Annotated in this window: 132 protein-coding genes, 1 tRNA gene and 1 pseudogene (1 of these 134 cut by a window edge); 81 read left to right on the top strand and 53 right to left on the bottom strand. The window is 58.3% G+C overall.

Features of this window, described 5'->3' with window-relative positions; genetic code table 11:
- The 5 genes from purB to JH25_RS02010 form a co-directional block, all read right to left on the bottom strand.
- Positions 1-1,135 carry the 5' portion of an adenylosuccinate lyase gene (gene purB, locus JH25_RS02030; protein ID WP_032880620.1) on the bottom strand. The gene continues 236 nt to the left of window position 1, outside the view, so only the first 1,135 of its 1,371 coding nucleotides appear in the window; its start codon is at positions 1,133-1,135; its stop codon lies beyond the left edge, outside the window.
- A gap of 125 nt (positions 1,136-1,260) precedes the next feature.
- Positions 1,261-1,884, bottom strand: a complete 624-nt coding sequence (gene hflD / locus JH25_RS02025; RefSeq protein ID WP_017137510.1) for a high frequency lysogenization protein HflD — start codon at positions 1,882-1,884, stop codon at positions 1,261-1,263.
- Complete coding sequence (mnmA, locus tag JH25_RS02020; protein ID WP_032880621.1) at positions 1,881-3,005, bottom strand: tRNA 2-thiouridine(34) synthase MnmA; 1,125 nt, start codon at positions 3,003-3,005, stop codon at positions 1,881-1,883. The genes hflD and mnmA overlap by 4 nt, the downstream gene beginning before the upstream one ends.
- 59 nt (positions 3,006-3,064) lie before the next feature.
- On the bottom strand, positions 3,065-3,511 hold the full coding sequence (locus tag JH25_RS02015) for an NUDIX hydrolase (protein WP_032880622.1): 447 nt from the start codon (positions 3,509-3,511) through the stop codon (positions 3,065-3,067).
- A 204-nt stretch (positions 3,512-3,715) separates the two neighbouring features.
- Entirely contained in the window at positions 3,716-5,941 is a 2,226-nt protein-coding gene (locus JH25_RS02010; protein WP_032880623.1) for an NADP-dependent isocitrate dehydrogenase, read from the bottom strand.
- 493 nt (positions 5,942-6,434) lie between these two features.
- On the opposite strand from JH25_RS02010, the gene icd reads away from it, so the two are divergent.
- Entirely contained in the window at positions 6,435-7,691 is a 1,257-nt protein-coding gene (gene icd, locus JH25_RS02005) for an NADP-dependent isocitrate dehydrogenase (protein WP_005789095.1), read from the top strand.
- A 74-nt stretch (positions 7,692-7,765) separates the two neighbouring features.
- Here icd and cspD read toward each other — a convergent pair whose 3' ends face one another.
- Positions 7,766-8,041, bottom strand: a complete 276-nt coding sequence (gene cspD / locus JH25_RS0127425; protein ID WP_143508461.1) for a cold shock domain-containing protein CspD — start codon at positions 8,039-8,041, stop codon at positions 7,766-7,768.
- 224 nt (positions 8,042-8,265) lie between these two features.
- Between cspD and clpS the strand changes: the two genes are divergently transcribed.
- Positions 8,266-8,634 (top strand): ATP-dependent Clp protease adapter ClpS, encoded by a 369-nt coding sequence (gene clpS, locus JH25_RS02000; RefSeq protein WP_005789091.1) that lies wholly within the window; start codon positions 8,266-8,268, stop codon positions 8,632-8,634.
- A gap of 29 nt (positions 8,635-8,663) precedes the next feature.
- Positions 8,664-10,934, top strand: a complete 2,271-nt coding sequence (gene clpA / locus JH25_RS01995) for an ATP-dependent Clp protease ATP-binding subunit ClpA (RefSeq protein WP_032880624.1) — start codon at positions 8,664-8,666, stop codon at positions 10,932-10,934.
- Positions 10,935-11,169: 235 nt separating this feature from the next.
- Here the strand turns inward: clpA and infA are convergent, their stop codons facing one another.
- From infA to aat, 3 genes are all read right to left on the bottom strand, one after another.
- Positions 11,170-11,388, bottom strand: a complete 219-nt coding sequence (gene infA / locus JH25_RS01990; RefSeq protein WP_002553999.1) for a translation initiation factor IF-1 — start codon at positions 11,386-11,388, stop codon at positions 11,170-11,172.
- Between the two features lie 100 nt (positions 11,389-11,488).
- Complete coding sequence (locus tag JH25_RS01985; RefSeq protein ID WP_005789087.1) at positions 11,489-12,196, bottom strand: arginyltransferase; 708 nt, start codon at positions 12,194-12,196, stop codon at positions 11,489-11,491.
- 56 nt (positions 12,197-12,252) lie between these two features.
- On the bottom strand, positions 12,253-12,933 hold the full coding sequence (gene aat / locus JH25_RS01980) for a leucyl/phenylalanyl-tRNA--protein transferase (protein ID WP_005789086.1): 681 nt from the start codon (positions 12,931-12,933) through the stop codon (positions 12,253-12,255).
- 499 nt (positions 12,934-13,432) lie between these two features.
- Here aat and JH25_RS01975 point away from each other — a divergent pair, with 499 nt between their 5' ends.
- Genes JH25_RS01975 through cysG form a run of 6 tightly spaced genes read left to right on the top strand, consistent with a single transcriptional unit; the run spans position 13,433 to position 20,936 of the window.
- Positions 13,433-15,841, top strand: a complete 2,409-nt coding sequence (locus tag JH25_RS01975; RefSeq protein ID WP_005789085.1) for a DNA translocase FtsK — start codon at positions 13,433-13,435, stop codon at positions 15,839-15,841.
- Positions 15,842-15,897: 56 nt separating this feature from the next.
- Positions 15,898-16,521 (top strand): outer membrane lipoprotein chaperone LolA, encoded by a 624-nt coding sequence (gene lolA, locus JH25_RS01970; RefSeq protein WP_032880625.1) that lies wholly within the window; start codon positions 15,898-15,900, stop codon positions 16,519-16,521.
- Between the two features lie 27 nt (positions 16,522-16,548).
- Positions 16,549-17,871, top strand: a complete 1,323-nt coding sequence (locus JH25_RS01965; protein ID WP_032880626.1) for a replication-associated recombination protein A — start codon at positions 16,549-16,551, stop codon at positions 17,869-17,871.
- On the top strand, positions 17,871-18,245 hold the full coding sequence (gene crcB, locus JH25_RS01960; protein ID WP_005789082.1) for a fluoride efflux transporter CrcB: 375 nt from the start codon (positions 17,871-17,873) through the stop codon (positions 18,243-18,245). Before JH25_RS01965 ends, crcB begins: the two co-directional genes overlap by 1 nt.
- Before the next feature lie 15 nt (positions 18,246-18,260).
- Complete coding sequence (gene serS, locus JH25_RS01955) at positions 18,261-19,541, top strand: serine--tRNA ligase (RefSeq protein ID WP_005789081.1); 1,281 nt, start codon at positions 18,261-18,263, stop codon at positions 19,539-19,541.
- Positions 19,542-20,936 (top strand): siroheme synthase CysG, encoded by a 1,395-nt coding sequence (gene cysG / locus JH25_RS01950; RefSeq protein ID WP_032880627.1) that lies wholly within the window; start codon positions 19,542-19,544, stop codon positions 20,934-20,936. It abuts the gene before it with no gap.
- A gap of 114 nt (positions 20,937-21,050) precedes the next feature.
- Here cysG and JH25_RS01945 read toward each other — a convergent pair whose 3' ends face one another.
- From JH25_RS01945 to tusD, 6 genes are all read right to left on the bottom strand, one after another.
- The gene (locus tag JH25_RS01945; RefSeq protein ID WP_032880628.1) at positions 21,051-22,046 is read right to left on the bottom strand and encodes a glutathione S-transferase family protein; all 996 of its coding nucleotides are present in this window, start codon (positions 22,044-22,046) and stop codon (positions 21,051-21,053) included.
- Positions 22,047-22,134: 88 nt separating this feature from the next.
- Positions 22,135-23,136: a glycosyl transferase family protein gene (locus JH25_RS01940; RefSeq protein WP_032880629.1), complete on the bottom strand. Its 1,002-nt coding sequence runs from the start codon at positions 23,134-23,136 to the stop codon at positions 22,135-22,137.
- Positions 23,133-23,468 carry a TusE/DsrC/DsvC family sulfur relay protein gene (locus tag JH25_RS01935; RefSeq protein ID WP_032880630.1) on the bottom strand — a complete coding sequence of 112 codons (336 nt, stop codon included), beginning with the start codon at positions 23,466-23,468 and terminating at the stop codon, positions 23,133-23,135. The genes JH25_RS01940 and JH25_RS01935 overlap by 4 nt, the downstream gene beginning before the upstream one ends.
- The gene (gene tusB, locus JH25_RS01930; RefSeq protein WP_005789074.1) at positions 23,465-23,743 is read right to left on the bottom strand and encodes a sulfurtransferase complex subunit TusB; all 279 of its coding nucleotides are present in this window, start codon (positions 23,741-23,743) and stop codon (positions 23,465-23,467) included. The genes JH25_RS01935 and tusB overlap by 4 nt, the downstream gene beginning before the upstream one ends.
- Complete coding sequence (tusC, locus tag JH25_RS01925) at positions 23,743-24,093, bottom strand: sulfurtransferase complex subunit TusC (RefSeq protein WP_032880631.1); 351 nt, start codon at positions 24,091-24,093, stop codon at positions 23,743-23,745. Before tusC ends, tusB begins: the two co-directional genes overlap by 1 nt.
- A gap of 1 nt (position 24,094) precedes the next feature.
- Positions 24,095-24,487, bottom strand: a complete 393-nt coding sequence (gene tusD / locus JH25_RS01920; protein WP_005789072.1) for a sulfurtransferase complex subunit TusD — start codon at positions 24,485-24,487, stop codon at positions 24,095-24,097.
- Between the two features lie 157 nt (positions 24,488-24,644).
- On the opposite strand from tusD, the gene JH25_RS01915 reads away from it, so the two are divergent.
- On the top strand, positions 24,645-25,820 hold the full coding sequence (locus JH25_RS01915) for a CaiB/BaiF CoA transferase family protein (protein WP_032880632.1): 1,176 nt from the start codon (positions 24,645-24,647) through the stop codon (positions 25,818-25,820).
- A gap of 93 nt (positions 25,821-25,913) precedes the next feature.
- On the opposite strand, the gene JH25_RS01910 is transcribed toward JH25_RS01915, so the two are convergent.
- The gene (locus JH25_RS01910; protein ID WP_003192067.1) at positions 25,914-26,408 is read right to left on the bottom strand and encodes a SprT family zinc-dependent metalloprotease; all 495 of its coding nucleotides are present in this window, start codon (positions 26,406-26,408) and stop codon (positions 25,914-25,916) included.
- Between the two features lie 128 nt (positions 26,409-26,536).
- Entirely contained in the window at positions 26,537-27,139 is a 603-nt protein-coding gene (locus JH25_RS01905; protein ID WP_005789070.1) for a Yip1 family protein, read from the bottom strand.
- Positions 27,140-27,422: 283 nt separating this feature from the next.
- On the opposite strand from JH25_RS01905, the gene ttcA reads away from it, so the two are divergent.
- Together ttcA and JH25_RS01895 are read left to right on the top strand one after the other, a co-directional pair.
- Positions 27,423-28,247, top strand: a complete 825-nt coding sequence (ttcA, locus tag JH25_RS01900; protein ID WP_032880633.1) for a tRNA 2-thiocytidine(32) synthetase TtcA — start codon at positions 27,423-27,425, stop codon at positions 28,245-28,247.
- A gap of 67 nt (positions 28,248-28,314) precedes the next feature.
- On the top strand, positions 28,315-28,986 hold the full coding sequence (locus JH25_RS01895; RefSeq protein WP_032880634.1) for a DNA-3-methyladenine glycosylase I: 672 nt from the start codon (positions 28,315-28,317) through the stop codon (positions 28,984-28,986).
- A gap of 95 nt (positions 28,987-29,081) precedes the next feature.
- Here the strand turns inward: JH25_RS01895 and JH25_RS01890 are convergent, their stop codons facing one another.
- The 3 genes from JH25_RS01890 to arsC are packed head-to-tail and all read right to left on the bottom strand — an operon-like array spanning position 29,082 to position 30,449.
- On the bottom strand, positions 29,082-29,501 hold the full coding sequence (locus tag JH25_RS01890; protein ID WP_032880635.1) for a DUF2069 domain-containing protein: 420 nt from the start codon (positions 29,499-29,501) through the stop codon (positions 29,082-29,084).
- Complete coding sequence (gene wrbA, locus JH25_RS01885) at positions 29,485-30,099, bottom strand: NAD(P)H:quinone oxidoreductase (RefSeq protein WP_032880636.1); 615 nt, start codon at positions 30,097-30,099, stop codon at positions 29,485-29,487. The genes JH25_RS01890 and wrbA overlap by 17 nt, the downstream gene beginning before the upstream one ends.
- Positions 30,096-30,449 carry an arsenate reductase (glutaredoxin) gene (gene arsC / locus JH25_RS01880; protein WP_032880637.1) on the bottom strand — a complete coding sequence of 118 codons (354 nt, stop codon included), beginning with the start codon at positions 30,447-30,449 and terminating at the stop codon, positions 30,096-30,098. Before arsC ends, wrbA begins: the two co-directional genes overlap by 4 nt.
- Positions 30,450-30,564: 115 nt before the next feature.
- Here arsC and JH25_RS01875 point away from each other — a divergent pair, with 115 nt between their 5' ends.
- A complete protein-coding gene (locus tag JH25_RS01875; RefSeq protein ID WP_005789064.1) occupies positions 30,565-31,026 on the top strand; it encodes a TlpA disulfide reductase family protein in 462 nt (153 codons plus the stop codon).
- Positions 31,027-31,167: 141 nt separating this feature from the next.
- On the opposite strand, the gene JH25_RS01870 is transcribed toward JH25_RS01875, so the two are convergent.
- From JH25_RS01870 to JH25_RS01855, 4 genes are all read right to left on the bottom strand, one after another.
- Positions 31,168-31,572, bottom strand: coding sequence for an META domain-containing protein (locus tag JH25_RS01870; protein WP_032880638.1), 405 nt, complete (start codon positions 31,570-31,572; stop codon positions 31,168-31,170).
- Positions 31,569-32,009, bottom strand: a complete 441-nt coding sequence (locus JH25_RS01865) for a hypothetical protein (protein ID WP_032880639.1) — start codon at positions 32,007-32,009, stop codon at positions 31,569-31,571. The genes JH25_RS01870 and JH25_RS01865 overlap by 4 nt, the downstream gene beginning before the upstream one ends.
- Positions 32,010-32,080: 71 nt before the next feature.
- Complete coding sequence (locus tag JH25_RS01860) at positions 32,081-33,070, bottom strand: 2-hydroxyacid dehydrogenase (protein WP_032880640.1); 990 nt, start codon at positions 33,068-33,070, stop codon at positions 32,081-32,083.
- Positions 33,071-33,167: 97 nt separating this feature from the next.
- Positions 33,168-35,921, bottom strand: coding sequence for a response regulator (locus JH25_RS01855; RefSeq protein WP_032880641.1), 2,754 nt, complete (start codon positions 35,919-35,921; stop codon positions 33,168-33,170).
- 205 nt (positions 35,922-36,126) lie between these two features.
- Here JH25_RS01855 and JH25_RS01850 point away from each other — a divergent pair, with 205 nt between their 5' ends.
- A complete protein-coding gene (locus tag JH25_RS01850; RefSeq protein WP_005789059.1) occupies positions 36,127-36,855 on the top strand; it encodes a response regulator transcription factor in 729 nt (242 codons plus the stop codon).
- Entirely contained in the window at positions 36,842-38,200 is a 1,359-nt protein-coding gene (locus JH25_RS01845) for a sensor histidine kinase (protein WP_032880642.1), read from the top strand. The genes JH25_RS01850 and JH25_RS01845 overlap by 14 nt, the downstream gene beginning before the upstream one ends.
- Positions 38,201-38,203: 3 nt before the next feature.
- On the opposite strand, the gene JH25_RS01840 is transcribed toward JH25_RS01845, so the two are convergent.
- Complete coding sequence (locus tag JH25_RS01840) at positions 38,204-38,719, bottom strand: DUF2062 domain-containing protein (protein WP_005789057.1); 516 nt, start codon at positions 38,717-38,719, stop codon at positions 38,204-38,206.
- 135 nt (positions 38,720-38,854) lie between these two features.
- On the opposite strand from JH25_RS01840, the gene JH25_RS01835 reads away from it, so the two are divergent.
- The 8 genes from JH25_RS01835 (at position 38,855) to murB (ending at position 45,724) form a co-directional block, all read left to right on the top strand.
- The gene (locus tag JH25_RS01835) at positions 38,855-41,095 is read left to right on the top strand and encodes a DNA internalization-related competence protein ComEC/Rec2 (protein ID WP_032880644.1); all 2,241 of its coding nucleotides are present in this window, start codon (positions 38,855-38,857) and stop codon (positions 41,093-41,095) included.
- A 109-nt stretch (positions 41,096-41,204) separates the two neighbouring features.
- A complete protein-coding gene (locus JH25_RS01830) occupies positions 41,205-41,840 on the top strand; it encodes a MotA/TolQ/ExbB proton channel family protein (RefSeq protein WP_005789055.1) in 636 nt (211 codons plus the stop codon).
- Positions 41,837-42,265: an ExbD/TolR family protein gene (locus JH25_RS01825; protein WP_032880645.1), complete on the top strand. Its 429-nt coding sequence runs from the start codon at positions 41,837-41,839 to the stop codon at positions 42,263-42,265. The genes JH25_RS01830 and JH25_RS01825 overlap by 4 nt, the downstream gene beginning before the upstream one ends.
- Positions 42,265-43,275 carry a tetraacyldisaccharide 4'-kinase gene (lpxK, locus tag JH25_RS01820; RefSeq protein WP_032880646.1) on the top strand — a complete coding sequence of 337 codons (1,011 nt, stop codon included), beginning with the start codon at positions 42,265-42,267 and terminating at the stop codon, positions 43,273-43,275. Before JH25_RS01825 ends, lpxK begins: the two co-directional genes overlap by 1 nt.
- 22 nt (positions 43,276-43,297) lie before the next feature.
- Complete coding sequence (locus JH25_RS01815; RefSeq protein WP_003174668.1) at positions 43,298-43,483, top strand: Trm112 family protein; 186 nt, start codon at positions 43,298-43,300, stop codon at positions 43,481-43,483.
- The gene (gene kdsB, locus JH25_RS01810; protein WP_032880648.1) at positions 43,480-44,244 is read left to right on the top strand and encodes a 3-deoxy-manno-octulosonate cytidylyltransferase; all 765 of its coding nucleotides are present in this window, start codon (positions 43,480-43,482) and stop codon (positions 44,242-44,244) included. The genes JH25_RS01815 and kdsB overlap by 4 nt, the downstream gene beginning before the upstream one ends.
- Positions 44,244-44,708 carry a low molecular weight protein-tyrosine-phosphatase gene (locus JH25_RS01805; RefSeq protein WP_032880649.1) on the top strand — a complete coding sequence of 155 codons (465 nt, stop codon included), beginning with the start codon at positions 44,244-44,246 and terminating at the stop codon, positions 44,706-44,708. The genes kdsB and JH25_RS01805 overlap by 1 nt, the downstream gene beginning before the upstream one ends.
- Positions 44,705-45,724: a UDP-N-acetylmuramate dehydrogenase gene (gene murB, locus JH25_RS01800; RefSeq protein WP_032880650.1), complete on the top strand. Its 1,020-nt coding sequence runs from the start codon at positions 44,705-44,707 to the stop codon at positions 45,722-45,724. Before JH25_RS01805 ends, murB begins: the two co-directional genes overlap by 4 nt.
- A 69-nt stretch (positions 45,725-45,793) precedes the next feature.
- Here the strand turns inward: murB and JH25_RS01795 are convergent, their stop codons facing one another.
- The gene (locus JH25_RS01795) at positions 45,794-46,465 is read right to left on the bottom strand and encodes a Bax inhibitor-1/YccA family protein (protein ID WP_003192030.1); all 672 of its coding nucleotides are present in this window, start codon (positions 46,463-46,465) and stop codon (positions 45,794-45,796) included.
- A gap of 152 nt (positions 46,466-46,617) precedes the next feature.
- Here JH25_RS01795 and JH25_RS01790 point away from each other — a divergent pair.
- Positions 46,618-46,708, top strand: a tRNA-Ser gene (locus tag JH25_RS01790).
- A 116-nt stretch (positions 46,709-46,824) separates the two neighbouring features.
- Here the strand turns inward: JH25_RS01790 and JH25_RS01785 are convergent.
- The 3 genes from JH25_RS01785 to JH25_RS01775 are packed head-to-tail and all read right to left on the bottom strand — an operon-like array spanning position 46,825 to position 48,342.
- A complete protein-coding gene (locus JH25_RS01785) occupies positions 46,825-47,874 on the bottom strand; it encodes a tyrosine-type recombinase/integrase (protein ID WP_032880651.1) in 1,050 nt (349 codons plus the stop codon).
- A 1-nt stretch (position 47,875) separates the two neighbouring features.
- Positions 47,876-48,118, bottom strand: a complete 243-nt coding sequence (locus tag JH25_RS01780) for a DUF4224 domain-containing protein (RefSeq protein WP_032880652.1) — start codon at positions 48,116-48,118, stop codon at positions 47,876-47,878.
- 2 nt (positions 48,119-48,120) lie between these two features.
- Positions 48,121-48,342, bottom strand: a complete 222-nt coding sequence (locus tag JH25_RS01775) for a hypothetical protein (RefSeq protein ID WP_032880653.1) — start codon at positions 48,340-48,342, stop codon at positions 48,121-48,123.
- A gap of 600 nt (positions 48,343-48,942) precedes the next feature.
- Between JH25_RS01775 and JH25_RS01770 the strand changes: the two genes are divergently transcribed.
- Positions 48,943-49,317, top strand: coding sequence for a DUF6864 domain-containing function (locus JH25_RS01770; protein WP_032880654.1), 375 nt, complete (start codon positions 48,943-48,945; stop codon positions 49,315-49,317).
- Positions 49,318-49,516: 199 nt separating this feature from the next.
- Here the strand turns inward: JH25_RS01770 and JH25_RS28395 are convergent, their stop codons facing one another.
- The 3 genes from JH25_RS28395 to JH25_RS01765 form a co-directional block, all read right to left on the bottom strand.
- Positions 49,517-49,921, bottom strand: a complete 405-nt coding sequence (locus tag JH25_RS28395; RefSeq protein WP_081883338.1) for a DUF4406 domain-containing protein — start codon at positions 49,919-49,921, stop codon at positions 49,517-49,519.
- Positions 49,918-50,193: a hypothetical protein gene (locus tag JH25_RS0127435; RefSeq protein WP_050549412.1), complete on the bottom strand. Its 276-nt coding sequence runs from the start codon at positions 50,191-50,193 to the stop codon at positions 49,918-49,920. The genes JH25_RS28395 and JH25_RS0127435 overlap by 4 nt, the downstream gene beginning before the upstream one ends.
- A 253-nt stretch (positions 50,194-50,446) precedes the next feature.
- A complete protein-coding gene (locus JH25_RS01765; RefSeq protein WP_032880656.1) occupies positions 50,447-52,495 on the bottom strand; it encodes a DNA cytosine methyltransferase in 2,049 nt (682 codons plus the stop codon).
- A gap of 54 nt (positions 52,496-52,549) precedes the next feature.
- Between JH25_RS01765 and JH25_RS01760 the strand changes: the two genes are divergently transcribed.
- From JH25_RS01760 to JH25_RS01750, 3 genes are all read left to right on the top strand, one after another.
- Positions 52,550-53,164, top strand: coding sequence for a hypothetical protein (locus JH25_RS01760; protein ID WP_032880657.1), 615 nt, complete (start codon positions 52,550-52,552; stop codon positions 53,162-53,164).
- A 71-nt stretch (positions 53,165-53,235) separates the two neighbouring features.
- Positions 53,236-53,922: a hypothetical protein gene (locus tag JH25_RS01755; protein WP_164699539.1), complete on the top strand. Its 687-nt coding sequence runs from the start codon at positions 53,236-53,238 to the stop codon at positions 53,920-53,922.
- Positions 53,923-54,197: 275 nt separating this feature from the next.
- Positions 54,198-54,518 carry a hypothetical protein gene (locus JH25_RS01750; protein WP_032880659.1) on the top strand — a complete coding sequence of 107 codons (321 nt, stop codon included), beginning with the start codon at positions 54,198-54,200 and terminating at the stop codon, positions 54,516-54,518.
- A gap of 1 nt (position 54,519) precedes the next feature.
- Here the strand turns inward: JH25_RS01750 and JH25_RS01745 are convergent, their stop codons facing one another.
- From JH25_RS01745 to bet, 5 genes are all read right to left on the bottom strand, one after another.
- The gene (locus JH25_RS01745) at positions 54,520-54,849 is read right to left on the bottom strand and encodes a hypothetical protein (protein WP_032880660.1); all 330 of its coding nucleotides are present in this window, start codon (positions 54,847-54,849) and stop codon (positions 54,520-54,522) included.
- Positions 54,850-54,930: 81 nt separating this feature from the next.
- Entirely contained in the window at positions 54,931-55,284 is a 354-nt protein-coding gene (locus tag JH25_RS01740; protein WP_032880661.1) for a hypothetical protein, read from the bottom strand.
- Positions 55,268-55,630, bottom strand: coding sequence for a hypothetical protein (locus tag JH25_RS01735; protein ID WP_032880662.1), 363 nt, complete (start codon positions 55,628-55,630; stop codon positions 55,268-55,270). Before JH25_RS01735 ends, JH25_RS01740 begins: the two co-directional genes overlap by 17 nt.
- On the bottom strand, positions 55,627-57,255 hold the full coding sequence (locus JH25_RS01730) for a YqaJ viral recombinase family protein (protein WP_032880663.1): 1,629 nt from the start codon (positions 57,253-57,255) through the stop codon (positions 55,627-55,629). Before JH25_RS01730 ends, JH25_RS01735 begins: the two co-directional genes overlap by 4 nt.
- The gene (gene bet / locus JH25_RS01725; protein ID WP_032881313.1) at positions 57,252-58,058 is read right to left on the bottom strand and encodes a phage recombination protein Bet; all 807 of its coding nucleotides are present in this window, start codon (positions 58,056-58,058) and stop codon (positions 57,252-57,254) included. Before bet ends, JH25_RS01730 begins: the two co-directional genes overlap by 4 nt.
- A 135-nt stretch (positions 58,059-58,193) precedes the next feature.
- On the opposite strand from bet, the gene ykgO reads away from it, so the two are divergent.
- Positions 58,194-58,349: a type B 50S ribosomal protein L36 gene (gene ykgO / locus JH25_RS01720; RefSeq protein WP_019816741.1), complete on the top strand. Its 156-nt coding sequence runs from the start codon at positions 58,194-58,196 to the stop codon at positions 58,347-58,349.
- Here ykgO and JH25_RS01715 read toward each other — a convergent pair whose 3' ends face one another.
- From JH25_RS01715 to JH25_RS01705, 3 genes are read right to left on the bottom strand one after another with little or no spacing between them, the layout of a single operon-like run.
- The gene (locus tag JH25_RS01715; protein ID WP_032880664.1) at positions 58,350-58,553 is read right to left on the bottom strand and encodes a hypothetical protein; all 204 of its coding nucleotides are present in this window, start codon (positions 58,551-58,553) and stop codon (positions 58,350-58,352) included.
- Positions 58,550-58,741, bottom strand: coding sequence for a hypothetical protein (locus JH25_RS01710; RefSeq protein WP_032880665.1), 192 nt, complete (start codon positions 58,739-58,741; stop codon positions 58,550-58,552). The genes JH25_RS01715 and JH25_RS01710 overlap by 4 nt, the downstream gene beginning before the upstream one ends.
- Positions 58,738-59,160 carry a hypothetical protein gene (locus tag JH25_RS01705; protein WP_032880666.1) on the bottom strand — a complete coding sequence of 141 codons (423 nt, stop codon included), beginning with the start codon at positions 59,158-59,160 and terminating at the stop codon, positions 58,738-58,740. Before JH25_RS01705 ends, JH25_RS01710 begins: the two co-directional genes overlap by 4 nt.
- A 663-nt stretch (positions 59,161-59,823) precedes the next feature.
- On the opposite strand from JH25_RS01705, the gene JH25_RS28800 reads away from it, so the two are divergent.
- On the top strand, positions 59,824-60,402 hold the full coding sequence (locus JH25_RS28800) for a hypothetical protein (RefSeq protein WP_164699540.1): 579 nt from the start codon (positions 59,824-59,826) through the stop codon (positions 60,400-60,402).
- A 477-nt stretch (positions 60,403-60,879) separates the two neighbouring features.
- Here the strand turns inward: JH25_RS28800 and JH25_RS28805 are convergent, their stop codons facing one another.
- Together JH25_RS28805 and JH25_RS01685 are read right to left on the bottom strand one after the other, a co-directional pair.
- Positions 60,880-61,200, bottom strand: a complete 321-nt coding sequence (locus JH25_RS28805) for a hypothetical protein (RefSeq protein WP_146097880.1) — start codon at positions 61,198-61,200, stop codon at positions 60,880-60,882.
- A gap of 65 nt (positions 61,201-61,265) precedes the next feature.
- The gene (locus JH25_RS01685) at positions 61,266-61,517 is read right to left on the bottom strand and encodes a DUF1654 domain-containing protein (protein ID WP_032880670.1); all 252 of its coding nucleotides are present in this window, start codon (positions 61,515-61,517) and stop codon (positions 61,266-61,268) included.
- A gap of 167 nt (positions 61,518-61,684) precedes the next feature.
- Here JH25_RS01685 and JH25_RS01680 point away from each other — a divergent pair, with 167 nt between their 5' ends.
- Entirely contained in the window at positions 61,685-62,284 is a 600-nt protein-coding gene (locus JH25_RS01680; RefSeq protein ID WP_032880672.1) for an SPOR domain-containing protein, read from the top strand.
- 307 nt (positions 62,285-62,591) lie between these two features.
- On the opposite strand, the gene JH25_RS01670 is transcribed toward JH25_RS01680, so the two are convergent.
- Positions 62,592-63,746 (bottom strand): hypothetical protein, encoded by a 1,155-nt coding sequence (locus JH25_RS01670; protein ID WP_146097881.1) that lies wholly within the window; start codon positions 63,744-63,746, stop codon positions 62,592-62,594.
- Between the two features lie 165 nt (positions 63,747-63,911).
- Positions 63,912-64,520 (bottom strand): S24 family peptidase, encoded by a 609-nt coding sequence (locus tag JH25_RS01665; protein WP_081883365.1) that lies wholly within the window; start codon positions 64,518-64,520, stop codon positions 63,912-63,914.
- Between the two features lie 261 nt (positions 64,521-64,781).
- Here JH25_RS01665 and JH25_RS01660 point away from each other — a divergent pair, with 261 nt between their 5' ends.
- From JH25_RS01660 to JH25_RS28810, 12 genes are all read left to right on the top strand, one after another.
- Positions 64,782-64,994, top strand: a complete 213-nt coding sequence (locus JH25_RS01660; protein WP_032880676.1) for a transcriptional regulator — start codon at positions 64,782-64,784, stop codon at positions 64,992-64,994.
- Positions 64,995-65,048: 54 nt separating this feature from the next.
- The gene (locus JH25_RS01655) at positions 65,049-65,666 is read left to right on the top strand and encodes a hypothetical protein (RefSeq protein ID WP_032880678.1); all 618 of its coding nucleotides are present in this window, start codon (positions 65,049-65,051) and stop codon (positions 65,664-65,666) included.
- 130 nt (positions 65,667-65,796) lie between these two features.
- On the top strand, positions 65,797-66,645 hold the full coding sequence (locus tag JH25_RS01650; protein WP_032880679.1) for a BRO-N domain-containing protein: 849 nt from the start codon (positions 65,797-65,799) through the stop codon (positions 66,643-66,645).
- Between the two features lies 1 nt (position 66,646).
- The gene (locus tag JH25_RS01645; protein WP_032880680.1) at positions 66,647-67,624 is read left to right on the top strand and encodes a phage replication protein; all 978 of its coding nucleotides are present in this window, start codon (positions 66,647-66,649) and stop codon (positions 67,622-67,624) included.
- Positions 67,611-68,408: a hypothetical protein gene (locus JH25_RS01640; RefSeq protein ID WP_032880681.1), complete on the top strand. Its 798-nt coding sequence runs from the start codon at positions 67,611-67,613 to the stop codon at positions 68,406-68,408. Before JH25_RS01645 ends, JH25_RS01640 begins: the two co-directional genes overlap by 14 nt.
- On the top strand, positions 68,405-68,875 hold the full coding sequence (locus JH25_RS01635) for a hypothetical protein (RefSeq protein ID WP_032880682.1): 471 nt from the start codon (positions 68,405-68,407) through the stop codon (positions 68,873-68,875). Before JH25_RS01640 ends, JH25_RS01635 begins: the two co-directional genes overlap by 4 nt.
- A complete protein-coding gene (locus JH25_RS01630; RefSeq protein ID WP_032880683.1) occupies positions 68,872-69,462 on the top strand; it encodes a recombination protein NinG in 591 nt (196 codons plus the stop codon). Before JH25_RS01635 ends, JH25_RS01630 begins: the two co-directional genes overlap by 4 nt.
- Positions 69,459-70,004 (top strand): hypothetical protein, encoded by a 546-nt coding sequence (locus JH25_RS01625; protein ID WP_032880684.1) that lies wholly within the window; start codon positions 69,459-69,461, stop codon positions 70,002-70,004. The genes JH25_RS01630 and JH25_RS01625 overlap by 4 nt, the downstream gene beginning before the upstream one ends.
- A 257-nt stretch (positions 70,005-70,261) precedes the next feature.
- Positions 70,262-70,774, top strand: coding sequence for an acyloxyacyl hydrolase (locus JH25_RS01620; protein WP_032880685.1), 513 nt, complete (start codon positions 70,262-70,264; stop codon positions 70,772-70,774).
- A gap of 79 nt (positions 70,775-70,853) precedes the next feature.
- Positions 70,854-71,039 (top strand): Com family DNA-binding transcriptional regulator, encoded by a 186-nt coding sequence (locus JH25_RS28400; protein ID WP_081883341.1) that lies wholly within the window; start codon positions 70,854-70,856, stop codon positions 71,037-71,039.
- Positions 71,040-71,047: 8 nt separating this feature from the next.
- Complete coding sequence (locus JH25_RS27685; protein ID WP_164699541.1) at positions 71,048-71,887, top strand: lipid II-degrading bacteriocin; 840 nt, start codon at positions 71,048-71,050, stop codon at positions 71,885-71,887.
- A 187-nt stretch (positions 71,888-72,074) separates the two neighbouring features.
- Positions 72,075-72,500, top strand: coding sequence for a hypothetical protein (locus tag JH25_RS28810; RefSeq protein ID WP_164699542.1), 426 nt, complete (start codon positions 72,075-72,077; stop codon positions 72,498-72,500).
- 155 nt (positions 72,501-72,655) lie between these two features.
- Here JH25_RS28810 and JH25_RS29445 read toward each other — a convergent pair whose 3' ends face one another.
- Positions 72,656-72,982, bottom strand: a complete 327-nt coding sequence (locus JH25_RS29445; protein WP_442961455.1) for a carbon storage regulator — start codon at positions 72,980-72,982, stop codon at positions 72,656-72,658.
- Between the two features lie 9 nt (positions 72,983-72,991).
- Between JH25_RS29445 and JH25_RS01615 the strand changes: the two genes are divergently transcribed.
- The 3 genes from JH25_RS01615 to JH25_RS01605 are packed head-to-tail and all read left to right on the top strand — an operon-like array spanning position 72,992 to position 73,927.
- Positions 72,992-73,363 carry a chemotaxis protein gene (locus tag JH25_RS01615; RefSeq protein ID WP_025856073.1) on the top strand — a complete coding sequence of 124 codons (372 nt, stop codon included), beginning with the start codon at positions 72,992-72,994 and terminating at the stop codon, positions 73,361-73,363.
- Entirely contained in the window at positions 73,363-73,680 is a 318-nt protein-coding gene (locus tag JH25_RS01610; RefSeq protein ID WP_032880686.1) for a hypothetical protein, read from the top strand. The genes JH25_RS01615 and JH25_RS01610 overlap by 1 nt, the downstream gene beginning before the upstream one ends.
- 49 nt (positions 73,681-73,729) lie before the next feature.
- Positions 73,730-73,927, top strand: coding sequence for a hypothetical protein (locus tag JH25_RS01605; protein WP_032880687.1), 198 nt, complete (start codon positions 73,730-73,732; stop codon positions 73,925-73,927).
- 4 nt (positions 73,928-73,931) lie between these two features.
- On the opposite strand, the gene JH25_RS27690 is transcribed toward JH25_RS01605, so the two are convergent.
- The gene (locus JH25_RS27690; RefSeq protein ID WP_050549414.1) at positions 73,932-74,420 is read right to left on the bottom strand and encodes a DUF6530 family protein; all 489 of its coding nucleotides are present in this window, start codon (positions 74,418-74,420) and stop codon (positions 73,932-73,934) included.
- Positions 74,421-74,478: 58 nt separating this feature from the next.
- A complete protein-coding gene (locus JH25_RS28815; RefSeq protein WP_164699543.1) occupies positions 74,479-74,679 on the bottom strand; it encodes a hypothetical protein in 201 nt (66 codons plus the stop codon).
- A gap of 77 nt (positions 74,680-74,756) precedes the next feature.
- Here JH25_RS28815 and JH25_RS01600 point away from each other — a divergent pair, with 77 nt between their 5' ends.
- From JH25_RS01600 to JH25_RS01505, 20 genes are all read left to right on the top strand, one after another.
- A complete protein-coding gene (locus JH25_RS01600) occupies positions 74,757-75,380 on the top strand; it encodes a putative metallopeptidase (protein WP_032880688.1) in 624 nt (207 codons plus the stop codon).
- A gap of 30 nt (positions 75,381-75,410) precedes the next feature.
- Positions 75,411-75,887, top strand: coding sequence for a DUF2280 domain-containing protein (locus JH25_RS01595; RefSeq protein ID WP_032880689.1), 477 nt, complete (start codon positions 75,411-75,413; stop codon positions 75,885-75,887).
- Entirely contained in the window at positions 75,862-77,184 is a 1,323-nt protein-coding gene (locus tag JH25_RS01590; RefSeq protein WP_032880690.1) for a phage terminase large subunit family protein, read from the top strand. The genes JH25_RS01595 and JH25_RS01590 overlap by 26 nt, the downstream gene beginning before the upstream one ends.
- On the top strand, positions 77,181-78,599 hold the full coding sequence (locus tag JH25_RS01585) for a DUF4055 domain-containing protein (RefSeq protein WP_032880691.1): 1,419 nt from the start codon (positions 77,181-77,183) through the stop codon (positions 78,597-78,599). The genes JH25_RS01590 and JH25_RS01585 overlap by 4 nt, the downstream gene beginning before the upstream one ends.
- A complete protein-coding gene (locus JH25_RS01580; RefSeq protein WP_032880692.1) occupies positions 78,574-79,659 on the top strand; it encodes a minor capsid protein in 1,086 nt (361 codons plus the stop codon). Before JH25_RS01585 ends, JH25_RS01580 begins: the two co-directional genes overlap by 26 nt.
- A gap of 83 nt (positions 79,660-79,742) precedes the next feature.
- Positions 79,743-80,471 (top strand): hypothetical protein, encoded by a 729-nt coding sequence (locus JH25_RS01575; protein WP_032880693.1) that lies wholly within the window; start codon positions 79,743-79,745, stop codon positions 80,469-80,471.
- Between the two features lie 12 nt (positions 80,472-80,483).
- Positions 80,484-81,449, top strand: a complete 966-nt coding sequence (locus JH25_RS01570) for a major capsid protein (RefSeq protein ID WP_032880694.1) — start codon at positions 80,484-80,486, stop codon at positions 81,447-81,449.
- Positions 81,450-81,496: 47 nt separating this feature from the next.
- A complete protein-coding gene (locus tag JH25_RS01565) occupies positions 81,497-82,081 on the top strand; it encodes a hypothetical protein (protein ID WP_032880695.1) in 585 nt (194 codons plus the stop codon).
- A gap of 58 nt (positions 82,082-82,139) precedes the next feature.
- The gene (locus tag JH25_RS01560) at positions 82,140-82,643 is read left to right on the top strand and encodes a DnaT-like ssDNA-binding protein (RefSeq protein WP_032880696.1); all 504 of its coding nucleotides are present in this window, start codon (positions 82,140-82,142) and stop codon (positions 82,641-82,643) included.
- Between the two features lie 34 nt (positions 82,644-82,677).
- Positions 82,678-82,860, top strand: coding sequence for a hypothetical protein (locus JH25_RS01555; protein WP_032880697.1), 183 nt, complete (start codon positions 82,678-82,680; stop codon positions 82,858-82,860).
- A 27-nt stretch (positions 82,861-82,887) separates the two neighbouring features.
- A complete protein-coding gene (locus JH25_RS01550; RefSeq protein ID WP_032880698.1) occupies positions 82,888-83,256 on the top strand; it encodes a hypothetical protein in 369 nt (122 codons plus the stop codon).
- On the top strand, positions 83,253-83,849 hold the full coding sequence (locus tag JH25_RS01545; protein ID WP_032880699.1) for a hypothetical protein: 597 nt from the start codon (positions 83,253-83,255) through the stop codon (positions 83,847-83,849). Before JH25_RS01550 ends, JH25_RS01545 begins: the two co-directional genes overlap by 4 nt.
- Entirely contained in the window at positions 83,846-84,262 is a 417-nt protein-coding gene (locus tag JH25_RS01540; protein ID WP_032880700.1) for a phage tail terminator-like protein, read from the top strand. The genes JH25_RS01545 and JH25_RS01540 overlap by 4 nt, the downstream gene beginning before the upstream one ends.
- Before the next feature lie 72 nt (positions 84,263-84,334).
- A complete protein-coding gene (locus JH25_RS01535) occupies positions 84,335-84,991 on the top strand; it encodes a phage tail protein (protein WP_032880701.1) in 657 nt (218 codons plus the stop codon).
- 3 nt (positions 84,992-84,994) lie between these two features.
- The gene (locus JH25_RS01530; RefSeq protein ID WP_032880702.1) at positions 84,995-85,375 is read left to right on the top strand and encodes a phage tail assembly chaperone; all 381 of its coding nucleotides are present in this window, start codon (positions 84,995-84,997) and stop codon (positions 85,373-85,375) included.
- A gap of 17 nt (positions 85,376-85,392) precedes the next feature.
- Entirely contained in the window at positions 85,393-85,695 is a 303-nt protein-coding gene (locus JH25_RS01525; RefSeq protein WP_032880703.1) for a DUF1799 domain-containing protein, read from the top strand.
- A gap of 27 nt (positions 85,696-85,722) precedes the next feature.
- The gene (locus JH25_RS01520) at positions 85,723-88,764 is read left to right on the top strand and encodes a phage tail tape measure protein (protein ID WP_032880704.1); all 3,042 of its coding nucleotides are present in this window, start codon (positions 85,723-85,725) and stop codon (positions 88,762-88,764) included.
- Positions 88,764-89,102: a phage tail protein gene (locus JH25_RS01515; protein WP_032880705.1), complete on the top strand. Its 339-nt coding sequence runs from the start codon at positions 88,764-88,766 to the stop codon at positions 89,100-89,102. Before JH25_RS01520 ends, JH25_RS01515 begins: the two co-directional genes overlap by 1 nt.
- A gap of 9 nt (positions 89,103-89,111) precedes the next feature.
- Positions 89,112-89,864, top strand: coding sequence for a phage minor tail protein L (locus JH25_RS01510; RefSeq protein ID WP_032880706.1), 753 nt, complete (start codon positions 89,112-89,114; stop codon positions 89,862-89,864).
- Between the two features lie 2 nt (positions 89,865-89,866).
- Complete coding sequence (locus JH25_RS01505) at positions 89,867-90,640, top strand: C40 family peptidase (RefSeq protein ID WP_032880707.1); 774 nt, start codon at positions 89,867-89,869, stop codon at positions 90,638-90,640.
- Here the strand turns inward: JH25_RS01505 and JH25_RS0127450 are convergent.
- Positions 90,616-91,215, bottom strand: coding sequence for a hypothetical protein (locus tag JH25_RS0127450; RefSeq protein WP_050549415.1), 600 nt, complete (start codon positions 91,213-91,215; stop codon positions 90,616-90,618). The genes JH25_RS01505 and JH25_RS0127450 overlap by 25 nt on opposite strands.
- A gap of 170 nt (positions 91,216-91,385) precedes the next feature.
- Between JH25_RS0127450 and JH25_RS28820 the strand changes: the two genes are divergently transcribed.
- From JH25_RS28820 to JH25_RS28945, 9 genes are all read left to right on the top strand, one after another.
- Positions 91,386-91,565, top strand: a complete 180-nt coding sequence (locus JH25_RS28820) for a hypothetical protein (RefSeq protein WP_164699544.1) — start codon at positions 91,386-91,388, stop codon at positions 91,563-91,565.
- Between the two features lie 30 nt (positions 91,566-91,595).
- Positions 91,596-91,940 carry a lipoprotein gene (locus tag JH25_RS01495; protein ID WP_032880709.1) on the top strand — a complete coding sequence of 115 codons (345 nt, stop codon included), beginning with the start codon at positions 91,596-91,598 and terminating at the stop codon, positions 91,938-91,940.
- 53 nt (positions 91,941-91,993) lie between these two features.
- Positions 91,994-92,581 (top strand): tail assembly protein, encoded by a 588-nt coding sequence (locus JH25_RS01490; protein ID WP_032880710.1) that lies wholly within the window; start codon positions 91,994-91,996, stop codon positions 92,579-92,581.
- 420 nt (positions 92,582-93,001) lie between these two features.
- Entirely contained in the window at positions 93,002-96,826 is a 3,825-nt protein-coding gene (gene gpJ / locus JH25_RS01485) for a TipJ family phage tail tip protein (RefSeq protein ID WP_032880711.1), read from the top strand.
- A 325-nt stretch (positions 96,827-97,151) separates the two neighbouring features.
- Entirely contained in the window at positions 97,152-97,808 is a 657-nt protein-coding gene (locus tag JH25_RS01480) for a hypothetical protein (protein WP_032880712.1), read from the top strand.
- A gap of 10 nt (positions 97,809-97,818) precedes the next feature.
- On the top strand, positions 97,819-98,295 hold the full coding sequence (locus tag JH25_RS28825; protein ID WP_164699545.1) for a hypothetical protein: 477 nt from the start codon (positions 97,819-97,821) through the stop codon (positions 98,293-98,295).
- A gap of 2 nt (positions 98,296-98,297) precedes the next feature.
- Positions 98,298-98,660 (top strand): hypothetical protein, encoded by a 363-nt coding sequence (locus JH25_RS0127455; RefSeq protein ID WP_050549333.1) that lies wholly within the window; start codon positions 98,298-98,300, stop codon positions 98,658-98,660.
- Positions 98,661-98,718: 58 nt separating this feature from the next.
- Entirely contained in the window at positions 98,719-99,144 is a 426-nt protein-coding gene (locus JH25_RS01475; protein WP_032880713.1) for a structural protein, read from the top strand.
- The gene (locus tag JH25_RS28945; protein ID WP_050549416.1) at positions 99,141-99,680 is read left to right on the top strand and encodes a lysis system i-spanin subunit Rz; all 540 of its coding nucleotides are present in this window, start codon (positions 99,141-99,143) and stop codon (positions 99,678-99,680) included. The genes JH25_RS01475 and JH25_RS28945 overlap by 4 nt, the downstream gene beginning before the upstream one ends.
- Before the next feature lie 71 nt (positions 99,681-99,751).
- On the opposite strand, the gene JH25_RS01470 is transcribed toward JH25_RS28945, so the two are convergent.
- Both JH25_RS01470 and JH25_RS01465 read right to left on the bottom strand, forming a co-directional pair.
- Positions 99,752-100,258, bottom strand: coding sequence for a YkgB family protein (locus tag JH25_RS01470; protein ID WP_032880714.1), 507 nt, complete (start codon positions 100,256-100,258; stop codon positions 99,752-99,754).
- A gap of 237 nt (positions 100,259-100,495) precedes the next feature.
- Positions 100,496-101,179 (bottom strand): SOS response-associated peptidase family protein, encoded by a 684-nt coding sequence (locus tag JH25_RS01465; RefSeq protein ID WP_032880715.1) that lies wholly within the window; start codon positions 101,177-101,179, stop codon positions 100,496-100,498.
- Between the two features lie 83 nt (positions 101,180-101,262).
- Here JH25_RS01465 and JH25_RS01460 point away from each other — a divergent pair, with 83 nt between their 5' ends.
- The 3 genes from JH25_RS01460 to umuC all read left to right on the top strand — a co-directional run bounded on the left by JH25_RS01460 (position 101,263) and on the right by umuC (position 103,261).
- On the top strand, positions 101,263-101,472 hold the full coding sequence (locus JH25_RS01460) for a hypothetical protein (protein ID WP_032880716.1): 210 nt from the start codon (positions 101,263-101,265) through the stop codon (positions 101,470-101,472).
- 96 nt (positions 101,473-101,568) lie between these two features.
- A complete protein-coding gene (locus tag JH25_RS01455; protein ID WP_032880717.1) occupies positions 101,569-101,994 on the top strand; it encodes a LexA family protein in 426 nt (141 codons plus the stop codon).
- A complete protein-coding gene (gene umuC / locus JH25_RS01450) occupies positions 101,987-103,261 on the top strand; it encodes a translesion error-prone DNA polymerase V subunit UmuC (protein WP_032880718.1) in 1,275 nt (424 codons plus the stop codon). The genes JH25_RS01455 and umuC overlap by 8 nt, the downstream gene beginning before the upstream one ends.
- Positions 103,262-103,264: 3 nt before the next feature.
- On the opposite strand, the gene JH25_RS01445 is transcribed toward umuC, so the two are convergent.
- A complete protein-coding gene (locus JH25_RS01445) occupies positions 103,265-103,474 on the bottom strand; it encodes a hypothetical protein (RefSeq protein ID WP_032880719.1) in 210 nt (69 codons plus the stop codon).
- A 107-nt stretch (positions 103,475-103,581) separates the two neighbouring features.
- Positions 103,582-103,758: a DUF3606 domain-containing protein gene (locus JH25_RS28420; protein WP_065952667.1), complete on the bottom strand. Its 177-nt coding sequence runs from the start codon at positions 103,756-103,758 to the stop codon at positions 103,582-103,584.
- A 599-nt stretch (positions 103,759-104,357) separates the two neighbouring features.
- On the opposite strand from JH25_RS28420, the pseudogene JH25_RS29150 reads away from it, so the two are divergent.
- A pseudogene (locus JH25_RS29150) lies at positions 104,358-104,465 on the top strand (VOC family protein); the annotation flags it as partial.
- A gap of 145 nt (positions 104,466-104,610) precedes the next feature.
- A complete protein-coding gene (locus JH25_RS01440; RefSeq protein ID WP_236648079.1) occupies positions 104,611-104,901 on the top strand; it encodes a hypothetical protein in 291 nt (96 codons plus the stop codon).
- Positions 104,902-105,020: 119 nt separating this feature from the next.
- Here JH25_RS01440 and JH25_RS29450 read toward each other — a convergent pair whose 3' ends face one another.
- The gene (locus JH25_RS29450; protein ID WP_223019100.1) at positions 105,021-105,260 is read right to left on the bottom strand and encodes a carbon storage regulator; all 240 of its coding nucleotides are present in this window, start codon (positions 105,258-105,260) and stop codon (positions 105,021-105,023) included.
- A gap of 372 nt (positions 105,261-105,632) precedes the next feature.
- On the opposite strand from JH25_RS29450, the gene JH25_RS01435 reads away from it, so the two are divergent.
- Entirely contained in the window at positions 105,633-105,950 is a 318-nt protein-coding gene (locus tag JH25_RS01435) for a hypothetical protein (protein ID WP_032880721.1), read from the top strand.
- The last annotated feature ends 113 nt before the right edge of the window (positions 105,951-106,063 follow it).

The raw sequence follows: 106,063 nt of genomic DNA on the forward strand, positions 1-106,063 counted from the left end.
GGTCAGCGGCGATTTTCTGCTCGTTGAGCTCAAGCTTGCTGATGCCTTTGAGGCTGGCTTCGTACGCGATCACGCTGTGGGCAAAGCCTACACCGAGGTTGCGCAGTACGGTGGAGTCGGTCAGGTCGCGCTGCCAGCGAGAGATCGGCAACTTGCTGGCCAGGTGCTGGAACAGCGCGTTGGCGATGCCGAGGTTGCCTTCGGAGTTCTCGAAGTCGATCGGGTTGACCTTGTGCGGCATGGTCGACGAGCCGATTTCACCGGCAATGGTGCGCTGCTTGAAGTAGCCCAGGGAGATGTAGCCCCAGATATCGCGATCGAAGTCGATCAGGATGGTGTTGAAGCGCGCAATCGCGTCGAACAGCTCGGCAATGTAGTCGTGGGGTTCGATCTGCGTGGTGTAAGGGTTGAAGCCCAGGCCCAGTTCGTCTTCGATGAAGGCGCGGGCGTTGGCTTCCCAGTCGATCTCGGGGTAGGCCGACAGGTGGGCGTTGTAGTTGCCCACGGCGCCGTTGATCTTGCCCAGCAATGGCACGGCGGCCACTTGAGCGATCTGGCGCTCCAGGCGGTACACCACGTTGGCCAACTCTTTGCCCAGGGTGGTCGGCGACGCTGGCTGGCCATGGGTGCGCGAGAGCATCGGCACATCAGCGAAACGGATCGCCAGTTCACGGATAGCGTTGGCGGTCTGGCGCATCAGGGGCAGCATGACGTCATCGCGGCCTTCGCGCAGCATCAGGGCGTGGGACAGGTTGTTGATGTCCTCGCTGGTGCAGGCAAAGTGGATGAATTCGCTGACCTGGGCCAGTTCCGGCAGCTTGGCCGCTTGCTCTTTGAGCAGGTACTCGATGGCTTTGACGTCGTGGTTGGTGGTGCGCTCGATCTCTTTCACACGCTCGGCGTGCTCCAGGGAGAAGTTTTCCGCCAGGGTGTTCAATACAGCGTTGGCCTCGGCGGAAAACGCCGGCACTTCGCCGATGGCAGGGTGAGCGGCCAGGCGCTGGAGCCAGCGCACTTCAACCAGTACACGCGCACGGATCAAACCGTATTCGCTGAAAATAGGGCGCAGGGCCTGGGTTTTGCCGGCGTAGCGGCCGTCAACAGGGGAAACCGCAGTGAGCGAAGAGAGCTGCATGGGGTGTTCTCGGACAGTCGGGCAACGAAATGGGGCGCGTATCATACATGAAAAAATCCGCCGGTCCGTTGCCAACTGACCGGCGTATTACGCGTAACGGCTTGAAAATGGCCTGCCGATGCGACTTATTCGTTGCGCATCAACGGGTAAAGCTCTTTGAGCAATTTGCGTCGGCTGATCACCAGTTGCCAGCGATGTCCGCCCAACTGCCGCCACAACCGCGCCGAACGAATGCCGGCCAGGAGCAACGCGCGGATCTTCGAGGCGTTATTGGGTTGCTGCAGGTTGCGCATGTCGCCGTGCACCTGGATGCGCTGGCGCAAGGTGCTCAAGGTGTCCTGGTAAAGCGCCCCGCAGGCCGCGATTACGTTCTCGTGGGCCGGGCCGAAGTGCTCAACCTGGGACTGGATTTGCGGCAGGCGCTTGCCGATGGTTTCCAGCAGGTCGTCGCGCTTGGCTAGCTGCCGTTCCAGGCCGAGCATCGACAGGGCGTAGCGCAACGGCTCGCGCTGCAGGGTGCTTGGGTCGCGTTCGAGGGCGCCGATCAGGGCGCGATAACCTTCACGCAGGGCCAGGTCGTCGCCACCGTAGACTTCCAGAGTGTCCTTGGGGTCGCGGATCAGCAGGCTGCCGAGCATACAGGTCAGGCCTGCCTCGGTGACCTGGCCGGTCTTGGCGATCTTGTCCACCAGTACGGCGGCCAGGAATACCCCGCCAAGCGCCGTCAATTGCTCCTGGGTCGGGCTCATGCCGGATGGCTCCAGGCTTGCGCAACTTCAATCACGCCGCCGCCCAGGCAGATTTCGCCGTCGTAGAACACCACGGATTGGCCTGGGGTGACCGCACGTTGCGGGTCGTCGAAGGTCGCGCGGTAACCTGTGGCGGTTTTTTCCAGGGTGCACGGCTGGTCGCTCTGGCGATAGCGCACTTTGGCGGTCAGGCGGCGTGGCGTGCTCAGGTCGATCGGGTTGACCCAGTAGATCTCGGAAGCGAGCAGGGCGCCGGAGAACAGCAGCGGATGTTCGTTGCCCTGGCCGACCACAAGCACGTTGTTTTCCAGATCCTTGACCAGCACGTACCAAGGCTCTTCACCTGCGTCTTTCAGGCCGCCGATGCCCAGGCCCTGGCGCTGGCCAATGGTGTGGTACATCAGGCCATGGTGACGGCCGATCACTTCGCCGTCAGTGGTCTTGATCTCGCCCGGCTGCGCCGGCAGGTACTGCTTGAGGAAATCGCTGAAGCGGCGCTCGCCGATAAAGCAGATCCCGGTGGAGTCTTTCTTCTTGGCGGTGGCCAGGCCGTGTTGCTCGGCGATCTTGCGCACTTCGGGCTTTTCCAGTTCGCCGACCGGGAACAGGGTCTTGGCAATCTGTTCACCGCCGACGGCGTGCAGGAAGTAGCTCTGGTCCTTGTTCGGGTCCAGGCCCTTGAGCAATTCGGTGCGGCCATCGATATCGCGACGGCGCACGTAGTGGCCCGTGGCAATCAGGTCGGCGCCAAGCATCATGGCGTAATCGAGGAACGCCTTGAACTTGATTTCGCGGTTGCACAGGATGTCCGGGTTCGGCGTGCGGCCGGCCTTGTATTCGGCCAGGAAGTGCTCGAACACGTTGTCCCAGTACTCGGCGGCGAAGTTGGCAGTGTGCAGCTTGATGCCGATCCTGTCGCACACGGCCTGGGCGTCCGCCAGGTCGTCCATGGCGGTGCAGTATTCGGTTCCATCGTCTTCTTCCCAGTTCTTCATGAACAGGCCTTCCACCTCATAACCCTGCTCCATGAGCAGAACGGCGGAAACGGAAGAATCCACGCCGCCGGACATACCGACGATGACGCGCTTCTTTTGTGTGTCAGAAGGGGCTGGATCACGCATAGGGTTTCAACGGGTGTCTTGAAAAAGGACGCGATTCTATCAGGCCCGAGCCGCTAAGGCTAAAGAGAAGGGCGGATCAATTCGAGACTGTGCCGGTGGCCGGCCAGATAATCATCGATACAGCGGATGATCAGCTCGCTGCGCCAGTCATCGCGCACGGTCATCAGCTCGTCACGGGTCAGCCAGCGGGCGCGCAGGATGCCTTCGTCGAGTTGATAGTCCGGGTGATGTTTCAGCGCCTTGGCGATAAAGCATACGCGCTGATAGGTCACGCCATTGCTCGGTGCGGTGTACAGGTAAATGCCGACGATGCCAGTGGGCTCGACATCCCAGCCGGTTTCTTCGAGGGTTTCACGCACCGCGGCCTCGGTGAGGGTTTCGTTCGGGTCCAGGTGGCCGGCGGGCTGGTTGAGCACGGCGCGGCCGCCCTTGAGTTCTTCAACCATCAGGAAGCGGCCGTTGTCTTCGACGATGGTGGCGACGGTGATGTGGGGGAGCCAGGTCATTGCAAACCTCGGTATCGGGAAGGTGACTCGGTCAATGTGGGAGCTGGCTTGCCTGTGATGGCGGTGGGTCAGCTGCACCTGTATGAACTGACAGACTGTAATCGCAGGCAAGCCAGCTCCCACATTTGATTGGGTTTCTTCAATGAAGTCCCTACAAACAGAAACCCCGGCACTGGGCCGGGGCTTCTTTGCATCCTTACAACCTTACTTCAACTTGGCAATCGCCGCATTGAGGGTGTTGCTTGGGCGCATGGCCTTGCTGGTCAGCTCGGGGTTCGGCGCGTAGTAGCCGCCGATGTCCACGGGCTTGCCCTGTACCGCGTTGAGCTCGGCAACGATGGTTGCTTCGTTCTCAGCCAGGGTTTTTGCCAGTTCGCCGAACTGCGCTTGCAGTGCAGCGTCTTCGGTCTGGGCGGCCAGGGCTTGGGACCAGTACAGCGCCAGGTAGAAGTGGCTGCCGCGGTTGTCGATGTTGCCGACTTTGCGCGATGGCGACTTGTTGTTGTCCAGGAACTGGCCGGTAGCCTGGTCCAGGGTCTTGGACAGTACCAAGGCTTTGGGGTTGTTGTAGGTCACGCCCAGGTGCTCAAGGGAAGCGGCCAGGGCCAGGAACTCGCCCAGGGAGTCCCAACGCAGGAAGTTTTCTTCCAGCAGCTGCTGAACGTGCTTGGGAGCCGAACCGCCAGCGCCGGTTTCGAACAGGCCGCCGCCGTTCATCAGCGGCACGATCGACAGCATCTTGGCGCTGGTGCCCAGTTCCATGATCGGGAACAGGTCGGTCAGGTAGTCGCGCAGCACGTTGCCGGTCACCGAAATGGTGTCCAGGCCCTTGCGGGTGCGCTCCAGGGTGAACTTCATCGCATCGACCGGGGCCATGATGCGGATGTCCAGGCCTTCGGTGTTGTGGTCTTTCAGGTACGCCTGAACTTTCTCGACCACCACGCCATCGTGAGCGCGCTTGGGGTCCAGCCAGAAAATGGCCGGGGTGTTGCTGGCGCGGGCACGGTTGACGGCGAGCTTGACCCAGTCCTGGATCGGCGCGTCTTTGGTCTGGCACATGCGGAAGATGTCGCCGGCCTCGACTTTCTGTTCCATCAGCAGGTTGCCCTGGCTGTCGGTGACGCGAACAACGCCGTCAGCCTTGATCTGGAAGGTCTTGTCGTGGGAGCCGTACTCTTCGGCTTTCTTGGCCATCAGGCCAACGTTTGGCACGCTGCCCATGGTGGTCGGGTCGAAGGCGCCATTGGCCTTGCAGTCTTCGATGACCGCCTGGTAGATGGTGGCGTAGCAGCGATCCGGGATCACAGCCTTGGTGTCGTGCAACTGGCCGTCGGTGCCCCACATCTTGCCGGAGTCACGGATCATGGCTGGCATCGAGGCGTCGACGATCACGTCGCTCGGCACGTGCAGGTTGGTGATGCCTTTGTCGGAGTTGACCATCGCCAGGGCAGGACGAGCGGCGTAGACGGCCTGGATGTCGGCTTCGATCTGCGCTTGCTGGTCGGCCGGCAGGGCCTTGATGCGGGCATACAGGTCGCCGATGCCGTTGTTCAGGTTGAAGCCGATCTGCTCAAGCACGGTAGCGTGCTTGGCCAGGGCATCTTTATAGAACTCGGCAACGATCTGGCCGAACATGATCGGGTCGGAGACCTTCATCATGGTGGCTTTGAGGTGAACCGACAGCAGCACGCCTTGCTTCTTGGCGTCCTCGATTTCAGCGGCGATAAAGCTGCGCAGCGCTTTCTTGCTCAACACGGCGGTGTCGATGATCTCGCCGGCCTGGACGCTGGTCTTTTCTTTCAGGACGGTGGTGGTGCCGTCCTGGGCAACCAGCGCAATTTTGACAGCATCGGCGGCTTCGATCTGTACGGCTTTTTCGCTGCCGTAGAAGTCACCATTGCTCATGTGGGCAATGTGCGACTTGGAGTCGGCAGCCCAGGCGCCCATCTTGTGCGGGTGCTTGCGTGCGTAGTTCTTGACTGACAGCGGCGCGCGGCGGTCGGAGTTGCCTTCGCGCAGTACCGGGTTCACGGCGCTGCCCTTGACCTTGTCGTAACGTGCACGGGTTTCTTTTTCCGCGTCGGTGGTTACGGTTTCCGGGTAGTCCGGCAGGGCGTAGCCCTGGGCCTGCAGTTCCTTGATCGCGGCTTGCAGCTGCGGGGTCGAGGCACTGATGTTAGGCAGCTTGATGATGTTGGCTTCAGGGGTTACGGCCAGGTCGCCCAGTTCGGCGAGGTGGTCCGGGATAGCCTTGGTGCCCAGTTGCTCGGGGAAGCTTGCGAGGATGCGCCCTGCGAGGGAGATGTCGCGGGTTTCAACGGCAATATCAGCGGAAGCGGTGAAGGCCTCTACGATAGGCAACAGTGAATAGGTGGCGAGGGCTGGAGCTTCGTCGGTGAAGGTGTAGATGATCTTCGAGCGGGTGGGCATATTCGGATTAACTCTCTTCTTTGCTGAAAGCGTGCGCAGAAACTCGAGATGCGCCGGGTGGAGCGCGTTCGTTCAAAGTCATCCATGAGCGAAATGTCGAGGTTTCTTCGCGGTGATGTTGGGTTGCATCAGTCGAGCGTCAAGCGTTTGGACTATTGTAATAGTCCTGCTTTCTGGCTGAAGGCTACTGTCTAGAGCGGTCAACCGTCGTGACTCTTTGGTCAGCGGCGGCATTATACATAGGTCGCTATGCTTACGCAGAGCCTTCATACAAAAGGTGTGTCGTCCATTGGTCTAAAGGTCGCAGGGGCGGGGTTACGCCGAAAGTTGAATGATGTGCTCAAGATTGGCACTTTTCCCTTTGCTTTCAGGCTTGTAGGCGACAATTTATGCTGTTTTCGATGCAAATGAGCATGGCGCGAGGTTTCGGTCGCCATTTATCTGGAGTAGGCTCGAACGCAGCCAGATGTTCAATCCATAGATGGAGTTCAGCATGGGATACAAGAAGATTCAGGTTCCGGCAGTCGGCGACAAAATCACCGTCAATGCAGACCATTCTCTCAATGTTCCTGACCAACCGATCATCCCCTATATCGAAGGTGACGGTATTGGCGTCGACATCAGCCCGGTGATGATCAAGGTAGTCGACGCAGCTGTTGAAAAGGCTTACGGCGGCAAGCGCAAAATCTCGTGGATGGAGGTGTATGCCGGCGAAAAGGCGACCCAGGTCTACGACCAGGACACCTGGTTGCCCCAGGAAACCCTGGACGCGGTCAAGGATTACGTGGTGTCCATCAAGGGCCCGCTGACCACGCCGGTCGGGGGTGGTATTCGCTCGCTGAACGTGGCTCTGCGTCAGCAGCTCGACCTGTATGTGTGTCTGCGCCCGGTGCGCTGGTTTGAAGGCGTGCCCAGCCCGGTCAAGAAGCCAGGCGATGTGGACATGACCATCTTCCGTGAGAACTCCGAGGATATTTACGCGGGTATCGAGTGGAAAGCCGGTTCGCCTGAGGCGATCAAGGTGATCAAGTTCCTCAAGGAGGAAATGGGTGTTACCAAGATCCGTTTCGACCAGGATTGCGGGATTGGCGTCAAGCCGGTGTCGAAAGAGGGTACCAAGCGCCTGGCGCGCAAGGCCCTGCAGTATGTAGTCGATAACGACCGCGACTCGCTGACCATCGTGCACAAAGGCAACATCATGAAGTTCACCGAAGGCGCCTTCAAGGAGTGGGCCTACGAAGTGGCGGCTGAAGAATTCGGCGCGACGCTGCTCGACGGCGGCCCGTGGATGCAGTTCAAGAACCCCAAGACCGGCAAGAATGTGGTGGTCAAGGATGCGATTGCCGATGCCATGCTCCAGCAGATCCTGCTGCGTCCGGCTGAGTATGATGTGATTGCCACGCTCAACCTCAATGGCGACTACTTGTCCGATGCCTTGGCGGCGGAGGTTGGTGGTATTGGTATCGCGCCGGGAGCCAACCTGTCGGACACCGTGGCGATGTTCGAAGCCACTCACGGTACTGCGCCCAAGTATGCGGGCAAGGACCAGGTCAACCCGGGTTCATTGATTCTGTCGGCAGAAATGATGCTGCGTCATATGGGCTGGGTCGAGGCGGCTGACTTGATCATCAAGGGCACCAATGGTGCGATTTCTGCCAAGACCGTGACCTATGACTTTGAGCGCCTGATGGATGGCGCTACGTTGGTGTCGTCGTCGGGCTTTGGTGATGCGCTGATCAAGCATATGTAAGCAGGCAGAGAGAACCGGCCGCCCTGATGATTCGGGGTGGCCGGTTTGCTTTCAATGCTTTGTTCAATAATTGATCAGGCGTGTTGCTTTTTTGAATGTAAGTCGGTGTTTCTGCTTTTCTTTTCGACGTTCGTAGTGGCAGGCGTATCAACGAGAACGATATTCGTGGCCTGCATTCCCTTTGGGCCTTGAACGATATCAAAGGTGACAGGCTGATTCGCTTTCACCGTTTTGTAGCCTTCCACTTGAATCGCCGAATAATGCGCAAAAAGGTCTTCAGTCTTGCCGTCTTCATTGATGAAGCCGTACCCCTTGGCATTGTTGAACCACTTGACCTTACCACTAGCCATTCCCATATCCCTCTGCACCAGACTCCATCACTGGAGTATCATCCAGTTTATCCGTCCTAACCCGAATAAATAAGGTTGACTGCGCGGACCTTTTTTACCCACTGTGGGCTCTATTGGTTGTAACACCGATTTGCCGATAGTCAAGGCGACCAGTCGGTCAGAGTTGAAATTCTGACAGCTCGCCCCCACCACTGTAATTGAACCACTGACGAACCTTTCTTTCCATGCATGCAAATAGCCAGATTCGACTAACATTCAATCAGGATCGCCCGGATCAGGAACATGACGACGACGGTTCTGCAGGCATTGCTGTTCAGGAGGCCAAGCCTGCTTTACAGGCACCGCCGATGTACAAGGTGGTTTTGTTCAATGATGACTACACACCGATGGATTTCGTCGTCGAAGTGCTCGAGGTGTTTTTTAACCTGAACCGCGAGTTGGCGACCAAGGTAATGCTGGCCGTTCACACAGAAGGACGGGCAGTATGTGGAGTGTTTACCCGCGACATCGCCGAGACAAAGGCCATGCAGGTCAACCAGTACGCCAGGGAAAGCCAGCATCCGCTACTCTGTGAAATCGAGAAGGACGGTTAACGCCGACCACTTGGGTATGAGGTGAAGCTATGTTAAACCGCGAGCTCGAAGTCACCCTCAATCTTGCCTTCAAGGAGGCTCGTTCGAAGCGTCATGAGTTCATGACCGTCGAGCACCTTTTGCTGGCACTTTTGGATAATGAAGCTGCCGCCACCGTTCTGCGTGCGTGCGGCGCCAACCTCGACAAACTCAAGCATGATCTGCAGGAGTTTATCGACTCCACCACGCCACTGATCCCCGTGCATGACGAGGACCGCGAGACCCAGCCAACCCTGGGCTTCCAGCGGGTATTGCAGCGTGCTGTCTTCCACGTACAGAGCTCCGGTAAGCGTGAGGTCACAGGCGCAAACGTGCTGGTGGCAATTTTCAGCGAACAGGAAAGCCAGGCCGTGTTTCTGCTCAAGCAGCAGAGCGTTGCCCGTATTGATGTCGTCAATTACATCGCCCACGGTATCTCCAAGGTGCCCGGGCACGGCGATCATTCCGAGGGCGAGCAGGATATGCAGGACGACGAGGGCGGTGAGTCTTCTTCTTCAAGCAACCCGCTGGATGCCTATGCCAGCAATCTCAATGAGATGGCGCGACAGGGGCGGATCGATCCGCTGGTCGGGCGTGAGAGCGAGGTCGAGCGTGTAGCGCAGATTCTCGCGCGGCGTCGCAAGAACAACCCGTTGTTGGTGGGTGAGGCGGGCGTGGGTAAAACCGCGATTGCCGAAGGCCTGGCCAAGCGCATTGTCGACAACCAGGTGCCGGACCTGCTGGCAAACAGCGTCGTCTACTCTCTTGACCTGGGCGCATTGCTCGCCGGGACCAAGTACCGTGGCGATTTCGAGAAGCGCTTCAAGGCGCTGCTCGGCGAGCTGAAAAAACGCCCGCAGGCGATCCTGTTCATCGACGAGATCCACACCATCATTGGTGCCGGTGCGGCCTCCGGTGGGGTGATGGACGCCTCCAACCTGCTCAAGCCATTGCTGTCTTCGGGTGATATCCGCTGCATCGGCTCAACCACCTTCCAGGAGTTTCGCGGCATTTTCGAAAAAGACCGTGCCCTGGCGCGACGCTTCCAGAAAGTCGACGTGTCCGAGCCTTCGGTTGAAGACACCATTGGCATCCTGCGTGGGCTCAAGGGGCGTTTTGAAGCGCACCACGGCATCGAGTACACCGATGAGGCCCTGCGTGCGGCGGCTGAGCTGGCGTCGCGCTACATCAATGACCGGCACATGCCGGACAAGGCCATCGACGTGATCGACGAGGCGGGCGCCTACCAGCGGCTGCAGCCGGTCGAGAAGCGTGTGAAGCGTATCGATGTGCCTCAGGTCGAGGACATCGTGGCGAAAATCGCGCGGATTCCGCCAAAACACGTCACCAGTTCCGACAAGGAGCTGCTGCGTAACCTGGAGCGCGATCTCAAGCTCACTGTGTTCGGTCAGGATGCGGCGATCGACTCGCTGTCCACTGCGATCAAGTTGTCCCGTGCGGGCCTCAAGTCGCCGGACAAGCCGGTCGGTTCGTTCCTGTTCGCAGGGCCTACCGGCGTCGGCAAGACCGAGGCGGCGCGGCAGTTGGCCAAGGCCATGGGTATCGAGCTGGTCCGTTTCGACATGTCCGAGTACATGGAGCGTCACACCGTGTCGCGCCTGATCGGTGCGCCGCCGGGCTATGTCGGTTTCGATCAGGGCGGCTTGTTGACCGAAGCGATCACCAAGCAGCCGCATTGCGTACTGCTGCTCGATGAAATCGAAAAGGCTCACCCGGAAGTCTTCAACCTGCTGTTGCAGGTCATGGATCACGGGACGCTGACCGATAACAACGGGCGCAAGGCGGACTTCCGTAATGTGATCGTGATCATGACCACCAACGCCGGTGCTGAAACTGCTGCGCGAGCGTCTATCGGCTTCACGCATCAGGATCACTCTTCCGATGCAATGGAAGTGATCAAGAAGAGCTTCACGCCGGAGTTCCGCAACCGTCTCGACACCATTATCCAATTTGGTCGCCTCAGCCATGAGGTTATCAAGAGCGTGGTGGACAAGTTCCTCACCGAGCTTCAGGCGCAGTTGGAAGACAAGCGCGTGCAGCTGGATGTGACGGAAGCGGCTCGCAGTTGGATCGCAGAGGGCGGTTACGATGCGGCAATGGGCGCTCGCCCAATGGCGCGTCTGATCCAGGACAAGATCAAGCGGCCGCTGGCCGAAGAGATCCTGTTCGGCGAACTCTCCGACCATGGCGGCGTGGTGCATATCGATCTGAAGGACGGCGAGCTGACCTTCGAGTTCGAGACCACGGCAGAAATGGCCTGATCGTTCTGCAGCAACACAAAAAGGCGCCGAAAGGCGCCTTTTTGCTGACTTGAAATGCAATTCTCAGAACAATCGAGATCCAATGTGGGAGGGGGCTTGCTCCCGATAGCGGTGGTTCAGCAACAAATTAGTTGCCTGACACACTGCTATCGGGGGCAAGCCCCCTCCCACAATTTATGTGTATGCCACCCACACAAAAACGCCCGGCATAACCGGGCGTTTTGTATTGACTTGCTTAGCGAGCGCGGTAAGTGATGCGCCCTTTGCTCAAGTCATAGGGCGTCAGCTCGACGCGCACTTTGTCACCGGTAAGAATACGAATGTAGTTCTTGCGCATCTTGCCGGAGATATGCGCGGTTACGACGTGCCCATTTTCCAACTCCACACGAAACATGGTGTTGGGCAGGGTGTCGACGACAGTGCCTTCCATTTCGAAGCTGTCTTCTTTCGACATGCAGTAAAGCCCTCGGTATCCAGTGAATGGCCCGGTGCAACTGCGCCAGGCAAAAGCGGCGTGCATTGTGCCCGAAAAAGAGGGTTCAAGCCAAGGGGTTCTAGTTAAGTGTGACCCATCTTTGATTAATCAGCAGCTCAATGGGCCGATATTGGGTCTTGTAGTTCATCTTTTTGCAGTTCTTGATCCAGTATCCGAGGTACACCGCTTCCAGTTCCAGGCGCAGCGCTTCACCTATTTGCCAGAGGATCGCAAAGCGCCCGAGGCTGCGGCGTTCCTCTTCGGGTTCATAGAAGGTGTACACCGCCGACAGGCCGTTGGGCAGCAGGTCGGTCACCGCCACGGCCAGCAGCCGTCCATCGAGGCGGAACTCGTAGAAGCGCGAGAACGGCAGGTCACGTACCAGGAAGGTGGAAAACTGATCACGGCTGGGCGGGAACATGTCGCCATCGGCATGGCGTTGCTCAATGTAGCGCTGATAAAGGTCGAAATACTCTTCGCTGTACTGCGGCTTGACCGCGTTTACCGTCAGGTCGGCGTTGCGTTTGAGGATGCGTTTCTGATTGCGATCGGGCAAAAATTGCGCGGCAGGGATGCGCGCCGGCACACACGCGTTGCAATTCTGGCAGTGAGGTCGGTACAGATGATCGCCGCTGCGCCGAAACCCCATCTCCGAGAGGTCGGCGTACACATGCACGTCCATCGGCTGGCTGGGATCGAGGAACAGCGTGGTGGCCTGCTCATCGGGCAGATAGCTGCAAGAGTGGGCTTGAGTGGCATAGAACTTCAAGCGCGCCAGCTCGGTCATGATCAACCCTCGGGATAAGCTTTGGAATAAGTGTAAGCCAGGTAGGCGAAAGTCGCCTACGAAACCCACGGCCCAGAGCTGGGTTGGTCCAAATGCTTGCGCAGCAAGTCAGCGAAGTCGCTGCGCGGTATGGCGCGGGCGCCCAGGCTGTGCAGGTGGTCATTGGGCATCTGGCAGTCGATCAGCACGAAGCCCCACGCCTGCAATTGACGGGTCAATGTGGCGAAACCGAATTTCGAGGCGTTGTCGGCGCGGCTGAACATGGATTCGCCAAAAAACAGCTGGCCCATCGCCAGGCCATACAGGCCACCTACCAGTTCGCCCTGGTCCCACACTTCCACGGAGTGGGCGTAGCCGCGCTTGTGCAGCGCCAGGTAGGCGTTCTGGATGCCCTCGGTGATCCAGGTGCCGTCCGCGTAGGCGCGCGGTGCAGCGCAGGCCTGGATGACGGCGGCGAAATCCTGGTCGAACGTCACGGTATAACGCTGTTGGCGCAGTAGTTTGCCGAGGCTGCGGGACACATGCAGTTCGTCGGGGAAGATCACCGTGCGTGGGTCGGGTGACCACCAGAGGATAGGCTGGCCTTCGGAGAACCACGGAAAGCAGCCATGGCGATAGGCCTGGATCAGGCGTTCGGCCGACAGGTCGCCACCGGCGGCGAGCAGGCCATTGGGTTCGCGCATGGCCTTGGCCAGGGGCGGGAAAGTCAGGTTGTCGCGTTGTAACCAGGTCAGCATGGCATCCAGGCTTACGGAAGGGGAGGGGAGTGGCAGACAAGGCATCTGCCGCATAAGCGTTGATTATTGTCGACCCGGCGCCAAGGGGCCAGCCCGATTAAGCCGTGAGGCCGGATTAGCATGAGCGGGTGTTTCTGCAACTCTGCGCATAAGGCGCGGTCGTAATCGGGGCTGGCACATGCCAGCCATTTGCCAAGTTTGCCTGGATTGCCAGATACAGCTCATAAGCCTTTGTCAGCAAAGGCAATGCATGCTCAAATTGAACAGGCTTTGACACTTCGATTGCCAAGGCTGCCAGGTGGAGGGCAAGTGTGTGGCATCGCGCACGCAAACCCGTACAATGCGCCCATTGTGGCGTTATCGCCATTTCACCTATCCGTGACCTGGTGTTAAAAGTAGATTCAGCAACATACGTTCATTTTTCAGCTGCTCGGGATAGGGCAGTCATGTGTAGTCATTCAACAGATGGACGCGCTAAAGGCGCAGGAAAAGACCCGTTTTGAAGAAATCCGCCGCAGCACCTAAAGCAGCAGTCGTACCGGCCTGGCGCCAGCACCTGCATTACCGACTCAAGGAAGGCGCACTGATTGCCATCGGTGCCCTGTGCCTGTTCCTGATGATGGCCTTGCTCACCTATGGCAAGGACGATCCAGGCTGGAGCCATAACAGCAAGATCGACGACGTGCAGAATTTCGGTGGGCCGGTAGGGTCCTACAGCGCCGATATCCTGTTCATGATCCTGGGTTATTTCGCGTACATTTTCCCGCTGCTGCTGGCGATCAAGACCTGGCAGATCTTCCGCCAGCGTCACGAGCCGTGGCAGTGGAGCGGCTGGCTGTTTTCCTGGCGCCTGATCGGCCTGGTGTTCCTGGTGCTGTCCGGCGCGGCGCTGGCGCATATTCACTTCCATGCACCCACCGGCCTGCCGGCGGGTGCGGGCGGGGCGCTGGGCGAAAGCCTCGGTGACCTGGCGCGGCGCACGCTGAATATCCAGGGCAGCACCTTGATGTTCATCGCGCTGTTCCTGTTCGGCCTCACGGTGTTCACCGACCTGTCATGGTTCAAGGTGATGGACGTGACCGGCAAGATCACCCTCGACCTGTTCGAATTGTTCCAGGGCGCTGCCAACCGCTGGTGGGCCGCCCGTGTCGAGCGCAAGCAAATGGTTGCCCAACTGCGTGAGGTGGACACCCGCGTCAACGAGGTGGTGGCCCCGAGCACGCCGGATCGGCGCGAGCAGGCCAAGGTCAAGGAGCGCTTGATCGAGCGTGAGCAAGCCCTGAGCAAGCACATGTCGGACCGCGAGAAGCAGGTGCCGCCGGTGATCGCGCCGGCACCGCCCAAGGCGCCGGAACCCAGCCATCGCGTACAGAAAGAGAAACAGGCCCCGCTGTTTATCGACAGCGCCGTGGAAGGCACCTTGCCGCCGATCTCGATTCTCGACCCGGCAGAAAAGAAACAGCTCAATTATTCCCCGGAATCCCTGGCGGCCGTCGGCCACTTGCTGGAAATCAAGCTCAAGGAGTTCGGCGTCGAAGTGTCGGTGGATTCGATCCATCCCGGCCCGGTGATTACCCGTTACGAAATCCAGCCGGCCGCCGGTGTAAAAGTCAGCCGTATTTCCAACCTGGCCAAAGACTTGGCCCGTTCCCTGGCCGTGACCAGCGTTCGCGTGGTGGAAGTGATCCCGGGCAAGACCACCGTGGGTATCGAGATTCCCAACGAAGACCGCCAGATCGTGCGTTTCTCCGAAGTGCTGTCGACCCCCGAGTACGACAATTTCAAATCGCCGGTCACCCTGGCCCTCGGCCATGACATCGGCGGCAAGCCGGTGATCACCGACCTGGCGAAAATGCCTCACCTGCTGGTAGCCGGTACCACCGGTTCCGGTAAGTCGGTGGGTGTGAACGCAATGATCCTGTCGATCCTGTTCAAGTCCGGGCCGGATGACGCCAAGCTGATCATGATCGACCCGAAGATGTTGGAGCTGTCGATCTACGAAGGCATTCCGCACCTGTTGTGCCCGGTGGTTACCGACATGAAGGACGCCGCCAACGCCCTGCGTTGGAGCGTTGCCGAGATGGAGCGCCGCTACAAGCTGATGGCCAAGATGGGCGTACGTAACCTGTCGGGCTTCAACGCCAAGGTCAAGGAAGCCCAGGACGCCGGCGAACCGCTGACCGACCCGCTGTACAAGCGCGAAAACATTCATGACGAGGCACCGCTGCTGACCAAGCTGCCGACCATCGTGGTGGTGGTCGACGAATTCGCCGACATGATGATGATCGTCGGCAAGAAGGTCGAAGAACTGATCGCGCGTATTGCCCAGAAGGCACGTGCCGCCGGGATTCACTTGATCCTCGCGACTCAGCGCCCGTCGGTGGATGTGATCACCGGCCTGATCAAGGCCAACATCCCGACACGCATGGCGTTCCAGGTATCGAGCAAGATCGACTCACGGACCATCATCGACCAGGGTGGCGCCGAGCAGCTGCTGGGCCACGGTGACATGCTCTACATGCCGCCGGGCACCAGCCTGCCGATTCGCGTTCACGGTGCCTTTGTGTCCGATGACGAAGTACACCGCGTGGTCGAAGCCTGGAAACTGCGCGGCGCCCCGGAATACAACGACGACATCCTCGCAGGCGTCGAAGAGGCCGGCAGCGGTTTTGACGGTGGCAGCGGCGGCGGCGACGATGATGCCGAAACCGACGCGCTGTACGATGAGGCCGTGGCCTTCGTGCTGGAAAGCCGTCGCGCCTCTATCTCCGCAGTGCAACGCAAGTTGAAAATCGGCTATAACCGCGCTGCCCGCATGATCGAAGCCATGGAACACGCCGGCGTCGTCACTGCAATGAACACCAACGGCTCGCGTGAAATCATCGCCCCCGGGCAGATGCGCGACTGACCCCGGTGCCGCGTGGTAACACGCGGCACCGCCCTGACTACTCAATGAGGACTCCCATGCGCTTTATCCGCATGCTGTTGTTGCCGGCACTGGCCTTGACCGCTGTTTCGGCTCACGCTGATGAACAGGCCGTAACGCGCCTGACCGGACTGCTGAATGACTCCAAAACCCTGACCTCGCGCTTCTCCCAGTTGACCCTGGATGCCGGTGGTACTCAATTACAGGAAACTGCCGGTGAAATGGCCGTGCAGCGTCCAGGGCTTTTTTATTGGCATACCGAGGGTAAGGCTGAGCAGACCATCGTTTCTGATGGCCAGAAGGTCACCTTATGGGACCCGGATCTAGAGCAGGCCACGATCAAGAAGCTCGACCCGCGCTTGAATCAGACGCCGGCGTTGCTGTTGTCGGGCGATGTGTCGAAAATCAGCGATAGCTTTGACATCACTTCCAAGCAAACCGGTGACGTAATGGATTTCACCCTCAAGCCGAAAGCCAAAGACACCCTTTTCGATAGTCTTCGCCTTTCGTTCCGTGGCGGTTTGATCAATGACATGCAACTGGTCGACAGCGTGGGTCAGCGCACCAATATTCTGTTCACCGGCGTCAAGGCCAACGGCGTTGTGGATGCATCCAAGTTCAAGTTCGACATCCCCAAGGGTGCCGACGTGATCCAGGAATAACCTGCCGAGAGGTTTCAAGCGCTGCCCATGGATCTGTTTCGAAGTGACCCGATTGCCCAGCCCCTGGCCGCACGCTTGCGTTCGACCAACCTGGATGAGTACGTCGGTCAGGAACACCTGCTCGCTCGCGGCAAGCCCTTGCGCGAAGCGCTGGAGCAGGGCGCGCTGCACTCGATGATTTTCTGGGGCCCGCCGGGCGTGGGCAAGACCACCCTGGCGCGGCTGCTGGCGAAAGTCTCGGATGCCCACTTTGAAACGGTCTCGGCGGTGCTTGCCGGGGTCAAGGAAATCCGCCAGGCGGTGGAAGTCGCCAAGCAGCAGGCCGGCCAGTACGGCAAGCGCACCATCCTGTTTGTCGACGAAGTGCATCGCTTCAACAAGTCGCAGCAGGATGCGTTCCTGCCGTATGTTGAAGACGGCACCTTGATCTTTATCGGCGCCACCACTGAAAACCCTTCGTTTGAACTCAACAACGCCTTGTTGTCGCGAGCGCGTGTCTACGTGCTCAAAAGCCTGGACGAGGCGGCGATGCAAAAGCTGCTGCAGCGGGCCTTGAATGAAGACAAGGGCCTGGGCAAGCGCCATCTGAGCGTCAGTGAAGAAGGCTTCAAGATCCTGCTCACCGCCGCAGATGGCGATGGCAGGCGTTTTCTCAACCTGCTGGAAAACGCTTCGGACCTGGCTGAAGACGGCGGTGAAATTGGCGTCGATCTGCTGCAAAGCCTGCTGGGTGATACGCGCCGGCGCTTCGACAAGGGCGGTGAAGCTTTCTACGACCAGATTTCCGCGCTGCACAAGTCCGTGCGCGGCTCCAACCCGGACGGTGCGCTGTACTGGTTCGCACGCATGATCGACGGCGGTTGCGATCCGTTGTACCTGGCCCGTCGCGTGGTGCGCATGGCCAGCGAAGACATCGGCAATGCCGACCCGCGAGCCCTGAGCCTGTGCCTGGCGGCCTGGGAGGTGCAGGAGCGCCTCGGCAGCCCGGAAGGCGAGTTGGCGGTGGCCCAGGCCATCACCTACCTGGCCTGCGCACCGAAAAGCAACGCGGTGTACATGGGCTTCAAGTCGGCGCTGCGAGCGGCGGCTGAACATGGTTCGCTGGAAGTGCCGATGCACTTGCGCAACGCGCCGACCAAACTGATGAAGCAGCTGGGTTACGGTGACGAATATCGCTACGCTCATGACGAACCGGATGCCTATGCAGCCGGCGAAGACTACTTCCCCGATGCTCTGGAACCGTTGCCGCTCTACCAGCCAGTGCCCCGTGGGCTGGAGCTGAAGATCGGCGAAAAGCTCAACCATCTGGCCCAACTCGACCGTCTCAGCCCCCGTCAGCGGAGAAAGTAGTGCTCAAGACGATTCTTGCCGTGTCCGCAGCCGGCATCGCTGGTACATTATTGCGTTTCGCCACCAGCACCTGGGTCAGCGCCCAGTGGCCGAAGCATTTTTATGCGGCGACCCTGGCAGTCAACCTGGTGGGCTGTTTGATTATCGGGCTGTTGTACGGCTGGTTCCTGTTGCGCCCGGAAGTGCCGATTGAAATTCGCGCCGGCTTGATTGTCGGTTTTGTAGGCGGTCTGACGACCTTTTCATCCTTTTCACTGGATACGCTGCGGCTGCTGGAAAGCGGGCAGGCCCTGGTCGCCTTCGGGTACCTGGGCATCAGCGTATTCGGCGGGCTGCTCGCCACCTGGGCCGGCCTGTCCTTGACCAAACTTTGATAACGAGAGACCGACATGCTCGATTCCAAACTGTTACGTAGCAACCTTCAGGACGTAGCGGACCGCCTGGCATCCCGTGGCTTTGCCTTGGATGTTGCGCGCATCGAAGCGCTGGAAGAACAGCGCAAGACCGTCCAGACCCGCACCGAAGCACTGCAGGCTGAGCGTAATGCGCGTTCCAAGTCCATTGGCCAGGCCAAACAGCGCGGCGAAGACATCGCACCGCTGATGGCGGATGTCGAGCGTATGGGCACTGAGCTGTCCAACGGCAAAACCGAGCTGGAAGGCATCCAGACCGAGCTGGACTCGATCCTGCTGGGCATTCCGAACCTGCCCCACGAATCCGTGCCGGTAGGCGAAGATGAAGACGGCAACGTTGAAGTACGCCGCTGGGGCACGCCCAAAGCCTTCGATTTCGAGATCAAGGATCATGTGGCCCTGGGCGAATTGACCGGTGGCCTGGATTTCGAGACCGCGGCAAAAATGTCCGGTGCCCGTTTCGCTTTGCTGCGTGGCCCGATCGCCCGTATGCACCGTGCGCTGGCGCAGTTCATGATCAACCTGCACACCGGTGAGCATGGCTACGAAGAAGCCTACACCCCGTACCTGGTCCAAGCGCCGGCGCTGATGGGTACCAGCCAGTTGCCGAAATTCGAAGAAGACCTGTTCAAGATCACTCGCGACGGCGAAGCCGATCTGTACCTGATCCCGACCGCCGAGGTGTCGCTGACCAATATCGTCGCCGGCGAAATCCTCGATGCCAAGCAACTGCCGTTGAAGCTGGTTGCCCACAGCCCGTGCTTTCGCAGTGAAGCCGGCGCATCGGGTCGCGATACGCGCGGCATGATCCGCCAACACCAGTTCGACAAGGTCGAGATGGTGCAGGTGGTCGAGCCGTCGACTTCCATGGAAGCCCTGGAAGGCCTGACCGCCAATGCCGAACGCGTTCTGCAACTGTTGGAGCTGCCGTACCGCGTACTGGCGCTGTGCACCGGCGACATGGGCTTCAGCGCTGTGAAGACCTACGATTTGGAAGTGTGGGTACCGAGCCAAGACAAGTACCGCGAAATTTCGTCGTGCTCCAACTGCGGTGATTTCCAGGCCCGTCGTATGCAGGCGCGTTTCCGCAACCCGGAAACCGGCAAGCCGGAGTTGGTGCACACCCTTAACGGTTCGGGCCTGGCCGTAGGCCGTACCTTGGTGGCCGTGCTGGAAAACTACCAGCAGGCTGACGGTTCGATCCGTGTACCTGAGGTGCTCAAGCCGTACATGGGCGGCGTTGAGGTCATCGCCTAAATGGAATTTCTGCCGCTGTTTCATAACCTGCGCGGCAGTCGAGTGTTGGTCGTCGGTGGCGGGGAGATTGCCTTGCGCAAATCCCGGCTGCTGGCCGACGCCGGTGCGTTGCTGCGGGTGGTTGCTCCCCAGATCGAAGACCAGTTGCGTGAACTGGTACTGGGCAGTGGCGGGGAACTGATTTTGCGCGGTTATCAGGAGGCTGACCTGGAGGGTTGCACCCTGATCATCGCGGCAACGGACGACGAGCCGCTGAACGCGCAAGTGTCCAGTGAGGCCAAGCGCCGTTGCGTGCCGGTCAATGTTGTAGATGCGCCGGCCTTGTGCAGCGTGATCTTCCCGGCGATTGTCGACCGTTCGCCGTTGGTAATTGCGGTGTCCAGCGGCGGCGACGCGCCGGTGCTGGCGCGCTTGATCCGCGCCAAGCTGGAAACCTGGATTCCGTCCACCTACGGCCAATTGGCCGGTTTGGCCGCGCGTTTTCGCGCCCAGGTCAAAGGTTTGTACCCGGATGTGCAGCAGCGCCGTGCGTTCTGGGAAGAGGTGTTCCAAGGGCCGATTGCCGACCGTCAACTGGCCGGGCAGGGCGATGAAGCTGAGCGCCTGTTGATCGAAAAGGTCAATGGCGCGCCACCTTATGCACCCGGCGAGGTGTACCTGGTGGGTGCAGGCCCGGGTGACCCGGACTTGCTCACCTTTCGTGCCTTGCGCCTGATGCAGCAGGCCGACGTGGTGCTGTACGACCGTCTGGTGGCGCCGGCGATCCTGGAACTGTGCCGTCGTGATGCCGAGCGAGTTTACGTCGGCAAGCGGCGTGCTGACCACGCTGTGCCTCAGGATAAGATCAACCAGCAACTGGTCGACCTGGCCAAGCAAGGCAAGCGCGTGCTGCGCCTCAAGGGCGGTGATCCGTTCATTTTTGGGCGCGGTGGCGAAGAAATCGAGGAATTGGCGGCCCATGGCATCCCGTTCCAGGTGGTGCCAGGGATCACGGCGGCCAGTGGTTGTGCCGCGTATGCCGGGATTCCGCTGACGCACCGTGACTATGCGCAATCGGTGCGCTTCATCACCGGGCACCTGAAGAACAATACGTCGGATCTGCCCTGGCAGGACCTTGTCGGGCCGTCGCAGACCCTGGTGTTCTACATGGGCTTGATTGGCTTGCCGATCATTTGTGAGCAGTTGATCAAGCACGGGCGCTCGGCGGACACACCGGCGGCTTTGATCCAGCAGGGCACCACTTCCAACCAGCGTGTGTTTACCGGCACCCTGGCGGACTTGCCGCGCATGGTGGCGGAGCATGAAGTACATGCGCCGACGCTGGTGATCGTGGGTGAGGTGGTGGTGTTGCGCGAGAAGCTCAAATGGTTCGAAGGGGCTCAGTCTCAGGTCTGAGCCTTAAAAGCATCGGGAGCAAGCCCCTTCCCACATTTTGGTTTGTGAACACAGTCAAAATGTGGGAGGGGGCTTGCTCCCGATGAGGCCATCAAATACAACCGATAATCCAGATCAGCTAAAGACACCTTTACCTGAAAGTCGCGCCCGATCATGGCTGTTGTCAAACTCTTGCAACGGCCCCTTCGGTACAATCCCCGTCGGGTTGATCGTGCGATGGCTGGCATAGTAATGCCCCTTGATATGGGCAAAGTCCACCGTCTCGGCCACGCCCGGCCACTGATACATCTCCCTTAGCCAATTCGACAAATTCGCATAATCGGCAATCCGCCGCAGGTTGCACTTGAAGTGGCTGTAATACACCGCGTCAAAGCGAATCAACGTGGTAAACAGCCGCACATCCGCCTCTGTCAGGTACTCACCGGCCAGATAACGATGCTGGCCCAGGTGCTGTTCCAAATGATCCAGCTCGGCAAACACATCATCAAACGCACGTTCATACGCCTGTTGTGACGTGGCAAAACCTGCGCGGTATACGCCGTTGTTCACGGCCGGGTAGATACGTTCGTTCAGGGCATCGATGGTCGGACGCAGCGTGTCGGGATAAAAATCCAGCGTATTGCCGGTCAGCCCGTTGAACGCGTTATTAAACATGCGGATGATTTCCGCCGATTCATTGCTGACGATGCGCTTGAGTTTTTTGTCCCACAGCACCGGCACGGTGACGCGCCCGGTGTAGTCGGTCGTATCGGCGGTGTAGCGCTGGTGCATGAAGGCCAGATCGTCCAGTTTGTCACCGCTGGAGCCGTGGGCCTTGTCGAAGGTCCAGCCGTTTTCCAGCATCAACCAGCTGACCACTGACACGTCGATCAGGCTTTCCAGGCCTTTGAGCTTGCGCAGGATCAAGGTGCGGTGCGCCCAGGGGCAGGCCAGGGATACATAGAGGTGATAGCGGCCAGCCTCAGCCTTGAAGCCACCTTCGCCACTCGGGCCGGGCGCGCCATCGGCGGTCACCCAGTTGCGGCGTTGTGCCTGTTCCCGTTGGAAAGCGCCATCTGCGCTACTTTCATACCACTGGTCTTTCCACTGTCCTTCAATCAGCAAACCCATGACTGGCTCCTTGGCTGTTAAACGTTGGAGTCCAGTCTAAAGGGATGAGTTCGAACTAAAAGCGCAAAGACCGGGGGTGAATGATCGACTAAATCGATTTATCCCGTGCATCCCAGTATTGCTGGGCCAGTTCGAAGGCCTGTTGCCGCGGGTGGCCGAGACCGCGCAACGCCAGGGCCATGGTGGCGATCAGCGCCAGTTGCGGGTAGCTGTCCTCGACTTCGCCACGCCACAACGCTTTCAACTGTTCAGGCTCAAGCGTCGCCGGTTTGACGTGACGCTGGGCGGAGAGCGCGGGCCACTCTTCGTCCCAACTCTGGCCGCCGGTGGTGCCATACAGGTGACTGAGGGTGTCGGGGTTGATTTCGATCTCGCCGCCGTCGCCCTTGACCACGATCACATTGTCCCCGAGCAGGCCGCTGGCATCGCGGTGTACGCCCTGGTAGCCCGGGTGGAAGATGCTTTGCAGGCCGCAGCGCGCATTCAGCGGGTTAAGCAGCCGCGCCAGGGAATGAATGGGCGAGCGCAGGCCGAGGGTGTTGCGCAGGTCGATCATGCGTTGCAATTGCGGCGCCCAGTCGCCCAGCGGGATAAAGGCCAGGTTGCCCTGCTCGAAGGCGCTTCCCACCTGCTGCCAATTGCGGCACAGCGGGATCTGCAGCGTCTCCAGCAGTTGCTCGGTGTACAGCCGGCCCGCCGTGTGGGCACCGCCGCCGTGCATCAGAATGCGCACACCGTTTTGCGCCAGGCACTTGGCCGCCAGCAGAAACCACGGCAGATGGCGCTTTTTGCCGGCGTAAGTCGGCCAGTCGATATCCACGTTCAACGCCGGTGCATCCAGGCGTTCACGTACCGCTTCGGTGAAACCGGCGAGTTCTTCCGGGCTCTCTTCTTTGTGACGCAGCAGCATCAAAAAGGCGCCGAGCTGGGTGTCTTCGACCTTTTCGTCGAGCAACATGCCCATGGCTTGCCGCGCTTCTTCGCGGGTGAGGTTGCGTGCGCCGCGCTTGCCTTTGCCGAGGATGCGTACGAACTGGGCAAAAGGGTGCTCTTCGGGCGTGTTGAGGGTCAAGGGGGCGAAGTCGGTCATAAGCAATTCGTCGGCCTGGGCAGGCCCGCCAACTTGGCGGCGAGTTTGGCGGGAGTGCCGTTGAACAGTTTGTTTAGATGCAGGCTGTTGCCCTTTTCCGGGCCCAGTTTCAAGGCGGTGTACTTGATCAGCGGGCGTGTGGCAGGGGACAGCTGGAATTCGGTATAGAACTGGCGCAGCAGCTTGAGGATTTCCCAGTGATCCGCGGTCAGCTCCAGGGCTTCGGCAGCGGCCAGGGCGTGCGCCACCTCATCGGACCAGTCATTGAGGTCGACGAGGTAACCGTCCTTGTCCAGTTCGAGGCTGCGTGTGCCGACGGTCAGGGTGTTCATAGCCAGGTGTTGACCTTGTCGTAGTCGATCGACAGTTGCACGAAACCTGGATAATCCACGCTGTCAGCCCAGTCGGGAAGCGGCAGGTTGCGCGCCTGCATGTCTTCGGCCAGTACAAAGACCTTCACGCCTTTGCTTTGCAGGGCGGGAGTGTGCAGCGCGTAGGCACCGTCGCCACACAGCAGGATTGCGTCCTGAGCGCCGCAGATGCGCAGGCAGCTGTCGAGGCGGCTGTCGGTAAAGGGAGAGTGAGACACCACATGTAGAGTCGACATCAGAGGGTAATCACCTGGTCGTAACGATCAATCAGCTCGCAAATGGCTTGGCTGTGCAGCGTCTGCGCATTGGCGGGCGGCAGCAACCCGCGTGCGGACAGGCTGTGGCCGCAGGCGAACACGTCATCAATGCCGAACAGGCCCAATGCCTGCAGGTTGGCGCTCAGGTCTTTTTGTTGCACGGCCTTGGCGGCCTGATGCGGCGCCAGCTGGAACACACCGTCATCCAGAAACAGCAGACCAATGGGCAGATCAAACGCGCCACCAGCCAGCACGATATCCAGTGCTTCCCGCGCACTTGGCCCGGACCACGGCGCCTGTCGGCTGATCACCAATAAGGATTTGGACATCTCACGGCCCTCCAAAACAGATCAGGCGGTCGGCATCCTGGATCGCGTCATGCAATTGCCCAAGGCCCGATAACGCCCATGGCGCCTGCAGATTGACCGCGCTGCGTTGATAGCGTGCGGCCTCCTCGGCGTTCAGCACACCACGGCGCAAGGCGGCGGCGATGCACACCACGCCGTCGAGCTGGTGCTGGCTGACAAACTCGCGCCATTGGCGCGCAATGTCTGGCTCGTCCTGGGGCGCTACGATGTTATTGGACGCGCTGTACACGCCATCCTGATAAAAAAACAGCCGCACAATCTCATGCCCGCCCGCCAGCGCTGCTTGTGCGAACAGCAGGGCGCGGCGCGAGGAGGGCGCGTGGGCGGCGCTATACAGTGCAATCGCGAACTTCATGGGAGACTCTGCCAACAAACGTCGGCCAATGATAAAGCCGCCGCCGCGAAAAAGCCCGCCGTGATCAAAACGGTCACTGTCGCTGATCGTTCTGACGATTGCCGGCAGGCGCAAGGCTGCCTAGTCTGTGGGGATTCGCAACCCGGATGGAGTCCGTATGTCAGGTCCCTTGGCGTCCCTTAAAGTGCTGGATTTTTCCACCTTGCTGCCTGGCCCGTTTGCCTCGTTGATGCTGGCGGACATGGGCGCCCAGGTGCTGCGTATCGAATCGCCCACGCGCATGGACCTGTTGCGGGTGTTGCCGCCCCATGACCGCGGTACCTCGGCGAGCCACGCGTATTTGAACCGCAACAAGCGCAGCCTGGCCCTGGACCTCAAGCAGGCCGAGGCGGTGGAGATCGTGCGTGAGCTGGTCAAGAGTCATGACATCCTGCTCGAACAGTTTCGCCCTGGGGTTATGGAGCGCCTGGGGCTGGGTTATGAGGCGCTGAAGGCGATCAATCCCGGGTTGATTTATGTGTCGATTACCGGCTACGGCCAGACCGGCCCTTACAAGGACCGCGCCGGGCACGATATCAATTACCTGGCGTTGGCCGGTGTGGCCAGTCACACCGGGCGGCGGGACAGCGGGCCGTTGCCGCTGGGCGTGCAACTGGCGGACGTGGCAGGTGGTTCGCTGCATGCGGTGGTGGGCTTGCTGGCGGCGGTGATTGCCAGGCAGCAGAGCGGAGTGGGGCAATACCTGGATGTGAGCATGACCGATTGTTCGTTCAGCCTGAACGCCATGGTCGGGGCTGGCTATCTAGCCTGCGGAGTGGAGCCGGAGTGGGAGAACCATGTACTCAATGGTGGCAGTTTTTACGATTACTATCGCACTCGCGATGGGCGCTGGATGTCGGTGGGGAGTTTGGAGCCGGCCTTTATGCAGCAGTTGTGCGAGGCACTGGGCAGGCCGGAGCTGGCGGCCCGCAGCGTGAAGCCAGATCAGCAGGCAGTGCTCAAGCAGGCCCTGCAGGTGGAATTCGAGAAGCGCAGTTTTGAGGAACTGTGCGAGTTGTTCGCCGGGGTGGATGCGTGTGTTGAGCCGGTGTTGAGCCTGGCGGAGGCTGTTGAGCATCCGCAGTTGAAGGCTCGGGCATTGGTCAGCGAGGTGCCCCGGGGGGATGGCTCGACACAAGCGCAATTGGCCTGCCCGCTGAAGTTCTCAGAAGGGTTGCCGGCGCCCAGGCATATTGGGGTGGCGGTGGGGGCGCATAGTGATGAGGTGTTGGTGGAGTTGGGGATCAGTGCTCAGCGGATAGATGAATTGCGTCAGGCCAAGGTTGTAGGTTGACTGAGCCGACGCTTTCGCAGGCAAGCCAGCTCCCACATTTTGATTGCGTTCACAGATCCAGATGTGGGAGCTGGCTTGCCTGCGAAAAGGCCCTCATTCCACCCGAGTTTCCCCGGTGAACACCAGAGTCTGCCGACACCGCCGACACAAATACCGCCGCCCCTGGTTCACCAGGCCATGGCGCTGCGGCGAGAACGGGAAGTCACTGTCCGCGCACGGGCAGCGGTAGATATAACGGGTCACCTGGCGGCGCTTGACCTCATAGGTATGGCAGCGGTCCGGCGGCAATTCGTAAACCCCACGCATGATCAACTGCCATTCCTCGCCATGGGGCTGTATACGCTCGCCAAACAACTGGTGGGCAATCAGGTGCGCCACTTCGTGGGCCACGGTTTGCTTGAGAAAATGCTGGCTGTTTTCACGGTACAACTGAGGGTTGAAGCGCAGCAGGTTCTCGTGCAAATGCGCGACACCGGCTTTCTGGCCCCGCAGCTTGAGGCTGACCTGGGGGCGTTTGAAGCTTCGTTTGAAAAAGGATTCGGCTTGCAGGAAACAATCTTCGACGCGGGTATTGAGTTGCTCGGGCATGCTGTACAAATCTCCAGAGACGCCCAGTATGCCGCAAAGCAGGGTGTTTCCGAATCTGTCAGGCGCCGAATGGTCATGCATAACGCACAAAGCCACCTTGCGGTGGCCTTGCCTGCGGGTTGAGTTGCCTAGTTGGTGTAGATGGGCCCTACGCCCAGGCCCCAAACAATCACGGTAAACGCCATGATCGCCACCAGTACCACCAGGCCCACGGCCAATACCGAACTGGAAAACAGGAAGCCTTCGTCCGGGTCGATACTCATGAAGGTCGGCAGCCCCACATACAGCAGGTACACCGTGTAGCAAATGGCCGCCGTGCCGACCACCATGCCCAGCCACATATGCGGGTAGAGTGCCGCCAGCCCGCCGACAAACAGTGGCGTTGCGGTATAGGTGGCGAAGGCCACGCAGCGTGCCATGCTGGGGCTGGCGTCGTAGGTGCGGGCCATCCAGTGAATGAACGCGCCCATCACCGCCACGCCGCCAAGCATGGCCGCGTACGACATGAGCGTCATCCACAGTGCGCTTTCCTGGGTCAACATCACCGGCGCCCGGTTGCCGATGACCCAGCCAACCTGGGTGGTGCCGATAAAGGCGGACACGGCGGGGATCGCCGCGAGAATCAGGGTGTGAGTGAGGTACATGTGGCCGATACTTTCTTCTTTATCGCCACGGATTTCCCGCCATTCCTGGTCGGGATGGGTAAAAAGCCCCACGACGTGATGGATCATGCCAGTCACTCCTGTCGTTATTACCATCGCCCCCCATCGGAGCGCCCACCGGCCAGATGGCCTGAAAGGTCTGGATATGTGTGCGACCTCAAGTCGCAGTATAGGAAGTGATGACCGGAATAACTGTAGGGCCTTTAGAGCAAATTGCGCTGTAAACAGGGCGCTTAATCGCGGTGGGGTCTGTCAAATGTGGGAGCAAGCCCCTTCCCACATTGGAACTCGGCCGCTCATATCGGTAAAATGCTGCGCTTTTCGTCACACACCTTCAGCGGATCCAAGCGCCATGGGCACTCTTACGGTCAACCAGAACAAACTGCAAAAACGCCTGCGTCGCCTGGCCGGTGAAGCGGTCGCCGATTTCAACATGATCGAGGACGGCGACAAGGTCATGGTCTGCCTCTCTGGTGGCAAAGACAGCTACACCATGCTCGACGTATTGCTGCACCTGCAAAAGGTCGCGCCGATCAAGTTCGAGATCGTGGCGGTGAACATGGACCAGAAGCAACCCGGCTTCCCCGAGCACGTATTGCCGGCCTACCTCAAGGAATTGGGCGTTGAATACCACATCGTCGAGAAAGACACCTACTCGGTGGTCAAGGAGCTGATCCCGGAAGGCAAGACCACCTGCTCGCTGTGCTCGCGCCTGCGCCGTGGCACGCTCTACACCTTTGCCGACGAGATCGGCGCGACCAAGATGGCCCTGGGTCATCACCGCGATGACATCGTCGAGACCTTCTTCCTGAATATGTTCTTCAATGGCTCGCTCAAGGCTATGCCGCCCAAGCTGCGCGCCGATGACAGGCGCAATGTGGTAATCCGCCCGCTGGCGTATTGCAACGAGAAGGACATCCAAGCGTACTCCGACTTCAAGCAATTCCCGATCATCCCCTGCAACCTGTGCGGCTCCCAGGAAAACCTGCAGCGCCAGGTGGTCAAGGAAATGCTGCTGGACTGGGAGCGCAAGACCCCCGGGCGTACCGAGAGCATCTTCCGCAGCCTGCAAAATGTGATCCCGTCTCAACTGGCTGATCGCAACCTGTTCGATTTCACCAGCTTGAAAATCGATGAGACGGCTGCTTCGCGTTTCGTCAATGTAGTGAACCTCTAAGCCTCGTCGAGGCTCTAGTAAACGGCGCTTGCGGGCGCCGTTTTCAATTCAACTGCCAGGAGAGGGCATGCGCGATTACAAGTGGCTGCACGAATATTGTCTGAACCGCTTCGGTTCGGCGGCCGAGCTGGAAGCCCACCTGCCTGTGCCCAAGACCCCGGCGCAATTGCGCAAGATCACCGATGACCGTTACCTGTCGACCCTGGCGCTGCGGGTCTTCCGTGCGGGCTTGAAGCACAGTGTGGTCGACGCGAAATGGCCGGCGTTTGAACAGGTGTTTTTCGGCTTCGATCCGGAAAAAGTCGTGCTGATGGGCGCCGAGCACTTGGAACGCCTGATGCAGGACACCCGCATCATCCGCCACCTGGGCAAGCTCAAGAGTGTGCCGCGCAATGCGCAGATGATCCTGGATATCGAGCAGGAAAAGGGCAGCTTCGGTGCGTTTGTCGCCGATTGGCCGGTAACCGATATCGTCGGGTTATGGAAATACCTGAGCAAGCATGGCCACCAACTGGGCGGGCTGTCGGCACCGCGTTTCCTGCGCATGGTGGGCAAGGATACGTTTGTGCCGAGCTATGACGTGGTGGCGGCGTTGAATGCGCAGAAGATCGTCGACAAGGCGCCGACCAGCCTGCGGGATTTGGTCACAGTACAGGGCGCCTTCAACCAGTGGCATGCCGAGAGTGGGCGGCCGATGTGCCAGTTGTCGATGATGTTGGCGTACACCGTCAACCATTGAGACCCAGGTGACGCCTTCGCGAGCAAGCCAGCCCGCACATTTTGACCGCGCCGCCTATCAACATGTGGGAGCTGGCTTGCCTGCGATAGCGGACTTCAGGCCGATACAGGTTCTGCAGCCAACCGCCGATTCAACTGATGCCGCCAACGCACATACAACAGCGCCGTGCAAAACACCGCCAGGCTCGCCAGCATCTCCAACACCCCGAACCACTGGCGGTTCGGGTCGTACGCCGCCAGCGCGCCCTTGATGAAATACAGATTCACCACAAAGCACATCCACGAATGCCCGCGCGCACTGCCGATCATCATCCCTGGCGCCAGTACCAGCAGCGGCACCAGTTCGATCAGCAGGATCACCCATGGGCGCGCCCCATGCAGGTCGGCGATGAACAGGTAGTACACGCACAACAAGCCCACCAGGGCAAAAAACGCCAGCAGGCTCAGTGCGCGTGCAATGTTTACCCGCGGTTCCAGCCACGCCTGGGGCGGCAGGACTTTAGGCTTCCTGGCCACGGCCGTGCTCCAGCAGCGTGGCGGTCTTGGCCAGGCGCAGGCCCAGGGCCCGGCACAGGGTGATTTCGTGTTGATCGAGCATCCGCTTGCCGTCAGGCCCGGAATGGTGGCTGGCGCCGTATGGCGTGCCGCCGCCCTGGGTATCAAGCAGTGCCTGTTCGCTGTAAGGCAGGCCGGTGATCAACATGCCGTGGTGCAGCAGCGGCAGCAACATCGACATCAGCGTGGTTTCCTGGCCGCCATGCAGGCTGGCGGTAGAGGTGAACACGCCGGCGGGCTTGCCGACCAGGGCACCGGTGAGCCACAGGTTGCTGGTGCCGTCGAGGAAGTACTTGAGCGGTGCAGCCATGTTGCCAAAGCGTGTCGGGCTGCCCAGGGCCAGGCCTGAACAGTGCTTCAGATCATCCAGGCTGGCATACAGCGCGCCTTCCTCGGGAATGCTCGGCGCCACCGCTTCGCACTCGGTGGAAATCGCCGGCACGGTGCGCAGACGTGCTTCCATGCCGCCTTGCTCGATCCCCCGGGCAATCTGCCGGGCCATTTCGCTTACCGAGCCGTTGCGGCTGTAATACAGCACCAGCACATAGGGCGTGGTCACGGCAGAATCTCCAATACGTTCTCGGGTGGGCGGCCAATGATGGCTTTGTCGGCAGTTGCCAGGATCGGGCGTTCCATCAGCTTGGGGTGCCCGGCGATAGCGGCGATCAATTGCGCTTCGCTCAAGTTGGCATCGGCCAGGTTGAGGGTTTTGTATTCCTCTTCGCCGGTGCGCAGCAGTTGGCGCGCGCTGATCCCCAGCTTTTTGAGCAAGGCCTGGATTTGCGCGACGTCCAGCGGGGTTTCCAGGTAGCGCACCACGGTCGGGTTGAGGCCGCGAGCTTCAAGCAGTTCGAGCGCACCGCGGGATTTCGAGCAGCGCGGGTTGTGATAAAGCGTCAGATCGGTCATGTGCGGGTCGCATCTTGCGTAAGGTGGCGGGTATTCTACCTGCGCTGGCGCCTGTCCTTAAACCGTAAGAGGCGATAGGTCGCAGCCAACGTTCATTTTTGCGAAGGAATACCCCATGACAAGGCGACTGATCGGTGCATTGGCGATCATCACAACCCTGCTGCTCAGCGGCTGCGGTAACGATTACGGCGTTGACCAATATGGCCAGAAAGTGGCGGCCGAACGCCTGGACAAACAGTGGCTGGTGGTCAATTACTGGGCCGAATGGTGTGGCCCGTGCCGCACGGAAATCCCCGAGCTCAATGCCTTGGCCGAGCAACTGAAAGGGCAGGGTGTGGAGGTATTCGGGGTTAACTTCGACAATGTGCAGGGTGAGGAACTGAAGGCCGCCAGCGACAAGCTGGGGATCAAGTTCACGGTCCTGGCCCAGAACCCGGACGGGATCTTCGAGATTCCACGCAGTGAGGCGTTGCCGGTGACCTACATCATCGACGACAAGGGCAAGGTGCGTGAGCAGTTGATGGGTGAGCAGACTGCAGAAGGGGTGCTGGCCAAGCTCAAGGCCCTGCGCGGTTAAAGCAACACCTCAGAGAAAGTGTGGGAGGGGGCTTGCTCCCGATAGCGGTGTAACAGTCAATTGATGTATTGACTGACACACTGCTATCGGGAGCAAGCCCCCTCCCACATTGAGATCCCATCAATCCAAAGACTGGGGATATCAGCCCTCTTCAAGCCACAAACGAATCGGCTTGCCCTCGGCCGGCCAGAACCGCGTCTGTTCGATCGGCGAGATGTCCCAGCGCTGCACGCCTTGCAAGGCCTGGAAGAAGCGGTGCTCCTGCTCCATCAACGCCTCGGCGCACATTTTGCGGGTGCTGCCGATAGGTCCGAAGCTGAGCTTGTCACCCTCGACGGTATACGGTGCAAACCAGTGATTGCAGCCGCCGTTGCCGTAGGCGCGGCCATCAGCGCCAAGGGTGACGGTCAGGTGCGCGTAGTCCATCAGCGGGCGCTCACCGATCCACTCCACCACGTAGCTGTGGTCGCGTTCGAGCTTCGGGCCGTCGGCAGCACAACCCGTCAGAGCCGCGCCGATTGCGGCGAGCAGCAGCGGGCCCTTCATTGTGCGGCCTGCTGGCATTTCGGGCAGCGGTGCTTGTCGCCTTCGCTGGCCCAGCCGAGTTCTTTGATGCGCGCGTTGGCGGCCGGTTGCAGCGGCTCTTTGGTCAGCTTGGTTTCCACCGCGAATTCAAACTCCAGCACGGCGTCGCAGCTGTCGCAGTTGACCTTCCAGGTGTGAATTTCCAGTTCGCCGAACTTCGGCCCCTGGGCCATGGCGACCCATTGGCCCGCCGGGCGTATGGAGTAGCGTGCGTCACCTTCGACGGTCAGGCGCATCGACAGGGTTTTACTGCCGCGCAGGGTGACGATCAGCACGTCACCGTGCTTGATCGAACCACCGTTGCCGGTGACCTGGTAACGGCCCGGCACAAGGGCGCGGCATTCGATCAGGGTGTGTTGCGGGCTCAGCAAGCTGAAGCGGAAATCGTGTTCGGCCATGGATCCTCCAAATAGGCGCGGCATCCTATCACGGGTGCCGGCCCATCATGAGCCTGGTATGTGACCGCTGATCAACCCTCGACCAGGTTCTGTGGCCGACCATCGGCCCACGCCACAATGTTGGCCAGCGTCGTACCGGCGATCGCCGCCAGGGCTTCACGAGTGAGAAATGCCTGGTGCGCAGTGATGATCACGTTGGGGAAGGTCAGCAGACGAGCGAGTACGTCGTCTTGCAGGGGCAGGTCCGAGCGGTCCTCGAAAAACAGCTGGGCTTCTTCTTCATAAACGTCCAGCCCCAGGTAGCCCAATTGGCCCTCCTTGAGGGCTTCGATCAGCGCGGGCGTATCGACCAAGCCACCGCGGCCGGTGTTGATCAGCATTGCACCGGGCTGCATGTGCGCCAGGGAACGGGCGTTGATCAGGTGTTTGCTGTCGGCAGTCAACGGGCAGTGCAGGCTGATGATCTGCGCCTCGGCCAGCAAGTCGGGCAGGCTGACGTAGCGAGCGCCCAGGGCCTGGACGTGTGGGTTGGGGAAGGGGTCATAAGCCAGTAATTGGCAGCCGAAGCCGGCCATGATCTTGGCGAAGGTCGCGCCGATCTGCCCGGTGCCGACCACGCCGACGGTTTTGCCGACCAGATCGAAACCGGTGAGCCCATGCAGGCTGAAGTCGCCATCACGGGTACGGTTGTAGGCACGGTGCAGACGGCGGTTGAGAGCCAGGATCAGCGCCACGGCGTGTTCGGCCACGGCGTGGGGTGAATAGGCGGGCACGCGCACGATGCTCAGGCCCAGGCGTTTGGCGGCGACCAAGTCGACATGGTTGTAGCCGGCCGAACGCAGGGCAATCAAGCGTGTACCGCCCTTGGCCAGTTGCTCCAGCACCGGGGCGCTGAGGTCATCGTTGATAAAGGCGCAGACCACCTCATGGTGTTCGGCCAGGGCTACGGTGTCGAGGTTGAGGCGGGCGGGTTGGAATTGCAGTTCCAGGGCCGAGGGGAGCGGTTCACCGAGAAAACTGTCACGGTCGTAGGTCTGGCTGCTGAAAAGAATGACGCGCATCAAGAAGGCTCCCTGCAATTTACACGATGGAAATGCTGACTAAATGTGGGAGGGGGCTTGCTCCCACATTTTGATTGGTGTTGTCCATAAAATTGCGTCAGGCGCTGACTCTGGCTTCACTGGCCAGCCGCGCAATCGCCATGTCCAGTTCATCCAGCGCGGCCATGGCCTTGGCATCGTCCTGCTTGAGCAGGGTTTCAGCGCGTTGGCACGCCGCGCGCAATTGCGGCACGCCACAGTAGCGCGTGGCGCCGTGCAGTCGGTGCACGCGCTCGATCAAGGCGTGATTGTCATTGGCTTCGCGGGCGACGGTAATCGCCAGGCGGTCGGCTTCCAGGGAGGCCAGCAGCATGGCGAGCATGTCTGCGGCGAGGTCGGCCTTGTTGGCGGCCAGGCGCAGGCCCTCCTCGTGGTCGAGCACCAGCAGTTGCACACCTTGAGCCGGGCCGTCGTTGACGCGTTCCGGGCCCTGGTTACGCAGGGCCAGGCCGGTCCACTTCAACACCACCTGGGCCAGTTGCCGCTCGCTGATGGGCTTGGTCAGGTAGTCGTCCATGCCGCTCTGCAGCAGGGCGCGTTTTTCATTGGCCATGGCGTGTGCCGTGAGGGCCACCACCGGCAGCGGCGTGCCGTGGCGCTCGCTTTCCCACTGGCGGATCGCCTCAGTGCTTTGGCGGCCGTCCATGCCGGGCATTTGTACATCCATCAATACCAGATCGAAGGTTTCCTGCTTCACCGCATCAATGGCCGCGTAACCGCTCTCGACCGCCTGCACCTTGGCGCCCATGTCTTCCAGCAGGGTTTGTACCAGCAACAGGTTCGCCGGGTTGTCGTCCACGCACAGTACACGCGGCGCACGGCTGGACAGCGGCTCACCCGGCTCGCTGCGTGAAGGGCGCGGGCTGATCAGGTCGGCCAGGGAGCGGCGCAGCTTGCGTGTACAGGCCGGCTTGGCCTGCAATTGGCTGTTGGGGTTGGGTACCGATTGGTTGAACAGCATCTGTTCGGTGGTCGGGCACAGCACCAGCACTTTGCAACCCAGGTGTTCAAGGTCCCACAAGTGCTGGTTGAGACGCTCGGGCGGAATGTCATTGGCCGTCACGCCGAGCACCGCCAGGCTGATGGCCTGCTCGGTCTGGTGCGCACTGGTGATGCCGTTGGTCAGGCTTTCCAGGGTATTGAAGGGTGTGACTTCCAGGCCGCAGTCTTCCAGTTGGTGTTGCAGGGCCTGGCGCGCCAGCTCGTGGTTTTCCAGTACGGCCACGCGGCGACCCAGCAGCGGCGGGGCGGGCAGGTCTTCGACGTCGTCGCGGGTCTTGGGCAGGTTCAGGCTGATCCAGAATTCCGAGCCTTCACCCGGCGTGCTGTCGACGCCGATTTCACCGCCCATCTGCTCGATCAAACGCTTGGAAATCACCAGGCCCAGGCCGGTGCCGCCAGGTTGGCGGGACAGCGAGTTGTCGGCCTGGCTGAACGCCTGGAACAGCGCGCGCACATCCTGGTTGGACAGGCCTATGCCGGTGTCTTGCACGCTGATGCGCAATTGCACGCTGTCCTCCTGTTCGTCCTCGACCATCGCCCGGGCGACGATGGTGCCTTCGCGGGTGAACTTGATCGCGTTGCTGATCAGGTTGGTCAGGATCTGCTTGAGCCGCAGCGGGTCGCCCACCAGCGCCAGTGGCGTATCGCGGTACACCAGGCTCACCAATTCGAGTTGCTTGGCATGGGCGGCGGGGGCGAGGATGGTCAGGGTGTCTTGCAGCAAGTCCCGCAGGTTGAAGGGCACGCTGTCGAGCACCAGCTTGCCGGCCTCGATCTTTGAGAAGTCGAGGATTTCGTTGATGATGCCCAGCAGGTTATCGGCGGATTTTTCAATAGTGCCCAGGTAATCCAGCTGGCGCGGCGACAGCTCGCTTTTTTGCAGCAGATGAGTAAAACCGAGGATGCCGTTGAGCGGCGTGCGGATCTCATGGCTCATATTGGCCAGGAACTCGGACTTGATGCGACTGGCCTCCAGGGCCTCCTTGCGCGCCAGGTCCAGCTCGATGTTCTGGATCTCGATGGTCTCCAGGTTCTGGCGTACGTCCTCGGTGGCCTGGTCGATGCTGTGTTGCAGTTCTTCCTGGGCGTTTTGCAGGGTTTCGGCCATGCGGTTGATGCCCGATGCGAGCTGGTCCAGTTCCTGGCTGCCCAGGGGCGGCAGGCGTGTTTCCAGGTTGCCGTCCTTGAGCTGGGCCACGGCTTGCTTGATCTGGCCAATCGGCGAATTGATGGTGCGGCTGATCCGCAGGGCGAGCGCTGCGGTGAACATCAGGCCGATGGCGATCAACAACAGGCTGGCGAACAGGCTGCGGTAGCCGCGCAGCAACATGCCATTGTGGGACAGCTCCACTTCGACCCAGCCCAGCAGGCGGTCTGCCTCATCCGGGATCACGTCGCCGGCGAGGTTGCGATGACGGCCGAATACCGGCAGCAGATAGCGGGTGGCATCGTTGCCGGTGCGCTGCAACAGGCGCGAACTGTTGCCGGTGGGTGGTGGGTTGAGCATGGTCGGGCCGGCGTGGGCCAGGGACGAACGGTCTGGCGCCAGGAACGACACGGCGCGCACGTCCGGTTGCTCCAGGGACTGGGTGGCGATGCGTTCCAGCAGCTCGGCGTTCTTGTGGCCCAGGGCCGGCGCTACCAATGGCGCCAATTGCTCGGCAATCATTTCGCCGCGCTGCAGCAACTGGCTCTGCAACTCCGAAAGTTGCATCCAGGTGAAATAGCCTCCCAACAACAGAGCCATCAGGCTGGTCGGTAATAAGGTCAGCAACAGTACGCGGCCTTTTATCCCCATTCTTCTAAGCACGCCACTCTCCTGCTACCACGTTGTTATCCATTATCCACACAGGCATCCGGCCCGTGCCACCTGCGCAGTGTAGCCATTTGCGCGGTCTGGAATCTTGCAAATTAATGACATGCGGCAATCTTCGGGCCATTCGGCGCCGGGTGGCGATTGCCTGTGAACGTTTAATCTTGAATAATCAGTGATTGAGAATGACTTGCAGACGCTAATGACTCCCGCAGCAGTTGGCCTACCCACAATCCTGACCATCGAAGATGACCCTGTGCTGGGTGCCTACGTGCATGAGCAACTTGGCCGTAGTGGTTTTCAGGTGACGTGGTGCCGCAACGGCCAACAGGGCCTGCAAATGGCTTGCGAGCAGGCGTTCGACCTGGTGTTGATGGACATCCTGCTGCCGGGGCTCGACGGCTTGTCGATCCTCACCCATTTGCGCAAGAGCCATGCCATGCCGGTGATCCTGATGTCGGCCCTGGGCGCTGAAGCCGATCGCATCAGCGGTTTTCGCCTGGGGGCGGACGACTACCTGCCCAAACCGTTCAGCATGGTAGAGCTGCGTGTGCGCATTGAAGCCATCCTGCGCCGCGTGGCCCTGGATCGCCGACCCGAGCCGCCGCGCCCGGTGATGCGTGAGGATGCCCGGGTGTTGCAGTTTGACGATGAGCGCTGTGATGTGGCCTGCCAGCAACACTGGGCCGGGTTGACGCGCAGCGAATACCGGCTGCTGGAAACCCTGCAGCGCAATGTTGAAGAAGTGCTCAGCAAAGCCTTCCTGTATCAACACGTGCTGCAGCGCGGTTATGCACCCCATGACCGCAGCCTCGACATGCACGTCAGTCAGATTCGCCGCAAACTCAAGGCCATCGGCTACGCCGAGCGAGAAGTACGCACAGTGTGGGGCAAAGGCTATGTGCTGAGCGGTCATGATGAAGGGCTTTGAGCGGCTGCCTGGCAAACACTCGTTGTTCTGGAAGCTGGCCTGCCTGTTGATCGCCTTCTGTTTGCTGATGATTTGGCTCAGTTGGTCGTGGGGCCGCTACATGGAGCAGCAGAGTGCTTACCTGTCCGACAAGTCGCGGGAGATCCTCAGCGGTTACGCTGCAGGTGCCGAACTGGCGTGGAGTACACAAGGCCGCGCCGGCGTGGATGCCTGGTTGCAACTGATGGCCAAGCGTGAAACCACCTGGGTGGGTGTGATCGGCAACGATTTGCAATCCCTGGGCAGCACGCCGCTCAGCGACAAGGAAAGCCAGCGCCTGACCTTCTTGCGCGGGCTGGATTGGCCGGTCAGCCGACATGTCATCGGATTGCCGTGGATGAAGGTACCGTTTCCGGTTGATCCTGGGATGGGGTCGCTGGTGATCGAGTTGCCGCAGCGCTTTATGCCGGGGCGTTATCAACTGTTCTGGCGGGTGGTGACCAATGGCGTCATCCCGGGCCTGTTTACCTTGTTGCTGTGCATCGGCCTCTATCGGCTGCTGATCATGCCCCTCAATCAATTGCGCGAGCAGGCCAATGCCTGGCGTGCAGATCAGTTGAATACGCGTATGTCCCGGGATGCGACCAGTCGACAGGATGAGCTCGGGGAGCTGGGGCGCGCCTTTGACCATATGTCTGAACGCTTGCAGGGTACGGTGCGCTTGCAACAGCAGTTGCTGCGCGACATGTCCCATGAATTGCGCACGCCTTTGAGTCGCCTGCGGGTGGCCTGCGACAGCGAGCAAGACCCGGCCAGGCTGCGTGAGCGCCTGGGTCGGGAAATCGACGCCATGCAGCGCCTGGTGGAAGACAGCCTGCAACTGGCCTGGCTCGACAGTGAAACAGCGCCGCTGCCCCAGGAAGACATTCAGCTCCAGGCGCTGTGGGACATGTTGCGGGAAAACGCCTGTTTCGAAAGCCACTGGCCGGCATCGCGCCTGCCATGTCTGTTGCCCGCCGACAGTTGGGTGCGCGGCAACCTGAATGCACTGGCCCAGGCTCTGGAGAATATCCTGCGCAACGCCATACGCCACTCGCCAGCCGAGGGTACCGTGCTACTCGACGGCTGCCGCGAAGGAGACTATTGGCATATCTGGCTACAGGACCAGGGCGGCGGTATTGATGAGCAGGATTTGGAAACTATCTTCGCGCCCTTTACCCGGTTGGACGGCTCGCGGCCCGGCGACGGCGGGTTCGGCCTGGGCTTGAGCATTGCCCGCAACGCCGTGCAGCGTCAGGGCGGGCGCTTATGGGCGCAGAACTGCGGGCCGGGTTTGCGCGTACATATACGCTTGCCGGCCCGTTAACCGTCAACGGCGACGCAGCTTGCGTTTCTTCCACTGATGCGCGACCCACCAGCGCCAGTAGGCCATGGTCAAGCAATAAGCCAGCGCCCCCAGCACCAGCCCCAGTACCACCGAACCCAGCAGAAACGGTTGCCAGAGCGTGCTCAACTGGCCGCTGATCCATTCCCATGTCAAATCGTCAGGTAGGCTGCGTGGCGGCACATTCATCAGCCAGGCGCCGGTCAGGTAGGTACAGACGAATACCACCGGCATGGTGACCGGATTGGTCAGCCACACCAGGCTGACCGCTATCGGCATATTGCCGCGCACGGTGATCGCCAGGATCGCCGCAAGCAGCATCTGCAACGGAATCGGTATAAACGCCGCAAATAAACCCACCGCCATGGCGCGAGCCACCGAATGCCGGTTCAGGTGCCAGAGGTTCGGATCATGCAGCAGGGTGCCAAGAAACTGTAATGACTTGTGTTCCCTGATGCTGCTGGGATCGGGCATGTACCGTTTGAATAAGCGCCGGGGCATAAGGGGTCCAGGTCAATTTGAAGGGCAAGTATGCCCGGATTCTATAAACAGAAAATTCAGACTTTGTGACAAAACATCATAGGCGCTCTCGGTCAGCCGGCTAAGACTGAATGGATCACTGGAAAAGGATGATTCATGAAAACAGGGATGTTCGCGCTGGCGCTGGGGTTGCTGGTATTGCGCTGGTTACCCGCATTGCCGTCTGGCGCCGGGTTGCTGGCCATGCTGATACTGGCCTTGATGCTGCTGCCTTTTCGTACCTATCCCGTGGCGTTTTTTCTGGTCGGCCTGAGTTGGGCCTGCATCAGCGCACAGTGGGCGCTGGATGATCGATTGCAACCGGCGCTGGACGGGCAGACGCGCTGGGTACAAGGGCGTGTCATCGGCTTGCCGCAGCAGACCGGCACGGGCGTGCGATTCGAGTTGGCCGACAGTCGGTCGCGCAATGCACGGCTGCCCAAACGTATCCGGGTGTCCTGGCACGGCGGGCCGACAGTAAACAGCGGCGAGTACTGGCGTCTGGCACTGACGCTCAAGCGGCCCGCCGGCCTGCTCAATTTTCATGGCTTTGACCACGAAGCCTGGCTGCTGGCCCAGCGTATCGGCGCCAGCGCGACGGTCAAGGATGGTGAGCGCCTGGCGCCGGCGCGCAATGCCTGGCGCGATGCCGTTCGCCAGCGCCTGATGGCCGTGGAAGCGCACGGCCGCGAGGCGGGCCTGGCGGCGTTGGTGCTGGGCGACGGTTCCGGGCTTGCACCTGAGGATTGGCAGGTGTTGCAGAACACCGGCACGGTGCATCTGCTGGTGATTTCCGGACAGCACATTGGTTTGTTGGCGGGGTTGATCTACGGCTTGATCTCTATGTTGGCGCGCTATGGTTGCTGGCCGCGAGGCTGGCCATGGCTGCCATGGGCGTGCGGCTTGGCGTTTGCCGGGGCGTTGGGCTATGGCCTGCTGGCAGGGTCCGGCGTGCCGGTGCAGCGGGCTTGTGTGATGGTGGGCCTGGTGCTGTTGTGGCGTTTGCGTTTTCGCCATTTGGGGGTGTGGTGGCCGTTGTTGCTGGCGTTGAATGGCGTGTTGCTCATCGAGCCCTTGGCCAGTCTACAGCCGGGGTTCTGGTTGTCGTTTGCGGCGGTCGCGGTGTTGGTGTGGGCATTCAGCGGGCGCCTGGGGCCGTGGAGCGTCTGGCAAATCTGGACCCGTCCACAGTGGTTGATCGCAATTGGCTTGTTTCCGGTCCTGCTGGTGTTGGGGTTGCCCATCAGCCTCAGTGCCCCCGTGGCCAATCTGGTCGCCGTGCCCTGGATCAGCCTGGTGGTACTGCCTTTGGCGCTGCTGGGCACGGCGCTGCTGGGCACGGCGCTGCTGTGGGTGCCGTTGGTCGGCGAGGGCATGTTGTGGCTGGCCGGTGGCGCACTGGACGGTTTGTTCAAGGGCCTGGCGCTGCTGGCTGCACAACTGCCGGCCTGGGTACCGGCTGAGGTGCCTTTGAGGTATTGGCTGGTGAGCCTGGCGGGCGCAGTGATTGTGTTGTTGCCCAAGGGGCTGCCGTTTCGAGTATTGGGTTGGCCCATGCTGTTGGTGGCAGTGTTTCCACCCAGGGATGGGGTGCCCCATGGCCAGGTGGAGGTGTTGCAGTTGGATGTTGGCCAGGGCCAGGCACTGATTCTGCGGACCCGCGATCACACCTTGCTCTACGATGCCGGGCCGCGCTCGGGGCCTGTCGATCTGGGCGCGCGCGTGGTCTTGCCGTCGTTGCAGAAGCTCGGGGTAGGGCAGTTGGACATGATGCTGCTCAGTCATGCCGATGCCGATCATGCCGGAGGTGCGACGGCGGTGGCCCGTGGCCTGCCCATAAAGCGTGTAGTAGGCGGTGAAACCGAAGGGCTGCCAGCGTTTCTTGCTACGCAACCCTGCAGGAGCGGTGAACATTGGGAGTGGGACGGCGTGGCATTCGAACTGTGGCAATGGCCTGGTGCTATCGAGGGCAATCCGAAATCCTGTGTATTGCAGGTCCAGGCCAACGGTGAACGCTTGCTGCTCACCGGTGATATCGATCGCGCCGCCGAGCAAGCATTTCTGGCCTCGCCGCTGGCGGTTCCGACCGACTGGCTGCAAGCCCCGCACCATGGCAGCCGCAGTTCTTCGTCCTGGGCTTTCCTGCAGCGGCTGGCGCCAACCGCGGTGCTGATTTCCCGGGGGCGCGGCAACGCGTTCGGTCATCCGCATCCGCAGGTGCTGGAGCGCTATCAGGCGCTGGGTAGCCGGGTATACGACAGTGCCGAGCAAGGCGCTGTACGGCTGCGCCTGGGGGCATTCACGCCACCGACGGTTGCGCGCAGTCAACGTCGTTTCTGGCGCGAACCGTTACCGTAACCCAGCGTTACCAAAGACTCAGGGGCGCGACAGGCGGGCCTGTTGCCGACGAACCCCGCTGCCGAACCTATATGGTAAAGTGGCGCACTTTTTCGAGGGGACATTCACTGTGTGGGAATTGGTCAAATCCGGCGGCTGGATGATGTTGCCGATCATTCTGAGCTCCATCGCCGCACTCGGCATCGTCGCCGAACGCCTGTGGACCCTGCGCGCCAGTCGCGTAACCCCTGAACACCTGCTGGGGCAGGTCTGGGGCTGGATCAAGAACAAACAGCTCGACAAGCAAAAACTCAAGGAGCTGCGCGCCAATTCGCCGCTGGGTGAAATCCTCGCTGCCGGCCTGGCCAACTCCAAGCATGGTCGCGAGATCATGAAAGAGTGCATCGAAGAAGCGGCTGCCCGGGTTATCCATGAACTGGAGCGCTACATCAATGCCCTCGGCACCATTGCCGCCATGGCACCGCTGCTCGGTTTGCTTGGCACGGTGCTGGGCATGATCGATATCTTCAGCTCGTTCATGGGTTCGGGCATGACCACCAACGCGGCAGTATTGGCCGGGGGGATTTCCAAGGCATTGATCACCACCGCCGCCGGCCTGATGGTGGGGATTCCTTCGGTGTTCTTCCACCGCTTCCTGCAGCGTCGCATCGACGAACTGGTGGTTGGCATGGAACAGGAGGCCATCAAGCTGGTGGAAGTGGTGCAGGGCGATCGTGACGTAGACCTGGTCGAGGGCAAAGCGTGAAATTTCGCCGCAAGCAACGGGAAAATGTCGATATCAACCTCGCGTCATTGATCGACGTGGTGTTCATCCTGCTGCTGTTCTTTGTCGTGACCACCACCTTCACCCGGGAAACCCAGCTGCGTGTCGACTTGCCGGAGGCGGTGAGCGGTTCACCTGCCGAAGACCAGCAGGTCAAGCAACTGGATATTGCCATCAGCGCAGACGGCGTATTTTCAGTGAATAACCAATTGCTGCAGAAAAACGATCTCGCCAGCCTGATGGAGGCCTTGCAGAAAGAGTCCGGTGGCGACACCCAGCTACCGCTGTCGATCAGTGCTGATGGCAAGACCCAGCACCAAGCGGTGATCACCGCCATGGACGCGGCCGGCAAGCTCGGCTTCAGCCATTTGCGCATGACCACCGTCGAGGCGGCGAGCCCGCCCTGATGGCCATGTCCGATCGTTTGCTCAAGGCCTGGTATGAGGGCCATCCGGCACTGGTGCTGTTGCGGCCGCTGGAGTCACTGTATCGCCGGGTGGTGCAACGCAAGCGTGCGCGCTTCGTGGCAGGCGAGGGCGAGATTTATCAATCGCCGGTGCCGGTGGTGGTGGTCGGCAATATCACCGTGGGAGGCACCGGCAAGACGCCGCTGATCCTGTGGTTGATCGAGCATTGCCGTCGTAGCGGTTTGCGCGTGGGCGTGGTCAGTCGTGGCTACGGTGCCAAGCCGCCGCAGTTGCCGTGGCGGGTCGAGGCCAGCCACAGTGCCGAGGTGGCCGGCGACGAGCCCTTGCTGATCGTGCAGCGCAGCGGCGTAGCGCTGATGATCGACCCCGATCGCAGCCGCGCGGTAAAGGCCCTCTTGGCCAGTGAACCGCTGGACCTGATCCTCTCCGACGACGGCCTTCAGCATTACCGCCTGGCCCGCGATCTCGAACTGGTGCTGATCGACGCTGCCCGTGGCCTCGGCAATCGTCGCTGCCTGCCGGCCGGGCCGTTGCGCGAGCCGGTGGAGCGCCTGCAAAGTGTGGATGCGTTGCTCTATAACGGTGCCGGTTCGGACCGTAAGGATGGTTTTGCCTTCCGGCTGCAGCCCACCGCGCTGGTCAACCTGCACAGCGGCGAGCGCCAGCCCGTCACGCACTTTGCGCCGGGCCAACAGGTGCATGCGGTCGCCGGTATCGGCAATCCGCAACGTTTCTTCAATACCCTTGAAACGCTACACTGGCAGCCGCTGCCCCATGCTTTTGCCGACCACGCGCCCTACAGCGCCGAGGTCTTGAATTTTACCCCGTCATTGCCGCTGGTCATGACCGAAAAGGACGCGGTGAAGTGCCGCGCCTTTGCCCAGCCCGACTGGTGGTACCTTGCGGTGGATGCGGTGCCGTCGCCGGCGTTTGTCGCCTGGTTCGACACGCAGCTGATGCGTCTGCTGCCCAACCGTCTATTGCCTTAACGCTTCTTTCCAGGAATCACTCATGGACACCAAACTGCTCGACATCCTCGCTTGCCCGATCTGCAAAGGCCCGCTCAAGCTCAGCGCCGACAAAACCGAGCTGATCAGCAAAGGTGCCGGCCTGGCTTACCCGATACGTGATGGCATCCCGGTGATGCTTGAAAGCGAAGCCCGTACCCTGACCACCGATGAGCGCCTGGATAAATGACCACCGCCTTTACCGTCGTCATTCCCTCGCGCTATGCCTCGACGCGCCTGCCGGGCAAACCGCTGCAAATGATCGGCACCAAGCCGATGATCCAGCTGGTGTGGGAACAAGCGTGCAAGAGCAGCGCCGAGCGTGTAGTGGTGGCCACCGATGACCCGCGTATCATCGAGGCGTGCAAAGGGTTCGGTGCCGAAGCCGTCCTGACCCGCGAAGACCATAACTCCGGCACTGATCGTCTGGCCGAGGTGGCGACCAAGCTTGGCCTGGCGCCCGACGCCATCGTGGTCAACGTGCAAGGTGACGAGCCATTGATACCGCCGGGTGTCATCGACCAGGTCGCCGCCAACCTCGCGGCCCATGGCGAGGCGCGTATGGCGACCCTGGCCGAACCGATCGAAGACATCGAGACGCTGTTCAACCCGAACGTGGTGAAAGTGGTCAGCGACATCAACGGCCTGGCACTGACCTTCAGTCGCTCTACCTTGCCGTGGGCGCGGGATGCCTTTGCCAGGAGTCGCGACGTGTTGCCGGAAGGCGTGCCGTATCGCCGCCATATCGGCATCTACGCCTACCGCGCGGGTTTCCTGCATGATTTTGTCAGCTGGGGCCCGTGCTGGCTGGAAAACACCGAATCCCTGGAACAACTGCGTGCCCTGTGGCACGGCGTGCGGATCCATGTGGGCGATGCGTTGGAAGCGCCGCCGGCGGGTGTCGACACTCAGGAAGACCTCGAGCGCGTCCGTCGCCTGCTGGGCGCCTGATGGAAGTTCTGTTTGTATGCCTGGGCAATATCTGCCGCTCGCCAACCGCTGAAGGCGTCCTGCGCCATAAATTGCGCGAGGCGGGCTTGGCCGGCCAGATCGAGGTGGCGTCTGCCGGCACCGGTGAATGGCATGTCGGCAACCCGCCGGACCAGCGCAGCCAGCGTGCGGCACTGGGGCGTGGTTACGATCTGTCATCCCAGCGTGCCCAGCAGGTTTCCCGCGCCGATTTTGCGCGCTATGACCTGATCCTGGCCATGGATCACAGCAACCTGCGCAACCTCAAGTCCATGCAGCCGGGGCAGGGCAAGGCGGAACTGGATTTGTTCCTGCGCCGCTTTGACGGCGAAGTGGATGAAGTGCCAGACCCTTACTACGAAGGTGAACAAGGTTTCGAGCGGGTCCTGGACCTGATCGAGCGCGCCTGTGATTTATTGGTGATCGAATTGAAGGGGCGGTTATGACCTTGCAAGTGCTTGCGCAGGTATCGCTCAAGCCATTCAACAGCTTTGGCATTGATGTGCGCGCTCAATTATTTGCCGAGGCCCACAGCGATGCCGAGGTTCGCGAAGCCATCGCCTATGCCGCTGCACACGCGGTACCGTTGCTGGTGATCGGTGGCGGCAGCAATTTGCTGTTGACCCAGGATGTCCCAGCGTTGGTGTTGCGCATGGCAACAGAAGGCATTCGCGTGCTGCACGACGATGGCGTGCGCGTGCTGGTCGAAGCCGAAGCGGGCGAAGCCTGGCACCCGTTCGTTTTGTGGACCCTTGAACACGGCTTCTGCGGCCTGGAAAACCTCAGCCTGATCCCCGGCACCGTCGGCGCCGCACCCATGCAGAACATCGGGGCCTATGGCGTGGAGATCAAGGATGTCTTCGCCGGCCTCACCGCCCTGGATCGCCAGACAGGCGAACTGCGGGATTTCAGCCTGGACGAATGCAACTTTGCTTACCGTGACAGCCTGTTCAAGCATGAAGTCGGGCGGTGGTTGATCCTGCGGGTACGCTTTGCCCTCAGCCGCACCACTCACCTGAAACTCGACTACGGCCCGGTGCAACAGCGCCTGACCGCGCAGGGCATCACCCACGCTACACCAAGCGATGTGAGCCGGGCGATTTGCAGCATTCGCCGCGAGAAACTGCCGGACCCGGCAGAGTTGGGCAATGCCGGCAGCTTCTTCAAGAACCCACTGGTGTCCCAGGCCCTCGCTGCCGAACTGCAAAGCCAATACCCGGACTTGGTCGCATACCCTCAGGCCGACGGGCAAATGAAACTCGCCGCCGGCTGGCTGATCGACAAGGCAGGGTGGAAGGGCTTTCGAGACGGCGATGCGGGGGTACACAAGATGCAGGCGCTGGTGCTGGTCAACTACGGCGCAGCCACAGGGCGCGAGATTGCCAACCTGGCGCTACGTATCCAGCAGGATATCTTCAAGCGTTTCAAGGTTGAGCTGGAGATGGAACCCAACCAGTACTGATCTTTCAGGCCTGGAAATGAAAATGCCCCGTATCTTGCGATACGGGGCATTTTTTATTGCGCTGGTTGATCAGTCGTCGCGGCTCATGATGCCGAAGATCTGCAACAGGCTGATAAACAGGTTGTAGATCGATACATACAGGCTGATGGTGGCCATGATGTAGTTACGCTCACCACCGTGGATGATGGCGCTGGTCTGGAACAGGATGCACACCGAGGAAAACAGCACAAAACCTGCGCTGATCGCCAGTTGCAGGCCGCTGATCTGGAAGAACATGCTGGCCACCACCGCCGCCAGCAACACGAAGAAGCCTGCGGTGATGAAGCCACCCAGGAAGCTCATGTCCTTACGGCTGATCAGCACGTAGGCCGACAGGCCACCAAATACCAGCGCCGTCATGGCAAACGCCGAACTGACCACTTCCGCACCGCCGGCCATGCCGAGGTAACGGTTGAGGATCGGGCCGAGGATAAAGCCCATGAAACCGGTCAAGGCAAACGCCGACACCAGGCCCCAGGCCGAATCGCGCAGCTTGTTGGTCAGGAAGAACAGACCATAGAAGCCGATCAGCACGACAAAGATATTCGGATAACCAACGCGCATCTGTTGGGCCACATACGCCATCACGCCGCTGAATGCGAGCGTCAAGGCGAGCAAGCCGTACGTATTGCGCAACACGCGGCTGACTTCAAGCTGCTCAGCCTGCGCGTTGCCATTCACTGCGTAATTCTGTTCGCGCATGGCGACACTCCTTCAGTTTTGAAACGTTCAGTCGCAAAGATCATAACAGACGCTCTGTAACAAGCGATGCAGAGAGTTTGACAGTGTGTTTCATTCGGGTATTATGGCGCCCGCTGACACGGGATGGGCTACTATAATCCTGTGATGCACAAGGGAAATTGGCAGAGTGGTTGAATGCACCGGTCTTGAAAACCGGCGAACGTTAATAGCGTTCCCAGGGTTCGAATCCCTGGTTTCCCGCCAAGATTTACACGAAAGCCTCGCGAAAGCGGGGCTTTTGCGTTTCTGGGGTTTGAGAATGTTTCTTCTGCTTTTGGCGGGAGTTCCGAAACTTTCGGGTAGGAGTTCCGAAACTTTGCCTATTTGGACGGTTTCGCGGTGGCGCCAATCCTCCTGTAAACCCGCTTTGTGATCTCCTGTTTGCTGTGTCCCAGCAGCAGGCTGGCATCCCCGATATCGATGATTTCCGACGCGGCCTTCGGCCGGATGTCGCGGAACTGAAACCCTCCAATCTTGGCCGCGAGCAGCGGGTCGCCCTGTTCGATGGCGTTCTGCTGGGCTTTTTCCCGAGCCTTGTCCCAGCGCAAGCGCAACATCCCCTTCGTCATTCGCTTTCCATACCTGTTGATCAACAGGTATTTGGATGAATGACCGACATTCCTTTCGCCAATCTCCCTGACCAATCTCCCCAAGCTGTTTTCCCCGGCCTCCGTACGCATAAGGATTCGAAGCTTCTGGCCAGTCTTGCCCTGCGTTACCAGGAAGTAGTCACCTTCGGTATCGTCGCTACGCATGATCAGCACGTCAGCAGGCCGCTGTCCGGTCAAATAACCCAGGTCCATGGCTTCCTTGAGTTCTTGTTCGGCAACTGCGTAGACGGCATCCCAAACAGCCGCGTTGGCGTAGTAATCACGCGGCGCTTCCTTGTTCTTCCTGATGCCCTGGCAAGGGTTCTCCCGCTCCGTCAGCCCCCACTCCCTGGCCATGTTGAAAACGTGGGACAGGAGCGCGATCTCGCGGTTGGCACGAACCTTCGCTGAGCGGGCATCACGGTAGCCTGCGATGTTGAACGGCGTAATTGAATCGATGGGCGCCTCATCAAACGTAGGACGAAGCTGTTTCAGTTCGGCCATGTTGTCCTTCTGGGTCCGCTCCCCCTTTTTTGGGATGACGTCGCGCACGTACCGGTCGAAGATGCCCTTCATCGTTGTCAGGTCGGCAGGCTTTTCTTTGGCCTCCAGTTCGGCCCACTTCAGCCGGGCTTTGCTCAGGTCCGTTCCAAGCGGAATCTCTTTTCCCGCTGAGTCACGGTAGTAGTAGCCGATCCAGATCTTTCCATTCTTCCTTGGGCGCTTGCGGCGCACCATTCCTGGCGGCAAGTCCCTGTTTTCCGTGTTCCGGGGGCGCATATCAGTTCACTCTGGAGAAATCAGGCGTCCAAGCCGGACGCGCCGGTGGCGGGTTTGGATCAGCAATTGTGGCGTTGACCATGCCCAGCTTCATGCGGGCGAACATCCGACCAACCAGTGGCCGGCCGCCGCGGCTCTCGACGTACACCCAGTTGCGATCCTTGAGCCATTTGCGCTGATCACATCGACGCTTGTAACCGGTAAGGTCGGCGAGCTCATCGTCCGACAGTATTTCAGCCTGCATATCTACCTCCCGCCGCCCACAGTGGGCCGCGCTGTCTTAATGATGTGGATGGCTAGGCCGAAGCTGATCAGCAGCCAGGCGCAAGTGCCGGCGAAGGCGTAGAGGATGTCGGCCGTTTCGCCGTCGGCCAGAAGGCGGGGGGCGATCCAGAAGAACCAGCATCCGCTGCCTACCAGGTACAGCAAAGCGCCCAGCAGTATCAGGGTGAGTTTCATAGCGAACATGGGGTGTCCTTGCCGCGCTGGGCGGCAGAAGGTGGTTAAAAGTCTGCGTGCTTCGCCAGTTCCTGTTTGCGGCGCTCAAGCAATGCCATTCGCTCGGCAAGTGCCAGTTCCTGCCTCGCCAGGCTGGCTCTCGCCCAAATCACCGCACGCCTCTTACATCCATGAAGCTCTGGGCTGGAATAGCTTTTGCCTCCTGCCGTCTGGTGCCGCCCGAGTGATCCGCTACTCACCAGTTCAACTCGGTGTGGTGCGAAATCCTTGGTGAGTGCCCAGGCATAGAATGGGTAGGATTGGGTGGACATAGAGATACCTCGCCCGCCGCTCACCGGCAGGCATGTAGGGGGATTGGGGTTATGGGTTCTTGCGTTCGGGCGGGGAGGCCAGCGTTCCGCCTGGCTTTTTAATATGTGGTATTTTACGCGTGGCTGAGTTATGACTCGCCAAGTTACTTGATAGAGGATGCTTTAAGCAGTCATATGATTTGCGTTAATGGGCCAAAGCTTGGAGGCTGGCTGATGTGCGTTAAATAGTTAATGTTTAGCTTGAATTTACAGTAATCTCATTATCTGGGCTGCGTCTAGGTTCTATACGGAATTAAATATGAAAGACATGTTTCTGCCTGTTGTTAAGACTAGAGTTGGGACGAAGTATATGGTGAGTAGTCAGTCGGTTTCGTTGACTGGCGAAAATCCTGAATTTGAAATATTCCTTGACGAGTGGTCATGCATTGTTCGGTTTTTAGAAGATGCTGAAAATGAGAAATCAAGATATAAAGTTAATGTTGATGAAGGCAAGCTTTATATAAATTTATATAATCATAATAGCAGAAAAGGCGAGTTTATCTATTCGCCCTTCAAGATAGCAAAATCCGGAAAGTGGCAAATATATTTAACTTATTTTTCAAAGCTGCATGGTGGGGCGACTGTAGGTGCTAGAAAGTTTGATTATCATGTTTGGGTTGAGGAAATAGCATGATTAATAATGCTAACCCGCAGGATGGCGAAGTTGAAGACCAGCCACGAACAAAGATTGAAAACACGACTTCGCAACCTACCCATCAGGTTGAAGGGATGATTACGAAGCAAATTGGCTCTGGTGAATATGCCAAAGATACATTTATATATATAACGATATTTTGGAGTTTTGTGATTGGCTCAGTAACCTGTGGCGCTATTTATATCAGAACATTTGCACCTCCAGAGATGACTGCTGCTGAAATTCTTGAAGTGGTGAAGGGCGTGTGGTCTATATTTTTACCAATTATTACATTGGCTCTTGGATACTCATTTGGAAAGGGCCGGTAAATGTTTTCATAGGGCAAGGCTTTCGGCTTCGGGACTTCCAGGCGGGCACCCTTTGAATGTTCCCAGACGGGCATGGTGGCCACGGTGTCGCAGTCCATCAGGGCGGCAATGTCGCGGCGCATACAGTCGGTCCAGGTGCCGCCTTCTGGGTTTATCTCGGCGGGGTTGGTGACTGTGTGGCCGCTGGCGCGGAGGCTGGCGGTCATGCTGTGGAAGGTGGGGAAGTTCAGCCCGGGCAAGCCGCTCATGGGGCCGCTGAGGTAGATTCGCTTCATGCGACCTCCTTGTCATGACCTGGGCAGCCGCCACCGGAAAAATCGAATCCTTCACACGGCGGACCGAAAGGAAGCACCTCTTTGCCCTGGGCCAGCGCTTCGAGCAGATGATCCTTCGCCTCGTCGGCGGTGCACTCACGCCCATCCACGCGGAACATGCCCTTGAGCTGGCGCTTGCTGAAGTCGCGGATTGCGCCGCGCACGCTCAGGTGAATGTGAAAGGTACGGCCGTGCGGTCCGAAGGGATCAGACGGTTTGTTTTCTGTAGGCATGGGGAGTCCTTGCCGGGCCATGCCCGGGTGGTGGAGTAGGGGGGATAAGGTGTCGTGTAAGGATCAAAAGTTATCCACAGGGGTGTGCGCTGAGCAACTTCTTAATACCCTTTAAGATGTGGCTTCAGATATCTGGAGCGCTACCGCATGAAACAACTCATCGCTGACCTGATGTACCAAGTGCTGATTGATCTGCTGAGCCAGATGCTGATGCGTCTCGCCGAGTGGATGGCGGTCGTGCCGTGGCTGTGAGTTATGCGGCGCGCGCCTGGCGCTCTTCGGTGCGCCATGGGTCATTGGCCCGCGCCAGGGCAGCCATCGGCGGCGGGCTAACGCTGTTGCCGCACATATGCACCTGCTGGGTGATGGTGAAGGGCTTTCCGTCGGCGCCGTGGGTGATGATGTAGTCGGCTGGGAATCCTTGGGCCTTGTACAACTCAGCCGGCTTGAGCATCCGCAGGCAGATGTCAACGATCACGTAGGGCGTGCCCTGCACCATCACAGTGACCAGGGCGAGCCGGTCCTTGGTAGTGATGGTGGGTGCCGGCGCATCGCAAGCGCTAACGTTCTCGGTGCCGTAGTAGCTGATCAGGAAGGCTGCAACGCGCAGCGCACCAGCTTCATGCTCAGGCGACAGGGTGAGCGATACCAGGGAGCTCTTGCCGCCACCGCCGGCGGTAATGGTCGGTGCCGGATCTTCCAGGCCCTGGCCAATACTGCCGCCGAATGCCCGCTCCATGAATGCGCTGATCAGGCCGTGGTGCTGGCCCCCGGCGCTGACGGTGTGCAGTGGGTCGTTAACGTCCCGTGCATCGCAGTTGCCGCGCAAGTGCACCAGGTTCACCGTTGCCAACTGCTGCTGGCTGCCGGTGTTGGTCACCGTAGTCATTGGATCGCGAATATCTTTGGCGTGCACGGTGTTGAAACCGCCGTTGGCCTGGATCATCACCGCCGCGCTGACGGACTGGCCGCCGCCGCTCGCAGTGACGGTGCCCACCGGGCCGCAGATATCGTTTACCCCGTGGGAGCGGCGTTTGTTTGCGCCTGAGCCTTCGCCGTGGCCAGCTTGGACGATGCAGGCAGAAGCAAGTGCCCGGTGGTTCTGGGTCATGAGCGTGCCTGCTGGTTGATCCACGCTCACCGGTTTGCCTGAGTATTCAGGGCCACCAGCTCCAACCATTAGCGGGCTGATCAGCGTCAGCTCGCCGCGATTCGCGCAAGTCACCGTGGGCAGTGGTTCAAGCGGGTCGTTGATTCGGTCACTGCCCTGGTGCGTTGCGGGTGCAATCACCGGACTGACAACCGAGAAGGCACCGCCCTTGGGATAGGATGTGATCGTGCGCAATGGCTCGCCAGCGGACTGCACCGACTCACCCGACCAGTTCGCAATCGGCACGATGAAGGGCGCCGGGTTGTCGATGACAAACTTCTTCATGCCCTTGGCGACGCGGCGAAGCGTGGCCTCGGCCAAGTCTTTTTTGCGCCCGAAGATGCTTTTGCCCAGGTCACTGAAGTCGATGCAGTCAGCGGCTGTTTTCCACTTTTGCTGGCCTTTGGCCGGGTTCTTTGCGTGAGTTGGCTCAGGCCACAAAATCGGCTGGCCGTCGCACCGAGCGATCATAAACAGGCGCTCCCGGCTGGTCGGCGCGCCGAAGTCGCAGGCTTTGATGACTTTCCACTCAACGACATAGCCCATGCCTTCCAGCAAGGCGACGAAGCGGCGCCAGGTGCGGCCACGCTGCTTTGGGTCTGGGATCAGGAACTGCTGACCAATCGGCACCACCTCGCCAGGTGCCGCGATATTGCCGTCAAGCTTCACTACTCGTCCGGTGACCTTGTCGCGCTTGGCGATCAGGCGGCCCCACTGCAGGATCTGCTTCACGTTCTCCAGGCTGATGACCCGGGGCCGCTTCTTGCCTCCCCACTTCAAGCCGATCCACGACAGGTTGCGGATCTCGCGCTTGCGCGGCTGGCCTCCAGCAGCCTGGCTGTGGTGGGTGCAATCCGGCGACATGTGGAACCAGCCCACGGCTTTGCCGTCACATTCGATGTCCGGGTCACCATCAAACACGTCGGTGGTGAAGTGCTTGGCGCCTGGGTGATTGACGGTGTGCATACTGATTGCCTGCGGGCTGTGGTTCTTCGCCACGTTCACTGTGCGGCCAAGGCCCATTTCCAACCCGGTACCGGCGCCGCCACCACCACAGAAGAAGTCGACAACGATCTCATCGTCCTGAGGGTTGAAGCCGAGTCCGTATTGGGTTTTGAAATCGAAGGGGTGTTTCTTCTGTTTTGCGGACATAGGGGTTCCTCGCCGGGTATATTTACCGATCAAACGTCAAGGTAGGGGTAAGGGATGCTGAACGATTACGGAAAAGACCTGTTTAAGCCCTGGCGATCTGTATCGAATATCTTGCTTGTATTGGCCGTACTGTTTGGAATTGCATTGTTCAAGCTCACAAGTAGTGAGCTGGCAAGCTGGGTTCAGGCTATAGGGTCAATAGCGGCAATATGGGGAGCTTTTGCGATTAGCAATAGTCAAGTTGAAAGACAGATTCAACAGGCTAATCAGCGGGCTTTGGATAAGTCAAATGCATATTTTGCTGTGGTTAAATGTGCATGGGATCATGCCAGGACCATGAGAGAGTTAGTTGAAAAGCAGCCGCCCGTTGGAGTCTTCAAGGAGAGCTGGAATCTTGTGTTTAGAGACCTATTTAACTCTTCTTTGAGTTCGCTAAAGAGTCTCCCTGCCTACGAGTTGGGTAACTATGATCTGGTTATATTTCATAATGGAATGTTGGCGGCCATGTCGAATATGTCGTCGAGAGTCACATCGTTTCTTGGAGCTGATGCATTTATTGAGCAAGAGCTTGTTTTGATGTATGAAGACCTTTTTGCTCAGTCGCAGTTAGCTGAACACTACTGGGGCGAGTATGAACTAGTATTCAATGCGAAATTTGGAAACGCCTAACAGAGTTATTTAACCGGCTAGTAAATCGATTTAATGGGACACCGGCATGGAGCCGGATCAAGGAGCAAAGAGTGCTTTCAGCGTTTAGATATTCAGGTCAGAGGCATAATGATTCTTTGTTGGCGCTTGGAGGTGTTCGGATTGGAACGCTCCATGACTTCAGGCGAACTGAGCACAAAGGGGGCATAGCCGATGCAAATGAGGGCATTAAGCGCGTTTCTCATCACATCCCTTATGTCACTGAAAAGGATGTTGGCAGTATCCATCTTGAAGCTATTAAACAATTCAAAATTTTTAATTTAGGCGACTCGACCGATGTTGTACTGCAGGATATTCAATTTATTCGAGGCTTTAATCATCCGGACTGTTTCGTTCATTGCGTGTCAGCCGAGTACTCAAGGGATGTTCTGGATCAGTTTGAGGAAGCTGATTCCTGTATTGAAATTACCGATCTAGGTAAGTTTTATCAGCGGCTGACTAAAACCTTAAACAGACAAATTCCGGTACAGCTTTTGGGGGTTTCTACAGTTCGGTACATGATGCGTGAAGAGGACTGGAACGGTCGAAACTGGGGGGTTCACCCTGCTCTTATTAAAGAGCCCCGGTTTGCAAAACAGCTCGAAATAAGGGCGATTTGGCGTCCTAAGTTCAGTGGGGCGATATCTCCAATGGTACTTAACGATGTAGGTCTCATTGAGTTTTGCAAGCGAAGAGAGCTGCCTGACTCAAAGAAGCGGCGGTCCGGGAGCTCGATCTAAAGATTCTTTCAGGCTCGCCGGGCGTGAGGAAGCACATGGCCTTGAAGCGACGCAGCCTACCAGGCGCGCTCACAGTGATGTCGGGCGTCACCAATGTCGTGCACGACATTGAATCAGTCAAAGCACTTGGGAGTGATGACCAGCCACCTCTTCAACTGGAGGGTCTTCACCATTTCTAGTCAGGAGCCGCCCTCCGTTGGCCGGTGGTGGCAATTTGGTTTGAGTTGGGTTATTACGGGTGACCGGCATGAAGCCGGATCAAGGAGCAAAACGAAATGTCGATGAAGATCACGATTAATCGCAAAGGCCTCGATCAACTTTTAAAAAACGCCAAGGAAATGGAGGGAACGCATCAGGTGAAGCTGACAGATACGCTTCATCCGGAATTCGTTTCCTCCCACAGCAAATATTCTGATTTAGAAGCTTTGTTTGCTGCCTCGGGATTTAAGATTGATAGTCTCGAAGACTTTGCCATCATTCCGGACGACGAATGGGACAAATTTATTTCCGAGAATACGGACTTCACCAGTTGGGAAGAGATGCAGCGCTCCGGCAGCACCGCGTACATGAAAGCCAAGCTTAACAAAGGTCTATAAGCTAGCAAGATGGAGAAAGTATCTCGTCGCCTGGGTCTTTCTGGATGGCGAGAAGGCTTTTATTGCGGAATTCCCGCGCCACAATTTCCGTAGGTTCGAAAACGTGGCGCGGCGGATTCAACAGCGGCTGACACTTCGCAGAGCCCATTGCGTGCAGGTGATGAATCATCAGCTTCATCGCCTCGCCCTGCTCAGTAATGCCTGACCACTCCATCAGGTCGGTCAGAGCCTGGCGGGTGCCAGGGCGAACTCTGAGCCTCAATTCCTCTTCGGCAAGTGCCACGCGCTTCCTGGCGGTTTTCGCCGAGCGCTCCTGCACAGTCTTGGCCATGGCCTACCTCTTCTATTCCGCTGGCCGGCAGTGCGAGCCAGGTTTGACGTTTGCGTTGCTGGGGTCTAGAGAAGCGCCGCATCAGCCAGCCTTTGGAAAGTCGAGCGAGTGATCAGCAATCAGGCGCCGACAAAGCGTCTCGCTGATGCCGACATTCTTGCTGGCCTTGTACCGGGTCATGCCAGATTTCTTGCACTCCATGAGCTGGGCGCAGATCACCAGTTCGTCATCTGGCGTGATGATCCGGCCTCGCTTCGTTTTCTGGGCAATCCGCGCATAGCCGTATGGCCGTTTCGGCTCGTGAGATATTCCAGGGCTGTCTTTGCCCACACCCGGCTGGATGAATTGGGCTGTTCCGCCAGATGCGAAGAAGGCAGCTTTCGCCGCCTTCAGGTTCGCTTGTTCCTGATTGTGTACTTCAAGTGTCGGATGCATTCCGGGCACCTCTTGAGCGATTGTCGATGTTGATGTGATTGATCTCGGCGATCTCGCGCAGTGCGGCCCGGGTGATACCCAAGGCAGAACAGATCTCTGCCTGGTGGGTGCGTGACTCAGCCAGCGCTTTGACCTGAGCGACCAATGTGGCCCTGGCCTGGCGCCGCGACTCCATCGTCTTGGCGGTACAGGTTGCGAACTCAATGCCATGCTCCGCCGCGATCCGGTTAAATGAACGAGTGGATCTTCGGAGAGCCTTGGACGCGGCAAGAATGCCCGCGTCGATGTAACGGGGCAGGGCGGCGGCTACCTCTGGCTCAGCAGGCTTGTGGGCGTCCCATCTCATGCTGCCGCCTTGCGGAGTGTCACCCCGGCCATGCTGAAGGTTGAACCCTGCGCTGCGACCATCGCGTCGAGCGCTTCCCAATTGACCAGGAGGACGGTGATCGGCGCCTGACCATACGCTACGGCTTTCACCAGGGCCTCAAAGTCCGTCACGTTGGCCTGGAGCGCTACCTCCTCCGCGGAGTGGCTCGCCACAGGTTTTGTGGCCTGGCCGACGAGTGCAGCTGTCTGGACGGGCGCAGCGCGGACTGGCTCGGGCACAGCCACCTTCTCGACAACGGGTTCTGGCTTGATAGCTGCCAGGCGTTGGGCTTCTTGTTCTTCCGCGATTCGCTTCGCGTCGGCCTTTTCCCGCTCCGCCTTCTGGTGTTCGGAGATTCGGAATTTGATCAGCGTCACCAGGTCATCATTCGCCTTGGTCACCAGTTGCTGCACATCGCTGAACAGGAAGGCATGATCAACAGCGAGCTCCGCCAGACTGGTCAGGTTCAAGCGAATGCTGTCGGCTGCCTGGCTTGCATCGATCTTCGCCCGGGCCAGCTCGGTATCAACCGCGTCCTGAAGGCTGGCGATGGTGCGCTTGTTCCTCATGGCGCCGGCGAAGTCCGAAACGACGTGAGGGAGTGTGACTTTGCCAAGGGTCTTGTTGATTGCGGCGATGTGATCCGCCAAGGCGAGCTCGGCTTTTTGCTTGATGCTGGTCTTCACCAACAGCTCTTGAGCCTTCACCAGCTTGTCTACCTTCAGGCGAGTCTCACGTGCATGGGCGCTAATGCGATCCAGCGACGAAAACAGCTCGTCGATGCTTTGAGTCTGCGACAGGGCCTGTTTCTTGGCGACAGCGACAGCCTCCTCGACATCGCCACACCACTTGACCGCCTTCTTGGCGTCGGCGAAGTCCTGGTCGGTTGAGAGCGTGGTTTTCACCGAATCGATGACAGCCAGGGCCGAGTCTTCAAACACCTTCAGGTTGCTGGCGGTAACCATGCCGGTCAGCTCGATGCGCAGTGCTGGCAACTCATCAGGTGCCTTGCCGACTACGATTGAAGGAGCGTCGGCCATTTCGAAGTTGGCCAGGTCTGCCTCGAACTGTTTCCAGCCTTCGATCAACTGTGCCGCGCGCCCGGCGACGGGCCGGTACTCCATGTGCACGAAGTTCTCCGGTGTGCCGTCCGAGCAAACAAAGATGACCCGCTCAGCGCCGCTGACCAGGAGTTGCTGCTCAAGCTGCCAGTAGTAGTGCGGAGCCAGTTCGCCGGCTTTCACCTGGGCCACGACCGACTCATTCCAGAGTTTGTGCTCAAACAGTGTCTCGCCGAGCATCGTGGCGCCATCCATGGAGGCCAGTAGGTTGCCCTCGGTGGCAACGATTGGATACAGCTCTTCGCCGATCAACGCTTCAGTCAGTGGGCGGGCCAGGGCTTCAGTAGCGTGGCCTTTGTCGAAGATGAACTGCTGAGAAGGCGTGATATCGGGTGTGATGCCGGTCTTTTTGGCTGCCAGCAGTTCCGTGCGGGATTGGTACTTCGAGGCGCCCATCATTGCCGGGGCTTCGGAGGCGGTGCGGAACTGGGCGCGGAGGGCAAGCCACTCGGCAGAGCCTTGAGCTACGTTGTGAATTTTCATGCTGCGTCTCCATCGAGGGCTTTGAGGTTGGTGATGGTTTCGATCTGGTCATCGCGCAACGAGTACTTGCTGATGACGTTGGAAATAATGTGTTCCGGACTAGTGCGACCGGCGTCGATCAGTGGCTGCCACTTCTCGATGTTTTCAGCCAGCAGTTCGTCGGGATAGGCAGGCTTGGTGTCCGGTTCTGGTGGGGCTTGGCGCGCCGGTGAAACATCTTTGGCGACTTCTTCGAATGTCTTGCCTTCCATCTCGTCTGCCGTTGGCGCCGATCCGACTTCAGGGAATGCTTTGCGCAGAGCCTGGGCCTCGGCACATTTGGCAAGCTGGGCAAATGCTCGACGCTTCCACATGGCGTTGGGCGCCGCGGTGTCCTTGCTCGATGTCGCGTAGTTTTCAAGCCAGCGCTCATTGGCCGTGTATTCGGCAACCAAGCCGTTGCTCATCTGCCGCTTGACGGTCACGCGGCACCATTCGGGATAAGTGACCTCTACGCCGCTCAGCTTCGCAGTTACTGGCGGGCCGTATTCCGGCTCGCTGATTCCAGCGTACTGGCCGGTGCGCGCCGCCTGGATGCGGTAAAGGCCGATGCCGGGCATCACCGTGTCCTGCATCTTTTTCGTCTTGGAGTTCCAGATCGGAACGATGTGCACCGGCTTCAACATCGGGTCCAGGTGTGCGGCCTGGCAGTAGGCCAGGACCATCACAACCGAGTTCTTTTCGGCACCGGGATAGAGGCTGCTGCTCAGCACTTCAACGAGCGCGGCCTCCGACATTGCAGGTGTGTTGTCGTCCTGCTTCAATACTGCGGACATGGGGAATCCTTGCCGCGATGCTCGCAGCGATAAAAGGGGAAGGGGAAATAAGAGTTGATAAACGTTCTTATTCGCAACTAAGATACGTAATAACATTTCAACTCAACGCAAGGAGCCTCACCTATGAAAGTGCTGTCCTCACTCAAAGAAGCTAAAAACCGTCACCGTGACTGCCAGATCGTTATGCGCCGCGGCCGGATCTACGTGATCTGTAAATCCAATCCAAAATTCAAAGCGCGGCAGGGCAGTGCGAAGAACAAGAACAAGGGGAAAGGCTGATCAGTTTCCTTGCTGATCCTGCTGCTGAACCCGGTAGCGCAGGACCTGGAGCACTCGACCGCCGTAGCCTGGTTCTGCGAATTGCTCAACCGGTGGACCGAAGAAACCACGTCGTTCGGCAAGGCTGTAGGCCTCGCGCAGGTTGTGAGCGCTGATATCTTCGAGCTGCTCGTCGATCAGTGATTTAACCGGTGCGGTAGTCATGCCTTCTCCTTACGCCGCCGGCTGACATCCAGGAGGCGTGCGCTATACCAATGAAATTCTTCTGCGTTGATGGCGCCTGAGGTGAAGTGGCGCACGATCAAACCCTCAGCCAAGATCTCGTCGAGAGCGGGCTTATCTGGCTCTTCAAGCGCAAACAACGCTTTATCGATCTCAACGTAGGGGCTCACAGTTCGTTGTCCTCGGCCTGGGCGATAAGAGCGTCATCAGCCAAAGGTTGAAGGAGGCGTTCGGCAATCTCGCCTAGTTTCCCCAGTGGATGGTCGCTCCGGCCGAGTAGCTCCAGAGCTTCCGATTTCACCCTCGAACCCGCCATCCCTGCGATCAGTAAGTAGCCCAGGGCTGGAGTGTCGACGCCGCAGTCGGCCAGAAGGTTGTTGGCGTACTCATCGACAGCCAGTGCGAACTGGTAGGCCGTGACGCCTTGCTGTGGGTGTAGGTGTCGCTTGAACACCACACTGCCACCTCTGGCCAGCTCTTCGGCAGCGTTGTACAGCCATTCACTGCGGGCCAATTGCTGAGATATTTCGCTCACCGGCGGCGGCAGTTGTTCGTCGTGCTCAAACTGAGCCTTGCGTAGTGCTGACATGGTCGCCTCCAAAGTGGCGGGTTGTTCACCTGTATTCGTCAACACTCATGCCTCCCGCTGGTTGCCGATGGGCGCGGGGGAGGAGTGCTGACGTAATAGAGGTGGGGAAGGGGGGGCAGATGGCCGGAGCTGATCCCGGCATGGCTATTAGCGGCCTTAGTGACACCGGAGTTTCACCGGGGCGAAGGTTTCAGCCGCTTATTCTCGGACTCGCCGTGGCCATCTGGGCGCTTACTCACTCTACCGGCCACGATTCCCGCGATCCCTCAGGTCTTACACTTGCCCGTCAGCCCGGGCATTCATCTGCGTGTTGCGGTGATGCAGGTGGGCGATTATAGGCCGCAGTTTCGTCCGCATCGGGGTGTGATCGGAACACCAGGGCGCTACCCCTGCTTGGTTCCCGCCGCGTTTGTAGTGTTGGCCGTCTCGCTCATACCGGCTCAGGACATTCACGGGTCTTTGCGATCCTAGCGCTGCAGCCCACTTGGGCACGCTCCGATCACACCCCGATGCGCTCTCATAGAGAGGGTCGGGTGGGTTCACCGGGTTCGTCCTGACCACCCAGGACCTCAACCATCACCGGTATAGGGCAGTTAGCGACAGGCTGTCGTAGCTCAGGCCCATGCATTCCGTTTCAAGTGCTGCCAATGACAGCTACGCGGAATGCAGCGGGACCTGATCCTCTTTCAGCATCAAGCCATGCTCAATGCAGAACTGGATCTCAGCGTCGTAACCAGCTCGATTCATAACCTGCTGACTGTTCTGGTCGTATATCGCTCGGTGGTGGCCGGCGCCGCTCTTGCGTGGCGTTCGCTCAACCGTATAACCGTGGCGCTGGTAGCAGCCGTTGGGGCTGTTTGGGTTTGGCATCGTCTTGCCCTCGGTTGTTTTCCCAATGCCAACCGCTCTGGATGGGCATCAGTGAAAAGGTCCGTCATGCGCAGCCTTGCAATCGGCCGCTGTCATTCGGTGGCCGTCTTCGCACTCAACGACACGAACGCCGTTGGTGAATCCACGCTCAACGTTGAGCCTGTTTGCCTCGGAGATGCAGGCGGCCAGGCTCTCGTCGGCAAACACCTGCAGCTCACCGCGCCCTGTGATGTGAATTACTTTGTTCATCGTCTTGCCCTCGCCTCATGCGACCTGCCCGAGAACCTCGCGGGAGAACGCGTGAATGTTCATGTACGCACAGACTGTCATCGCCCGGCGGTGCTTGATGTGGCTGCGCAAAGCAAGGTCTGACATGTCGACCTGATCAGCTTCGAGCGCGGCAATCGCCTCTTCGACACCGCCGAACCACTTCTCCAGCAGCCTGGCGCAGGATGCAGCTGCCTCGTTGATCACCTCATCACTTGCTTCAAACACTGAATTGCTCATCTACGCTTCCTCGGTTGGCTTCCCGTCAGCCCCTGTCGCCAAGACCTATCGGTGAAGCCCCGGTCACGCTACTGGCGTCAGGCCGGGGTTGTTGCATCATCGGTGTTGGCCAGTTACCCGCCGCTGATTGCAGGGCTGGCCGTTCGTCTTCGGTGTGGGCTTCGAGCTTCCTACTCACAGCGTCAAACAGCATCTGTTCGCCGTGGATCACAGGTCCTTACAACATGCACGCTACAGCTCTGAATGCCCTGATTGAGTGGGGCAGGGTGCATGAGGTCCGGCGGTCCCAGCCGAAGCTATCGGGATCGCTAATTCAAATCTTTTGGAGCTGGCCGTGACCCGCTACTGGCGTCGGTCACCGGCTTGAATCAAATGTTCTTCCAGCCGCGGGCCTTTCGGCTTGTTCTCCCGCTGGATAACTGTTCTTGGCGCTTTACGCTGCACGCCCGGGTCAGTTGCCAACCCTCTGAACCGTTTAGGCCGGTTCATCGCTGCCTTTGAATCTGGGCCGGTGGTGATCCGGCAAGGGGTGTCGCTAAAGAGTGGTGCAGCTTTCGCTGCTGGCCGGCGGTGTTCGTTGCTGGCTTGAGGTAAATTTACCATTTGGAAATTACCTGTCAATGCATATTGGTAAATAAATTGGTAAACAATTTCAGGATTCAAGGTAAATCTATGATGTGTATTGGTTTTCTAAGGGCGTAAAAAAGCCCGCTTAAGAGCGGGCTCATTTACATGTCGCTGTATTTTCGCCACTCGATTCTGACGGCGCCGGAATCCAAATGGTCGATGCGGATACCTGCGGTGTCGCCAATGTCTTGGATCACCTGTAGCCACGCCTCTGGGCTTTCGTCGTCCAATCTGAACACTTCAACTGCTTGGATCTCCTGCACATTCGGTGAGGCGATGATCCGCTTGAGTCGGTGACCGACAAGTTCATATGAGTTTCTCGGCTTGCCAGCGGAGTAGGGGGATTGGTTCATGCTTCGCTCCTTGCGAGTACTGTATGTATAAACAGTATTTCGGTCGTGGCACATTGGCAAGTGAAAATTCTTCCATTGGCTCAGAACCCGGCTGCGAGCCAGCGCCGGGATCCTGAATGACAGTGGGGCAACTGGTACACTGGGTCGATTGGACCAAGGAGATGGGAATGCGCGGATTAGCAATTACGGCCCTAGCGCTAGCGGTAACCGGATGCGGCGGAGATATAGACCGAGCTCGAACGTCAGTCGCTAGCCACCTAAAAGATCCTGACTCTGCAAAATTTAGAAATGAGCGGCAAGTTTCAGACGTGGCCGTTTGTGGCGAGGTGAATGGGAAGAATATGTTCGGCGCCTATTCCGGATTCGCCCAGTTTCTTGCCATGAAAAGACCTGGCGGATTTGACGTGATAATCGATCCAGATATGACGGACCGGTTTGCAGGGAGTGTTTGCGGCTATGCAAAGGCCGAGACGGAAGCAAAAACTAAAATCAAGGCCCCGCAGCCTGCGGTGGAAATTCCAGGGGTCAGGTGGTCAGTTCAATTAGCGTCCGTCAGTAGTGAGGAAACGGCGGAGGCGATTAGTAGAGATCTTGCGAGTTCTGGCTGGACGCCATACACAACACGCCGCGATGGAAAAAGTCGTGTGTTTGTAGGGCCATTCTCCACGCGGGCTGAAGCCAACGTTCAGATGGATGACCTAGCACGCAAGAAGACTCTCAATGGGTTTGTGCTGCGTTACCAAGAGCCGGCGGCATCGGGCAAATAGTAGAGACGTACGTAAAAGATACAGAAACAAAAAGCCCGGCACTGGGCCGGGCGCTCATCAAAAACGTAAAGTCGATCTGCTACCTCAGCTCGCGGTGGGCATCGAAGCAATTTCACGAAGAATCTCGAATCCATCCAAGGTTTTTGGCACTCTCGACTCCAAATACCGGTACTGAGGAAGGATGAAAACCTTAATCGCCATGCTTTTGCCAGGACGCGAGAAGGTTGAGATCGACACTGCGCAGTCGGATGGTGGGCTGATGACCTGAAATAGGTGTTCCGCCACTACCACCGGATCCTTGCGGTCGCTACACATTATACCCTCCTACTAAAGTTGCCCCGAGTGCGTCCAAGATCGGCCGCAAGGGCAGCATCAGTGATTTAGCTCCGCCAGGAGCCATTGAGTCAGGTCCGCCAGCAAAAATCAAACCGACTGCAGCTATAGGTCTGCCATGGTCGTCCACTTGCACGACAAGTGAGCCTGAATCCCCTGACGCTGAAAACTCTGATTGTAGGCCATGGATCGTGAACACATTGGCAAAACGAATCACACCTGTAAAACCATAGTTCTGCGCTTGGTAATTGATGCCCACAGGTCGTAACTCTCTGCTTACAATATGACCCTTAGTGTGTCGAGTCGTTCTGCCGACCTTTTCAACCTTCATGCCTTCAACCGGATCTGCGACAGCAAGAGGGGTATCGAAGGCCCCTCCCTGCATAGAGCTTACGATTCCAACGTTGTGAATGCGAAAAACCGCACCATCCAAATTACCTGCGATATCAACGTTCCCCAAAGATCCGACCTTCATCTCCAAAGCTTTGGTGTGATAGCCAAGAGTAAATGGAGGGATTCCGCCTGGTCCAACATCCACTACGCCTGGGGCAAGGATAGGCGTTTCAGGCTGCACATGACTGCATAGCGCACTTACATGGTTGTTCGTGAGGCCATACAAGAGGCCGTCCGGCATGCTCACCAGGGCGCCCATCGTACCGGCGGAAGCATCGTTGCCAGGGGAAATCGAAGAACCGCAAGTGTAAAACTCATTCCCCGATGCCGCTTTATGAATCGCGTATGTCGTTCCTTGGGCAGACCCAAGGCTTTTCCCAACCGTATCCAAATGCCCTTGAGGATACGCGACTCCATTGCTCTGGATGCTGGTCGGGAGTGTATGCAAATCCTTTTGCGTAACCTTTTTCTTGGTGTAGAGGTAAATTGTCCGACTGGTTGAGTTAAAGGAAATCGTCTGAATTTCCTTGTGTCTCAATATCTGCTCGGCCTCTGCCGAAAGCGGAATGGGGGGCGTAGGGGTCAAGTAAACATTGTCGACCTCGGGCGGCAAATGCTCGATCAGGCCTCTGTCAATTGCCCATCTTGCTAGACCGCTTGCCACTTGATGAGTGGTAAGCAGTACCGGAGCGGGCTGTAGTGGAGGCGGCGCTATTGGCGGTACATTCTGCGGCATGGAAGTTTATCCCCAAACTTCAAATTTAAGTGCAGAAGGCCTGATCTATTCAGCAGACACTTCCATGTCAGAAGAGTCGATGCTCTCCATGGTGACGCAATTCAGTCCATTGTTACGTGAAGCTCTGAAGCTGCCCGGTCGGTTGCCTCCAGCGGCATCCTACTCTTACCGAGCGTACATACCCCACCAGAATACGTGCCCCAGGATAGCTATCTGCTCATCCTGCATCTGCTGAAAGGTGTAATCCTCATCGGGGTGCTCATCACGATTGAAGCTGCGCAAACGAATCCCCGACGGCAAACGGTATAGCTGCTTAACTCGCAACTGGCCATTGTGGTTGATAGCGTAAAGATCGCCATCAGCAATATCGCCCAGCCCGGTTTTGCCGGTATTTACACCCACGGTCGCGCCGTCCCGGAGAACTGGGATCATGCTGTTGCCGCGAACGGTCACGCACTTAGCGTTGCTGAACTGGACCCCGTTTTCGCGCAGGCTTTTTTTGCCGAATCGCAAAAACTCTGCATCGTGCTCTTCGATGGAGAATCGCCCGGAGCCGGCAGCCAGTTCTACCTCCCTCAGAAATGGAACGCAGACCTCGTCATCGTTAACTGGTGTCTGATCGTCCCAGACGCTTATCTGTTTCAGGGGCACATCTACCTGGATCCGCGGCTGCGCCGCATGTGAAACGCTACCTGAAGATAATTCAGCTTCGCTCAAAGGCAGATCCAGAGATCCTGGCTCAAGCCCGCACTTCTGCTCGAAGTCGCGCGCCATCTTCTCCCCGATATTCCTCAGGTGTTCGGCCTTGTCCGTAAACAGCCGTGAAATGTAAGACGGCTGTTTGTCGACCTTGGCGGCGAAGTCAGCGTCTTTACCCCCGAAGTCGCGATCAATGATCTGGCGTACTCGGGCTCTGCGTATGTCTTTGATTTCCATCCCTCAATTAAAACCTTTATTTCCCTTAAGGGAAATTACCTTTACTTGGTAAACATTTATGGTAAATTCATGCATAAATGAACCAGAAGGTAAATCCGTATGGACTTCCCCACGTACGCAAAGCAGCTTCCGCGCGGCGGAAGAAAACGCCTCGCTTTAAGCCTTGGTATCCCAGCGAGCTATCTGTCTCGACTCATCTCTGGTGACCGGTCGATTACTGCCGAGCGCGCCATTGAAATTGAACACGCCACGGGCGGGAAGGTGACGCGCCAGGAATGCTTACCAGAAATCCAGTGGAAGCACGCCAGCTAAGCGACATCCCTGTCCGCCGTTCCAATGAAGCCAGATTAGAAGAGAGCAGTTCCCATGCAAACGTCCAGCTCCAGACACACCGTACAAACCCGTGACCAGGTGCTGGTCGCCCACGCTGCAAACCAGATCGCGCGTACCAGCCTCAGCCAAGACGACTTTGCCCAGGCGCTGAGCCGCGAACTGCATCTGTCCTGCCCAGAGAAGGCTGTCGCCAAAGAGGTTCCGGACTTCGCTGCGCTGACGTTGCAGAACGACGTATCCGACTTTGTGAAGGCGACCGGCCGCTGGCTCAAGCGTGTTCAGCGCTGGCTGTCCGGTGATCAGGAAATGCCGTCCTGGCTGGAAGAGTCTTGGGTAAACGCCCTTGAGCCTGAATTCCGCGACCACTGCGTGAACGAACTGGCGAGCCGCCACGGGCTGACCGGCGCCCGCCAGATGACCAGCGACCAATGCGCCAACAAAAGCTTCGGCGCACTGATCCGCGCCCTGGGTGATGTGATCGACACCGGCAGCGAAGTGTTCGACGACCAAGTGATGTGCGAACTGGATCTGCCGCACCTACCGGCTTTCGCCAAGCAGTGCCGCCAGGTTGAAGCGAAGGCGGGGGAGTTGGGGCGCAAAGCTGAGCAGTTGCTCGCTTCGGTCCAGCGAAATTTGAAATCTGTTTCCTGATTTCCCGCGCATGCGCGGGAATCGGTGCCCATCGGGTTCGCACTATGAATTAAGCGGATCTGAAGCCCAGGCACAAAAAAGCCGACGGTCGAGGTCGGCTAATTCGATAACACTTTGTGAGGCCGATTATATGCAAACCCCGCCACATATCAATAGCTCTACCAATCTCGCGCCACGTTTTTCGCAATCTGAAAACGTGGCGCGCAATTCAGCAGTGATTCCGTTCGACTTCGACGGCGCCGCAATCCGGGTCATCACCGACAAGCTCGGCGATCCGTGGTTTGTTGCGCGCGACGTCGCTGACGCCCTCGGCTACTCCAAACCAGAGAACGCCGTGTCCCGTCACTGCAAGGCCGCGACCACTACCCCGAAACAGGGTGGTGGTTTCATGACCATCATCCCGGAGCGGGACCTGTACCGGCTGGTGATGAAGTCCAAGCTGCCGGCCGCTGAGAGGTTCGAAGAGTGGGTGGTTGGCCAGGTCCTGCCGAGCATCCGCAAGACCGGCAACTTTTCTGCCCTAGGCCCGAACAACTCCAAAATCGTCGGCGAGTTGGCCATCCTGGAATGCTTTGACCGCCTGTTGAAGCCTGCCAACTCCAGCAAGATGCTGATGCTGGCCAAGATCGCCGCCAACAACGGCCTGGACGCCAAGTTCCTCCCAGGCTACGCCGTTGATGCCGCCCCTGACGCTGCTGGCGGCTCTTCGATGCCTACTAAGGCAATCACCGCCCTGATCAAAGATAACGCCATCGCCAGCACCGCCCGCGCCTTCAACCTTTCACTGGAGGCCCACGGCTTCCTCAAGGTCCTGCAGCGCAAAAACTCCAAGCAGGAAATGGTGGACTTCTGGTCCGTGACCGAGAAGGGCATGGCCTACGGCAAAAACCTCACCAGCCCTCAATGCCCCCGCGAGACGCAGCCTCACTGGTACGTGGATCGCTTTCTTGAATTGGCCGCAAAGGTCGGGAAGGCCTGACATGCAATACACCGTCACGATTAACCAGGTGAAGGCGTTGGAGTGGGGGCTGAATTCTCAGCAGGCCCTGCTGTTCGCCTTCGTCTACGGCTGCCCGAGCTGGACCAAGCCAATCAAGACTGATGACGGGATCTTCTTCGCGCTGAGCAAGGCCAAGATCATCGAGGAGCTACCGCTGCTCACTGACAAGCCGGACACCGCTTACCGCATGCTGAAGGCCCTGGAAGAGGCCGGTTTGATTGAGCTTTCCAGCACCTCGAACATCACGCTTTTCCGCCTCACAGAGAAGGCCGTCGAGTGGAACCAGAAGCTCGACGGGTCGGAAAAATATCCGACCCCACCAAACAATAAGGGTCGGAAAAAAATCCGATCTACCTCGGATAAATCTCCGAGCAAGGTCGGAAAAAAATCCGGGCAAGGGTCGGAAAAATCTCCGACAAATCAGGATACCAATCATCAGGGTACCAATCAGGAAACCAGTCAGGACTTGCAGGACGCCACCGGCAAGCCGGCTCAGTCCCGCAGCTTGGTGCTGGTGGTTGACCGCACCGATACTCCCCGGGTCGAGATTCCCGCCGACATGCCGGGCCCCAAAGACCAGACCTGCAAAACCTTCAAGGTCTGGGCGAACTACGCGATGGCTTACCGCAAACGCTACAGCGCCTGGCCGGTGTGGAATGCCAAGGTCGGCGGCCAGCTCGGCCACCTGGTTGACCGCCTCGGCGCCGATGTCGCCCATCACGTTGCGGCCCACTTCCTGAAAACCAGCGACGCCGCTGTGCTGCGCAAGTGCCACAGCCTCAACGAGCTGCTGGCCAACGCCGAGAGCTACCACACCCAGTGGGTGACCGGGCAGCGAATCAACGGTACGACAGCCCGCCAGATGGAGCGGACCGAAGCAAACCACTCAGCAGCCGAGCAGGCCGCCCAGATGGTTCTGGCCAAACGCCAAGCAGGTGACCGCAATGAATACCTTTGAAATGAACGACCAGCAGGTTGCTGGGCTGGCCGCCGCCATCTGCGCAACCGCCGAGGCCATGGGGCAGGAAATGAATCCAGGCACTGCCGCGATGATGGCTGAAGACCTCTGCGCGTATCCGGTGCCCGTCGTCAAAGCCGCGTTGAGGGCCTGCCGCTTCGAGGTGAAGGGCAAGTTGGCAATGGCTGACATCCTGCAACGCGTCCAGTCCTCCGACGGCCGTCCCGGCAAGGACGAGGCCTGGGCCATCGCCATGACCACCAACGACGAATTTGAAACCGTGGTGCTGACCGACGAGATCCAGCTGGCCCTGGCAGCCGCGAAACCCATCTTGGATGGCGGCGACAAGATCGGCGCGCGCATGGCTTTCATCGACGCCTACCAAAGGTTCGTGGGCCAGGCCCGCGAGGATGCGAAGGCGGTCAACTGGCACGTATCCGTAGGCTTCGACGCCGACCGCCGTATCCAGGCTGTGACCAAGGCGATGGAGTTAAAGCGTATCCCGCGCGAACACGCCCAGAAGTACCTGGCGGACCTGAGTGTCGAGCCGATCACCGAGGATGGGCGGGCCATTGCTGGCTTGCTAACCGGAAGCGTCACCAGGCCTGAGCCAGCGCTCCGCACAAAGCTTGAAGCCGTGAAGGAGTCGATGTTGGCAATGCGTAGCGCCAGCACGGAAAAGAAAACTGAATTGCGAATTAAGGCGGCAAACGAATTGGCGGATCGCCGTGCGCTACTGATCAAACAGGCCCAGGAACTGGAAGAGAAGAGGGCGGCGCTATGACCGACAAGATCAGTGTCAACTGCCAGGCCAAGCTGTCCGAGGCAATCACGCGACTCAGTGCCATGTACCGCGACAAGAAATTCGTTGTGGTCTCCCTCCGCCCGGGCAAGGACCGCACGCTGGATCAGAACCGGCTGTGGTTTGGGATGTACAAGCGTATTGCAGAAATGACCCAGATCGGCGACGCAGCCGACGCTCGACGCTACTGCAAGTTGCACTTCGGCGTGCAGATCCTTTTGAACGAAGACGCCGGATTCCAGGCCGAGTGGTACCGCGTGATGCGCCACCTCCCGTACGAAACGAAGCTGGCCATGATGGGGGAGTGCAAGCTCTTCGGCCCGGATGGCTTCCCGGTGACCAGCCTGTTCAACCGCGCCCAGGGCATTAATTACACCGATCGCATCGCTGCCTATTTCACAGGCCAAGGTGTGGTTTTCACTGATCTACTCAGCAAGGAGGCTGCATGATCGCCAAGCAACCCAAACCGAAGAAGTGCAAGAACCCTGCATGCGGCATCAGCTTCCCGCCGCAGCGCCTGGGCCAGGCCGTATGCAGCCCGAAGTGTGGCCTGGCCATCAAGGACGTGAACCAGGCGAAGGCGCGCAAGTCACTGGCCCAGGTTGAGCGCCGCGAGATCAAGGTCCGTAAGGAAAAGCTGAAGAGCCGCGGAGAACACATGCGTGAGGCTCAGCAGGCGTTCAACGAGTACGTTCGCACCCGGGACCAGGCCGCCGGCCATCTCTGCATCTCCAGTGGCAAGCCGTTGGACTGGAGCGGTAACGCAGTCGATGCCGGCCACTATCGCAGCGTTGGCTCCGCGCCGCACCTGCGCTTCGATGAACGTAACTGTCACGCCCAGAGCAAGCAGGACAACCGGTTCCTTTCCGGCAACGCCGTGGACTACCGGATCGGCCTGATCGCGCGCATCGGCCAGGAGGCCGTTGATGCCCTGGAAGCTGACCAGAGCGTGCGCAAGTACTCCGTCGAGCAGATCAAGGGCATCAAAGCCTACTACCGGGCAAAGATAAGAGAGCTGAAGAGGGCTGCAGCATGACCTATCGCAACGTTGTTTCAGCAGTAGTTCGAGCTCTTGCGGCCGAGACCATCAGTTCGGCCGGTGGCTGCGACTTTGAGCCGAAGGTGCAGTGCGCCAAGCAGAAGGGGGAGATCGTCGGCAAGGAGGCTATGTTTCTGCAGGATTGCTGGGTGTTCGGACGGCTGCACAAGGCGCTGACCCCGGCGCACTGGCGGGCCCTGGTGGCGAAGTACTCGACGCATGTTGAGCGCAAGCATGCAGCCATTTCTGAGCTGACCCGATCTGTACGGTCACCGGCACCATCGCGATTCGTGCACTGCGCCGTGGTGACCTGGGCACTGCCCATGCTTCCTGGAGTGGGCGGTAAGCGCTCCACCAACGTGCTGCCGGCCGGCTGGTATGAGATGGACAACTGGTCGGATGAGCCGCATCCGATCAAAACCCAGGAGCGGTGGCGGCGCGACATTCGCAAAGTCCTCAATCGAGAAGTGGACGAGGCTCTGGTTTGCGCTCAAACGCTACTGGACACAGAAGATCTCATCGATACACAAGCCGCTTGACACCAAATGATCCAGTGAGCCAATATATATTCATCCTGTCATTCCTGCGTTTGTAGGATTGAATAGAAAGCCCGGCCATCGCGTCGGGTTTTTTATTGCCTGTAATATTTTCAAATTAATGCGTATAGGTGCATTCTGCCAAAATGTATGTGAAAAATGACTGGTTGAAAAATTATTGAACGTTTTGGAAGCGACCATCCTCTGAGGGTCTCCAAAATCCGTAATTACCTGATTTTTCAATACTAATTGGTCATAAAATGAAGAAAATAGTACTCGCTGCACTCGTGCTTTCCTTTACAACCCTGAGTGTGCAGGCTGCTGAAATATCTGGCGCTATCGGCGCGACTAGTCAGAGTGGCTTGACTGCCCGAGCGGCGCTGGGTTTTGGTTGGGATAAGGCCTGGTTGCAAAGTTCGACAGGCAAGCTGACAGGTTATTGGGATCTGGGTTACACGTATTGGGAATCGGGCAAAGAAGCAGGTGCCCGTCATTCTGTTTCCTTCTCGCCAGTTTTCGTTTACGAGTTTGGCCAGGGCGAAATAAAGCCGTTCATTGAAGCTGGTGTCGGTGTCGCAATGTTTTCGGGTACGACCGCTGGCGATCAGAAATTTGGATCCTCCTTCAACTTTGAAGATCGGATCGGCGCAGGCTTGAAATTCGGCGATACGCAGCGAGTCGGAATCCGCGCTACTCACTATTCAAATGCGGGCATCAAACAGCCAAACGACGGCATTGAGTCTTACGCGCTTTTCTACAGCCATTCGATCTAAATAGCACACAGAAACCCAGCCATCGCGCTGGGTTTTTTATTGCCCATGGAAAGGGCGATTCAGCAAAAGGAATTTGCAGATGTTGAAAGAATTCAGATGCGGTAACTGCAAAAGACTTCTCGCCCGTACGGGTGAGTTTAAAGAGCTCCAGATCAAATGCTCCCGATGCGGGACGTTGAATCATGTGAAGGCCACGAGCCTCGAACAATCGCCTTTGAGCGACATGAAAGCGGAATCCTCCGCGACAAATCATTCGACTCAATAGGTGAAAAAATGGAACTTCCAGCCATTAATATTACAGCTCCAGAACCATTCTACCCAGGCCTCAACCAGACGGGTGGCGCAACCATGCAAAGTCCAATGGTGGCATTCAATGGGATGCAATTGATCAGGAATGGGTACTATGCCAAGAACATGTGGCGCGAGGTATTAGTTAAGCACTGTTCGGAAGTTGATTTTTATATTGGTCGCTACGGTAAATTTGAGCCTTGGATGCTGGGTTCTAATACATTTGGCCGGGACTTGAAAGTTCTATCTTTCGCGGACAATTATATGTGTAGTACAGGTGTCAGTCCGGCAGTCGCTCTGTCTTATGCGTATCGCAATCCTTTGCTGGTGACATCTACCGTCCCGACGCAAGAAGTGAAACAAATTTCTGCATCAGAACTTGGCCCTGTGTCTGCATTGGGTCATTTCATAAACGGTAAAGGTGCCACCGTCCGGATGGATATTACCAAACTAGGACTGAATCCATCGGTTACTAAAATTCCGATGCTTGAGCAGCAGTTCAGTGCTCTGTCCATTGGCACTACGAGGATCGTGCTGGATAAGGTTCCTTACAATACTTTCGACGATTCTTTTAATACGGGTTCTGTTCTTGGGAATATCACCCTGAAGATCGAAGGTAATGCTACCAAGTATGAAGGCGGCGCCGTGGTATTTAATGGGGAGGCTCGTGCTTATAACGACAAGTATGACGCGAATCAAGGCTCCTTCCGAAATGCGTTGCCCGAGGCGGCGACGACGGTTCTACGAGCGATTCAAAACGGGACAGGCGCTCAGGAATTTGAAATCGAAATCAGGGGCTCGCTGCCGATCGATATCCATCGGTAACTGAGTCATTGTAGGCGGGGGAGATCCCTTCTGGACACGGTCATGCCAGCTATTGGCATGACTGCTGTTTGTGGGTTTTGTGTGGAGATTTGTGATTTTTCGAATGAGTGGTTTGACGGCCCCCAAAAAAACACCTCTAATATTGATCAATATTTCGGACGATTGATCTTGATGGAGTTGGGTTAGTATGAGCTCATGGAAGTGGTATTTTTTTCTTGTCTTTTTATCGTTGTTAGCGTTTCTTTTATACGTGTACTCAGTTGCTGGTGCGCTCGAAAATCCGAATGATCCAAGCGATACAGTCGGGGTTCCGGCAGCATATATTTTCTCATCCTTTATTATGGGGTTGGGTGCGATTTCTTGGGGTCTGTCATTGATTGGCTTGCTGGCTTGTAAGGTTGTGAGTGTTGAGCATTCTAGAACGAAGCTTTTCATCTCCAGCCTTGCTAACCTTCCCTTGCTTTTAACGTGTGTCCTTGGTGTTTTTTCGGTGGCGGCATTTTCGTACGATTCGATAATCGGGATCTTAAGTGGGGTATTATTTTTATTGGTTGTGATTTTGCTTTGTGTGGGGGGGATTCGAGTTGTTAAACCAAGTCGATCATCGATTTAGAATTTATTTTAGGTTCTCATAGGGCGAGCCTGACATTGTCGGGCGGTTCTGGTCGCTACCAAATAACTTTCTGGCCTCGACATTGATCGAGGCCTTCTATTTTTCGGCTCCACCACGCCCATTGCTCCGAGCTGGGAGTGCAGTTGGGACAGACTTCAAGGCTCCCTAGGTGGAGAACCGTCATCTAAGGGTTTTCTCTCTTGCACGGAACGTACAATCCGCATGCTCTTAGGCGCGTCTACTCCTAGAAACACGGCGTTGCCTTTGACCTTGAGCACCTTGATTTTGATTTCGTCGCCGACGCATAGGCGTTTATTGGGCGTTCTGGTGAGTATTAGCATTTGATATCCCTTCTGATTGGTCCCGTTATCAGTGGGATTAATTGCATGAGTTCTGCGAAAAAAATGTAGGACTTGTCTGATTGTTCTGCCGAAAAGCCTTATTTGATCCTTTGCTCCCTGACTGGGAGAACAACAAGACATGGAGTGACGATGGATCCTACTGACCTCGGCCCAGGCACAGCTACCTGGCTGGGCGGTAGTGCCACCGTAGTGCTGGGCGGCCTGCTATGGCTGCGCCGGTTCCTCTCCAAGGACGCAACCGACCGCGCCATGGATAGTGCTGATATCGGCACGCTTAAAAGACTGAACGAACTGCTGAACCAGGAACGAGCTGCCCGCAAAGAGGCCGAGGCCCGCGCCGATCAGTTCGCGAAAGAGCGGAATGACCTGGCCGCCGCCGTTGGGCGTATGGAAGGCAAGATCGAAGCGCTGACAAGCCAGGTCGCCCAACTCACTGACCGCGTGACCCAACAGAGCGACGAGATCACTCGCCTGCGTACCAAGCTGGGAGGTATCGCCTGATGGACAGATGTGCATTGGAGTTTATCGCGCGCCGCTGGTGGCGCCGGACCGAGGTCTGGGCCAGTGCTGTTGTGCTGGTTGGTGGTGGGGCAGTCCTAGGTTACCAAGCCGCCTACTGGTCACTCGCTGAGAAGCAGAGCAACCAGGTGCAGGACATTCGCCGTGCATACGACGCAGCGATGATTGAGCGTGACCGGCTGCTGGAAGAGTTGACCCGCAAGACCGGCACCGCCGCAGAGAAGGCATCAAAGGCAGCAACCACCGCCGCCCAGGCTGCCGACAAGGCTGATGAGGCCCTGAATCGGGTAGCGCAGTAATGCGCGCCACGTTTTCGAATGCGCCAAATCGTGGCGCGAGGTTTTGCAGATGAGCACCGTCACCCGGCTGCGCCACGCACTGCCAATGAGTCCGGACATAAACGCAGCGGTAAGCACTCTCGACAAAGCCATTGCCGATGCTGTGGATGCTGCCAAGGCTGCCGAACTGCTTCAGGGTCTGATCGTTGCTTTGCTCCACGGCCATGCTCATGCGCAGACCCAAATCATGGTGAGTTCAACAACATAGTGGATCAGAGTTTGCCCTGAGCCTTGAGACTGAGGAGCATCTGATACAGCTTATTGAAGCGCTCTCTCAGGGCCTCATCGTGCTCGGTCAAGAAGTTATCGAACTGACTTTTTTCTTGCGCCGAAACTAATTCTTCCTGTATCCGAAACCCTTCGGATTGATTAGTGAAAAGGTTTCGCTCGATTTCGACGCTTTGCTCACCACGATCAAGTAGTACCTTGGCCAGAAAAATTGATGAATCGATTACCCTATGCAACGGCAGCTCTTCGGACTGGCGTGACCATTGTTCTTTGTAGCGCATGATCTTCAGTGAAACCTCATCGGTGCTCCACTGTGAGATGCCTATGGATAGGTATCTTGTATCAGTCACTCCTTCGCGCCAGCCATCAAACTGCTTGTATGGCATGGCATATACGGGCTGATGATCGAGATGCTTAGGTAGCGGTGGAGAAACGGCGTAGTTGTGCTTTGCGGCAAACTCTTCAATGGGCATTGAGATCATTCCTTAGGGCGATTGAGCGAGGCGCGATGAAGGCGAGTGCGGCCATCAGTCACTGTCCTTGCTGATTTAGCCGAAGGCATGCGGCCTCAGCACGCGCTTCGTCATTGTAGGCATCGCCGTGCCGTCTACCCGTTACGGCGTGTACGATTCTCCATTCGAAGCCAGGAATTGGATCGGGTGTATTACGGCCATTGCGGTTGCCTTGCACATGGAAAACAACCGGAACCTTCTGAACAATGTATTCAGGCATTTGAAGCGCTCCTTGCTGGGTGGTGTGATTCATACCAATACCGGCAACGTTTCACTATTTCAAGCTCAAGGTGATCCATGGACAGGCCACACCCTCCATCGTCACTGCTTGAGCTGTCTGACCTCTCCGACTTCGGTATCCGCCTTACTCCAGCGCCTGAGGTGTGGGAATGGCTCCAAACCGAAATACTTGCCGACACCGGCAGCATTCACAACGAAGACCATGCCCACCTACTGGACGCAGATATCCGGATCATGTGGGCGTCGTCGAGCTTTGAGAAGCAGGGTAGGACAGTCCTGGGGCAGGCCGAGCAGGTAGCGTTCCGCGCCGGCGGCTGGCAGAAGGCGCGGATGGAGCAACAGATGAGTGATTGGTTCGGCGATGTGCCGGCTTTCATCATCACGTTGGCTGCTGACTACTGCGCCCAATGCAGCGACACCGACTTCTGCGCGCTGGTAGAGCATGAGCTTTATCACATCGCACACGCCAACGATAAGTACGGTCAGCCAGCCTTCAACAAGGAAGGGGCGCCGAAGCTGGAGATGCGTGGTCATGACGTCGAAGAGTTCGTCGGTGTCGTCCGCCGCTACGGTGCAAGCCCTGACGTTCAAGCGTTGGTGGATGCTGCAAACAGTCCTGCTGAGGTGGGGAAATTGAACATATCGAGGGCCTGCGGAACCTGTCTGCTCAAGTCGGCCTGACTTTGACAGTACTTTGACGGATGCCCATCTATGGCCGCACTCAGAGACGAGGTGAAAGCCTTTGTAGTACAGGCCCTAGCCTGCTTTGACACGCCATCCCAGGTGGTGACGGCTGTCAAAGCGGAATATGGCCTCGACGTTACCCGCCAGCAGTGTGAGGCGTACGACCCAACCAAGTACGTCGGGCGGAATCTTCACCTCAAGTGGCGAACCCTATTCGAAGATACCCGGGCTCGGTTTCGCGAACAAACCGCCGAGATCCCTATCGCCAACCGCGCCTATCGACTGCGTGCGCTTGGGCGCATGGCTGAGAAGGCCGAGAACATGAAGAACATGGCGCTAACTGCCCAGCTACTGGAGCAGGCCGCCAAAGAGGTGGGCGACGTCTACGTGAATCGTCGCCTTCAACCTGAGAAACCACTTGGCTCCCACGCGGACCAGCAGCACGCCGTTGCTGAATACACGCTGGAGCCTGATGAGAATGTCCCGACTTCCCCGCACCTTTGATCCTCCGGTCAAGCTGACGCCGAAGCAGGCGAACATTTACTGCTGGGGCTTCCAGCCTGAGGCTCGTTTCCGCGATGCGGTGTGTGGCCGACGGTTCGGCAAGACGTTCCTGGGTAAGGCCGAAATGCGCCGTGCTGCCCGCCTAGCTGCCGAGTGGGGCGTGAGCGTTGAGGACGAGATCTGGTATGGCGCGCCGACGTTTAAACAGGCCAAGCGCGTGTTCTGGCGGCGCCTGAAGCAAGCTATTCCCGAGGCATGGCGTGCACACCGTCCGAATGAGACGGAATGTTCGATCACCCTCAAGTCCGGCCACGTAATGCGCGTGGTGGGGCTCGACAACTACGACAACTTGCGGGGCTCCGGCCTGTTCTTCGTCCTGGTGGATGAGTGGGCGGACTGCCCGTGGGCCGCGTGGGAAGAAGTCCTGAGGCCGATGCTCTCTACCTGCCAGTACACGATTCCGGATGTCGGAGTGCGGAAGGGCGGACATGCGCTGCGTATTGGTACACCGAAAGGCTTCAACCACTGCTACGACACGTACCTGGACGGCAAGCCAGGTGGCGAGCCTGATCACAAGAGTTGGCAGTACACGTCATTGCAGGGAGGCAACGTTCCACCTGAAGAGCTTGAAGCGGCTCGCCGGAAAATGGATCCGCGCACCTTCCGGCAAGAGTACGAGGCCGGCTTCGAGAACTACGCGGGCGTCGTCTACTACACGTTCAATCGCGATGAGTGCCGAACCAGCGAACGAATCAAACCAGGTGAAGCGTTGCATATCGGTATGGACTTCAACGTCATGAAGATGGCCGCTGTGGTCTACGTCGTGCGTAACGATCTGCCGATGGCCCTTGATGAGTTTCACGGTGTGCGGGACACACCTGAGATGATCGAGAAGATCCAGACGCGGTTCCCTGGGCACTCGGTGGCGGTCTATCCCGACGCCAGCGGGCAGAACACCAGCAGCAAAAACGCGAGCGAGTCCGACTTGTCGCTGTTGAAGAAAGCAAAATTCACGGTGATCGTCGACTCCACCAACCCAGGCGTGAAAGACCGCGTGAACTCGGTGAACGCTATGTTCCTGAATGCCTACGGCGAGCGACGACTGAAGGTCAACATCGACCAGTGCCCTCAGCTCACTTTGTGCCTGGAGCGACAGACCTACACCGACAAGGGCGAGCCGGACAAAGATCCGAAAAAGGGTCACGACCATATGAACGACGCCGCCGGCTACTTCATCGCCAAGCGCTATCCGATCAAAGCGATCGTCACTTCTATCAAAATGGGATACGCCCGATGAGCAATGACGTCTCCTTCAAGCGGGCGGAATACACGGCAGTGCTGGATCGCTGGGCGACCGTTCGCGACGTTTGCGCGGGCCAGCATCGTGTTGTCGATCGGCTGCCGTACATCAACGCACACGACAAGTCGCCGGAGAACGAAGACAGGAACCGGGCTTATCGAGAGCGGGCAGTGTTCAAGAACGCCACCGGGCACACCCGTAACGGGTTGCTGGGCCTGGCCTTCCACAAAGACCCGACGCTGACGGTCCCCAAGAAACTTGAATACCTGCAGGACAATGCCAACGGATCTGGGGTGAGCATTTACCAGCACTCCCAGGGCACGCTTGAAAAGGTACTGGAGGCTGGCCGACACGGCCTATACGTCGACTATCACCAGGATGACGGTATCGGAGGTCACTCGGTGATCCTTTCCTACTGCGCTGAAGACATCATCAACTGGCGCACGGGCATGGTGAACGGTCACAGCGTGTTGACGCTGGTGGTGCTGCACGAATCTCCGGAGATTCGTGACGGATTCGGCTACAAGACGGCTGAACAGTACCGGGAATTGGCGCTGGAGGATGACGGCTTTGTTTGCCGCGTCTGGCGCCGGTCCGGGCCGAAAGGTGGTGGGCCGCTCACTGTCATCGAAGAATTCAAGCCGGAAGGCGTTACGGGGCGCCTCAAAGAGATTCCGTTCACCTTCGTCGGTGCACAGAACAACGACCCAAGCATCGATGAGTCGCCTCTGTATGACATAGCCATGATCAACCTGGGCCATTACCGGAACAGCGCCGACTACGAAGACAGCGTCTTCTGGTGCGGTCAGGCCCAGCCGTGGATCAGCGGGCTGGATGAGTCATGGCGTGACTGGATGGAGAAAAACGGCATTTATGTCGGTTCCAGAGCCCCGATGATGTTGCCGGTCGGAGGCGCTTTCGGCTACGCCCAGCCTGCACCGAATACGCTTGTCAAGGAGGCCATGGCTGACAAGAACCAGATGATGATCGAACTGGGTGCGCGGATGGTGGTGGCCTCATTGGCTGCCAAGACCGCTACCGAGTCACGCGGTGATCAATCGGCCTCCACATCAGTCCTGGCCGGCTGTGTTGCCAATGTCAGCGAGGCCTACACGCGAGCCATTATGTGGTGCTGCATGTACATGGGTATTGCCGACAAGAAGGTCGCCTACCAGGTCAATCAAGAGTTCGTCGAGCTCACTGCTGATCCGCAGATGATTACGGCCTTGGTTGGCTTGTGGCAGAACGGCGGCTTCGCGAAAGCTGATCTTCGGGCGTATCTGCGCAAGCTGGGGCTGATCGCGCCAGAGCGAACTGACGAGCAGATCGACGGCGAACTGGAAGAGCAGGGCGATGGTCTGGGCCTGGACGACGAGGACATAGTAGATGGCGGCGAACCAAGCAATACTTGACGCAACCATCCGGCACGCTGTCTTTCTCGAAAAGCTCAAGGCTGGGGAGGTGGGCAAGTTCGCTCCCTTTCTCAAGGAGATTGACCGCTCGATCCGTGACCGGCTCACCCAGTCGGACCTGACCGAGTACAACGTCAAACGTCTTGAAGCACTGCTGAAGGAAGTGGATAGCCTGCTGCTGGGCATTTTCGACAGGTACAGCGCGCAACTGAACCTCGACTTGGTGGACATCGCCAACTACGAGGCCGAGTTTGAAGCGACCAGCCTTGCAAGGTCGGCGCCGGTTGGCGTGTCGCTCGACGTCGTGGCTCCGACGGCCGCTGCAATCCGTACCGCAGTGCTGACGAACCCGCTCAGTGTGCGCGGCACCGGTGGTGGGAAGCTGTTGAAAGCCTTCATCAAGGGTTGGACCGGCGCCGAGCGAGAGCGCGTCACCGGCACGATCCGGCAGGGCTTCTCCGAAGGGCAGACGAACTTCCAAGTCATCCGCAACATCCGTGGTACCAAAGCGGCTGGGTACAAAGACGGCATCCTCGCCATCACCAACCGCAATGCCAGCACGGTCGTGCACACCGCGATTCAGCATGTGTCGTCCCAGGCGCGGATGGAGGTGGCCAAGACCAATACGGATATCGTCGAAGAGATTCAAATTATCGCTACGCTAGATAGCAAAACTGGCGATCAGTGCCGCTCGCTGGACGGGCGACGATTTCCGGTCAGATCCGGGCCTCGTCCGCCGTTCCATCCGAATTGCCGAACCAGCTTCATCCTGCTGACCAAGCTCAGTGCCATGTTCGCCAAGGGCGCTACCCGTGCCTCAGTAGGCGCCAATGGCGGCCAGCAGGTAAGTGCCGACCTCGATTATTACCACTGGCTCCAGCAGCAGCCGGCTTCGTTCCAGGACGCTGCTATCGGCCCAGTCAGGGCCAAGCTCTTCCGGAATGGAGGGTTGACGGTCGAGCGCTTCGCCGAACTGCAACTGGACCGCAACTTCTCGCCGCTAACACTGAAACAGATGAAGGGCTTGGAGCCTCTGGCGTTCGAACGCGCCGGAATTTAACCGAACACATTCATTCAGCCGGCCTTGAGCCGGTTTTTTTATGTCCGTCAGGCGGGCAAAACATACCCAAGGGGTGCATCAACGTGGCAGACGAAAACGAAATCGACCTGGAAAACCCGGCAATCAAGGCCGCTATCGCGACTGCCGTTGAAGCATCCGTTTCCGGTTTGAAAACCAAGAACTCGGAACTGCTGGGCAAGCTGAAGGAAACCTCCGGCAAGCTGACTCAGTTCGAAACCCAGTTTGAAGGCATCGACATCGACGCCGTCAAGGGCCTGCTCAGCCGTGCGGGCCAGGACGAAGAAACCAAGCTTCTGACCGAGGGCAAGGTGGACGAAGTCTTCAACCGCCGCACTGAGCGTCTTCGTGGCGACTACGACAAGCAGTTGAAGACCATCAGCGAGCGCGCCGAGAAGGCTGAATCCTTCGCTGCCAAGTTCCAGGGCAAAGTCTTGGGCGACTCGGTACGCGGTGCAGCACTAAAAGCCGGCGCTCTCCCCGAAGCAACAGACGACATCATCTTGCGCGCCAAAGGCGTGTTCACCCTTAACGAAGATGGCGATGCAGTCGCCGTTGATGAATCCGGCCAGGTCATCCTCGGTAAAGACGGCAAGACCCCTTTGACTCCGCTCGAATGGGCGGAATCTCTGCGCGAAAGCGCACCTCATCTGTGGCCAAGGGCTTCAGGGACATTTGCCCCGGGCGGGGGTGGCGGCAAGGCTGCATTCAAGCGCTCCGAAATGACCTCCGAGCAGAAGCGCGACTTTCAGCGCAAGCACGGCCAAACCGCATATCTCGCATTGCCCAAGTAAGGGGATTTACCCATGGCTACAACCGTTAACAGCGACTTGATCATCTACAACGATGAGGCGCAAACCGCATACCTCGAGCGTGTCCAGGACAACCTGGATGTGTTCAACGCATCGTCCAACGGCGCGATGGTGCTGGACAATGAACTGATCGAAGGCGACTTCCGCAAGCGCGCTCTCTACAAGCTGAACGGCTCTCTGGAGCACCGCGACGTCAACTCTGACGGCAAGGTAACTGCCAAGAAGATCACCGCCGGCGAAGCCGTCGGCGTCAAGGCTCCCTGGAAGTACGGCCCGTACCAGACCACCGAAGAGGCGTTCAAACGCCGCGGCCGTCCGGTCGAGGAGTTCTCCCAGATCGTCGGTGCCGACGTAGCAGACGCTACCCTGGAAGGCTTCATCCAGTATGCAACTGCTGGCCTGCGTGCCGCCATCGGCTCCAACGCTGACATGGTGGTCTCGGCCAACATCGAAACCGATGGCAAGAAGACGCTGACCCGTGGCATGCGCAAGTTTGGTGACAAGTTCGGCCGGATTGCGCTGTGGGTCATGCACTCGTCCGCCTACTTCGACATCGTCGACGAAGCCATCACCAACAAGATCTACGAAGAAGCGGGTGTTGTGATCTATGGCGGCCTGCCGGGCACCTTGGGCAAGCCAGTATTGGTGACGGACACCGCGCCGGCGGACGTGATTTTTGGATTGCTGCCAAACGCGGTAACCATCACCGAGTCTCAGGCCCCGGGCTTCCGTTCCTACGAAGTGAACGACGAAGAAAACCTTAGCATCGGCTACCGCGCTGAAGGCACCGTGAACATCGATGTGCTGGGTTACAGCTGGAAAGCCACTACTGGCGGTTCCAACCCAACCCTGGCTGCGGTCGGTTCTGCTGCCAACTGGGTCAAGCACGCGGGCAGCAATAAGGTTACCGCCGGCGTAATGATCAAGCTCACTGCGATGCCTCCTGTCTCTGGCGGCTAAGCCTCAAACTCAACGCGCGGTCAGCAATGGCCGCCTTGGAGAAACACATGGAACTGACTTACAGCAACCAGCTGAGCGGCTTCGACCCGGAGAAGCGTTATCGCAATCCGGAACACTTCGATAAACCTGAAGCCGGCGTAACCAGTGTGCTTGTGATTGGCCATTGGCCTAGTGTTGTTGGCGCATATGAAGCCGCCGGTATCGACGTGTCGGTGAAGGAGGCCAAGCAGGTGCAGCTTGTTGGCGCCGCCAATCAGGTCGAGCTGGAAAAAATCATCACAGCTTTGCGTGCTGAGCATGGATCGATCCAGATCCTTGTTGACGGGCTGGAAGCTGGCGAAATCCATCGTCCAGAGTCCGGCGACCTGGCGTTGCGCTTGTTTGACGTGCTGGGCACCATCCACGCTTCGGCTGGAGAGCTGACCACAGAGCGTGACGACCTGGTCCTGACTGTCGATGCACTGCGCGAAGAGATAGAGACGCTGAAGAAGGTCTCGATCACGTCGCAGGCTGATGAGGCCGGTGAAATCGCCGCGCTGAAAGCAACGCTTGATGAAGCCAGGGTCCAGTATCGGGCCAACGCTTCGAAAGAATCCCTGGAAAAGCTCGTAGCTGAGCTGGCCAAGACCTGATAATGCTGGCTACCGGTGGCGCGGTAGCCAATCTCAAACAATTCCAGCGAGTTGACGCATGACACTCATCATTGAGGACGGCACCGGCAAGCCTGACGCCGAAAGCTACGCAAGCGCTGAAGACCTTGCCCGGTATGCCGTGAAATTCGGCACGGTCATCCCCGCAGGCGTCCCGGAGCAGGAAGCATTGCTGCGCCGGTCCGCCTTGGCGATGGATGGCATGACCTGGAAAGGGCGCAAGATGAGCAGCGAGCAGGCGTTGTCCTGGCCGCGCCGGGAAGTGCTGCTGGATCGCGAGATCAAGCCGAACAACTACCTGCCTGCGCGGATTCAGTATGGACAGATGGCCCTGGCCGCTGAGATCCATCAGGACGATATCGACCCAATCGACAAGCGCAAAGGCGCTGTGACGCTGGAGCGTGTCGAAGGTGCGGTAACCCGCGAATACGCGACGATTTCCAACACCAGCAGCCGACTGTTGCCGGCGGCGCCTGATCGACCGAGCGCTACGCAGTTCGCCGACTACCTACAAAAGCGCGGGCTGTTCGCAGTTCGTGCGTAATGTTAGCGTTCAGCCTCCAACCTAGGAGGTGTTTATGCAACAGGACGATAAAGCGGCATGGGACGAGTACTACGCTGCCGCAGTAATTGCGCTGGCTTCTAATCCACCCAAAACAACCGGCTCACCGCTTGATGATTTGAACAACAGCCCTATGGCTCTTGCAAATCGAGCGGCTGGCCTCGCAGACCTAATGCTTGAGCAGCGCAGAAAAAGATAAGCGCTGATAGTTTTTCGAGGAGCCACCATGGCCTTTTACGACGAAATGGCCGTGATGGCTCTGGAGATGACCACAGAGTTCGGCCAGCCCGTGACCATTCGCAAAACTGAAGTAGGCGAGTGGGACCCTGAGCTGGGCGGTGAAGTACCAGGTGCAACCCACGAGCAAATCGCCCAGGGCATCTTGCTCGACTTCACCGGCCAAGAATTCCAAAACAACAGCCTCATCAGGCAGGGCGACAAGAAGCTCAAGATCGCCGCGCAGGGCTTGTCCTGGGTGCCGGGCTTGCTCGACAAGGTGGTCGCTCAGGGCCGCACTTGGGCCATCGTCCCTCCGCTGAAAGAGGTCAACCCTGCTGGCACTCCGATCCTTTATGAACTGCAGGTAAGGTCCTGAGCCGGGCCGGAGCCGGACAGTCCGGCAGCTTCGCCTTGAGCTTGGCCGAGTTCGCCACCCAGGCCAGCGAAGCCATCGACGCGAGCGTACGTGAGATCATCATCGAGGTCGGCAGCAGCCTGATCCGCATGTCTCCTGTGGGCAACCCAGAGATATGGGCACAGAACGCCGTAGCGACCCGGTACAACAAGACCGTCGACGAGCACAACAGCGCGTTGCGTAGCGATCCGGCCAACCTCACGAAGGGCGGCAGACTGAAGAAGGGCCGCAAACTCAATGATGGAATGGACATCAAGGCGTCAGAAGGCTACGTCGGCGGCCGCTTCCGGGCGAACTGGCACATCTCGCTCGGCGTGGTCGAAAACATCACATTCGACGAGGTGGACCCGGAAGGTAATTCGACTGTTGCCGCCCTGGTAGCTTCAATGAGCGACTTCACCGCCGGCCAGATGGCCTACATCATCAACAACTTGCCTTACGCTATTCCGCTGGAGTTTGGCCATTCCACCCAGGCCCCTGGCGGCATGGTCCGGGTAACCGTGGCTCGTTTCCAGCAGATCGTGCTGGAGGCCATCAGGAACAACCAGGTATGAGTCATGCAATCATCGCTTCGATCTACGAAGACAGGCTCATCGCCTGGAACGCTGTCAGGCCGGAGAAGCTCAAGATCGTTTTCGAGAACGCGGCCTACACGCCGGTGGCGGGCGAGACCTACCTGCGGGCGTTCACTATCCCAGGCGACACCGCGAGCAACACTCTCGGCGGGGACCACCGACTTTATACAGGCGTGTTCCAGGTGAGCATCATCTCGTCGGCGGGTGACGGCAAGACCAAGACGAACCCTATTGCAGCGGAGTTGAGCATCCTGTTCCCGCTGTATGCCCGAGACACCAGGGGCACCGTCACGGTGGTCACCATGTCGCCGGTTGACCAAGGGCCCGGCATCACGGGCGATTCAAATTATACCGTCCCGGTCTCGTTCATGTACCGAGCCGACACGAACTGATCCCGCCCATTGGGCAAACCTACGAACCCGCCATTGAGCGGGTTTTTTCATATCTGCAAAGAGGAAATACCCATGGGCTACAAAATCCCAAACGGCGGCACCTTCCAGCACGCCGCGACCTATGCCGCTGCGCTGGCATTTGCCACTATCACCAACGCCGCTGAGGCCGTGGCCACCGTTGTCGGCGGCACCCTGGCTGCGGGCGACATCGTCCTGCTCACTTCCGGCTGGAGCAAGCTGGATAGCAAGGTCGTGCGCGTGAAAGCGGCGACTGCTACTGCAATCACCCTGGAAAGCATCGACACTACCGACACCCAGGCCTTCCCTGTCGGTGGTGGCGCCGGGACCATGCGCAAGGTGCTGACCTGGGTTCAGATCCCGCAAATCTCCGATGTGGCGTTCTCCGGTGGCGATCAGAACTACCTCGACGTGGTTTTCCTCGAAGACGACCAGGGCAAGCAGATTCCCACCGATAAGTCGGCTGCCAGCATGGTACTGACCCTCGCCGACGATCCGATTCAAGACTTCAACAAGGTGTTGATGAAGGCCGATGCGGGCAAACAGGTCGAGGCCGCACGTTTGAACCTGCCGGGCAATGACACGCTGCTGTACGGCGCCTACACGTCGTTCTCCAAACAGCCGGCGGTGTCCCGTAACAACCTGTTGACCCGTACCGTCAACCTGGCACTGCAGGCCGAGCCGACTCGCTACCTGACTGCGGTGGTGTAACCCATGGCTAAGATCCGTATCGCGCAGAACGCCACTTTCGCTGCGCCAGTGCTGATTCCAATCGTCGGCAGCGCGCCTGAGAAGGTTGAGTTCACTTTTAAGTACCGGGATCGCGCCGAGCTTGCTGCTCTGTTCGATGAATGGAACGAGAAGCGGAAGAAGGCGCAGGCCGCATTGGGCGATAAGCCGTCATGGTCAGAAATTGTGGCCGTGGACACCGAGCAGCAAACCCAGCAGATCAAGGATCTGGTAGTAGGCTGGGGCTTCGACGACGAATACAACGACGACAACATCGTTGCCTTCGTGAAGTCCTGCCAGGGCGCTGCCGAGGCGGTCGTTAAAGCCCATGAAGGCGCATACAACCAGGCCCGCCTGGGAAACTGACTGACGCCGCCCGTGCGATGTACTCGCCGAGCGTGCCCGACGCGATTATCGGCATGTTCGGCCTTGCCCCGGGAGATCTGGTTGAGGAGGTGGAGGTCTGGCCCTGTAACTGGCCGGCCTTCCTTCTTTTCAACCGCATGTCCACCCAGTGGCGAGCAGGCGCCGGCGGCGCGATCGGTCTCGACTACAGATGCATCCGCGACGTGGCCGGGTTCCTCGGCATCAAGAAAAAGAAGCTCGCTGAAATCTTCCCTGACCTTCAAGTCCTGGAAGGCGAAGCCCTGCGCGTCATGGCGGAGGAAAGGGAAAACAGCCCGTAACCACGGGCACTTATTCAAGGTGAGTCGATGAACATTGCAGAACTCGGCGTCAAGATCGACTCGGCCGATGCAATCCAGGCGAAAACGAGCCTGGATGAGATGGCGAAGGCAGGCGGCCGGGCCGAGCAGTCCGCCGTTTCGCTGATGAACGAAATGCAGGCGCTGGAAAAGTCGCTGTCCACCAGCGCCAAAACCACCCAGGACCTGGCAAAGCAGCGTGACGCTCTCGCTAAGCTGACCAAGACCGGCGCCTATGGCGAGGCTGAGGCGGCGAAGATCTCGGCTCAGCTCGACAAGCAGCAGATCGCCCTGGCAAAGTCGGCCATGGATGAACATAAGGCGCTGAACAGCCTGCTGGGTGCTATTGATCCGGCCCGCGCGGCGCTGGCAAAGCTGGACAGCCAAGTCGAGCAGTTGGGCAAGCACCTCGACGAGGGGCGAATCAGCCAGGACCAGTACAACAGCGCTCTGTCCAAGATTGACAAGGATTACGGGAAGCTCGAAAAGACCGCCACCGGCTTCGACAAGCTGCGCCTAGGTACCCGCCAGGCCCAGGAAAACGTCGTACAGTTGGGTAACGCGCTGTCGTCAGGTGACTGGGGGAGCGGCGTTCGCGCCGTGGCTCAACTGGGGGCTGGCGCTGGAGCCGGCGCAGCCGGACTGCTTGCCATCCTGGCGCCACTGGCCCTGGCCACTGCCGCAGTGGGAGGCCTAGCCTACGCCTATCACAAGGGTAGCGAAGAGCAGGACAGTTACAACAAGTCACTCATCCTCACGGGCAACTACGCAGGCGTGAGCGCAGGGCAGCTGGGCGACATGGCGCGCCAGGTTAGTGCGACAGTCGGTACCACCGGCCAGGCCGCTGCGGTCCTCGCTATGCTGGCGGACAACGGCAAGATCGCTGGTGATAGCTTCGCGGGCATTACCCAGGCCGCTGTGTCGATGCAGGAAGCTACCGGCAAGGCAGTAAGCGAGACGGTTTCCGAGTTCTCCAAGCTGGCCGATGACCCAGTAAAAGCATCCGCCGCACTCAACGAGCAGTATCACTACCTGACTGCTTCGGTTTACTCCCAGATTGCAGCACTGGAGCAACAGGGAAACCATGCCGGCGCCGTAAAGCTTGCGACCGAGTCCTATGCCGACGCGATTAATGAGCGTACTCCGAAGATTCTGGAGAACCTGAGCTTTTGGGAGAAAGGATACAACGCAGTTGCACGCGCTGCCGATAGCCTCAAGAACATCGGGCGACCTGATATTGGCGCCGATATTGAGCAGGCCCGCCGAGATTTAGCGAGCGCACAATCAGGCGACGTTGGCTTGTTCCAGAACAAGCAGGAGATGATCGATCTCTATCAAAACCGCCTCAACATGCTCGAGGACCAAAAGGCGGCGCAGGCTGAAATCGCGAAGCTTGAAGGTGATCAGGCAAAAGCCCAGCAGGCTGCTGTCACCTCGATGCAAAAGGTTGACGCGCTCACCAAATCCACTTGGACAAATGAGCAAAAGCGGGCCGACGCACTGAAGGACTACAAAAAACAACTCGACGATATCCGCAAGGTATCGCCGAATGATCCTCGGCTGGCCCAAGCGACGGTCGAAAAAAACATCGCCAACATCAACGACAAGTTCAAGGATCCAAAAGCCGCGGGCACTCAGGTCGACCTGACCAGTTTCAATAATGCCAAGAACGACCTGGCAGCGATTACCGACACCTACAAAAACTACCAGAAGGAACTGGAGGCCGCGCAGAAGGCTGGGCTTGTCTCCGAAGCTGACTTCCTGCTCCGTCGCCAGGCACTGATAGGCAACGAGCGTGACCAGGTGACGGCAGCCTACGAGGCCGAGATCTCGGCCCTGGAAGCTACCAAGGCCAAGAAGACGACATCGGCCGCGCAAAGTATCCAGCTTGACCAGAAGATCGCTGACGCGCGCGCAGGGATGGTCAAGGCGCAGAAAGACGCTGACAGCCAGCTTGAAGTGCTGGCGACCAATGAGACCGGGCGTCTGGCAAAGCAAGAGCGGGCTATCAGCTCCTACGTGCAAGCACTGGGTCAGCAACAGCGCGCCCTGGAGTTCGCTGGGCAGCGTGCCGTATTGGGTGTAGGCCAGGGTGACCGCGAGAACGCGTTGAGCGGGCAGTTGAACAGCCAGCAAGACCGGTTTGCTCAGCAGTCGCTGGACCTGGAAAACCAACGCTCCGATCCTTCTCGGAACATGTCGGACGAAGAGTTCGCCCGCAAGTCGCAAGCTCTCGCAGATGCGAATAAGAAGGCTACCGACCAAATCCGGCAGAACTACGCGGATGTGGAGGCAGCCCAAGGCGACTGGACGAAGGGCGCGACATCGGCCTGGGCCAACTACCTGGATTCGGCGCAGAACGTAGCAGGGCAGACCAAGACTCTATTCGGCAATGCGTTCAGCTCCATGGAAGATGCAGTAGTCAACTTCGCCACGACTGGTAAGTTCTCGTTCGCTGACTTCACGAAGTCGGTTCTCGCGGACATGGCGCGCATTGCTACCCGGCAAGCAGCCTCCGGGCTTCTCGGCTCACTTGTAGGGCTCGGTATATCTGCCGCTGGCTCGTACTTTGGCGGCGGGGCTACCACGTCAGCAGGCTCGACAGCGGCAGGGTACAGCCCTGATGTATTGGCGGGCTGGTCTGGCGTTACCCAGGCCAATGGCGGGGCCTGGTCGGGTGGTGTGCAGATGTTCGCGGACGGCGGCGTCTTCACCAACTCCATCGTCAGCAAGCCCACGGCTTTCGGTATGGCCAACGGCAAAACCGGGGTCATGGGTGAGGCTGGTGAAGAGGCGATTATGCCTCTAACCCGAACGTCGAGCGGCAAGCTCGGCGTAATAGCAATGGGTGGCGGCGGGGCCGGCAGTACGCAGATCAATGTCGAGGTGCACATCGATGGCGACGGGAACGCCTCATCGAGTGCGGATACACCTGGCTATGACCTCTTTGGCAAAGAACTGGCCGCGTTCGTTGAGCAGAAGTATCAGCAGATGCGCAACAAGGACATGGGCCAGGGCGGCGTCATCAACAAAGCAATTAAGGGGCGCTGATGGCTATCGAACGATTCACCTGGGCGACGGAGAAGGGCGCGGAGGGCGATATTGCCCAGCGCGTCCGCTCCAAGAAGTTTGGCGATGGTTATGAGCAATCGGTCGAAGATGGCCTGAACAATCAGTCGGAATCCTGGCCGGTGACGTTTACCGGTATGGCAGTGCGAATCCTGGAGATCAGGAAGTTCCTCGACAAACACAAAGGGGCAAAGGCGTTTCTCTGGACGCCACCCCTTGGCGTGCTTGGACTCTACAAGTGCAACGGCTACAAGCCAGTGCACCGCGGCGGCCAGGTCTACGCCATCACCGCCACCTTCGAACAAACCTTTCATCCCTGAGACCTACCCATGGCACTGATCACGGACATCCAGAAGCTGGAGCCTGGCGGCGAGATTCGCCTGTTCGAAATTGATGGGACCGAATATGGTGCGGATTACCTGCGCTTTCACGGTCACGCCATCCCTCACACGCCCGAGGAACTGCTGGCGTATGAAGGCTCGGAAGACGATCTGCCGGCCAAGTCGATTTGGTGGCAGGGCGCAGAATACGCGGCCTGGCCGGTGCAGATCGAAGGTATCGGCTCCAACAGTGACGGTACTGCCTCTCGGCCAACGTTCGCCGCCGGCAACATCAACGGTCGCGTCACCGCGTTGTGCCTGGCTTTCGAGGACATGCTGAAATTCAAACTGACGGTCCGCGAGACCTTGGCCAAGTACCTGGACGCGGTGAACTTTCCAGAAGGCAACCCAACGGCCGACCCAGCCCAGGAGGCGCTGGAGATCTGGTACATCGACCAGAAAACCAGCGAGGACGGTGAGGCGGTGGTCTGGGAGCTGTCTTCCCCGGGTGAGATCGACAACCACGGCTTGCCCGGCCGGCAGATGACGACCTTCTGCCACTGGGCCATGACGAATGGCTATCGAGGGCCGGATTGCGGATACACCGGCGCGGCCATGTTCGATGACGAAGACAATCCGACAGATGACCCAGCACTTGACCAGTGCAAGGGCTGCCTGTCGTCCTGCAAGTTGCGCTTTGGCGAGAACAACGAACTCTCTTTCGGTGGCTTCCCCGCCGTTTCCCTGATTGCCCGGAGCTGACCATGCGCAAGCACATCGTTGCGGCGATCCAGGCGCACGCCGCCGCCGAGTACCCGAAAGAGTGCTGCGGTTTGCTGCTTGCCATGGGCCGCGCGCAGAAGTACTTCCCCTGCCAGAACATCGCCACGGAGCCGAACGAAGAGTTCAGGCTTGATGCAGAGGACTACGCCGCTGCGGAAGACCTGGGCGAGGTGATCGGCATCGTCCACTCCCATCCGGACGCCACCAGTCGGCCCTCACCGCACGACCTGGCCATGTGCGAATCCACGGCGCTGCCCTGGCACATTTTGTCCTGGCCCGAGGGCGACCTGCGCACGATCACGCCAACGGGCAGCACGCCGTTGCTCAAGCGTCCGTTCGTGCACGGCGCTTGGGACTGCTGGCAGGTCTGTGCAGATTGGTACCTGCGCGAGTGGGGGCTCGAGTTCGAAGCCTTCCAGCGCACCGATGGCTGGTGGGAGGGCGCCGAGAACACCAGCTTGTACGAGGCGAACTACGAGGCGGCAGGCTTCGTGCGCGTAGACAGCCCTCAGCGCGGCGACATGATCGTTATGCAGGTTGGTCGGACGGTGCACCCGAACCACGCCGGGATTTACCTGGGCACCGATCCGGCGCTACCAGGGGAAGAGACGGGCACCTTCGGCCCCGGCCCATTCCTGCTGCACCACCTTTACGGGAGGCCTTCCGAGATCATCGTGTTTGGCGGCCCCTGGCATGATCGGACGCGCCTGATCCTCAGGCACAAAGACACTCAGTCAAGATCGCCTAATGAGTAAATGGAAAACCCGTGCTTGGTTAAATGGGTGACTTGCACCGACCCGCCTATATAAACGCGGCCCTGGGTCTTTTTTTCTTCCTGACGTGACTGAGCGCGCATCATGTCGGGGGCACACGCAGGGTACGAATTTAGGTCGATTCCCGCCTTGTCCATGAGCTCTGGCTTTACCCCGAGCCCATAATCTAAAAGCTCGGATTTGAAGTCCGACACTGAACGGTAAACGAAGCCATGGATCTTTCCAGAATTGTCGGAAATCCCGAAGTGATAGATCGTTGCAGTCTGATTCTTGAGGGCGGGGGCATGTCGATTCAATTCGCTCCAGAGGGTCTGAAGCTCTTGGGGCGCATGAGCATCGACCGCATCTACATCGAGGGCAAAACCTTGGTTATTCACAAGGCCGATCCATCGGCTGAAAAGCAGGGCCGATCCGGTGCCGGCAATGATCATACGGATGTGCGGGATCGAGATAGCTTTGCTGGCGAACCCTGGGGGCGTGTCGACGGAATAATGTAAAAGCGTATCCGTGGCTACGATTGCTTCGTTTTCATCCGTGTAGAACAAGAGCGAGGACATAGGGCCTCCTGGCCAACTTTGAGTTGGCGGAGGCTACTATCGCTTCCGGATTAGCCGCCACTGGCATTCCATACACGCTGGATGCCCGGCCAGGTGCGTATGCGGGAATTTTGTATTTTTGGGTTTTGCGGGCACTATCAGCGGCCAATATTCAGAACTTGAGGTGGCGCGTGAGCAAAGATGATGAATTTGTAATTGTGAACCCCTTTACCGGCCAGCCGTTTCCTTTCGCTCCTGATGGCACTCCTATGAAGGGGCTTTCCTTCAAGACAGAAGAGGAAAGACAGGCGTTTATTGCCGCACACTGGTCTGGGCCCGTGGTTGCAATGGTTGAAACTCCTGTTAAGTAATCTAGCGCGCCAAACCAAAGAGGGAACGACATGCGGATTTTGATAGCGGCGGTGGCGGTGGCGATGCTGGCGGGGTGCACCACGCCCGGCGATCTCAAAAGCGGAAAGGCGACCATCAGCGCCTCGTCGAGTAAGGCACCGAAGCAATACGCGCTTTGCGTCATGCCGAAATGGCAGGATGCTCGCTCGGGCGCCACGATGACTGAAACCGAAAACGGCTACAGGCTTATCGTTGCAACAGACTCGACGGCTGAGGAGCTTCTTGAGGTTAATCGGTCCTCGAATGGCAGCAGCGTTGCACTGTATCAGCGATTGTCCTGGGCGTCCGGCTACGGTCGATCAGCCATTGAAAAGGCCGTCCGCGACTGCCTTTAACGAACAACTACATCAAGCCGCCTACGGGCGGTTTTTTACGCCTGGAGTTTTTAATGGCCGCTCTCGCAATCGAATATCAGCCTCTCACCACGGTCCTGCTTTTTGGTCAACTACGTCAGTTTGGAAAGTCCTTCAAGTTATCGGTTAGAACGCCAGGAGAGGCAATCAAGGCGCTTTGCGTGCAAATTCCTGGCTTTGAGCGATTTTTGTCAAACGCGAAGTCGAGGGGGATTGAATTCGCTGTTTTCAGGGGAAGAAAGAACATCGGAGCCGGGGAGCTCGGCTACAGCGGCGAGGGTGATATCCGAATCGCCCCAGTCATTACAGGAAGCAAGCGAGGCGGGATACTTCAAACGATTGTCGGCGTGGTGCTGCTAGCCATCTCCTACGTATTCCCGGTCACCGCGCCTTATCTCGCTCCGGCGGGCATCGGACTGGTCGCCGGTGGCGTGATCCAAATGCTCAGCCCCCAGGCCGGCGGCCTCAAGACCAGCGCGGCGCCCGAGAACACACCGGGCTACGCGTTCGGTAGCGCCAAGAACACCACGGCGTCGGGTAACCCGGTACCGCTTTGCTACGGTAAGCGCCGCGTGGGCGGGGCAATCATCAGCGCCGCGATCTACGCCGAGGACCAGATGTAACCTGTTTCTTTAAACTTGATTAAAAGTCTTGGATCTGGCGGGGATGCAGAATCACCCACTACAACCGGGACACATCAAATAGTCGGGAAACCGACACCCTGAGCCGCAGATGATCAGCAGATCGCCGGGCCAGAAAAGCAAAACCCCCGGACGTTTGCAGCGTGCCGGGGGTTTTTATATCCCGCCCCATAAGTCAGGTATGGAGAAGAAGATCATTGGACTATAGCAAAATCATACGAGAGGTACGAGACATGGCGACGAAGATGCCAGCCTGGCGGTTTGTTCTTCTTTGCAGCGTGGCGCTTGTATTTGCGCTTGGATACCTGTCTGGACATATCCCTTGGGACAAGATCCTTTAGGGAAGCCAGTTGATAGTCATACGCCGCCCAAGAGGCGGTTTTTTATTGCCTGGAGGAAAGCATGGGCGCAGCACACAAGATTGACATCCACGGCGCGAAGGGCGGCGAAGAGAAGCCAAAAACGCCGACAGAAGCCCCGGACAGTCTGCGCTCGGTTGCCGTCGCCAAAATGCTGATAGCCGTGGGCGAAGGTGAATTCGAAGGGACGCCAACGGCCAGGGATATCTACCTCGATAACACTCCGCTGCAAGACCCTCAAGGGAACATGAACTTCCCGAACGTGAAGTGGGAGTGGCGCACCGGCGCAGTGGACCAGACCTATATCCAGGGGATCCCGTCGGTCGAGAACGAGACCACCATCAGCACCGAGCTGCGCAGCGGTACACCCTGGGTCAGGGCGATCAATAACACCCAGCTTTCCGCTGTGCGCGTACGCTTCGCCTGGCCGGCGCTCCAGTCCGTGGACGCCGGGGGCAACATCAACGGGTACCGTATTGAATACAAGGTTGAGCTGGCCACTGATGGGGGCGCCTATCAGCCGGTGCTGAGCGAGGCTGTAGATGGCAAGACCACCAGCGTGTACGAGCGCACTCGCCGTATCGATTTACCCAAAGCCACGACCGGATGGTTGATGCGCATCACCCGCATCACACCAAACCAGAACAACAACAAAATCTCGGACACCATGCAGATCGCCGGTTTTACCGAGGTGATCGACGCGAAGATCCGCTACCCAAACACGGCGCTGCTCTACATCGAGTTTTCCGCTGAGCAGTTCCGCAGCATCCCGGCCGTGACGGTCGAGACCAAGCTGAAAAAAATGCAGGTGCCGAGCAACTACGACCCTGTGTCTCGGACTTACTTGGGCGTTTGGGACGGCACCTTCAAACAGGCCTGGACCGACAACGCTGTCTGGATGACCTACGACATCACTACGGCCGACCGCTTCGGCCTGGGTCGCCGTATCAAGCCCTGGATGGTAGACAAGTGGGAGCTGTACCGGATTTCGCAATACTGCGACCAGCTTGTGCCGGACGGGAAGGGTGGCCAGGAACCGCGCTTCATCTGCAACTTGAACCTGCAGAGCAAAGCCGATGCATGGTCACTGCTGCGCGATATCTCGGCGATCTACCGAGGCATGACCTACTGGGCCCAGGGCCAGGTGTTCACTCTCTCGGATATGCCGCGGGCAACGGACTTCGACTTTGCCTACACCCGGGCAAACGTCATCGACGGCAAGTTCACCTATTCCAGCGCGTCAGAGCGCACACGCTTTACCCGGGCGCTGGTCAGCTACGACAACCCGCTGAACAACTACGACACTGACGTCACCGCGGTGACCGATCAGAAGCTGCAGCGGCGCTACGGCGACAATCCGCTGGTGATCAGCGCTATCGGCTGCACCCGCGAATCCGAGGCCCAGCGCCGCGGCAAGTGGGCGCTGCTGACCAACTCCAAGGATCGGGCCGTAACCTTCAAGGTTGGCCTGGATGGCCGTATTCCGCTGCCTGGCTACGTGATCCCGATCGCTGACGAACTGCTGGCCGGCCGTGCCATTGGCGGCCGTATCTCAGCTGTAAACGGCAAGGTCATCAAGCTGGACCGCGACACCCAGGCCAAGCCCGGCGACCGACTGATCCTCAACCTGCCTGACGGCAAGTGCGAGGGGCGTACCGTGGAAGTGGTCAGTGGGCGGCAGGTCACGGTCACCGTGGCCTACTCAGTGACGCCTGAGCCGGAACTTGTGTGGGCACTGGATGCTGATGACTTGGCCGTCCCGCTTTACCGGGTGGTCAGCGTTGCGCGGCCAGAGCCTGGCGTGTTCGAAATCTCGGCCGTACAGTACGACCCGAGCAAGTTTGCGCACATCGATACGGGTGCACGCCTGGAAGAACGCCCGATCAGTGTTATCCCGATCACCGTGGTACCGCCGCCGGACAGCGTCACGCTGACGTCGAGCTACGCGGTGAACCAGGGCATTGCCATCAGTACCATGAACATCTCGTGGCCAGCCGTCGCTGGCGCCGTCGCCTATGACGTGGAGTGGCGCAAGGACAGCGGCAACTGGATCAAGGTGCAGCGTACTGGCTCAACGAGCGTCGACGTCACTGGCATCTACTCGGGCGCTTACCTGGCCCGTGTGCGTTCGGTAAGCGCGTTCGAAATTTCGTCGATCTGGAAAAGCTCCAACCTGACCAACCTGGAAGGCAAGACAGGTCTGCCGCCGGCGGTGTCGTTCCTGACCACCACCAGCGAGCTGTTCGGCATCGGCATCAAGTGGGGCTTCCCTGCTGGCGCCGAGGATACCCAGCGAACCGAGCTTTGGTACGGTCCGGCGAACAACCTGCAGGCCGCGACGAAGCTGGCCGACCTGGCATACCCGCAGGCCGACTACCGTATGCAGTCACTGCTGGCGGGTGCAACGCTGTTCTTCTGGGCGCGCCTGGTGGATCGAACCGGCAACATCGGGCCGTTCTATCCGGTGGTGAATGGGGTGATGGGTCAGGCCAGTTCGGATGCTGGGCCGATTCTTGAGCAGATCAAGGGGCAGATCGACGAAACCTCCCTTGGGCAATTGCTCAAGGACCGCATCGACCTTATCGACGGAAATGGACCAGGCTCGGTCAACGGTCGTATCGAAGCGGCCAAGGACGAACTGGAAGGATTGATCGATCAGATCGTCGACGCGCTTGAGTACGACCCAGCGAAGGCATACGCGCTCAACGAAATAGTCCGCATGGGTCAGCACCTGTATCAGGCGAAAGGCCCGGTACCGGCGAATAATCCTCCACCGAACGCGACCTACTGGACCGATATCGGCACTGTAGCCCAGACGGTAGATGCGTTGGCCACCCAGGTACAGCAAAACAGCGCGACCATTACGCAGCACGGCCAGGACATCACCGCCCAGGCTTCGCAGCTCAATGCGGTGAAGGTCACTGTCAACGACCCTGTCACCGGCGTGAATGCCACAGCCAGCGGGTTAAGCACCCTCAAGGCCACGGTAACCACGCTCGATGGCAAGGTCACCACCACGGCGCAACGGGTTGACGGCATTTACTTGCAGGTCAACCCACCGCTTCAGGGTGATGACACTGCCCTGATCGGCTCGGACGAAAGCTATGTCGGCGTCTGGTCTGTTCAGTCCGCCCTGATCGAGGGTGACCTGGTGCAGGGGCAGCGAACCGACACAGTGGAAGTGAAAGTAGCAACCAACGCCGCCGCGGTTGTTTCCGAGCAAACGGCGCGCATCAACGCCGACGGTGCTCTATCCACTCGGATCGACACCGTCACGGCACAGACTGCAAGCAATGCCGCAGCAGTCCAGGGCGAAATCGTGGCAAGGACGAATGCCGACCAGGCGCTTGGCCAACGAATCGACACGGTTCAAGCGACGGTTGGCGGCAACACTCTCGCGATCCAGACCAACGCCACGGCCATTCAAACGGTCGATGGCAAGGTCACTGCGAACTGGTCGGTGCGGATGCAGTACGAGACCGCCACTGGCCTCTACAAGTACGCCGGTATCGGGCTTGGGCTGGAGAATGGGCCTGGCGGGTTGCAGTCGCAGTTCATTATCGACGCCGATAGGTTCGCCATTGGCCAGGCCGGATCGGTGCCGTTCGCAGTCCAGGGTGGGCAGACCTTCATTAAGGCCGCGTTCATCCAGGACGGCACTATCACCAACGCCAAGATCGGTAACTACATCCAGTCGAACAACTATGACCCAGGCAAGGCTGGCTGGAAGCTGTTCTTCGACGGGACCTTTGAAATCAATAGCGCGCTGGGAACTGGGCAGGCGCGCCAAGTAATAAACAATGCTGGCGGCAAGGTATTCGATGCCGGCGGAATTAAGCGCTTTCAATGGGGAGATCTTAACGCATGAGTTTCGGCGCGAGGGTGTGGGGTCCTACTGGAGTACTGGAGCTTGATGAGACCTCATTTACCGTGGGGGTTACGTATTCTGCCTTGGTGCCAAAGAGCGCTGGCAGGTTCGTTGATATATCAATTCCTGGGGTTGAACCTACAAAGTATTCAGCGGTTTGCGTGCCTGTAGCTCCGTATGACACTGGAGGGCAGTTCAATAGCGCGATTGGTTATATACCAGAAATCCTAAGTGGAGTTGTACGGGTTTGGTTCGGTAATAGGCAAAGCGCGAGTGGACCGCTAGGAACATCAACTCAAAGGTTACTTGTAATGAGGTACAGGTAATGTCTTATGGAATGATGTTTAAAAATGGGTCAGATGTTGTAGTTATTGACTCTGAATTCTCAAGGCTGACAACGCTGGATAAAGGAACCTGGAACGGTACTGGGTCGGGCGTCGTGGTTAACTTCGCAAGAACAATCACGACAGATGAGCCTCCACTGGTTTTTGTTAGGCCTGACCAGTCTAACTGGTTTTGTTTCTGCTTGGTGCGAGGGTCAGCAGGAGCCTGGACCGGCTTCTCCTTTGTTGGCGTTGTCGGTCAGGCTACATCTGGTAAGTGGTTTGCGGCCGCGTTCAAGTCCGAGCCTACCGCAATTTATGGATTCCGCTTGTGGGATGCGACTGGGAAGCTTCTTTTTGACAACGGCACGCCTTGTGCTCAGTTCACCAGAACCATTACGAGTTGGACTTACCTAGGGTCCGTATCCACGGGTCAGGGCCAATCACGCCTGTCATGGACGGCCCCATCTAGTTTGGCCGGCGGTGATTACATGCTGCTAAACAACATCGCCATGGATGTGGCTGGGCTAACGTCCAGGCAAGGTAATATGTATGCGATATGGGAATACAACAACGACAGGCTTTTAATCCAAGCAGTCGGCGTTGACCTATCAACCACCTTGTACAATCCGGTCGTATTTGCAAAACCAATTATTTGAGGGATGGATAATGGCACGTCAAGAAATAAACATAGGTGTCGCGCCTACGGGGGCTGGCGGTGATACAACTCGCGGTGGTGCGGTAAAGATTAACGCTATGACAGCTGAGTTATATGCAAGAAACGCACAGCTTGGTACCGCATCCAATGCGAATGTCGGAACTGCACCTGGGAATGTAATGCAAGTTGGGGCGTTTGGGGTTGGTGCGGCAGCCGCTCCTGTTACTAGCTTTTCTCCGTATGTAGGTTTCAGCTCTCATGGCACTGATGGAAATCAATCCCCTGCGGCAGGCAGCGGCGGCGTGCGAATCACGCAGAATTTAGGTGGCAACTACTACAGCGAGATCGTACTCACTGCAAACAGTATTGATGCGCCAACATTTGCATTTAGACAATATAGTTCTACTGGTTCTCCTGGAGCTTGGAACATTGTTTACACCAATAAAAACACTACTCGTGCCTCCGATGGCACTCTAAAGGCGATCTGATCATGACAAGAGCGGCTATCAACGTGCTGGGCGCAACGGGCGCAACCTACGACTTCGTGACGCAGGGTAATACCGTCGTCACGTCGGCTCGATTATCCACGGGCGTTTATCAAATCACTGGCTGCCTGGGGATGGTCCCATTCCCCCCAGTGGATGACGGCTGGGGCTATACCGTGAACCAGGTTGATTGGAGAGCTGATGTTGAAACGGATTTCTCTGACAATCTTCTGACCGTAACGGTTACCAAGGACGGTCAACCGTATGATCTCAAGCACATGATTACTTTGCACATCCTGGTGCCGGATGCGCCCGTGGTGCAAATGCCTCAACCTGTAGCTGAACCGGAAGTGGTCACTGACGCCTGATAGTCGCCCGAACACCGATGCCCGCCATGAGCGGGCTTTTTTTCGCCTGGAGGAAACCATGCCGACGACCGAACCCCGCGGGGTACGAAACAACAACCCCGGCAACATTGATTACAACCCGGCCAACCAGTGGCAGGGCCAGCTGAAGCCAGACCCTGCGTTAGAGAAGCGCTTCGCCAGGTTCGATACGCCCGAGAATGGTATCCGCGCCCTGGGCAAGCTGCTGCTGACTTATCAGCGCAAACATGGCCTGAAAACTGTGAAGGCGATCATCAGCCGGTGGGCGCCGTCGGTAGAGAACGATACTGCGGCGTACGTGCGCGCGGTTGAAGCTAACACCGGCACCCGGCCTGGCGCCGAGGTCGACCTGGTCAAGCCAGTGGTTATGGCTGGCTTTGTCAAAGCCATCATCCATCACGAGAACTCCGGCTATGCCTACCCTGATGCGGTGTTGGCCGAAGGCGTGCGGCGGGCGCTGGCATGACGCCGGTACAGAGGCTGGCCGGCCTGTTGGTGCTGATCCTGCTGCTTATGGCGGGTTCTGCTGGCGTCGCGTGGCAGGTCCAGGACTGGCGCTTGGGCAAGAAGCTCGCCCAGCAGGCCGTCCTGCACGGGGATGACCTTGCCGCGATCAGTAATGCCGCAAACGCCCAGACCCGCCATGTACTGGAAAAGCAACAGGTCGCCGAGCAGGCCAGGGCCGACCTCGACGCCAAGGCAACCAAGGAGAAAGCCAATGATCTCGCTGAAAATGAAAGGCTCCGCCGCGCTGCTGATGATTCTGCTCGCCGGTTGCGCATCGCGGGAAGTTGTCGTGCCGATAGCGGCAACGTGCCCAGTTCCACCCGCGCCACCAGCCTGGGCAATGCAGGAACCGTCGAACTCACTTCAATTGCTGGACGAGTTGTTTTCGATATCCGCGCCGGGATCATTGCTGATCAAGCAGCCTTGAGGGCGTTGCAAAGGCACGTGAGGGCGTTCTGTCCGCAGACCTCAATCCATGTAGGGAAAACGGAATAGGTCCCGCGGCTACTCTGGATGGGCCTGCTGGACTGAATCCCGTAATCTGGAGCTCGTAATGGAAAATCCCGTTATGGCGAAATCAGAGTTTCGCGGGTATCTCTCACCTGTTCTTTGGTGACCGTAAGAAACGCATGCTTAGCCAGAAAGATCGAGCCAGCCAACAGAACCACATCTTTAACCAAAAACGATGTATGTCCGCCCATTGCTGGAAATCCGCCTGCCGAAGCTTCCCAGCCGCCGGGCGTCGATATGATCAGAGTAATGGTGGTGAGATAGGTGATTGCTGATCCCAGGGCCGCCACCAATGTAATTCGGGGCGACCAGATGCCCAGGATAAGCCCAAGACCGATGCCCCACTCGGCGACACCCAAGGCATAACTGGCTCCCTGAATACCGAATAGCGTATGCATCCATGACAGTAATGGGCTGTTTGAAAGGAGCGGTATTAATCCTTGCGCCTCGTATGGAAACCATTTGGTGTAGCCAAACAGTAGAAAAATCAAGATCAGAGCCCAGCGCATCAGCTCCACTTCAAAATTTGTATTAATCCAGCGCGAGTGAGTTATTGCGTGCATAAAATTTCCGCTTTCAGGGTAATGGTATGCCTACAGAGCCTGCTCGATATCAAGCGTTACAAATATGTTGAATTTTTTCTTTCTGGACTGGCCCCTACTAAACAGAGCTAAAACCTCTCTCTTGTGACAAGGTCGCTCATGGCTAGGTTTGGCGATCCGGATGGGAGTGGGAGAGCTGAAGATTGTGATACTAGGCAGGTAGAGCGCTGCGGGCGTGCCAGGCGTACGTCGGGGCTATTATGCGCTGATCGGTTGAATCAGCTCAGGGCCCTTGTTGCGCACGTTGCCGACAGCAGTATCGACCTTGAACCACTCGAACACCTCAGAAGGTTCCCCCTGGTGCAGCACCATCTGCTCGGCTCGCTCCTTGGGCGTGGCTGGATCCAACCATTCCCGGGCCAGGTCCGGCGTCAGCACCACGGGCCTCCGGTCGTGAATGTCCACCATGCCCCCGGCGCTGTCGGCTGTGATGATGACGAAGCCGTCGTGCTCGTCCGGGCCTTCATCTGCGTCAGGTAGTTGGCCGATAGCGGCACAGTATATTGGTGCGCCATCCCGCCGGCGGATCAGGTAGGGCTGCTTCTTGGGCCCACCTTCGTCTACCCACTCAAACCAGTTATCGATTGGCGTGATCGCCCGGTGCGGCCAGATCGCCCTGAAGAACGGACCATGCGCCACTTTTTCCACGCGGGCGTTGATAGGTGCCGCCCGGTCTTTCGCCCAGTGCGGCCGCCATCCCCAGCGTACCGGATCTGCGTGGAGCAACTCGCCCTGCAGATGCAGCAGTGCAACCGCGGTTGTCGGTGCCACGTTGTACCGTTCAATTGGCTGATCGCCCACGGAGTTCGCAAGCGCATTGGGCATACTCAGCGCTGCAACGAAGTCGTGGATTCCCCGGTACTGTGAAAGTCTCCCGCACATAAGCATCTCCGCTCGTCGGCGCCGATGAACAGCCGGTCCCCGGCCAATCTCTACACTGTAGACACTGGCCCGAGGTATTCGTCATGGCGACCAATATTGAACAGGTGAACGCAATGGAGGCGTGGTTTGCACTCCGCAATGATCCCGCATTCATATCGGCGACACCTGAGGAGCGCTACGAATCACGGCTGGCCCTGGCGGATGACTTGAAGCAGCAGGGCCTGATAGATGAGTCTGAGTGGCGGGAGCTGACGGAAGAGGCAGTCGCCGCATACGCAGATGAATTGGTCTGACGCGGCCGCTTGTCAGATATCTCTTACACCAAATTGACCGCAAGCCATCTGCGCTATTAACTGTACATTCGTACAGTATCTGTAAAAGGCTGCGTCATGAGCTTCTCAATTTTAGGTCCTATCGCCGAGGGTGGCACGAAGCTGCCCTTTTGCTCTTTTCGGGTGCCCGCCGGCTTTCCATCGCCGGCGGCCGATCACATCGAGCAGCACATCTCATTGGATGAGGTCCTAAATATCAGGGCGCCGCATGTCTATCTCATCGCGATTACTGGCGAAAGTATGCAAGGGGCGGGAATTTTTGAGGGAGACTTGGCCGTTGTGGACCGGTCAATTGAGCCGGTCCACGGGCACATCGTTGTCGCTCTCTTGAATAATGATCCCGTCTGTAAGCGACTGTGCAAGCGTGGGAAAGAGGTCATTCTTCTGTCGGAGAATCCGAAATATCCAGCGCGGTATGTATTGGAGGGGGACGAGCTATCGATCTGGGGCGTGATCACGAGCACGGTGCGTAGTCATGTGTAATGCGCCGGTCTTCGCGCTGATTGACTGCAACAGTTTCTATGCAAGCTGCGAACGGGTATTTCGTCCGGATCTGGCAAAGGTGCCTATCGTCGTACTGAGCAATAACGATGGGTGCGTCATTGCCCGCAGCTACGACGCCAAGCCTTTTATCAAGATGGGCGAGCCGTATTTCCAGATCAAACACAAGCTGAAGCAGCATGGCATTGTTCCTTTTTCATCCAACTACGCGCTCTATGGCGACATGAGCGAGCGAGTGATGACCCTGATCGAATCGATGGTTCCTGCCGTTGAGATTTACAGTATCGATGAGGCGTTTGCTGACCTGTCGGGTATTCCCGAGCTGGATGCTTTGGGGCGTCAGATCCGGGCGCGGGTGTTGCGCTGCACTGGCATACCGGTGGGAGTTGGAATAGCGAGCACCAAGACCTTAGCCAAGCTGGCCAATCACACGGCAAAGCGACTGCAAGCTCAGACCGGTGGCGTGGTGAACATCACCGATCCGGTCAAGCGCGACTGGGTGCTGCGTAATACTGACGTCTGCGAAGTGTGGGGCGTGGGCCGCAAAATGAAACTCCATCTCGACGCTATGGGCATAAAATCAGCGATGGACCTCGCCAAGGCGGATCATTGGACGCTGCGCAAGAAATTCAGCGTAGTGATCGAGAAGACGGCGCGTGAACTGGCCGGCACGTCGTGCCTGGAGCTTGATGAGCCCGACCCACCAAAGCAGGAAATCTGTTGCAGTCGGATGTTCGGCAAACGGCTGACCGATCTGCCGCCGATCAAGGAAGCGGTGGCCACCTACATGATGCGGGCGTCAGAGAAGCTCCGCGCCCAAAACTCACTTTGCAAAAAGGTCCGCGTCTGCATCCGCACAGGCATGTTCAATCCGGAGGAGGCGAAGTACGCCAACGGCGTGGTGGTGGATATGCCATACCCCACCGATGACGTGCGCCTGCTCACGAAAGCCGCTGTCGATGCGCTCGACAGGATTTTTCGGCCGGGTTTCAAATACAGCAAGGCCGAAGTGATGCTGCTCAGCCTGTGTCAGCCAGGCGAATACACCGATGATCTTTTTGCAATATCGCAGCCGACCGAGGCAACCCAGGTCATGACCGTCCTTGATCAGATCAACGAGAGGTGGGGTAGGGGAACGCTTCGTTCTGCTAGCGTGCCCACCAATCCTGACTGGGGTATGCGTCGGGAGATGATGAGCCAGAGTTACACCACCAAGCTGGACCAGCTTTGGGCCGTAGCCTGCAAGTAGCTGTTATTCAGGACTCATCAGTACCGCCAGAGTCAGTTTGATGAACTCCTCGTTATCGTCGATGGCTTGAAGGGCGCCACGAACATTATCCGCTATCTCGGCAGAGCCACGCTGCTCCACCCAGTTGGATAATTCCATGATGGACGCCTCAAGTGCGAGTTGGTTTTCGTAGAGTTTGGAAAGCAGGGAAGGGATCAAATCGGAATTGGGCATGGCTAGTTCTCCGTGAGGTAAACAGCGTAGCAGGGAGTGCTGGCAGCGCAATAACGACAATGAGGTTCAGGAAACAGCCCCGCTAGAACGCGGGGCGTTACCACTCTTCACTTACCGAGTTTCTTGCGTACGTCGTCAACCATTGGACCAACAGCTTTCACTGCATCTTTGAGCTGTTGCTCAGTTACACCAAACTCTTTGGTCCAATGCTTCACCTCCCAAGCTTCCGAGGTGTTTACTCGAGCACGATCCTGCGGGCCACGGTTTTTCAAATCGTCAGACATAATTAGCTCCTTGCGGGATGGCTTGGAAGCGCCCAAGCCTATCTCGATAGAACGTTAGTACAGGACGGTGGTTTGGTCTGAATAAAAGGTGGGATATTCGTTCGGCAGGACGCCGGGAGAAGGGTGAAAAGAGTTCCAAAACTAAAATCGCACCCCTTGTAGAATGCGGCCTGTAGCTTGCTCGGTGAAGACGAGTAATGGAACGCCTAAGACATTCAAGGCCGCAGCCCGCTTGCATTTGCATAGCGGTCTTGAAAACCGGCGGACGTTAATAGCGTCTCCAGGGTTCGAATCCCTGGTTTCCCGCCAAGATTCATACAAAAGCCCCGCGAAAGTGGGGCTTTTGCGTTTTCGGGTTTTGGATAGGCAGAAGCTCTAAAGCCTGATCGTTTCCGCATCATTTCTGGCGGTTTCCGCAACCTATTGCTTACCCCGGTCAGCGCGTAGGCTTCATACTCTCCTCGGAACGACGGTAAACCGCTACGTCGGTAGATCGTCGCTGCTTCAAACAGTTCGACAACGCAATTGCTCAATCAGTCATGCAGCCAGGGCGCACAGATCACGCCGAGCCGCTCCCACTTTACTGGTACTCCATCCATGCTGGATGTCTATTAAGCCGGGAGATTCTCTCTTTTCCTGGAGGCAAAAGGTTTCACTTCATTGACCCGGATGGTTATGAGTTGGCGGTCTGGAGTGCGCAGGCATAAACCTTTGCCAGTCCAGTCCCGAGCTGGGTTTTTTGCATCCAGCCCTCTCAGTGCTACAGTCCCGCCAAACTAAAAAGGGAATGACATGCGGATTTTGATAGTGGCCGCCGCGGTGGCGATGCTAGCGGGGTGTATGGCGCCAACGATGAACGAGGCTCGCCAAGAGGGACCATACAAAGTCTTGACCTCGAAGAAGTCCGACGCAGCGCTGGCTAAATGTGTTCATTACGAATGGCAAAACCAGCCCATCTTCGGGGGTACTCCTGGCGCAACGCTTCAGCCTGGACGCGATAATGGATATACGGTCTTTACAGAAGGCTCCCAATATTTCGTCGATATTCAGCCTCAAGGGGCCGGCTCGGAGGCCAAATATTATGTGGTGGTTGGCAACTGGATCGCCAACAAAAGACTGGCGGCACTGCAAAGCTGTCTTTAAACGATCCGCCATTTACTCAAGGCTCGTTTCGGCGGGCTTTTTTTCCAGAGAAAATCTCATGGCAGCACTCGCCATCAATTACCAGCCCATGACTACGATCATGCTCATGGGCACCTTGCCTATTCCAGTGCATCGGAAGGTATAGGCGCGTCATCCAAGGCTCTTTCGTCTTGTTCTGATCGAATAATCAAGATGTGTTTCGGTGCAATGATTCCTAGACACACAGTGTCGCCTTCAGCCTTGATCACTTTGATTTGGATTTCGTCGCCGATGTATAGGCGTTTATTGGGTGTTCTGGTGACAACTAGCAATGGGTATCCTTTCTGGTTAGCTCCTTGAATATATGGGATTAATTGCATGAAATCAGCGCTAAAGATGTAAGACCTTTCTTATTTTTCCAGCGAAAATCCTTATTTAATTTTTCTCTCACTAACCGGGAGGGGCTCTGCTTTTACCGTTCAATATCGGCATTCGATCATTGTGAATGGCGGCACGGTCTCTCTATGATCAGCTCGCACTCACCAAAGAGGCGCTGAGCCTCGACCCCCTTTGAAGGATATGAGCGTGGACAAGTACTTCGATAATTCAGGTCTTTTCAAAAGCATTTCGTATCAAGCCAACGCCTCCCTAGATGTCAGCGTCGCTGGCTGGGAGCTGAAAAACACTGCGCTGAATACGAAGGAGTTTTTGATATGTCCAAAGAACTACTCGGAGTTTTTGCTCTAGGGTTGATGGTGATCGGGGAGTTTTGTGCAATCTACAGCGAGGTGGTAACCGCCAGGCTGGCCCACACCGGCAGCGGCTCCTGGGCGACGTTTGTGCTGCCCGTCGTGGTGATGTGTTTTGCCGGGCTTTGCCTGCTGGGCGCTTATTGGCTGGGGTACAAGGCGGTGGGTGATATCTGGATTGTCACCGTGGTCTCGGTCACGTCCTTGTTGCTGCTTGAGCCTGTAGTGGTTTGGTCGCTGTTTCATGAAGCGCCTGGGCGCGGCGCGTTGGTCGGGTTTTGCCTGGGCGCCTTGGGGATGCTTGCCACGATAGTGCTTTAGCGCATCCGGCCATCAAGTGCCGGGTCAGATCAGCGCCTGTAGTCCCATGCTTATCTGACCCGCACCGCTGCACTTTTTTCCATTTTGCTGATCTACCCCTGTCCCGGCCACTC

The sequence above is a fragment of the Pseudomonas sp. BRG-100 genome (genome assembly GCF_000737955.1).
In the GTDB taxonomy this organism is placed as follows: domain Bacteria; phylum Pseudomonadota; class Gammaproteobacteria; order Pseudomonadales; family Pseudomonadaceae; genus Aquipseudomonas; species Aquipseudomonas synxantha_A.

What these genes read in the sequence shown, in the direction of transcription:
- hflD (WP_017137510.1), bottom strand. Translation starts at nt 1,884, where the DNA reads ATGAGCCCGACCCAGGAGCAATTGACGGCGCTTGGCGGGGTATTCCTG.
- mnmA (WP_032880621.1), bottom strand. Translation starts at nt 3,005, where the DNA reads ATGCGTGATCCAGCCCCTTCTGACACACAAAAGAAGCGCGTCATCGTC.
- JH25_RS02015 (WP_032880622.1), bottom strand. Translation starts at nt 3,511, where the DNA reads ATGACCTGGCTCCCCCACATCACCGTCGCCACCATCGTCGAAGACAAC.
- JH25_RS02010 (WP_032880623.1), bottom strand. Translation starts at nt 5,941, where the DNA reads ATGCCCACCCGCTCGAAGATCATCTACACCTTCACCGACGAAGCTCCA.
- icd (WP_005789095.1), top strand. Translation starts at nt 6,435, where the DNA reads ATGGGATACAAGAAGATTCAGGTTCCGGCAGTCGGCGACAAAATCACC.
- cspD (WP_143508461.1), bottom strand. Translation starts at nt 8,041, where the DNA reads ATGGCTAGTGGTAAGGTCAAGTGGTTCAACAATGCCAAGGGGTACGGC.
- clpS (WP_005789091.1), top strand. Translation starts at nt 8,266, where the DNA reads ATGCATGCAAATAGCCAGATTCGACTAACATTCAATCAGGATCGCCCG.
- clpA (WP_032880624.1), top strand. Translation starts at nt 8,664, where the DNA reads ATGTTAAACCGCGAGCTCGAAGTCACCCTCAATCTTGCCTTCAAGGAG.
- infA (WP_002553999.1), bottom strand. Translation starts at nt 11,388, where the DNA reads ATGTCGAAAGAAGACAGCTTCGAAATGGAAGGCACTGTCGTCGACACC.
- JH25_RS01985 (WP_005789087.1), bottom strand. Translation starts at nt 12,196, where the DNA reads ATGACCGAGCTGGCGCGCTTGAAGTTCTATGCCACTCAAGCCCACTCT.
- aat (WP_005789086.1), bottom strand. Translation starts at nt 12,933, where the DNA reads ATGCTGACCTGGTTACAACGCGACAACCTGACTTTCCCGCCCCTGGCC.
- lolA (WP_032880625.1), top strand. Translation starts at nt 15,898, where the DNA reads ATGCGCTTTATCCGCATGCTGTTGTTGCCGGCACTGGCCTTGACCGCT.
- JH25_RS01965 (WP_032880626.1), top strand. Translation starts at nt 16,549, where the DNA reads ATGGATCTGTTTCGAAGTGACCCGATTGCCCAGCCCCTGGCCGCACGC.
- serS (WP_005789081.1), top strand. Translation starts at nt 18,261, where the DNA reads ATGCTCGATTCCAAACTGTTACGTAGCAACCTTCAGGACGTAGCGGAC.
- cysG (WP_032880627.1), top strand. Translation starts at nt 19,542, where the DNA reads ATGGAATTTCTGCCGCTGTTTCATAACCTGCGCGGCAGTCGAGTGTTG.
- JH25_RS01945 (WP_032880628.1), bottom strand. Translation starts at nt 22,046, where the DNA reads ATGGGTTTGCTGATTGAAGGACAGTGGAAAGACCAGTGGTATGAAAGT.
- JH25_RS01940 (WP_032880629.1), bottom strand. Translation starts at nt 23,136, where the DNA reads ATGACCGACTTCGCCCCCTTGACCCTCAACACGCCCGAAGAGCACCCT.
- JH25_RS01935 (WP_032880630.1), bottom strand. Translation starts at nt 23,468, where the DNA reads ATGAACACCCTGACCGTCGGCACACGCAGCCTCGAACTGGACAAGGAC.
- tusB (WP_005789074.1), bottom strand. Translation starts at nt 23,743, where the DNA reads ATGTCGACTCTACATGTGGTGTCTCACTCTCCCTTTACCGACAGCCGC.
- tusC (WP_032880631.1), bottom strand. Translation starts at nt 24,093, where the DNA reads ATGTCCAAATCCTTATTGGTGATCAGCCGACAGGCGCCGTGGTCCGGG.
- tusD (WP_005789072.1), bottom strand. Translation starts at nt 24,487, where the DNA reads ATGAAGTTCGCGATTGCACTGTATAGCGCCGCCCACGCGCCCTCCTCG.
- JH25_RS01915 (WP_032880632.1), top strand. Translation starts at nt 24,645, where the DNA reads ATGTCAGGTCCCTTGGCGTCCCTTAAAGTGCTGGATTTTTCCACCTTG.
- JH25_RS01910 (WP_003192067.1), bottom strand. Translation starts at nt 26,408, where the DNA reads ATGCCCGAGCAACTCAATACCCGCGTCGAAGATTGTTTCCTGCAAGCC.
- JH25_RS01905 (WP_005789070.1), bottom strand. Translation starts at nt 27,139, where the DNA reads ATGATCCATCACGTCGTGGGGCTTTTTACCCATCCCGACCAGGAATGG.
- ttcA (WP_032880633.1), top strand. Translation starts at nt 27,423, where the DNA reads ATGGGCACTCTTACGGTCAACCAGAACAAACTGCAAAAACGCCTGCGT.
- JH25_RS01895 (WP_032880634.1), top strand. Translation starts at nt 28,315, where the DNA reads ATGCGCGATTACAAGTGGCTGCACGAATATTGTCTGAACCGCTTCGGT.
- arsC (WP_032880637.1), bottom strand. Translation starts at nt 30,449, where the DNA reads ATGACCGATCTGACGCTTTATCACAACCCGCGCTGCTCGAAATCCCGC.
- JH25_RS01875 (WP_005789064.1), top strand. Translation starts at nt 30,565, where the DNA reads ATGACAAGGCGACTGATCGGTGCATTGGCGATCATCACAACCCTGCTG.
- JH25_RS01870 (WP_032880638.1), bottom strand. Translation starts at nt 31,572, where the DNA reads ATGAAGGGCCCGCTGCTGCTCGCCGCAATCGGCGCGGCTCTGACGGGT.
- JH25_RS01865 (WP_032880639.1), bottom strand. Translation starts at nt 32,009, where the DNA reads ATGGCCGAACACGATTTCCGCTTCAGCTTGCTGAGCCCGCAACACACC.
- JH25_RS01860 (WP_032880640.1), bottom strand. Translation starts at nt 33,070, where the DNA reads ATGCGCGTCATTCTTTTCAGCAGCCAGACCTACGACCGTGACAGTTTT.
- JH25_RS01850 (WP_005789059.1), top strand. Translation starts at nt 36,127, where the DNA reads ATGACTCCCGCAGCAGTTGGCCTACCCACAATCCTGACCATCGAAGAT.
- JH25_RS01845 (WP_032880642.1), top strand. Translation starts at nt 36,842, where the DNA reads ATGAAGGGCTTTGAGCGGCTGCCTGGCAAACACTCGTTGTTCTGGAAG.
- JH25_RS01840 (WP_005789057.1), bottom strand. Translation starts at nt 38,719, where the DNA reads ATGCCCCGGCGCTTATTCAAACGGTACATGCCCGATCCCAGCAGCATC.
- JH25_RS01835 (WP_032880644.1), top strand. Translation starts at nt 38,855, where the DNA reads ATGAAAACAGGGATGTTCGCGCTGGCGCTGGGGTTGCTGGTATTGCGC.
- lpxK (WP_032880646.1), top strand. Translation starts at nt 42,265, where the DNA reads ATGGCCATGTCCGATCGTTTGCTCAAGGCCTGGTATGAGGGCCATCCG.
- JH25_RS01815 (WP_003174668.1), top strand. Translation starts at nt 43,298, where the DNA reads ATGGACACCAAACTGCTCGACATCCTCGCTTGCCCGATCTGCAAAGGC.
- kdsB (WP_032880648.1), top strand. Translation starts at nt 43,480, where the DNA reads ATGACCACCGCCTTTACCGTCGTCATTCCCTCGCGCTATGCCTCGACG.
- JH25_RS01805 (WP_032880649.1), top strand. Translation starts at nt 44,244, where the DNA reads ATGGAAGTTCTGTTTGTATGCCTGGGCAATATCTGCCGCTCGCCAACC.
- murB (WP_032880650.1), top strand. Translation starts at nt 44,705, where the DNA reads ATGACCTTGCAAGTGCTTGCGCAGGTATCGCTCAAGCCATTCAACAGC.
- JH25_RS01795 (WP_003192030.1), bottom strand. Translation starts at nt 46,465, where the DNA reads ATGCGCGAACAGAATTACGCAGTGAATGGCAACGCGCAGGCTGAGCAG.
- JH25_RS01785 (WP_032880651.1), bottom strand. Translation starts at nt 47,874, where the DNA reads ATGCGCCCCCGGAACACGGAAAACAGGGACTTGCCGCCAGGAATGGTG.
- JH25_RS01780 (WP_032880652.1), bottom strand. Translation starts at nt 48,118, where the DNA reads ATGCAGGCTGAAATACTGTCGGACGATGAGCTCGCCGACCTTACCGGT.
- JH25_RS01775 (WP_032880653.1), bottom strand. Translation starts at nt 48,342, where the DNA reads ATGTTCGCTATGAAACTCACCCTGATACTGCTGGGCGCTTTGCTGTAC.
- JH25_RS01770 (WP_032880654.1), top strand. Translation starts at nt 48,943, where the DNA reads ATGAAAGACATGTTTCTGCCTGTTGTTAAGACTAGAGTTGGGACGAAG.
- JH25_RS28395 (WP_081883338.1), bottom strand. Translation starts at nt 49,921, where the DNA reads ATGAAGCGAATCTACCTCAGCGGCCCCATGAGCGGCTTGCCCGGGCTG.
- JH25_RS0127435 (WP_050549412.1), bottom strand. Translation starts at nt 50,193, where the DNA reads ATGCCTACAGAAAACAAACCGTCTGATCCCTTCGGACCGCACGGCCGT.
- JH25_RS01765 (WP_032880656.1), bottom strand. Translation starts at nt 52,495, where the DNA reads ATGTCCGCAAAACAGAAGAAACACCCCTTCGATTTCAAAACCCAATAC.
- JH25_RS01760 (WP_032880657.1), top strand. Translation starts at nt 52,550, where the DNA reads ATGCTGAACGATTACGGAAAAGACCTGTTTAAGCCCTGGCGATCTGTA.
- JH25_RS01750 (WP_032880659.1), top strand. Translation starts at nt 54,198, where the DNA reads ATGTCGATGAAGATCACGATTAATCGCAAAGGCCTCGATCAACTTTTA.
- JH25_RS01745 (WP_032880660.1), bottom strand. Translation starts at nt 54,849, where the DNA reads ATGGCCAAGACTGTGCAGGAGCGCTCGGCGAAAACCGCCAGGAAGCGC.
- JH25_RS01740 (WP_032880661.1), bottom strand. Translation starts at nt 55,284, where the DNA reads ATGCATCCGACACTTGAAGTACACAATCAGGAACAAGCGAACCTGAAG.
- JH25_RS01735 (WP_032880662.1), bottom strand. Translation starts at nt 55,630, where the DNA reads ATGAGATGGGACGCCCACAAGCCTGCTGAGCCAGAGGTAGCCGCCGCC.
- JH25_RS01730 (WP_032880663.1), bottom strand. Translation starts at nt 57,255, where the DNA reads ATGAAAATTCACAACGTAGCTCAAGGCTCTGCCGAGTGGCTTGCCCTC.
- ykgO (WP_019816741.1), top strand. Translation starts at nt 58,194, where the DNA reads ATGAAAGTGCTGTCCTCACTCAAAGAAGCTAAAAACCGTCACCGTGAC.
- JH25_RS01715 (WP_032880664.1), bottom strand. Translation starts at nt 58,553, where the DNA reads ATGACTACCGCACCGGTTAAATCACTGATCGACGAGCAGCTCGAAGAT.
- JH25_RS01705 (WP_032880666.1), bottom strand. Translation starts at nt 59,160, where the DNA reads ATGTCAGCACTACGCAAGGCTCAGTTTGAGCACGACGAACAACTGCCG.
- JH25_RS28800 (WP_164699540.1), top strand. Translation starts at nt 59,824, where the DNA reads ATGCAGCGGGACCTGATCCTCTTTCAGCATCAAGCCATGCTCAATGCA.
- JH25_RS01685 (WP_032880670.1), bottom strand. Translation starts at nt 61,517, where the DNA reads ATGAACCAATCCCCCTACTCCGCTGGCAAGCCGAGAAACTCATATGAA.
- JH25_RS01680 (WP_032880672.1), top strand. Translation starts at nt 61,685, where the DNA reads ATGCGCGGATTAGCAATTACGGCCCTAGCGCTAGCGGTAACCGGATGC.
- JH25_RS01670 (WP_146097881.1), bottom strand. Translation starts at nt 63,746, where the DNA reads ATGCCGCAGAATGTACCGCCAATAGCGCCGCCTCCACTACAGCCCGCT.
- JH25_RS01665 (WP_081883365.1), bottom strand. Translation starts at nt 64,520, where the DNA reads ATGGCGCGCGACTTCGAGCAGAAGTGCGGGCTTGAGCCAGGATCTCTG.
- JH25_RS01660 (WP_032880676.1), top strand. Translation starts at nt 64,782, where the DNA reads ATGGACTTCCCCACGTACGCAAAGCAGCTTCCGCGCGGCGGAAGAAAA.
- JH25_RS01655 (WP_032880678.1), top strand. Translation starts at nt 65,049, where the DNA reads ATGCAAACGTCCAGCTCCAGACACACCGTACAAACCCGTGACCAGGTG.
- JH25_RS01650 (WP_032880679.1), top strand. Translation starts at nt 65,797, where the DNA reads ATGCAAACCCCGCCACATATCAATAGCTCTACCAATCTCGCGCCACGT.
- JH25_RS01645 (WP_032880680.1), top strand. Translation starts at nt 66,647, where the DNA reads ATGCAATACACCGTCACGATTAACCAGGTGAAGGCGTTGGAGTGGGGG.
- JH25_RS01640 (WP_032880681.1), top strand. Translation starts at nt 67,611, where the DNA reads ATGAATACCTTTGAAATGAACGACCAGCAGGTTGCTGGGCTGGCCGCC.
- JH25_RS01635 (WP_032880682.1), top strand. Translation starts at nt 68,405, where the DNA reads ATGACCGACAAGATCAGTGTCAACTGCCAGGCCAAGCTGTCCGAGGCA.
- JH25_RS01630 (WP_032880683.1), top strand. Translation starts at nt 68,872, where the DNA reads ATGATCGCCAAGCAACCCAAACCGAAGAAGTGCAAGAACCCTGCATGC.
- JH25_RS01625 (WP_032880684.1), top strand. Translation starts at nt 69,459, where the DNA reads ATGACCTATCGCAACGTTGTTTCAGCAGTAGTTCGAGCTCTTGCGGCC.
- JH25_RS01620 (WP_032880685.1), top strand. Translation starts at nt 70,262, where the DNA reads ATGAAGAAAATAGTACTCGCTGCACTCGTGCTTTCCTTTACAACCCTG.
- JH25_RS28400 (WP_081883341.1), top strand. Translation starts at nt 70,854, where the DNA reads ATGTTGAAAGAATTCAGATGCGGTAACTGCAAAAGACTTCTCGCCCGT.
- JH25_RS27685 (WP_164699541.1), top strand. Translation starts at nt 71,048, where the DNA reads ATGGAACTTCCAGCCATTAATATTACAGCTCCAGAACCATTCTACCCA.
- JH25_RS28810 (WP_164699542.1), top strand. Translation starts at nt 72,075, where the DNA reads ATGAGCTCATGGAAGTGGTATTTTTTTCTTGTCTTTTTATCGTTGTTA.
- JH25_RS29445 (WP_442961455.1), bottom strand. Translation starts at nt 72,982, where the DNA reads ATGTCTTGTTGTTCTCCCAGTCAGGGAGCAAAGGATCAAATAAGGCTT.
- JH25_RS01615 (WP_025856073.1), top strand. Translation starts at nt 72,992, where the DNA reads ATGGATCCTACTGACCTCGGCCCAGGCACAGCTACCTGGCTGGGCGGT.
- JH25_RS01610 (WP_032880686.1), top strand. Translation starts at nt 73,363, where the DNA reads ATGGACAGATGTGCATTGGAGTTTATCGCGCGCCGCTGGTGGCGCCGG.
- JH25_RS01605 (WP_032880687.1), top strand. Translation starts at nt 73,730, where the DNA reads ATGAGCACCGTCACCCGGCTGCGCCACGCACTGCCAATGAGTCCGGAC.
- JH25_RS27690 (WP_050549414.1), bottom strand. Translation starts at nt 74,420, where the DNA reads ATGCCCATTGAAGAGTTTGCCGCAAAGCACAACTACGCCGTTTCTCCA.
- JH25_RS28815 (WP_164699543.1), bottom strand. Translation starts at nt 74,679, where the DNA reads ATGCCTGAATACATTGTTCAGAAGGTTCCGGTTGTTTTCCATGTGCAA.
- JH25_RS01600 (WP_032880688.1), top strand. Translation starts at nt 74,757, where the DNA reads ATGGACAGGCCACACCCTCCATCGTCACTGCTTGAGCTGTCTGACCTC.
- JH25_RS01595 (WP_032880689.1), top strand. Translation starts at nt 75,411, where the DNA reads ATGGCCGCACTCAGAGACGAGGTGAAAGCCTTTGTAGTACAGGCCCTA.
- JH25_RS01590 (WP_032880690.1), top strand. Translation starts at nt 75,862, where the DNA reads ATGTCCCGACTTCCCCGCACCTTTGATCCTCCGGTCAAGCTGACGCCG.
- JH25_RS01585 (WP_032880691.1), top strand. Translation starts at nt 77,181, where the DNA reads ATGAGCAATGACGTCTCCTTCAAGCGGGCGGAATACACGGCAGTGCTG.
- JH25_RS01580 (WP_032880692.1), top strand. Translation starts at nt 78,574, where the DNA reads ATGGCGGCGAACCAAGCAATACTTGACGCAACCATCCGGCACGCTGTC.
- JH25_RS01570 (WP_032880694.1), top strand. Translation starts at nt 80,484, where the DNA reads ATGGCTACAACCGTTAACAGCGACTTGATCATCTACAACGATGAGGCG.
- JH25_RS01565 (WP_032880695.1), top strand. Translation starts at nt 81,497, where the DNA reads ATGGAACTGACTTACAGCAACCAGCTGAGCGGCTTCGACCCGGAGAAG.
- JH25_RS01560 (WP_032880696.1), top strand. Translation starts at nt 82,140, where the DNA reads ATGACACTCATCATTGAGGACGGCACCGGCAAGCCTGACGCCGAAAGC.
- JH25_RS01555 (WP_032880697.1), top strand. Translation starts at nt 82,678, where the DNA reads ATGCAACAGGACGATAAAGCGGCATGGGACGAGTACTACGCTGCCGCA.
- JH25_RS01550 (WP_032880698.1), top strand. Translation starts at nt 82,888, where the DNA reads ATGGCCTTTTACGACGAAATGGCCGTGATGGCTCTGGAGATGACCACA.
- JH25_RS01540 (WP_032880700.1), top strand. Translation starts at nt 83,846, where the DNA reads ATGAGTCATGCAATCATCGCTTCGATCTACGAAGACAGGCTCATCGCC.
- JH25_RS01535 (WP_032880701.1), top strand. Translation starts at nt 84,335, where the DNA reads ATGGGCTACAAAATCCCAAACGGCGGCACCTTCCAGCACGCCGCGACC.
- JH25_RS01530 (WP_032880702.1), top strand. Translation starts at nt 84,995, where the DNA reads ATGGCTAAGATCCGTATCGCGCAGAACGCCACTTTCGCTGCGCCAGTG.
- JH25_RS01525 (WP_032880703.1), top strand. Translation starts at nt 85,393, where the DNA reads ATGTACTCGCCGAGCGTGCCCGACGCGATTATCGGCATGTTCGGCCTT.
- JH25_RS01520 (WP_032880704.1), top strand. Translation starts at nt 85,723, where the DNA reads ATGAACATTGCAGAACTCGGCGTCAAGATCGACTCGGCCGATGCAATC.
- JH25_RS01515 (WP_032880705.1), top strand. Translation starts at nt 88,764, where the DNA reads ATGGCTATCGAACGATTCACCTGGGCGACGGAGAAGGGCGCGGAGGGC.
- JH25_RS01510 (WP_032880706.1), top strand. Translation starts at nt 89,112, where the DNA reads ATGGCACTGATCACGGACATCCAGAAGCTGGAGCCTGGCGGCGAGATT.
- JH25_RS01505 (WP_032880707.1), top strand. Translation starts at nt 89,867, where the DNA reads ATGCGCAAGCACATCGTTGCGGCGATCCAGGCGCACGCCGCCGCCGAG.
- JH25_RS0127450 (WP_050549415.1), bottom strand. Translation starts at nt 91,215, where the DNA reads ATGTCCTCGCTCTTGTTCTACACGGATGAAAACGAAGCAATCGTAGCC.
- JH25_RS01495 (WP_032880709.1), top strand. Translation starts at nt 91,596, where the DNA reads ATGCGGATTTTGATAGCGGCGGTGGCGGTGGCGATGCTGGCGGGGTGC.
- JH25_RS01490 (WP_032880710.1), top strand. Translation starts at nt 91,994, where the DNA reads ATGGCCGCTCTCGCAATCGAATATCAGCCTCTCACCACGGTCCTGCTT.
- gpJ (WP_032880711.1), top strand. Translation starts at nt 93,002, where the DNA reads ATGGGCGCAGCACACAAGATTGACATCCACGGCGCGAAGGGCGGCGAA.
- JH25_RS01480 (WP_032880712.1), top strand. Translation starts at nt 97,152, where the DNA reads ATGTCTTATGGAATGATGTTTAAAAATGGGTCAGATGTTGTAGTTATT.
- JH25_RS28825 (WP_164699545.1), top strand. Translation starts at nt 97,819, where the DNA reads ATGGCACGTCAAGAAATAAACATAGGTGTCGCGCCTACGGGGGCTGGC.
- JH25_RS0127455 (WP_050549333.1), top strand. Translation starts at nt 98,298, where the DNA reads ATGACAAGAGCGGCTATCAACGTGCTGGGCGCAACGGGCGCAACCTAC.
- JH25_RS01475 (WP_032880713.1), top strand. Translation starts at nt 98,719, where the DNA reads ATGCCGACGACCGAACCCCGCGGGGTACGAAACAACAACCCCGGCAAC.
- JH25_RS28945 (WP_050549416.1), top strand. Translation starts at nt 99,141, where the DNA reads ATGACGCCGGTACAGAGGCTGGCCGGCCTGTTGGTGCTGATCCTGCTG.
- JH25_RS01470 (WP_032880714.1), bottom strand. Translation starts at nt 100,258, where the DNA reads ATGCACGCAATAACTCACTCGCGCTGGATTAATACAAATTTTGAAGTG.
- JH25_RS01465 (WP_032880715.1), bottom strand. Translation starts at nt 101,179, where the DNA reads ATGTGCGGGAGACTTTCACAGTACCGGGGAATCCACGACTTCGTTGCA.
- JH25_RS01460 (WP_032880716.1), top strand. Translation starts at nt 101,263, where the DNA reads ATGGCGACCAATATTGAACAGGTGAACGCAATGGAGGCGTGGTTTGCA.
- JH25_RS01455 (WP_032880717.1), top strand. Translation starts at nt 101,569, where the DNA reads ATGAGCTTCTCAATTTTAGGTCCTATCGCCGAGGGTGGCACGAAGCTG.
- umuC (WP_032880718.1), top strand. Translation starts at nt 101,987, where the DNA reads ATGTGTAATGCGCCGGTCTTCGCGCTGATTGACTGCAACAGTTTCTAT.
- JH25_RS01445 (WP_032880719.1), bottom strand. Translation starts at nt 103,474, where the DNA reads ATGCCCAATTCCGATTTGATCCCTTCCCTGCTTTCCAAACTCTACGAA.
- JH25_RS28420 (WP_065952667.1), bottom strand. Translation starts at nt 103,758, where the DNA reads ATGTCTGACGATTTGAAAAACCGTGGCCCGCAGGATCGTGCTCGAGTA.
- JH25_RS01440 (WP_236648079.1), top strand. Translation starts at nt 104,611, where the DNA reads ATGAACGAGGCTCGCCAAGAGGGACCATACAAAGTCTTGACCTCGAAG.
- JH25_RS29450 (WP_223019100.1), bottom strand. Translation starts at nt 105,260, where the DNA reads ATGCAATTAATCCCATATATTCAAGGAGCTAACCAGAAAGGATACCCA.
- JH25_RS01435 (WP_032880721.1), top strand. Translation starts at nt 105,633, where the DNA reads ATGGTGATCGGGGAGTTTTGTGCAATCTACAGCGAGGTGGTAACCGCC.